The sequence below is a fragment of the Mesorhizobium sp. ORS 3428 genome, from assembly GCF_001854785.1.
Lineage (GTDB): Bacteria > Pseudomonadota > Alphaproteobacteria > Rhizobiales > Rhizobiaceae > Mesorhizobium.
In genome coordinates this window covers 111,053-226,395 of sequence record NZ_MDFL01000126.1, presented here as the reverse complement: position 1 = coordinate 226,395, position 115,343 = coordinate 111,053, and the positions used below count along the sequence as shown (strand labels likewise).

104 protein-coding genes, 1 tRNA gene and 2 pseudogenes (1 of these 107 cut by a window edge) are annotated in these 115,343 nt (G+C 64.2%); 58 read left to right on the top strand and 49 right to left on the bottom strand.

The window, feature by feature from the left end; all coding sequences use genetic code 11:
* Nucleotides 1-239 precede the first annotated feature (239 nt).
* Together ORS3428_RS19955 and ORS3428_RS19950 are read left to right on the top strand one after the other, a co-directional pair.
* Nucleotides 240-1,919 carry an electron transfer flavoprotein-ubiquinone oxidoreductase gene (locus ORS3428_RS19955; protein WP_071099994.1) on the top strand — a complete coding sequence of 560 codons (1,680 nt, stop codon included), beginning with the start codon at nt 240-242 and terminating at the stop codon, nt 1,917-1,919.
* Nucleotides 1,920-2,052: 133 nt separating this feature from the next.
* The gene (locus tag ORS3428_RS19950; protein WP_071099993.1) at nt 2,053-2,649 is read left to right on the top strand and encodes a DUF922 domain-containing Zn-dependent protease; all 597 of its coding nucleotides are present in this window, start codon (nt 2,053-2,055) and stop codon (nt 2,647-2,649) included.
* A 16-nt stretch (nt 2,650-2,665) separates the two neighbouring features.
* On the opposite strand, the gene ORS3428_RS19945 is transcribed toward ORS3428_RS19950, so the two are convergent.
* The 5 genes from ORS3428_RS19945 to ORS3428_RS19930 form a co-directional block, all read right to left on the bottom strand.
* Nucleotides 2,666-3,676, bottom strand: a complete 1,011-nt coding sequence (locus ORS3428_RS19945) for an endonuclease/exonuclease/phosphatase family protein (RefSeq protein ID WP_071100262.1) — start codon at nt 3,674-3,676, stop codon at nt 2,666-2,668.
* 117 nt (nt 3,677-3,793) lie between these two features.
* Complete coding sequence (locus tag ORS3428_RS19940) at nt 3,794-5,254, bottom strand: AMP nucleosidase (protein WP_244508048.1); 1,461 nt, start codon at nt 5,252-5,254, stop codon at nt 3,794-3,796.
* Nucleotides 5,255-5,382: 128 nt separating this feature from the next.
* Nucleotides 5,383-5,577, bottom strand: a complete 195-nt coding sequence (locus tag ORS3428_RS19935) for a hypothetical protein (RefSeq protein WP_071099991.1) — start codon at nt 5,575-5,577, stop codon at nt 5,383-5,385.
* 32 nt (nt 5,578-5,609) lie between these two features.
* Nucleotides 5,610-5,762 carry a hypothetical protein gene (locus ORS3428_RS33575; RefSeq protein WP_172833709.1) on the bottom strand — a complete coding sequence of 51 codons (153 nt, stop codon included), beginning with the start codon at nt 5,760-5,762 and terminating at the stop codon, nt 5,610-5,612.
* A 195-nt stretch (nt 5,763-5,957) separates the two neighbouring features.
* Nucleotides 5,958-6,299, bottom strand: coding sequence for a DUF2147 domain-containing protein (locus tag ORS3428_RS19930; protein ID WP_071099990.1), 342 nt, complete (start codon nt 6,297-6,299; stop codon nt 5,958-5,960).
* Nucleotides 6,300-6,736: 437 nt separating this feature from the next.
* On the opposite strand from ORS3428_RS19930, the gene ORS3428_RS19925 reads away from it, so the two are divergent.
* Nucleotides 6,737-7,003, top strand: a complete 267-nt coding sequence (locus tag ORS3428_RS19925) for a sel1 repeat family protein (RefSeq protein ID WP_071099989.1) — start codon at nt 6,737-6,739, stop codon at nt 7,001-7,003.
* A 379-nt stretch (nt 7,004-7,382) separates the two neighbouring features.
* On the top strand, nt 7,383-8,504 hold the full coding sequence (locus ORS3428_RS19920; protein WP_071099988.1) for an ABC transporter substrate-binding protein: 1,122 nt from the start codon (nt 7,383-7,385) through the stop codon (nt 8,502-8,504).
* 159 nt (nt 8,505-8,663) lie between these two features.
* Here ORS3428_RS19920 and ORS3428_RS19915 read toward each other — a convergent pair whose 3' ends face one another.
* The 7 genes and pseudogenes from ORS3428_RS19915 to ORS3428_RS19885 all read right to left on the bottom strand — a co-directional run bounded on the left by ORS3428_RS19915 (nt 8,664) and on the right by ORS3428_RS19885 (nt 17,157).
* Nucleotides 8,664-10,625: an acetyl/propionyl/methylcrotonyl-CoA carboxylase subunit alpha gene (locus ORS3428_RS19915; RefSeq protein WP_071099987.1), complete on the bottom strand. Its 1,962-nt coding sequence runs from the start codon at nt 10,623-10,625 to the stop codon at nt 8,664-8,666.
* Nucleotides 10,626-10,943: 318 nt separating this feature from the next.
* Nucleotides 10,944-11,474, bottom strand: a complete 531-nt coding sequence (locus ORS3428_RS19910) for an O-acetyl-ADP-ribose deacetylase (protein ID WP_071099986.1) — start codon at nt 11,472-11,474, stop codon at nt 10,944-10,946.
* Nucleotides 11,475-11,476: 2 nt separating this feature from the next.
* A complete protein-coding gene (locus ORS3428_RS19905) occupies nt 11,477-13,084 on the bottom strand; it encodes a carboxyl transferase domain-containing protein (RefSeq protein WP_071099985.1) in 1,608 nt (535 codons plus the stop codon).
* Between the two features lie 363 nt (nt 13,085-13,447).
* Entirely contained in the window at nt 13,448-14,611 is a 1,164-nt protein-coding gene (locus ORS3428_RS19900; RefSeq protein WP_071099984.1) for an isovaleryl-CoA dehydrogenase, read from the bottom strand.
* A 64-nt stretch (nt 14,612-14,675) separates the two neighbouring features.
* A pseudogene (locus ORS3428_RS19895) lies at nt 14,676-15,316 on the bottom strand (TetR/AcrR family transcriptional regulator).
* 325 nt (nt 15,317-15,641) lie between these two features.
* A complete protein-coding gene (locus ORS3428_RS19890) occupies nt 15,642-15,926 on the bottom strand; it encodes an acylphosphatase (RefSeq protein ID WP_071099983.1) in 285 nt (94 codons plus the stop codon).
* A 121-nt stretch (nt 15,927-16,047) separates the two neighbouring features.
* Nucleotides 16,048-17,157, bottom strand: a complete 1,110-nt coding sequence (locus ORS3428_RS19885) for a pyridoxal phosphate-dependent aminotransferase (RefSeq protein WP_071099982.1) — start codon at nt 17,155-17,157, stop codon at nt 16,048-16,050.
* A gap of 272 nt (nt 17,158-17,429) precedes the next feature.
* Between ORS3428_RS19885 and ORS3428_RS19880 the strand changes: the two genes are divergently transcribed.
* Nucleotides 17,430-19,106, top strand: a complete 1,677-nt coding sequence (locus ORS3428_RS19880; RefSeq protein WP_071099981.1) for a tetratricopeptide repeat-containing sulfotransferase family protein — start codon at nt 17,430-17,432, stop codon at nt 19,104-19,106.
* A 652-nt stretch (nt 19,107-19,758) separates the two neighbouring features.
* Here ORS3428_RS19880 and ORS3428_RS19875 read toward each other — a convergent pair.
* Nucleotides 19,759-20,946, bottom strand: coding sequence for a porin (locus tag ORS3428_RS19875; RefSeq protein ID WP_071099980.1), 1,188 nt, complete (start codon nt 20,944-20,946; stop codon nt 19,759-19,761).
* A gap of 442 nt (nt 20,947-21,388) precedes the next feature.
* On the opposite strand from ORS3428_RS19875, the gene ORS3428_RS19870 reads away from it, so the two are divergent.
* From ORS3428_RS19870 to ORS3428_RS19860, 3 genes are all read left to right on the top strand, one after another.
* A tRNA-Ser gene (locus ORS3428_RS19870) sits at nt 21,389-21,479 on the top strand.
* Nucleotides 21,480-21,970: 491 nt separating this feature from the next.
* Nucleotides 21,971-23,116 carry a porin gene (locus ORS3428_RS19865; protein WP_071099979.1) on the top strand — a complete coding sequence of 382 codons (1,146 nt, stop codon included), beginning with the start codon at nt 21,971-21,973 and terminating at the stop codon, nt 23,114-23,116.
* Nucleotides 23,117-23,357: 241 nt separating this feature from the next.
* Complete coding sequence (locus tag ORS3428_RS19860) at nt 23,358-24,437, top strand: tyrosine-type recombinase/integrase (protein WP_071099978.1); 1,080 nt, start codon at nt 23,358-23,360, stop codon at nt 24,435-24,437.
* 261 nt (nt 24,438-24,698) lie between these two features.
* Here ORS3428_RS19860 and ORS3428_RS19855 read toward each other — a convergent pair whose 3' ends face one another.
* Nucleotides 24,699-25,595 (bottom strand): alpha/beta fold hydrolase, encoded by an 897-nt coding sequence (locus ORS3428_RS19855; RefSeq protein ID WP_071099977.1) that lies wholly within the window; start codon nt 25,593-25,595, stop codon nt 24,699-24,701.
* Between the two features lie 304 nt (nt 25,596-25,899).
* Nucleotides 25,900-27,942, bottom strand: coding sequence for a lytic transglycosylase domain-containing protein (locus ORS3428_RS19850; RefSeq protein ID WP_071099976.1), 2,043 nt, complete (start codon nt 27,940-27,942; stop codon nt 25,900-25,902).
* A 469-nt stretch (nt 27,943-28,411) separates the two neighbouring features.
* Between ORS3428_RS19850 and dapA the strand changes: the two genes are divergently transcribed.
* The 3 genes from dapA (at nt 28,412) to ORS3428_RS19835 (ending at nt 30,785) form a co-directional block, all read left to right on the top strand.
* A complete protein-coding gene (gene dapA, locus ORS3428_RS19845) occupies nt 28,412-29,293 on the top strand; it encodes a 4-hydroxy-tetrahydrodipicolinate synthase (protein WP_071099975.1) in 882 nt (293 codons plus the stop codon).
* 151 nt (nt 29,294-29,444) lie between these two features.
* Nucleotides 29,445-29,924: an SsrA-binding protein SmpB gene (gene smpB / locus ORS3428_RS19840; RefSeq protein WP_071099974.1), complete on the top strand. Its 480-nt coding sequence runs from the start codon at nt 29,445-29,447 to the stop codon at nt 29,922-29,924.
* A 117-nt stretch (nt 29,925-30,041) separates the two neighbouring features.
* Nucleotides 30,042-30,785, top strand: a complete 744-nt coding sequence (locus tag ORS3428_RS19835) for a glycoside hydrolase family 25 protein (protein ID WP_071099973.1) — start codon at nt 30,042-30,044, stop codon at nt 30,783-30,785.
* On the opposite strand, the gene ORS3428_RS19830 is transcribed toward ORS3428_RS19835, so the two are convergent.
* On the bottom strand, nt 30,754-31,425 hold the full coding sequence (locus ORS3428_RS19830; protein WP_172833708.1) for a uracil-DNA glycosylase: 672 nt from the start codon (nt 31,423-31,425) through the stop codon (nt 30,754-30,756). The two genes, ORS3428_RS19835 and ORS3428_RS19830, sit on opposite strands and share 32 nt — an antisense overlap.
* A complete protein-coding gene (locus tag ORS3428_RS19825) occupies nt 31,422-32,003 on the bottom strand; it encodes a LabA-like NYN domain-containing protein (protein ID WP_071099971.1) in 582 nt (193 codons plus the stop codon). Before ORS3428_RS19825 ends, ORS3428_RS19830 begins: the two co-directional genes overlap by 4 nt.
* A gap of 296 nt (nt 32,004-32,299) precedes the next feature.
* Here ORS3428_RS19825 and rpoZ point away from each other — a divergent pair, with 296 nt between their 5' ends.
* The 11 genes from rpoZ (at nt 32,300) to ORS3428_RS19770 (ending at nt 42,313) form a co-directional block, all read left to right on the top strand.
* Nucleotides 32,300-32,701, top strand: a complete 402-nt coding sequence (rpoZ, locus tag ORS3428_RS19820; protein ID WP_071099970.1) for a DNA-directed RNA polymerase subunit omega — start codon at nt 32,300-32,302, stop codon at nt 32,699-32,701.
* Nucleotides 32,702-32,826: 125 nt separating this feature from the next.
* Entirely contained in the window at nt 32,827-35,058 is a 2,232-nt protein-coding gene (locus ORS3428_RS19815; RefSeq protein ID WP_071099969.1) for a RelA/SpoT family protein, read from the top strand.
* A 191-nt stretch (nt 35,059-35,249) separates the two neighbouring features.
* Nucleotides 35,250-35,828, top strand: a complete 579-nt coding sequence (pyrE, locus tag ORS3428_RS19810) for an orotate phosphoribosyltransferase (RefSeq protein WP_071099968.1) — start codon at nt 35,250-35,252, stop codon at nt 35,826-35,828.
* Between the two features lie 65 nt (nt 35,829-35,893).
* Nucleotides 35,894-36,274, top strand: a complete 381-nt coding sequence (locus ORS3428_RS19805; protein WP_071099967.1) for a VOC family protein — start codon at nt 35,894-35,896, stop codon at nt 36,272-36,274.
* 359 nt (nt 36,275-36,633) lie between these two features.
* Complete coding sequence (locus ORS3428_RS19800) at nt 36,634-37,221, top strand: DUF2062 domain-containing protein (RefSeq protein WP_071099966.1); 588 nt, start codon at nt 36,634-36,636, stop codon at nt 37,219-37,221.
* Nucleotides 37,218-37,631 (top strand): holo-ACP synthase, encoded by a 414-nt coding sequence (acpS, locus tag ORS3428_RS19795; RefSeq protein WP_071099965.1) that lies wholly within the window; start codon nt 37,218-37,220, stop codon nt 37,629-37,631. Before ORS3428_RS19800 ends, acpS begins: the two co-directional genes overlap by 4 nt.
* A gap of 80 nt (nt 37,632-37,711) precedes the next feature.
* Nucleotides 37,712-38,461 (top strand): signal peptidase I, encoded by a 750-nt coding sequence (lepB, locus tag ORS3428_RS19790; protein ID WP_071100261.1) that lies wholly within the window; start codon nt 37,712-37,714, stop codon nt 38,459-38,461.
* A 4-nt stretch (nt 38,462-38,465) separates the two neighbouring features.
* Nucleotides 38,466-39,179, top strand: coding sequence for a ribonuclease III (rnc, locus tag ORS3428_RS19785; RefSeq protein ID WP_071099964.1), 714 nt, complete (start codon nt 38,466-38,468; stop codon nt 39,177-39,179).
* A complete protein-coding gene (gene era, locus ORS3428_RS19780) occupies nt 39,164-40,096 on the top strand; it encodes a GTPase Era (RefSeq protein WP_172833716.1) in 933 nt (310 codons plus the stop codon). The genes rnc and era overlap by 16 nt, the downstream gene beginning before the upstream one ends.
* A gap of 44 nt (nt 40,097-40,140) precedes the next feature.
* The gene (locus tag ORS3428_RS19775) at nt 40,141-41,037 is read left to right on the top strand and encodes an aminoglycoside phosphotransferase family protein (RefSeq protein ID WP_071099962.1); all 897 of its coding nucleotides are present in this window, start codon (nt 40,141-40,143) and stop codon (nt 41,035-41,037) included.
* A 193-nt stretch (nt 41,038-41,230) separates the two neighbouring features.
* Nucleotides 41,231-42,313, top strand: a complete 1,083-nt coding sequence (locus ORS3428_RS19770) for a site-2 protease family protein (protein ID WP_071099961.1) — start codon at nt 41,231-41,233, stop codon at nt 42,311-42,313.
* A 431-nt stretch (nt 42,314-42,744) separates the two neighbouring features.
* Here the strand turns inward: ORS3428_RS19770 and ORS3428_RS19765 are convergent, their stop codons facing one another.
* Nucleotides 42,745-43,641 (bottom strand): LysR substrate-binding domain-containing protein, encoded by an 897-nt coding sequence (locus ORS3428_RS19765; protein WP_172833707.1) that lies wholly within the window; start codon nt 43,639-43,641, stop codon nt 42,745-42,747.
* Nucleotides 43,642-43,750: 109 nt separating this feature from the next.
* Between ORS3428_RS19765 and ORS3428_RS19760 the strand changes: the two genes are divergently transcribed.
* A complete protein-coding gene (locus ORS3428_RS19760) occupies nt 43,751-45,274 on the top strand; it encodes a sulfatase family protein (protein ID WP_131802931.1) in 1,524 nt (507 codons plus the stop codon).
* Nucleotides 45,275-45,291: 17 nt separating this feature from the next.
* On the top strand, nt 45,292-46,857 hold the full coding sequence (locus tag ORS3428_RS19755; RefSeq protein WP_071099959.1) for an ABC transporter substrate-binding protein: 1,566 nt from the start codon (nt 45,292-45,294) through the stop codon (nt 46,855-46,857).
* Between the two features lie 16 nt (nt 46,858-46,873).
* Here ORS3428_RS19755 and ORS3428_RS19750 read toward each other — a convergent pair whose 3' ends face one another.
* The gene (locus tag ORS3428_RS19750; protein ID WP_083355218.1) at nt 46,874-49,204 is read right to left on the bottom strand and encodes a mechanosensitive ion channel domain-containing protein; all 2,331 of its coding nucleotides are present in this window, start codon (nt 49,202-49,204) and stop codon (nt 46,874-46,876) included.
* A gap of 328 nt (nt 49,205-49,532) precedes the next feature.
* Here ORS3428_RS19750 and recO point away from each other — a divergent pair, with 328 nt between their 5' ends.
* On the top strand, nt 49,533-50,297 hold the full coding sequence (gene recO, locus ORS3428_RS19745) for a DNA repair protein RecO (RefSeq protein WP_071099957.1): 765 nt from the start codon (nt 49,533-49,535) through the stop codon (nt 50,295-50,297).
* 9 nt (nt 50,298-50,306) lie between these two features.
* Here the strand turns inward: recO and ORS3428_RS19740 are convergent, their stop codons facing one another.
* A complete protein-coding gene (locus tag ORS3428_RS19740; protein ID WP_071099956.1) occupies nt 50,307-50,771 on the bottom strand; it encodes an NUDIX domain-containing protein in 465 nt (154 codons plus the stop codon).
* Nucleotides 50,772-51,017: 246 nt separating this feature from the next.
* Here ORS3428_RS19740 and ORS3428_RS19735 point away from each other — a divergent pair, with 246 nt between their 5' ends.
* From ORS3428_RS19735 to ORS3428_RS19700, 8 genes and pseudogenes are all read left to right on the top strand, one after another.
* Nucleotides 51,018-53,723 (top strand): DUF2339 domain-containing protein, encoded by a 2,706-nt coding sequence (locus ORS3428_RS19735; RefSeq protein ID WP_071099955.1) that lies wholly within the window; start codon nt 51,018-51,020, stop codon nt 53,721-53,723.
* Nucleotides 53,724-53,780: 57 nt separating this feature from the next.
* On the top strand, nt 53,781-54,023 hold the full coding sequence (locus ORS3428_RS19730; RefSeq protein WP_071099954.1) for a type II toxin-antitoxin system VapB family antitoxin: 243 nt from the start codon (nt 53,781-53,783) through the stop codon (nt 54,021-54,023).
* A pseudogene (locus tag ORS3428_RS34450) lies at nt 54,020-54,439 on the top strand (type II toxin-antitoxin system VapC family toxin). Before ORS3428_RS19730 ends, ORS3428_RS34450 begins: the two are co-directional and overlap by 4 nt.
* A gap of 161 nt (nt 54,440-54,600) precedes the next feature.
* Nucleotides 54,601-55,119, top strand: coding sequence for an RNA polymerase sigma factor (locus ORS3428_RS19720; RefSeq protein ID WP_071100259.1), 519 nt, complete (start codon nt 54,601-54,603; stop codon nt 55,117-55,119).
* Nucleotides 55,116-55,910: an anti-sigma factor family protein gene (locus ORS3428_RS19715; protein ID WP_071099953.1), complete on the top strand. Its 795-nt coding sequence runs from the start codon at nt 55,116-55,118 to the stop codon at nt 55,908-55,910. The genes ORS3428_RS19720 and ORS3428_RS19715 overlap by 4 nt, the downstream gene beginning before the upstream one ends.
* Before the next feature lie 204 nt (nt 55,911-56,114).
* On the top strand, nt 56,115-57,212 hold the full coding sequence (locus ORS3428_RS19710; RefSeq protein WP_071099952.1) for a peptidase C39 family protein: 1,098 nt from the start codon (nt 56,115-56,117) through the stop codon (nt 57,210-57,212).
* 4 nt (nt 57,213-57,216) lie between these two features.
* Nucleotides 57,217-58,671: a RimK family protein gene (locus tag ORS3428_RS19705; protein WP_071099951.1), complete on the top strand. Its 1,455-nt coding sequence runs from the start codon at nt 57,217-57,219 to the stop codon at nt 58,669-58,671.
* A 35-nt stretch (nt 58,672-58,706) separates the two neighbouring features.
* The gene (locus ORS3428_RS19700; protein ID WP_071099950.1) at nt 58,707-58,979 is read left to right on the top strand and encodes a DUF3303 domain-containing protein; all 273 of its coding nucleotides are present in this window, start codon (nt 58,707-58,709) and stop codon (nt 58,977-58,979) included.
* Between the two features lie 9 nt (nt 58,980-58,988).
* On the opposite strand, the gene ORS3428_RS19695 is transcribed toward ORS3428_RS19700, so the two are convergent.
* Nucleotides 58,989-59,924 carry a LysR substrate-binding domain-containing protein gene (locus ORS3428_RS19695; protein ID WP_071100258.1) on the bottom strand — a complete coding sequence of 312 codons (936 nt, stop codon included), beginning with the start codon at nt 59,922-59,924 and terminating at the stop codon, nt 58,989-58,991.
* 85 nt (nt 59,925-60,009) lie between these two features.
* Between ORS3428_RS19695 and ORS3428_RS19690 the strand changes: the two genes are divergently transcribed.
* Nucleotides 60,010-60,927 carry a fatty acid desaturase family protein gene (locus tag ORS3428_RS19690; RefSeq protein WP_071099949.1) on the top strand — a complete coding sequence of 306 codons (918 nt, stop codon included), beginning with the start codon at nt 60,010-60,012 and terminating at the stop codon, nt 60,925-60,927.
* A gap of 15 nt (nt 60,928-60,942) precedes the next feature.
* Here the strand turns inward: ORS3428_RS19690 and ORS3428_RS19685 are convergent, their stop codons facing one another.
* The 3 genes from ORS3428_RS19685 to ygfZ all read right to left on the bottom strand — a co-directional run bounded on the left by ORS3428_RS19685 (nt 60,943) and on the right by ygfZ (nt 64,652).
* Entirely contained in the window at nt 60,943-63,084 is a 2,142-nt protein-coding gene (locus tag ORS3428_RS19685; RefSeq protein WP_071099948.1) for a putative bifunctional diguanylate cyclase/phosphodiesterase, read from the bottom strand.
* 66 nt (nt 63,085-63,150) lie between these two features.
* Nucleotides 63,151-63,789, bottom strand: a complete 639-nt coding sequence (locus ORS3428_RS19680) for a YfbR-like 5'-deoxynucleotidase (RefSeq protein ID WP_071099947.1) — start codon at nt 63,787-63,789, stop codon at nt 63,151-63,153.
* Nucleotides 63,789-64,652, bottom strand: coding sequence for a CAF17-like 4Fe-4S cluster assembly/insertion protein YgfZ (gene ygfZ, locus ORS3428_RS19675; RefSeq protein WP_071099946.1), 864 nt, complete (start codon nt 64,650-64,652; stop codon nt 63,789-63,791). Before ygfZ ends, ORS3428_RS19680 begins: the two co-directional genes overlap by 1 nt.
* A gap of 84 nt (nt 64,653-64,736) precedes the next feature.
* On the opposite strand from ygfZ, the gene ORS3428_RS19670 reads away from it, so the two are divergent.
* The gene (locus tag ORS3428_RS19670; protein WP_071099945.1) at nt 64,737-66,092 is read left to right on the top strand and encodes a dihydroorotase; all 1,356 of its coding nucleotides are present in this window, start codon (nt 64,737-64,739) and stop codon (nt 66,090-66,092) included.
* Nucleotides 66,093-66,166: 74 nt separating this feature from the next.
* Here the strand turns inward: ORS3428_RS19670 and ORS3428_RS19665 are convergent, their stop codons facing one another.
* The 4 genes from ORS3428_RS19665 to ORS3428_RS19650 all read right to left on the bottom strand — a co-directional run bounded on the left by ORS3428_RS19665 (nt 66,167) and on the right by ORS3428_RS19650 (nt 68,667).
* Nucleotides 66,167-66,964 (bottom strand): hypothetical protein, encoded by a 798-nt coding sequence (locus tag ORS3428_RS19665; RefSeq protein WP_071100257.1) that lies wholly within the window; start codon nt 66,962-66,964, stop codon nt 66,167-66,169.
* Nucleotides 66,965-67,059: 95 nt separating this feature from the next.
* Nucleotides 67,060-67,317, bottom strand: coding sequence for a hypothetical protein (locus ORS3428_RS19660; protein WP_071099944.1), 258 nt, complete (start codon nt 67,315-67,317; stop codon nt 67,060-67,062).
* A gap of 369 nt (nt 67,318-67,686) precedes the next feature.
* The gene (locus ORS3428_RS19655; RefSeq protein WP_071099943.1) at nt 67,687-68,064 is read right to left on the bottom strand and encodes a TIGR02301 family protein; all 378 of its coding nucleotides are present in this window, start codon (nt 68,062-68,064) and stop codon (nt 67,687-67,689) included.
* Between the two features lie 186 nt (nt 68,065-68,250).
* Nucleotides 68,251-68,667 (bottom strand): NUDIX hydrolase, encoded by a 417-nt coding sequence (locus ORS3428_RS19650; protein ID WP_071099942.1) that lies wholly within the window; start codon nt 68,665-68,667, stop codon nt 68,251-68,253.
* Nucleotides 68,668-68,895: 228 nt separating this feature from the next.
* On the opposite strand from ORS3428_RS19650, the gene ORS3428_RS19645 reads away from it, so the two are divergent.
* Nucleotides 68,896-69,657 (top strand): SOS response-associated peptidase, encoded by a 762-nt coding sequence (locus ORS3428_RS19645; RefSeq protein WP_071099941.1) that lies wholly within the window; start codon nt 68,896-68,898, stop codon nt 69,655-69,657.
* Nucleotides 69,658-69,760: 103 nt separating this feature from the next.
* Here ORS3428_RS19645 and ORS3428_RS32575 read toward each other — a convergent pair whose 3' ends face one another.
* Complete coding sequence (locus ORS3428_RS32575; protein ID WP_108723101.1) at nt 69,761-69,916, bottom strand: hypothetical protein; 156 nt, start codon at nt 69,914-69,916, stop codon at nt 69,761-69,763.
* Nucleotides 69,917-70,296: 380 nt separating this feature from the next.
* Here ORS3428_RS32575 and cysS point away from each other — a divergent pair, with 380 nt between their 5' ends.
* The 9 genes from cysS to ORS3428_RS19600 all read left to right on the top strand — a co-directional run bounded on the left by cysS (nt 70,297) and on the right by ORS3428_RS19600 (nt 78,506).
* Nucleotides 70,297-71,748 (top strand): cysteine--tRNA ligase, encoded by a 1,452-nt coding sequence (gene cysS / locus ORS3428_RS19640; RefSeq protein ID WP_071099940.1) that lies wholly within the window; start codon nt 70,297-70,299, stop codon nt 71,746-71,748.
* A 271-nt stretch (nt 71,749-72,019) separates the two neighbouring features.
* Nucleotides 72,020-72,424, top strand: coding sequence for an endonuclease domain-containing protein (locus tag ORS3428_RS19635; RefSeq protein WP_071099939.1), 405 nt, complete (start codon nt 72,020-72,022; stop codon nt 72,422-72,424).
* Nucleotides 72,421-72,807 carry a VOC family protein gene (locus ORS3428_RS19630; RefSeq protein WP_071099938.1) on the top strand — a complete coding sequence of 129 codons (387 nt, stop codon included), beginning with the start codon at nt 72,421-72,423 and terminating at the stop codon, nt 72,805-72,807. Before ORS3428_RS19635 ends, ORS3428_RS19630 begins: the two co-directional genes overlap by 4 nt.
* A gap of 21 nt (nt 72,808-72,828) precedes the next feature.
* The gene (locus tag ORS3428_RS19625) at nt 72,829-73,320 is read left to right on the top strand and encodes a GFA family protein (RefSeq protein ID WP_071099937.1); all 492 of its coding nucleotides are present in this window, start codon (nt 72,829-72,831) and stop codon (nt 73,318-73,320) included.
* Nucleotides 73,317-73,793, top strand: coding sequence for a GFA family protein (locus ORS3428_RS19620; protein WP_108723100.1), 477 nt, complete (start codon nt 73,317-73,319; stop codon nt 73,791-73,793). The genes ORS3428_RS19625 and ORS3428_RS19620 overlap by 4 nt, the downstream gene beginning before the upstream one ends.
* A complete protein-coding gene (pip, locus tag ORS3428_RS19615) occupies nt 73,790-74,746 on the top strand; it encodes a prolyl aminopeptidase (protein ID WP_071099935.1) in 957 nt (318 codons plus the stop codon). Before ORS3428_RS19620 ends, pip begins: the two co-directional genes overlap by 4 nt.
* Nucleotides 74,747-74,943: 197 nt before the next feature.
* Entirely contained in the window at nt 74,944-76,560 is a 1,617-nt protein-coding gene (cimA, locus tag ORS3428_RS19610) for a citramalate synthase (protein ID WP_071100256.1), read from the top strand.
* A gap of 319 nt (nt 76,561-76,879) precedes the next feature.
* Nucleotides 76,880-77,809 (top strand): EamA family transporter RarD, encoded by a 930-nt coding sequence (rarD, locus tag ORS3428_RS19605; protein WP_071099934.1) that lies wholly within the window; start codon nt 76,880-76,882, stop codon nt 77,807-77,809.
* A gap of 10 nt (nt 77,810-77,819) precedes the next feature.
* The gene (locus ORS3428_RS19600) at nt 77,820-78,506 is read left to right on the top strand and encodes a glutathione S-transferase family protein (RefSeq protein ID WP_071099933.1); all 687 of its coding nucleotides are present in this window, start codon (nt 77,820-77,822) and stop codon (nt 78,504-78,506) included.
* Between the two features lie 99 nt (nt 78,507-78,605).
* Here the strand turns inward: ORS3428_RS19600 and ORS3428_RS19595 are convergent, their stop codons facing one another.
* Complete coding sequence (locus ORS3428_RS19595) at nt 78,606-79,601, bottom strand: transporter (protein WP_071099932.1); 996 nt, start codon at nt 79,599-79,601, stop codon at nt 78,606-78,608.
* Nucleotides 79,602-79,753: 152 nt separating this feature from the next.
* Nucleotides 79,754-82,387 carry a bifunctional diguanylate cyclase/phosphodiesterase gene (locus ORS3428_RS19590; RefSeq protein ID WP_108723099.1) on the bottom strand — a complete coding sequence of 878 codons (2,634 nt, stop codon included), beginning with the start codon at nt 82,385-82,387 and terminating at the stop codon, nt 79,754-79,756.
* Nucleotides 82,388-82,741: 354 nt separating this feature from the next.
* On the opposite strand from ORS3428_RS19590, the gene ORS3428_RS19585 reads away from it, so the two are divergent.
* The 3 genes from ORS3428_RS19585 (at nt 82,742) to ORS3428_RS19575 (ending at nt 85,023) form a co-directional block, all read left to right on the top strand.
* Complete coding sequence (locus ORS3428_RS19585) at nt 82,742-83,713, top strand: MBL fold metallo-hydrolase (protein ID WP_071099931.1); 972 nt, start codon at nt 82,742-82,744, stop codon at nt 83,711-83,713.
* A 31-nt stretch (nt 83,714-83,744) separates the two neighbouring features.
* Nucleotides 83,745-84,206 (top strand): tetratricopeptide repeat protein, encoded by a 462-nt coding sequence (locus tag ORS3428_RS19580; protein WP_071099930.1) that lies wholly within the window; start codon nt 83,745-83,747, stop codon nt 84,204-84,206.
* 352 nt (nt 84,207-84,558) lie between these two features.
* Entirely contained in the window at nt 84,559-85,023 is a 465-nt protein-coding gene (locus ORS3428_RS19575; protein ID WP_071099929.1) for a DoxX family protein, read from the top strand.
* On the opposite strand, the gene ORS3428_RS19570 is transcribed toward ORS3428_RS19575, so the two are convergent.
* Nucleotides 85,007-85,789, bottom strand: a complete 783-nt coding sequence (locus tag ORS3428_RS19570; RefSeq protein WP_071099928.1) for a glucose 1-dehydrogenase — start codon at nt 85,787-85,789, stop codon at nt 85,007-85,009. The two genes, ORS3428_RS19575 and ORS3428_RS19570, sit on opposite strands and share 17 nt — an antisense overlap.
* A 125-nt stretch (nt 85,790-85,914) precedes the next feature.
* Nucleotides 85,915-86,955: an isopenicillin N synthase family dioxygenase gene (locus ORS3428_RS19565; RefSeq protein ID WP_071099927.1), complete on the bottom strand. Its 1,041-nt coding sequence runs from the start codon at nt 86,953-86,955 to the stop codon at nt 85,915-85,917.
* A gap of 117 nt (nt 86,956-87,072) precedes the next feature.
* Between ORS3428_RS19565 and ORS3428_RS19560 the strand changes: the two genes are divergently transcribed.
* Together ORS3428_RS19560 and ORS3428_RS19555 are read left to right on the top strand one after the other, a co-directional pair.
* Nucleotides 87,073-87,306, top strand: coding sequence for a hypothetical protein (locus tag ORS3428_RS19560; protein ID WP_071099926.1), 234 nt, complete (start codon nt 87,073-87,075; stop codon nt 87,304-87,306).
* 3 nt (nt 87,307-87,309) lie between these two features.
* The gene (locus ORS3428_RS19555) at nt 87,310-88,164 is read left to right on the top strand and encodes a hypothetical protein (RefSeq protein ID WP_071099925.1); all 855 of its coding nucleotides are present in this window, start codon (nt 87,310-87,312) and stop codon (nt 88,162-88,164) included.
* Nucleotides 88,165-88,218: 54 nt separating this feature from the next.
* Here ORS3428_RS19555 and ORS3428_RS19550 read toward each other — a convergent pair whose 3' ends face one another.
* Entirely contained in the window at nt 88,219-88,830 is a 612-nt protein-coding gene (locus ORS3428_RS19550) for a TIGR00730 family Rossman fold protein (RefSeq protein ID WP_071100254.1), read from the bottom strand.
* Between the two features lie 117 nt (nt 88,831-88,947).
* On the opposite strand from ORS3428_RS19550, the gene ORS3428_RS19545 reads away from it, so the two are divergent.
* The 4 genes from ORS3428_RS19545 to ORS3428_RS19530 all read left to right on the top strand — a co-directional run bounded on the left by ORS3428_RS19545 (nt 88,948) and on the right by ORS3428_RS19530 (nt 93,478).
* The gene (locus ORS3428_RS19545; RefSeq protein ID WP_071099924.1) at nt 88,948-90,504 is read left to right on the top strand and encodes a LysM peptidoglycan-binding domain-containing protein; all 1,557 of its coding nucleotides are present in this window, start codon (nt 88,948-88,950) and stop codon (nt 90,502-90,504) included.
* A gap of 143 nt (nt 90,505-90,647) precedes the next feature.
* Nucleotides 90,648-90,968 carry an ArsR/SmtB family transcription factor gene (locus ORS3428_RS19540; RefSeq protein ID WP_071099923.1) on the top strand — a complete coding sequence of 107 codons (321 nt, stop codon included), beginning with the start codon at nt 90,648-90,650 and terminating at the stop codon, nt 90,966-90,968.
* A 25-nt stretch (nt 90,969-90,993) separates the two neighbouring features.
* On the top strand, nt 90,994-92,877 hold the full coding sequence (locus tag ORS3428_RS19535; RefSeq protein WP_071099922.1) for an ABCB family ABC transporter ATP-binding protein/permease: 1,884 nt from the start codon (nt 90,994-90,996) through the stop codon (nt 92,875-92,877).
* A gap of 259 nt (nt 92,878-93,136) precedes the next feature.
* On the top strand, nt 93,137-93,478 hold the full coding sequence (locus ORS3428_RS19530; RefSeq protein ID WP_071100253.1) for an antibiotic biosynthesis monooxygenase: 342 nt from the start codon (nt 93,137-93,139) through the stop codon (nt 93,476-93,478).
* On the opposite strand, the gene ORS3428_RS19525 is transcribed toward ORS3428_RS19530, so the two are convergent.
* Nucleotides 93,454-94,347: an SMP-30/gluconolactonase/LRE family protein gene (locus tag ORS3428_RS19525; RefSeq protein WP_071099921.1), complete on the bottom strand. Its 894-nt coding sequence runs from the start codon at nt 94,345-94,347 to the stop codon at nt 93,454-93,456. The genes ORS3428_RS19530 and ORS3428_RS19525 overlap by 25 nt on opposite strands.
* Nucleotides 94,348-94,557: 210 nt before the next feature.
* Between ORS3428_RS19525 and ORS3428_RS19520 the strand changes: the two genes are divergently transcribed.
* From ORS3428_RS19520 to ORS3428_RS19510, 3 genes are all read left to right on the top strand, one after another.
* Nucleotides 94,558-95,811 carry a DMP19 family protein gene (locus tag ORS3428_RS19520; protein ID WP_071099920.1) on the top strand — a complete coding sequence of 418 codons (1,254 nt, stop codon included), beginning with the start codon at nt 94,558-94,560 and terminating at the stop codon, nt 95,809-95,811.
* 90 nt (nt 95,812-95,901) lie between these two features.
* The gene (locus tag ORS3428_RS19515; RefSeq protein ID WP_274534815.1) at nt 95,902-96,639 is read left to right on the top strand and encodes a phosphatidylserine decarboxylase; all 738 of its coding nucleotides are present in this window, start codon (nt 95,902-95,904) and stop codon (nt 96,637-96,639) included.
* Nucleotides 96,640-96,642: 3 nt separating this feature from the next.
* Entirely contained in the window at nt 96,643-97,458 is an 816-nt protein-coding gene (locus ORS3428_RS19510) for a CDP-alcohol phosphatidyltransferase family protein (protein WP_071099918.1), read from the top strand.
* A 32-nt stretch (nt 97,459-97,490) separates the two neighbouring features.
* Here ORS3428_RS19510 and ORS3428_RS19505 read toward each other — a convergent pair whose 3' ends face one another.
* From ORS3428_RS19505 to ORS3428_RS19475, 7 genes are all read right to left on the bottom strand, one after another.
* A complete protein-coding gene (locus ORS3428_RS19505; RefSeq protein WP_071099917.1) occupies nt 97,491-99,713 on the bottom strand; it encodes an AMP-binding protein in 2,223 nt (740 codons plus the stop codon).
* A gap of 373 nt (nt 99,714-100,086) precedes the next feature.
* The gene (gene egtD / locus ORS3428_RS19500; RefSeq protein ID WP_071099916.1) at nt 100,087-101,097 is read right to left on the bottom strand and encodes an L-histidine N(alpha)-methyltransferase; all 1,011 of its coding nucleotides are present in this window, start codon (nt 101,095-101,097) and stop codon (nt 100,087-100,089) included.
* 11 nt (nt 101,098-101,108) lie between these two features.
* Complete coding sequence (egtB, locus tag ORS3428_RS19495) at nt 101,109-102,374, bottom strand: ergothioneine biosynthesis protein EgtB (RefSeq protein WP_083355215.1); 1,266 nt, start codon at nt 102,372-102,374, stop codon at nt 101,109-101,111.
* Between the two features lie 368 nt (nt 102,375-102,742).
* Nucleotides 102,743-103,759, bottom strand: a complete 1,017-nt coding sequence (locus ORS3428_RS19490; RefSeq protein ID WP_244508041.1) for a DMT family transporter — start codon at nt 103,757-103,759, stop codon at nt 102,743-102,745.
* A 37-nt stretch (nt 103,760-103,796) separates the two neighbouring features.
* Nucleotides 103,797-104,693 carry a DMT family transporter gene (locus ORS3428_RS19485; RefSeq protein WP_071099914.1) on the bottom strand — a complete coding sequence of 299 codons (897 nt, stop codon included), beginning with the start codon at nt 104,691-104,693 and terminating at the stop codon, nt 103,797-103,799.
* A gap of 204 nt (nt 104,694-104,897) precedes the next feature.
* Complete coding sequence (locus ORS3428_RS19480; protein WP_071099913.1) at nt 104,898-106,394, bottom strand: S10 family peptidase; 1,497 nt, start codon at nt 106,392-106,394, stop codon at nt 104,898-104,900.
* A gap of 178 nt (nt 106,395-106,572) precedes the next feature.
* Nucleotides 106,573-107,082, bottom strand: coding sequence for a VOC family protein (locus tag ORS3428_RS19475; protein WP_071099912.1), 510 nt, complete (start codon nt 107,080-107,082; stop codon nt 106,573-106,575).
* 188 nt (nt 107,083-107,270) lie between these two features.
* On the opposite strand from ORS3428_RS19475, the gene ORS3428_RS19470 reads away from it, so the two are divergent.
* Nucleotides 107,271-107,777 carry an OsmC family protein gene (locus ORS3428_RS19470; protein WP_071099911.1) on the top strand — a complete coding sequence of 169 codons (507 nt, stop codon included), beginning with the start codon at nt 107,271-107,273 and terminating at the stop codon, nt 107,775-107,777.
* 44 nt (nt 107,778-107,821) lie between these two features.
* Here the strand turns inward: ORS3428_RS19470 and ORS3428_RS19465 are convergent, their stop codons facing one another.
* The 7 genes from ORS3428_RS19465 to ORS3428_RS19435 all read right to left on the bottom strand — a co-directional run.
* Nucleotides 107,822-108,046, bottom strand: a complete 225-nt coding sequence (locus ORS3428_RS19465) for a hypothetical protein (protein WP_071099910.1) — start codon at nt 108,044-108,046, stop codon at nt 107,822-107,824.
* Between the two features lie 236 nt (nt 108,047-108,282).
* A complete protein-coding gene (locus ORS3428_RS19460; protein ID WP_071099909.1) occupies nt 108,283-108,924 on the bottom strand; it encodes a hypothetical protein in 642 nt (213 codons plus the stop codon).
* Between the two features lie 91 nt (nt 108,925-109,015).
* Nucleotides 109,016-109,762 (bottom strand): SDR family NAD(P)-dependent oxidoreductase, encoded by a 747-nt coding sequence (locus ORS3428_RS19455; protein ID WP_071099908.1) that lies wholly within the window; start codon nt 109,760-109,762, stop codon nt 109,016-109,018.
* Between the two features lie 314 nt (nt 109,763-110,076).
* Complete coding sequence (purF, locus tag ORS3428_RS19450) at nt 110,077-111,558, bottom strand: amidophosphoribosyltransferase (protein ID WP_071099907.1); 1,482 nt, start codon at nt 111,556-111,558, stop codon at nt 110,077-110,079.
* 166 nt (nt 111,559-111,724) lie between these two features.
* Complete coding sequence (locus ORS3428_RS19445; protein WP_071099906.1) at nt 111,725-112,417, bottom strand: CvpA family protein; 693 nt, start codon at nt 112,415-112,417, stop codon at nt 111,725-111,727.
* A 27-nt stretch (nt 112,418-112,444) separates the two neighbouring features.
* Nucleotides 112,445-113,848, bottom strand: a complete 1,404-nt coding sequence (radA, locus tag ORS3428_RS19440) for a DNA repair protein RadA (RefSeq protein ID WP_071099905.1) — start codon at nt 113,846-113,848, stop codon at nt 112,445-112,447.
* A 252-nt stretch (nt 113,849-114,100) separates the two neighbouring features.
* Nucleotides 114,101-115,343, bottom strand: partial view of a replicative DNA helicase gene (locus tag ORS3428_RS19435; protein ID WP_071100252.1) — the 3' portion only. It continues 248 nt past the right edge of the window; only the last 1,243 of its 1,491 coding nucleotides appear in the window; its start codon lies beyond the right edge, outside the window; the stop codon is at nt 114,101-114,103.

The window sequence follows — 115,343 nt, the reverse complement described above, 5'->3', positions numbered from 1 at the left end:
CCAATAAGCAAGCCGTCGAACAATTAAAAAACGTGCGCCATGCGGCTCTGCTTCCAGCCGAATTTGCCGCGGTCGATGCTTTGGCTGGCCGTTTCGGATGGGCCTTCAGCGCATAAAACCGCGACTTTTTGTCGAAATCGGCTTTGTCACGACAGCACCCATTTCGCGTCGCGAATTGATGCGCTATGCAGCGCGTGAGCCAGCAGAATGCGAGAACATGGCGAGCCAGTGAGGGGCCGATGAGCGAAATCGAACGCGAGAGCATGGAATTCGACGTGGTGATCGTCGGCGCCGGTCCAGCCGGCCTCGCCGCCGCGATCCGTCTGAAGCAGCTCAATCCCGACCTTTCCGTCGTCGTGCTTGAGAAGGGCGGCGAGGTCGGCGCCCACATCCTGTCAGGCGCCGTCGTCGATCCGATCGGCATCGACCGGCTGCTGCCGGGCTGGCGCGAGGAAGAGGGGCATCCGTTCAAGACGCCGGTCACCGACGATCATTTCCTGGTGCTTGGTCCCGCCGGCTCGTTCCGCCTGCCCAACTTCTTGATGCCGCCGCTGATGAACAATCACGGCAACTACATCGTATCGCTCGGCAATGTCTGCCGTTGGCTGGCGACCAAGGCCGAGGCGCTCGGCGTCGAGATCTATCCGGGCTTTGCCGCGGCGAACCTCGTCTACAATGATGCGGGCGCCGTCACCGGCGTCATCACCGGCGACATGGGCGTCGAGAAGGACGGCACACATGGCCCGGCCTACGCGCCGGGCATGGCGCTGATGGGCAAGTATGTGCTGATCGGCGAGGGCGCACGCGGCTCACTCGCCAAGCAGCTGATCGCCAAATACAAACTTTCCGAGGGCCGCGAACCCGGCAAATACGGCATCGGCCTCAAGGAGCTGTGGCAGGTCAAGCCGGAGAACCACAAGCCGGGGCTGGTACAGCACTCCTTCGGCTGGCCGCTCGACATGAAGACCGGCGGCGGCTCCTTCCTCTACCATCTGGAGGACAACCAGGTGGCGGTCGGCTTTGTCGTCCACCTCAACTACAAGAACCCCTGGCTCTCGCCCTTCGAGGAGTTCCAGCGCTTCAAGACGCATCCGGCGATCAGKGGCACCTTCGAGGGCGCCAAGCGGATCGGCTATGGCGCGCGCGCCATCACCGAGGGCGGCTGGCAGTCGGTGCCGAAGCTCTCCTTCCCGGGCGGCGCGCTGATRGGATGTGCTGCTGGCTTCGTCAACGTGCCGCGCATCAAGGGCTCGCACAATGCGGTGCTGTCCGGCATGCTGGCGGCCGAGCATGTCGCGGACGCCATCGGCGCCGGCCGCGCCAATGACGAGCTTACTTCCTATGAAGAAGCCTGGCGCGGCAGCGACATCGGCAAGGACCTGAAGAAGGTACGCAACGTCAAGCCGCTGTGGTCGCGCTTCGGCACCGTTGTCGGCGTCGGCATCGGCGGCCTCGACATGTGGCTGAACACGCTGTTCGGCTTCTCGCCCTTCGGCACGCTGAAGCATGGCAAGTCCGACTACGCGACGCTCGAGCCGGCATCCAAGCATCAGAAGATCGCCTATCCGAAGCCGGATGGCGTGCTCACCTTCGACCGGCTCTCCTCGGTGTTTCTGTCCAACACCAACCATGAGGAAAACGAGCCGGTGCATCTCATCGTCGGCGACGAGGCGCTGCAGCAGCGCTCCGAGCACGACGTCTTTGCAGGACCCTCGACCCGTTACTGCCCGGCCGGCGTCTACGAATGGGTGGACAAGGACGGCAATGCCGCCGCCGATCCGTCCGCCAAGGACGTGCGCTTCGTCATTAACGCGCAGAACTGCGTCCACTGCAAGACCTGCGACATCAAGGACCCGAACCAGAACATCAACTGGGTGCCGCCGCAGGGCGGCGAAGGCCCGGTGTATCAGGGCATGTGACCGCACGGCCGGGCGGTCGCGACTGCCGACCCGGCGCCGGCGTGCGGGATAGATTGCGACAGCGCAACCGCAAGGCCGTTGAAACCACCGCCTGCTTGTGTTTCCCTTTCCTGAGGATAGGGAGGAGACGGCCATGCGACCGGCGGTTCTGACATGCCTTGTCGCCATCGGCGCGCTGTGCGCGCCGCAGGCTTCGGCCGGCACCAAGGTGCTGGTCCAAACGCGCACCTACGACGTTACCGGCAGCTCCGGCGCCGCGCTCATCGAAGCCATGGACAGCAAAGGTCCCAAGCACGGCTTCATGACGCATGCCATCGCTCAGACTGCCTACACGGTCGACTGGGATATCGATGCCGGCCAGGACAAAGGTTTCTGCAAGCTGCGGCGTGCCAATGGCACGCTCAATCTCTTTTATACCTTCCCGCGTATGGCCTCACCAGCGACACCGGGGCTGAAGAAGCGCTGGAACCAGTTCTTCGCCGGCGTGCGCGCCCATGAAGAAACCCATGGGCGTATCGCCAGGGAGATGATGCGCGTCACCGAGCGGTCGATCACGGGTCTCAGGGTTGCCGACGATCCTTACTGCTACAAGACGCGCCGCGAGGCGCGCCAGCGCATCCAGGCCGCCTATGCCGAATACGAGGCCAAACAGATCGCCTTCGACGCCTACGAGCACCGTGACGGCGGCCATGTCGAGCGTCTGGTCGCGGCGTTGATGGGGAAGCCTTGAAGGCCTGATCTGTTCGTCAGCCCCTTGGGCCGGTGGACACGGAATTCGCCGCCAGCGCCGACTCGTKCTCATCCTCGGGCGCGTTGTTGTCGGGCCGCAGCGAAAACTCGACCAGAACCGGCAGATGGTCCGAGCCGGTGTCCTCCAGCCGCGTCGCCGAGTGGATCGTCACCCCGCCCTTGCTGAACACCTGGTCGATCGGCAGGCCGGCGAAGCGCCGCAGGAAGTCGGGCAAATTCTTGTAGATCCAGGTCGGCCCGGCCGACGGCATCACGGTCAGGCCGCCGAGCGAGGCGACGCGATGCACCGCCGCGCTCCAGGGCACGGCGTTGCAATCGCCGGCCATGATCGCGGTTTCGCCGAGCGCGCCAAGCGGCTCCGCAAGCTCGCCGATCTGCCAGGACTGCTCGCGCGGCCAGGGCCAGCTCAGATGGATCGCGGCGACGTCGACGCCGGTGCCGCCGAAATCGATGGTGGCGGTCGCCATCGCGCCGCGCGGCTCGCAGTGCGGCGCGGTGCCGGCGGCAAAGGGCCGCCGCGAGAGCAGCGCGACGCCGAACACGCTGTTCGGATAAGGGCAAAGGATGCGATAAGGATAGGCGCTGGCGATATAGCCAAGCTCTCTCGCCCACATCCCTGACACCTCGTCGAGGGTGATCACGTCGGGATTGGTCCGGCCGATCAGCGACAGCACCTTCTTCGGCGTCGGATTGTCGTAGAGCAGGTTCATCTGCAGCAGGCTGTAGACGATCCGGTCGGCTGGCCTGGCGACCGCCTGTTGCGGCGAGAGCCTGGGCAGCGCGCTCACCGTCGTGGCGAAGCTGGCGATGGCGAAGAGCAGCACTGCTGCCGCCTGCAGCCGGTAGGAGCTGGCAAGCAGCGCCAGCGCCAGCAGCGCCGTGAGCACGCTCAGGTGAATGCGGAAATGCGAAAAGGAATCGAGAGCCGGATGCAGCGCGCCGAAGAACCCGGCCAGCAGCGCGGCCGAGAGTGCCGTCGTCGCCAGGAATGCCACCCCAGCCGTCATGTTCGAGCGCGCGCCGCCTGTTGTCATCTCGGTCGTGGTCTGCCGAATGCCGCCGGCAATCTGTTCGGCCTGCTTATCGGCCAAATTGCGGCCTGAGCAAACGGCGAATTGCTGCTGCTACTGGAAGGCAGTCTCGGAGAAGCTTCTCAGCTTGCGCGAATGCAGCCGCTCCATCGGCATTTCGGCCAGCTTCTCCATCGCCCTGATGCCGATGGTGAGATGCTGCGCCACCTGCCGCTTGTAGAACTCGGTCGCCATGCCGGGCAGCTTCAGCTCGCCATGCAGCGGCTTGTCGGAAACGCAAAGCAGCGTCCCGTATGGCACGCGGAAGCGGAAGCCGTTGGCCGCGATCGTCGCCGATTCCATGTCGAGCGCGATGGCGCGCGACTGCGACAGGCGCTGCACGGGTCCGCGCTGGTCGCGCAGTTCCCAGTTGCGGTTGTCGATGGTGGCGACGGTGCCGGTGCGCATGATGCGCTTGAGATCGTAGCCCGAAAGTCCCGTCACTTCGGCGACCGCTTCCTGCAGCGCCACCTGGATCTCGGCCAAGGGCGGGATCGGCACCCAGACCGGCAGGTCGTCGTCGAGCACATGGTCCTCGCGCACATAGGCATGCGCCAGGACATAGTCGCCCAGCGCCTGCGTGTTGCGCAGGCCGGCGCAGTGGCCGAGCATCACCCAGGCATGYGGCCGCAGCACCGCGATATGGTCGGTGATGGTCTTGGCGTTGGAAGGGCCGACGCCGATATTGACCATTGAGATGCCGCCATGGCCCGGCTTCTTCAGGTGATAGGCCGGCATCTGCGGTAGGCGCAGCGGCGGCGTRCCTTCGCTTGCCGCGTTGGCTCCGGCCTTTGTTACCACATTGCCCGGCTCGACGAATTCGCTGTAGCCGCCACCACCGTTCTCCATCAGGCCGCGGGCGCGCGCAACGAACTCATCGATGTAGAACTGGTAGTTGGTGAACAGCACGAAGTTCTGGAAATGCTGCGGGCTGGTCGCCGTGTAATGCGTCATGCGGTGCAGCGAATAGTCGATGCGCTGCGCAGTGAACGGCGCCAGCGGCCTTGGCTCGCCATACGCCACCTCGAAGGTGCCGTTGGCGATCTGGTCGTCGGTGCCGTCGAGGTCCGGCACGTCGAACAGGTCGCGGATCGGCCGCTTGATGCGCTCGGCAGCGGTGCCGTCGACATAGGTTCCTTCCAGGAAGGCGAAATGCAGCGGGATGGGCGTTGTCGATTCCGACACCGTCACCTGCACGCCGTGATTGCGCATGATCAGTCGAAGCTGTTCGACGAGATAGTTTTCGAACAGCTGCGGCTGGGTGATGGTGGTGGCAAAATGCCCGGGCGTCGGCATGTGGCCGTAGGCCTGGCGCGAGTCGATCTGAGTGAAGGAGGTCGTGGTGACGCCGATCTGCGGATAGAAGGCGCGGTAGCGCTTGCTCTCGTCGCCGCCGGCCGCAAGCTTGGCGAAGGAATCGCGCAAGAACTTGGTGTTGCGGTCGTAGAGCATCTGCAGCGCCGCGACCGCCTTCCTGGCGTCGTCGAAACTTTGCCGGCCGAACGGCTCCGGCATGACGACCGATTCGATAGCTTGGGGATAGATTCGCTTTTCCATGCCTCAATATAGGGACATGGAGGCGCGCTTGGGAGGGGGGATGCGAGCGCGCGGCCGCCCTTCGGCGTCGTTTTTCTTCGACCGTGTCAGCCGCGCTGCAGGCTGACCAGCAGCACGAAGCCGACGCCCGTCTTCTTCGGCGCCGGCGCTTCGATGATCGAGCCCGCATTGGCTCGCATCATCGGCACTGCCAGTACCGGGGCGGCAAGCAGCACCAGGATGAGCACTGCCCGCGGCAGGAGCCGAAGGGTCTCGAGGGCGATGGCGGCGATGCGGCTCATGGTGGTGGTTCCGGTTTCGACTATTGGTCGCTTCAGCGCTTGAAATGGTTCATGCAGCCCAGGCGGCAGTTATTGGCCGCATCCCACGAGCGGGCCGGGCGGCCGGCTTCCGCCACCAGAATGGCGAAAAGCATGCCGAACAGGCTCATGAGCAGGCAGACAATGGTGAAGCGGCGGGCAAGCATTGATCTCTCCTTCGATGGCGGGAAGGATGCCTGAATGCCTCTGAACCGGCTCTGAGACCGGTATTCATCTACCGTTCAAATTGGTTGATACAGTTGGCCCTGGCGCTGGAAACAGCTGTGCCCGGCGCTTGGAAACAGCGCCCAAAAAGAAAACGGGGCCACCCGGCCCCGCTGCACATCTTCATTTGAGTGCAATCAGAGCTTCTGCCAGGTTTGGCTCTTGCAGATCAGTCCGCCCAGCACGCAGCCGCTCATCTTGAGCGAGGTGCCGGAAAGCGTTGCCTTGCCGGAATAGGTCTTGTCGTTCGACGGGTCGGTGATGCTGCCGGCATATTTGTTGTCGCCGGTCGCCTTCAGCGTGCCGATGGTCTTGCCGGCATATTTGCCGGTCTTGAGCGTGATGGAGAATGTGCCGTTGCCGCCGATCGCCGCGGTGTCGCCGGCCTGCGTCTTCCAGTTACCTTCGATCGGGTCAGCCCATGCCGCGCCCGCCATGATCAGAGTGGCCGCGAGGACCAGGCTCATCTTTCGAAACATGTCTGTCCTCCCTAGGATTTCCGGCGGGGCTCCGGCCGCCTCTCCGTCCCTTACGCAAAGGTGACGCTAGTCCAGCTCCTATCAAAACGAAAGCGGTGCCGTGACGGAAGGTAGTCAGGATTTTGGCGCCACGCGCCGCCGGAAAATGAACGGAAGGCGAAGCCGGCTTCGGTTTCCGTGGTTAGCGAAGTCTTGATTCCGGTGCCTGAAATTTTCGGAGAATTTTGCCCAAAGAGGCGGAATTGCGCGGTTCCTATGATTAACAGTTTTTCGCGTTTACCTCTTGTTTTAGCTTTGTTTTCTTCAAATTAAGCAAGTCATTTAACGACGGATTCAAGGCCAGGCTTCATCCTCGAAAGCATCGAAAGAGCGGCCCGCCCCGAGGGACATCAAGGGACAGAAGGAGGCAGCTCTCGGGAGCCAGACAGGGGATTGAAATGGCACGTTTTGAAATGCTTGAAGCCGGCTTCGGCGCCATGGGGGCAACTGCCCAGGCCGACATTCTTCTCGAACTGGGCATGATGTATGCGACGGGCCGCGATTGCGAGACCGACGTCGTTGCCGCCCACAAATGGTTCAACATCGCCGCCATCAAGGGTTCGCTCCGCGCCRCCGAGCTGCGCTCGGAACTGTCGGCCACGATGTCGAAAGTCGAAATCGCCAAGGCGCTGCGCGAAGCGCGCGAATGGATGACGATGCACTGATCGGGCAAGGCGTCGAAAAGCAAGTTTTTCGGAACAAGGCCGCGAAAAGACGGCCGGTTAACAAGACCAAGAACGCGGYAGGTCAACAAAGCCAAGTCGTGCAAAACAACAGGGAAGCGAGCGGGTTCAGGCGCGCGGGGCGCTGGGGAAGCTCGATTGCAAAAGCCGCGACCGGCCGGGACAAGGCCGGCGCGGCTTTTTGCATTCGTGCATTTCCCCGACGGCAGGCGGTGCGGCTTGGCCCAAGAAATCCCCACCCAAATGAACCAAAACCGGATACATTGTCCTCTCGACACTGCCGGCGAACGATGAAATTGTCCCGGCTCTCTGGAACAAGCGCGGCCGGGCGGCCGCGCGCAAGTGGAGGAGTTCTCATTCCATGAAAAAATTGGGTATTTTGAGCGCAGCCGCATTGGGCTTGATGATGAGCGCGCATGTTGCCCTCGCCGACGACATCACCATCTCGGTGGTCGGCCCGATGACCGGCCAGCTTGCAACGATCGGCGACCAGTTCAAGCAGGGCGCGCAGGCTGCCGCCAATGCCATCAACGCGGCGGGCGGCGTCAACGGCTCCCAGATCAAGCTCGACATCGAGGACGATCAGTGCGATCCGAAGCAGGCGGTCTCGGTCGCCAACCGCATCGTCGCCAACGGCGTCAAGTTCGTCGACGGCCATGCCTGCTCGGGCTCGAGCATTCCGRCCTCGGCCGTCTATGYCGAAGYCGGCACGCTGATGATGAGCCCGGCCTCGTCCAACCCGGTGCTGACCGATGCCGCGGCCAAGTCCGGCTGGCCGACGATCATGCGCCTCTACACGCGTGACGACGCGCAGGGCGCCTTTATCGGCCCGTGGATCGCCAAGAAATATGCCGGCAAGAACGTCGTCATCCTGCACGACAAGAGCGCCTACGGTCAGGGCGTTGCCGATGCCGTCAAGGCGACGATGAATGCCGGCGGCCTGAAGGAAGTCGACTACGAAGGCATCAACGCCGGCGAGAAGGACTATTCGGCTTTGGTCACCAAGCTGAAGGACCTCAAGGCCGATGTCGTCTATTTCGGCGGCTATCATCCCGAGGCCGGCCTCATCCTGCGTCAGTCGGCTGAACAGAACGTCAAGTTCCAACTGATCATGCCGGACTCGATTGCTTCGCCGGAATTCTGGCAGGTCGCCGGCCCGGCCGGTGAAGGCACCATGTTCGTCTTCCCGTCGGATCCGCAGGCGAAGCCTGAAGCCAAGGACGCCGTGGCCAAGATCAAGGCTGGCGGCTTCACGCCGGAGGGCTTCACGCTGTTCTCCTATGCCGTGATCCAGGCGGTGGCCGAAGGCGTCAAGCGCGCCGGCACCGACGATCCGGGCAAGGTCGCCGAAGCGCTGAAGAACGGCAAGCCGATCAGCACCGTCGTCGGCGACGTCATCTTCGACGAGAAGGGCGACCTGAAGAACGCCAGCTACGACATCAACCAGTGGCACGACGGCAAATACGCGCCGATCAAGCCGTAATCGTTCCTGTGTTCAGGCGGAAATGGCCGGGCCTGTCCCGGCCATTTTCGTTTTTTGGATGGGCATCGATGTAAACGAGGCAAGGTCGGCACTTTACGGCGCCGCCCCTCTGTCCTGCCGGACTGGGCTTTTTGCCTCGTCAACGACCCAAGAGGGGGGTCAGCCCTGCGCGTCCTCGAAGCGCACCAGCACCGTGCCGTCGCTCACCTGCGCGCCCTCGACTGCGATCTCCGCAATCACCCCGTCATGCGGCGCGGCGATGGTATGCTCCATCTTCATCGCTTCCAGGATCAAGAGCGGCTGGCCCTTGATCACGGCATCGCCCGCTGCCGCGCGCACCAGCTTCACCAGCCCCGGCATCGGCGCGCGCAGGCTGCCCGAGGCGGCCGCGGCCTCATCCGCCTTGGCGAGCGGGTCGGGCACCGCGAAAGTGTAGCTGACCGCGCCTTCGAACACGGTGACATGGCCGGGCCAGCGGGCGGTGCGCGGCATGTTCCTGAGGTCGTGCGAGTTGATTGCGTCGTGCGGTGCCTCCAGCGCCACCTGGAAGCGGCCGTCGGGCCGGGCCGAGACCCGCGCCAGAATGTTCTCCTCGCCGTAGCGCAGGCGGGTGCGGCGCGAGAGCGTATGGAAATGGGCATATCCCGCCAGCGAGGACCATGGATCGGCGGCCGGACCCGGCGCGCCTGCGTCGGTCGCCGCCAGCGCCGCCGCGGCGATCGCTTCATCGCTCGGCGCGGGCAGGGCGATCAGTTCCTCCTGATGCCGGCCGATCAGGCCGGTGTCGACATCGCCCGCCGCGAAATCGGCATCCCCGGCGAGTGCCGCGAGGAAGGCGGTGTTGACGGTCGAGCCGGCAATCTCGGTCCGTGCGAGGGCATCGCGCAGTGCCGCCAGCGCGACGGCTCTGTCCTTGGCCCGCACCACCAGCTTGGCGATCATCGGATCGTAGAAGGGAGAGATCGCATCGCCGGCCCGCACGCCGGTTTCGACGCGTATCGCCGCATCTTCCGGTACCGCGTCAGGGAATTTGAGATGATGCAGCGTGCCGGTCGCCGGCAGGAAGCCTCTCGCCGGGTCCTCTGCATAGATGCGCGCCTCGAGGGCATGGCCGGCAAGCGCGATCTCCGCTTGCGTCTTCGGCAGCTTCTCGCCGCTCGCTACGCGCAGCTGCCACTCGACCAGATCGACACCGGTGACCATCTCGGTGACGGGATGCTCGACCTGCAGCCGCGTGTTCATCTCCATGAACCAGAAGCGGTCGGCCTTGAGGCCCTCCGAGGCGTCGACGATGAACTCGATCGTGCCGGCGCCCGAGTAGTTGATGGCCTTGGCGGCCTTCACCGCGGCGTCCGTCATCGCCTTGCGCAGCGCCGGCGTCATGCCGGGGGCGGGCGCTTCCTCGATCACCTTCTGGTGGCGGCGCTGCGCCGAGCAGTCGCGTTCGAAAAGATGCACGGCATTGCCGAAATTGTCGCCGAACACCTGGACTTCGATATGGCGCGGCTTGTCGACATATTTCTCCACCAGCACGCGGTCGTCGCCGAAGGCGGCCTTGGCCTCGCGCCGCGCGCCCGACAGCGCTTCGGAGAAATCGTCCGGATGGTCGACGCGCCGCATGCCTTTGCCGCCGCCGCCGGCGCGCGCCTTGATCAGCACCGGATAGCCGATCTCGCGCGCCTTGGTGGCGAGCAGCACGATCTCCTGCGCTTCGCCGTGATAGCCGGGCACCACCGGCACGCCGGCCTTTTCCATCAGCCGCTTGGCGGCGTCTTTCAGCCCCATGGCGCGGATCGAGGCGGCGGACGGGCCGATAAAAACGAGCCCGGCCACCGTCACTTGGTCGACGAAGTCGGGGTTTTCCGACAGGAAGCCATAGCCCGGATGGATCGCCTCGGCGCCTGTGGCGAGCGCCGCGGCAATGATCCTGTCGCCGCGCAGATAGCTTTCGCCGACTGGGGAGGGGCCAATATGCACGGCCTCGTCGGCCATCTCGACATGGAGAGCCCGCGCGTCGGCATCCGAATAGACGGCGACGGTGCGCACGCCCAGCTTGCGGGCGGTGCGGATGACGCGGCAGGCGATCTCGCCGCGATTGGCGATCAGGATCTTGCCGAACATGCAGCCTCCGCAACCAGAGTGTGCTTCGTGTTAAGGAGGCGTTCCTTCGCGCCCCCCTCTGTCCTGCCGGACATCTCCCCCACGAGGGGGGAGAGCGGCCCTCGCGGTCGATTTCGCCAATTTCCAACGTCGTAGGATTGAATGGGGCGCCGAAGCTGCCAATCTCCCCCCAAGTGGGGGAGATGTCCGGCAGGACAGAGGGGGGCGCTGTCCTGCCAGCCTGTCCCGGCAAGCGTTCGTCGAGCACCATCGACCTCTCCCTTACCAAGGGAGTGCTTTACCGAAGTTGTCTGTTGAGCAATCTTTGCRTCCATAAGGTCAGCGTCCCCCAAGAGCAGCAACGCCCCGCCTGTAAAGTTCCGCCGTCGGTTCATCGAAGCAGCAGAAAGTAACGGTATCCGGCACTGCATTCTGCTGYAGGAAGTCGCTCACCGTGCTGACGGCGATCTCGGTCGCCTCGTCCTTCGGAAAGCGGTAGATGCCAGTCGAGATCGCCGGGAAGGCGATCGTGCGGCAGTCATGGTCGCGGGCGATTTCGAGCGAGCGCCGGTAGCAAGAGGCGAGCAGGCCCGCCTCACCCTTGCCGCCGCCATGCCATACAGGGCCGACCGTATGGATGACGTAGCGCGCCGGCAGGCGATAGCCCTTGGTCAGCTTGGCGTCGCCCGTTCTGCAGCCGTTCAGCGTCCGGCATTCGGCAACCAGTTCCGGCCCTGCCGCGCGGTGGATGGCGCCGTCGACGCCGCCGCCGCCGAGCAGCGAGGAATTGGCGGCATTGACGATGGCGTCAACCGCAAGCTTGGTGATGTCGCCGGTGTGGATACGGATCCTGTCGTCGAGAGTACTCATCGTCACATCCTGAACACGCCGAATTTCGTTTCTTCGACCCCCGCATTGAGCGCCGCCGAAAGGCTGAGCGCTAGCACTTCGCGCGTCTTTGCCGGATCGATGATGCCGTCGTCCCAGAGCCTTGCCGAGGAATAGAGCGGATGGCCCTCATGCTCGTATTTCATCAGGATCGGCTTGCGGAACTTCGCTTCCTCCTCGGCGCTCCACTCACCGCCCTTGCGCTCGATGCCCTCGCGCTTGACCATGGCGAGAACCGTCGCCGCCTGCTCGCCGCCCATCACCGAGATGCGCGCGTTCGGCCACATCCACAGGAAGCGGGGCGAATAGGCGCGGCCGCACATGCCGTAATTACCGGCGCCGAAAGAGYCACCAATGATGACGGTGAGTTTCGGCACTCTTGCCGTGGCAACCGCCATCACCAGCTTGGCGCCGTCCTTGGCGATGCCACCGGCCTCGTATTTGCGGCCGACCATGAAGCCGGTGATGTTTTGCAGGAAGATCAGCGGAATGCCCCGCTGGCAGCAGAGCTCGATGAAATGCGTGCCCTTCAGCGCGCTTTCCGAGAACAGCACGCCGTTGTTGYCGAGGATGCCGACCGGCATGCCGTGCAGATGGGCAAAGCCGGTGACCAGCGTCGTGCCGTAATTCTGCTTGAACTCGTCGAATTCGGAACCGTCGACCACGCGGGCGATCACCTCGCGCACGTCATAKGGCTGGCGCAAATCCGTCGGCACGACGCCGTAGAGTTCGCCCGGATCATGAAGCGGCGCTACAGGTTTCTGCAGAGTGAGGCTTACAGCCTTGTTTCGATTCAGGTTCTTGACGATGCGCCGGCAAATGGCCAGCGCGTRCTCATCGTCCATAGCATAGTGGTCGGCGACGCCGGAAAGCCTGGTGTGGACGTCGGCGCCGCCGAGCTCCTCGGCGCTGACATCCTCGCCGGTCGCGGCCTTCACCAGCGGCGGGCCGCCGAGGAAGATGGTTGCCTGGTTGCGCACCATGATCGTCTCGTCCGACATTGCCGGCACATAGGCGCCGCCCGCCGTGCAGGAGCCCATGACGCAGGCGATCTGCGGGATGCCGGCTGCCGACATGTTGGCCTGGTTGTAGAAGATGCGGCCGAAATGCTCGCGGTCGGGGAAGACCTCGTCCTGGTTGGGCAGGTTGGCGCCGCCGCTGTCGACCAGATAGACGCAGKGCAGATTGTTCTGCAGCGCAATTTCCTGCGCGCGCAAATGCTTCTTCACCGTCAGCGGATAGTAGGTGCCGCCCTTTACGGTGGCGTCGTTGACGACGACCATCACCTCCTTGCCCTCGACGCGGCCGATGCCGGTGATGATGCCGGCCGCGGGAATGTCCTCGCCATACATCGACCAGGCCGCGAACTGCCCGACCTCTAGGAAGGGCGAGCCGGTATCGAGCAATTGCGCAAGCCGCTCGCGCGGCAGCAGCTTGCCGCGCCCCTGGTGGCGCTCGCGCGCCTCGTCCGATCCGCCGCGCTCGATGCCGGCGGCCTTCTCGGCAATGTCGGCRACCAGCGCCCGCATGCGCTCGGCATTGGCGCGGAAGGTCTCGGAGGAGGGGGAGATTTGGGAGGTGAGGATCGGCATCAACTCATCCAGTATGATTTCAAGTTTTTATCAAAACTTCGCAGCACTGGCGTAGTCAGGCTATGGGCATCTGGGATTGGCCGAGGCGTCTTCAACTTCGTCATCCCAGGGCGAAGCAGGAGCGCAACTCCGTTGCGGAGACCCTGGGATCCATGCCGTGACCTTGGCCGAACAGCGCTGGGGAGCTGAATTCTGCTCCGTAGCGGAGTCTCGAAGTCACGGCATGGATCCTGGGGTCTGCGCTGCGTCGCTTCGCTCCTTGCTCCGCCCCAGGATGACGACATTTGGAAGGCCTCAGCCAATCTCCATGATATCGATCTGACAACAGTATGATCCGACCCGTCAAACTTCCGCGCCAAGGAGCTAAACCCCCTCCGCCATGATCTCGCGACCGATCAGCCAGCGGCGGATCTCGCTGGTGCCGGCGCCGATCTCGTAGAGCTTGGCGTCGCGCAGCAGCCGGCCTGTCGGATAGTCGTTGATATAGCCGTTGCCGCCGAGCAGCTGGATGGCGTCGAGCGCCATTTGCGTCGCCTTCTCGGCGGCGAAGAGCACGCAGCCGGCGGCATCCTTGCGCGTGGTCTCGCCGCGGTCGCAGGCGGCGGCCACCGCATAGACATAGGCGCGCGCGGCGTTCATCGTCGTGTACATGTCGGCGAGCTTGCCTTGCACCAGCTGGAAGCTGCCGATTGGCTGGCCGAACTGCCTGCGCTCATGCACGTAAGGGATCGCCACGTCGAGGCAGGCGGCCATCAGCCCGAGCGGGCCGCCCGAAAGCACTGTGCGCTCATAGTCGAGGCCCGACATCAGCACTTCGACGCCGCGTCCTTCCTCATGCAGCACATTCTCGAACGGCACCTCGACATTCTCGAAGACGAGCTCGCCGGTGTTGGAGCCGCGCATGCCGAGCTTGTCGAGCTTTTGGGCCACCGAGAAGCCAGCAAAGGCCTTCTCGATGATGAAGGCGGTGATGCCGCGYGCGTGGCGCTCGGGATCGGTCTTGGCGTAGACCACCAACGTCTCGGCATCGGGACCGTTGGTGATCCACATTTTCGAGCCATTGAGCACATAGCGGTCGTTGCGCTTTTCCGCCCGGAGCCGGAGCGACACCACATCCGAGCCGGCGCCGGGCTCCGACATGGCCAGCGCGCCGACCTTCTCGCCGCTGCAAAGCGGCGGCAGGTACTTTTCCTTCTGCGCCGGTGTTGCCCAGCGGTTGATCTGGTTGACGCAGAGGTTGGAATGCGCGCCGTAGGAGAGACCGACCGAGGCGGATGCACGCGAAATTTCCTCCATCGCCACGACATGCGCGAGATAGCCCATGCCGCTGCCGCCGAAATCCGGATCGGCGGTGATGCCGAGCAGGCCGAGCGCGCCGAGCTCTGCCCACAGATGCGCCGGGAACTCGTTGGAGCGGTCGATCTCGGCCGCGATAGGCGCGATTCTGTCCTGGGCGAAGCGCCGCACCGTATCACGCAGCGCCTCGATATCGCCATCGAGCCCGAAGTTCAGCGTATTCGTGTACATCGCGTTCCTCCTGGTGCATGAGCCCGAAATCGACTTCGATTGCCGGAAGGGCTCATGCGCGAAATCAAAGTGCTACAGCGTCCTTTTCGCGCGGACGCGCGGCGCCGTAGGCGCCGATCTTCGCGCCGACCAGCCGCATTGTCATGGAAAGATATGTGGCGGTGACTTCAGCAATCGACAGCCGCTCGCCCGGCCGGAACCAGACGATGACGCCGGTCATCATCTGGATCAGCGCCATGGCGGTCAGCCCGACATCGTCGATCTCGAAGCGGCCTTCTTCGGCGCCGTCGCGCAGAATCGCGCGCAGTTCCTTTTCATAGGTCGTGCGCATCTTGAGGATCTGCGTCAGGCGCTCATGCGACAGGCTGCGCAGTTCCATGTTGGAGACATGGGTGGCGTGGCGTCGCTCGATATGGAAGGCGATGTGGTTCTCGACATAGGCGGCAAGCCGCGCTTCCGGATCGACCGCTGCCGGCCGCGCCGCGTTCCAGGCTTCGAGCAGGCCTTCCATATGCTCGCGCATCAGCGTGAACAGCAGGTCTTCCTTGGTCGGGAAATAGCGATAGAGCGCGGCGGCCTGCACTCCGACTTCGGCCGCCAACTGGCGCATCGACATCGCCTCGTAGCCGAGGCGCGCGATCAGGCCGCCGCTTCGCGGACCGCTGCCTCGGTCTTCTCCCCGTCGGAGCCTGTGGTGCGTGCCATGCCTGCCTCCGTAATGTATTAATAAAACGAACGTTCAATTAATTCAAGCATTGAAGCTGCCAATCTCCCCCCTCGTGAGGGAGATGCCCGGCAGGGCAGAGGGGGGCGCTGTCCCGCCGGCTTTTCAGGCTGTTGCCATCGCAGACACTTAATGTGGTATCCAGCAGGTGAGCTGGCATGCAGCAGGCTGAATGAAACGCCGCATTCCTTCGCGCCCCCCTTTGGCCTGCCGGCCATCTCCCCCACTTGGGGGGAGATTGGCTATGGCCGTCGCTTTCGCCAATCTCCAACGCTCGCCGACGAGGTACGCAAGCTGCCTTTAACCCTAAGCGACAATGCTGAAATCGGCAGGCGCCTGGTCATGCGCCACCTCCTCGACGTCGACCGCCGAGACCAGCGCGCCTCGCGGTCCTTGCCAGAGGCGGTCGATCATCGCGTCGACCGCGGCATCGGTGCCGGCGACAAGCGCCGTGACCGAGCCGTCGCCCTCGTTGCGCACCCAGCCCGTCACGCCTAGACGAATGGCTTCGCCGCGCGTCCACAGCCGGTAGCTCACGCCTTGCACCGTGCCGCTTATGCGCGCTCGCACGGCCCTTTTCCGGTCCGCCATCGCTCTCTCCCTCAAGACGAATCTGGCGCAGGACCGGGCAAATGCAACGTTGGATATTGGCGAAAGCACACGCGACGTCCGATCTCCCCCACGTGGGGGGATCGGCAGCTTCAATGCGCCTCTACCCGCGTGCCTCCGCCAGCGCGCCGGGCAGTTCCTCGGCGAAGATGTCGAGCTCATGGTCGAGGCCGACGCTGACCCTGATGCAGCGATCGAGCCTTGGTGCCATCGGCTTGCGGATGAAGACGTCGCGCGACAGCAGCGCCTGCATCACCTTCAGCGCAAAGGCRCCGTCGCGGCCGCAGTCTATGGTGACGAAATTGGTCGCCGAYGGCAGCGGCTTCAGACCGTTCTCCTCGGCGATGGCCGCGATGCGGYGGCGCCCGGCCGCCACGCGCGCCACCACCGAATCCAGATAGTCCTGGTCGGCGAGTGCCTCGACGCCGGCGATCTGCGCCATGCGGCTGACGCCATAGTGGTTGCGGATCTTCTCGAAGTCGCGGATCACTTCGGCCTCTGCCACCGCATACCCGCAGCGAATGCCGGCAAGTCCGTAAGCCTTGGAGAAGGTGCGCATGCGCACGACATTCGGCCGCGCAATATCGATCGGCGGCAGCGCCGAGGCCGGCCCCAACTCGCCATAGGCTTCGTCGAGTACCAGCATGGTGGTTTCCGGCAGCGCCTCGATGAAGCGGATGATGTCCGGCGCTTCCCACCAGCTACCCATCGGATTGTCGGGATTGGAGAGATAGACGAGCGGCGCCCTTTCGCTGACGGCGGCCTTAAGGAGCCCGTCGAGGTCTTCCTTGTCGTTGGCGTAAGGAACGGTCACCAACCGGCCGCCGACGCCGGCGATGTGGAAATTGAAGGTCGGATAGGCGCCGAGCGAGGTCACCACCGCGTCACCCGGCCCGACATACATGCGCGCCACCAGCCCGAGCAGCCCGTCTATGCCTTCGCCGACAACCACGTTTTCGATCTTCACGCCATGGTGGGCGGCCGCCGCGACCTTCAGATCGAAATTGTCCGGATCGCAATACATCCACATGTCACGCGCCACGCTCTCCATGCGGGCAATGACACGCGGCGAGGGACCGAAGCTGCTTTCATTGGCGCCGATGCGGGCGCGAAAAGGCCGGCCGCGATCGCGCTCCTGCGCCTCCGGCCCGACGAACGGCACCGTGGTGGGAAGCGCGCCGATGATCGGCGTAAGGGGAGGGCRCTGGCGCATGGCAAAGCTCGCTTGAAAAGGAGGCCTCTTGCTAGCGTGGGAGGGGGRTGGGCGCAAGCTGGAGGAGGAGACGAAAAGGCCAAGTCTGGTGGTATGCCACGTTCGTCGCCGTGTCCGGCAATTCGCCGAATTTGCCTTTGTGGTAAGCACAGCGGCGGGGAACTTGCTATCGTGCCGCGTGCGGTACTGTTTACCACAGCAAATGGTTTAGCCGCGACACGAACTACATGCCTCGACTGGATTCTCCCGATCGCTTTTGCTAGCGAGACAGTATGAACAATCGATTGCCGCCCGCCTGGGCAAAGCACCTGAAAACTCGACCCTCGGCTACGGCCATATCGCCGAAAGCTTCGCCACCCAAAGCGCAGCCGAAGGCCGGTCCGTCTCGCAGTCAAGCCGACGACATGCTGTTGAGGCAGGCGCTCGAGCTGCAGAAAGCTGAGCAACTRCCCGAGGCCGAGGAACTCTGTCATCGCGTCTTGGCCAGGACGCCCGAGCATCCGCTTGCGCTGTACATATTGGGCACTTTGGGGCTCGGCGTCGATAATGAGTTGGCCATCAAGTTTTTTGCACGCGCAGCGGCCCGGGAGCCCAACAACCCCTATTATCAGCTTAGTCTGGGTGAAGCCTTCTTAAAGGTTGGCGATCATCCGGCCGCCATTGGGCACTTGCAGCGCGCCTGCGAACTGAAGCCAGATCTGGTAGAGGCGCTTTGYGCGCTGGGACAAGCCTACGCTGGGTTTGACCAGGCTGAAATGGCTTTACCTGTCTATAAAAAAGCATTGGAGATCGATCGCAATCACCTGATGGCCGGAGCGGGCCTTGCGAATGTACTGATCGGCCTCGGACGGATGGATGAGGCAACAACCTATCTGAACGAAGCCATTGCGCGGCGCGTGAACGTGTCCGTCGCCTACAGTAACCTAGCAAACACTCGAAAATATTCTGCTGGGGCGCCCGAACTCGAACAAATCCTGAACGAACTTCGTGACACCACGATTTCCGACGGAGAGTCGAGTAATCTTCATTTGGCAGCAGGGAAGATCCTGAACGACCTGGGGCGTTATGACCAGGCGATGGATCATTTCTTGGAGGGCAAGGCCCTCAAGGCTGGGGAGTTTGACATTGACTTCTACCGCCAGCAGATCGATGCGCTGATCGGCCTGTTCGACAGGGAGCTGTTGTCTGACAAAGCTGATTGTGGGGATCCTTCTGATACGCCCATCTTCATCCTGGGTATGCCGCGCTCGGGTACAACCTTGACCGAGCAAATCTGCGCAAGCCACCCGGAAGTTCACGGGGCCGGAGAGCTTACGAAACTGGCGCGAGTGGCGGAGTCCGTCGGCTTGAAGCTGGAGCCGGGGCTGCCTTTCGGTGAGCCTGTAAGGTCGATGACGATCCGGGAATCGCAGGGGTTGGCCGAGGAGTATCTGTCCTATTTKCGTCTCTGTTCACCTACAGCGCGACGCATTGTCGACAAAATGCCCCATAATTTCGAGCTTATTGGCCTGATTGGAATTCTTTTCCCGAACGCTCGGATTATTCACTGCAGGCGCGATGCAATTGACAATTGTCTTTCCTGCTTCTTTTCAAATTTTCGAGAAGGTCATAGCTACAGCTACAATCTTGAGACTCTTGGGCTAGCCTATCGCGAGTATGATCGGCTCATGCGTCACTGGCAGTCGCTATTTCCTGGACGAATTTTTGAGAATCACTACGAGGACATGATTTCAGACCAGGAGGGRCAATCGCGCCGTCTGATCGATTACCTCGGGCTGCCTTGGAATGATGCCTGCCTCCGCTTCTTCGAAAAGGAGGGATCCGTCAGAACAATCAGTCGCTGGCAGGTTCGCCAGCCGATCTACAAGTCCTCTGTCAAGCRCTGGAAGAACTATAAAGCAAGAATCCAACCGTTGATCGAAGCGCTGGGCGATCTGGCTGAAGTTTGACCAACAGTTTCCAGACTATTGCCAACTTTCCCCGGAAGTATGTAATCAATTCGCGGGACCATCGGGCTCGGCTATGCTGGCCGTAATGTGCTCCACCCGTTGTGCCTCCGCCTGTGGCTCCAATCCCGGTTAATGCATGTCGCCCAAAAGCGCGTAGCGGTCTTGGGGGAACGGCATGCATCAAAACAAACATTTAAAGCGCGTCGCCTGAATACGTTTCGGCGCGACGCGCTTTAAGAGCGAACAAAAGCGAAATCGCTAACGGGCCTCGCCGGCAGGCTAGTTCCCTGGCACAGAAAAGTCTGACGGTCGGATAGTGCTTGCGCTGGCGAAATCGCGCGCTATGGAGAAGCGGCAGTCGGTTCGTCATCCTGAGGTCTGCACAGACCTACACCGGGTCGCTTCGCTCCAGCATGACCAAGCTGTAAGGCTTCGGCCGATGGCAAACGTTTGCGGCGGTCCACCAAAACGAACTGTGAATTCTTGGCTGACGACATGTCCGAGACCAGTCGGGATAGATTTCGCCTGGGTGCGGATCAATCCCTGTAATCGTGCGAATGCGGCACTCTGCAATGGCGGGTCGGTGCTGCCAGCAGAAAAGAAAAACCCGGCGGTTGCCCGCCGGGTCTCGATTTCGCCGAAGCGAAGTCTGTTAGAACGAGCGCTGGAAGCGGAGGAGGCCGCCGACGCTGTTCTTCTTCTGGGCATTGGTCCAGTCGCCAAAGATGCTGGGGTTGTCGAACTCACCATAGTGGTCGTAGTCAACTTCAGCCGTGACCGTGAAGCCGGGAACGATGTCGTAAGCAACGTTAGCTGCCACGCCATAGTTCTTCCGCTGGTCGCCCGACACCTGGAGGTTGAACGAGGTCTTCTCGTTGAACTTGTAGGTGCCGCCGGCCCAGAATGCCCACTTGCCGGCCCACTGCTTGTAGAAGCCGCGACCATGGGCGTCGATGACGTTCCCCGCGTCGTCGGTGAGGTGCTTGTCGGTACCGTAGCCGAACATGCCGAACAGCGACAGTTCGTTGGTGACGTTGAAGTCCACGCGGACCTTGCCGGCGAACTCGTCGTAGTTGCTGTCGTAAGCCGCAACGCCGGTGATGGCGCCCCAGCCCTGCGTCCACTTCACGCCGCCGACGACATGCGGAACATAGCTGTCGATCGTGCCGACCGTGCCCGAGCCTTCTTCGAGCGAGACCACGGCCGAGAGACCGTTGCCGGCGTCGAAATAGTACTGGACGACGTTGGTGTCGAAATCGCCGTAAGGAACGATCGTATCCTGGATGACGTTGCCGGCGTAGCCGATGAACGTATCGAAGGCCGATTCGTCCTTACCGACGCGCAGACCGCCGAGCTGGATCCAGGCGAAGTTCAGCGAAACGCCCTTGAAGCCGGCGCTATTGGGGTGGAACGTGACGGCGGCGGTAGGGCCAGTGGTGGTGGTCTTCGTGCCGCGGGCGTTGTGGTTGCCGAAGTTGAAGCGGGTCTCGGTGTAGGTCTTCAACGTGCCGAGCTCGGTTTCCTGGCCGGTCCAGGTCTTCAGCGTGAAGCGGGCGTTCTTGTACCAAGTCGCCTGGTCCTTGCCGGAGCGCACGTCAAAGGTACGCGCGCCGTCGAACGAGCCGACATCGCCGAGGCCGATGTCGTAACGGACATAGCCGCCGATGCGCAGGCAGGTTTCGGTGCCGGGGATGTAGAAGTAGCCCGAGCCGTACACGTCGCAGATCTTGACGTATTCAGCCGGTTCCGGCTCGGCGACGGTCACCGCGTCGGCGGCGCGAGCACCGGAAACTGCGATCAGGGCCGMAGCTGAGCCGAGAAGAAGGCTCTTGATGTTCATTTTCTGACCTCCAGTCAAAAGTTAAAAAACGGGTCTGGGTATTTTTTGCTGAAGGACAGCGTTCCCTGCCCCATCCCCACTTACCGAAAAAGATGCGCACCGCGCCGCTCCTTCGACCCTGACCTTTACCCAGGCCGCGGCGGCGTTCAATAACGATCGTGTCGGCAAAAGCCCCATCCGAACGCTATCCCCGGGCGTTGTTGCACAAATGACACGATTTGGCCGCAGTCCGAAAGTTCTCATTAACCATTAAGGCCTTGCGGCCGGTCGAATCCGGCGACGAGCAGCCGAAATTGCGGCGCCAGCTGCGAGTCGCCGGGCAGGGAATCGCCATGGAATCGCCGCACGATTCCATCCGTTTCGCTGCCTGCGTCGAATTTTCGCCGATTATGGCGCCGGCTTGTTGATTGTGGCCGCGCTTTTCTTTATCCAGCGGCGCGACGGAGAGGTGGCCGAGTGGTCGAAGGCGCTCCCCTGCTAAGGGAGTAGAGGTCAAAAGCTTCTCGTGGGTTCGAATCCCATCCTCTCCGCCACCCTACGCCCTGCGGGCTTCGGGTGGCAGGCCCCTGTGATACTTCCCTACGAATCCTCTGCAAGGCCTGGCTCCGAAGCCTCCGGACTGCGTCATCCCAGGGCGGAGCAGGGAGCGAAGCTCCGTCGCGAAGACCCTGGGATCCATGCCGTTACCTTGCCCGAAGAGTGCAGCGGAGCTGAATTCTGGACCGCGGTGACGCGTCGAAGTCACGGCATGGATCCTGGGGTCTGCGCCGCGTCGCTTCGCTCCTTGCTTCGCCCCAGGATGACGACCGGGAAAAGCTTCGGTCAATCTCCAGAGTTTGCGATTGCCACTCGCAACGCATCCTCCGCGACGCTCTTTCGTCCCACCAAACGGTACTGTGACATCCGCATTGCTCCGCGGAGCTGCATCATTTTTCCGAAAAAGTGGCGCAATATCAATAGATTGCCGCAAGAATGTCTGTCGCAGGTTCGCTTGTTCCGTTCGATTCTGACTGGAGGTCAGAAAATGAACATCAAGAGCCTTCTTCTCGGCTCAGCTGCGGCCCTGATCGCAGTTTCCGGTGCTCGCGCCGCCGACGCGGTGACCGTCGCCGAGCCGGAACCGGCTGAATACGTCAAGATCTGCGACGTCTACGGCTCGGGCTACTTCTACATCCCCGGCACCGAAACCTGCCTGCGCATCGGCGGCTATGTCCGTTACGACATCAGCGCCGGCGAGAGAGGCAGCTTCGATGGCGCTCACACCTTCGATGACATGAACGGCAAGGACCAGGACACCTGGCACAAGCAGGCCCGCTTCACGTTGAAGACCTGGACCGGCCAGGAAACCGAGCTCGGCACGTTGAAGACCTACACCGAGACCCGCTTCAACTTCGGCAATGGTAGTGGYGGCGTCGCCAGCAACTTCAATGGCGGCGAGAGTACTGCCGTTTCGCTGAACTTCGCCTGGATCCAGCTCGGTGGGCTCCGCGTCGGTAAGGACGAATCGRCCTTCGATACGTTCATCGGCTACGCCGGCAACGTCATCCAGGATACGCTGGTTCCGTATGGTGACTTCGATACCAACGTCGTCCAGTACTACTTCGACGCTGGCGACGGCTTCTCGGCCGTGGTCTCGCTCGAAGAAGGTTCGGGTGCGGTTGGYACGATCGACAGCTATGTTCCGCACGTCGTCRGCGGCGTGAAGTGGACGCAGGGCTGGGGCGCGATCACCGGCGTCGTGGCTTACGACAGCAACTACGAGGAAGTTGCTGGCAAGGTCCGCTTGGACGTGAACGTGTCTGACGCGCTGTCGCTGTTCGTCATGGCCGGCTACGGCACCGACGACAACCTCAACGACAACTTGGGTAACGTCGTCGATGCTAACGGCCGCGGCTTCTACAAGCAGTGGGGCGGCAACTGGGCAGTCTGGGGTGGCGGCACCTACAAGTTCAACGAGAAGACTTCGTTCAATGTCCAGGCGTCGTATGACGACTCGAAGGATTTCGGTCTCGCGGCGAACATTGCCTATGACATCGTTCCCGGCTTCACCGTCACGGCCGAAGTTGACTGGGCTCATACCGACCACACCCAGTTCGGCAACTGGACGGGCATCGACGCCGACAAGAAGAACGCCGTCGGCGGTATCCTCCGCTTCCAGCGCTCCTTCTAAGGGCTGGAATTACACAGGTGAATCCGGCCCGGGCGTCTCCACGCCTGGGCCGTATTGTTTATCGCGACTTGGACGAAGGCGAGCCGGGGGAAATGGGGGATCGATAGCTGAACAGGGTCTTTCAGGGCGATTTCGTGGAATCCGGTATTTGGCGGATGAAATCGTTTTGTCAGACTTAAMTCTTGAAAGGACGCCTCCAAGCGGTTAGCGCTCGCCCGTCCACTGGGGGTGTGGTCTAAAAATGACGAACGAAGCGATTCAAGAGGGGGAGCCCTCTGGTCATTTTGCGGTGTTTTCTTCTCAGAACTCGAAGTTTAGGTACACCTATAACAAGATCAGAGAAGTAAAATGCTACAGGATCGGAGAGCTATTCGCGGCATATCGGGATATACTCTGGGATGATGGGCGACATAAATACAATGTCAGCTCTTTCATCGGTGAAATAGACGAGATCCTTCTGGGAGAGCGTTTCAGCACCTTTGACCAGAATACCCTGGACAATCTTATCGGTACCCTGCGCCAGCGCGGTAACAGCAACGCAACCATCAATCGCAAGATGGCTGCCCTCAGCAAACTGCTGCGCAAGGCTCACAAGATGGGAGATATCCACAGCTTGCCTGAATTCCGCCGCCAGAAGGAGCGGGCGGGACGGATTCGTTTCCTCGAAAGGGACGAAGAGGCAAGGCTGTTCGCCGCCATCAAGAGCCGCAGCGCAGATGCTTACAGACTCTCCGTCTTCCTGGTCGATACCGGTTGCCGTCTCGGCGAGGCGCTCGGGCTGATCTGGAACGACATCCAGGAACACCGCGTATCGTTCTGGATCACCAAATCCGGCCGCAGCCGCACCATTCCGATGACCGAGCGGGTCAAGGAGGTGATCAAGCTGCCGCCGACCACCGAAGGCCGTCGGCCGAAGGGCCCGTACGCCATGCTCACCCAGGCGCAGTACCGTGYCATCTGGAACGAGGCGAAGACCGAGGTCGGTCTCGGCACCGACGAGCAGGTGGTGCCGCATATCCTCCGCCACACTTGCGCCTCGCGCCTGGTCCAGGGCGGCATCGACATCCGCCGCGTGCAGATGTGGCTCGGCCATCAGACGCTGGCCATGACCATGCGATACGCCCATCTCGCCACCAACGACCTCGATGGCTGCGTCGTCGTGCTGGAGAAGCCGCGCGGCGACGAGGCCTCGCGCCCTGCGGACACCTCGGTGTTTGCATCGCCGCTGACCGCGCCCTCGCCATCAAAGCCGGCGCGCCAGCCAAGGAGCGAAGGCGCAGCGGTCAAAGGGCCCGGCAGGACTTCCAAGGTGAAGGCGTAGAAGCTTGTCCATCTCCGCCCTTGTGGGGGAGATGCCCGGCAGGGCAGAGGGGGCGCTGTCCCGCCGATATCTCCATCAACCAGAAGCCGGCGATGCTTCGCGCCCCTTTTGTGCGTTGTCCTTCCGCTTTGCTTGACAAGCTGGCGCCGCCCCTCATGAGGGGCGGCGCCAACATCTACAATTGGCCCTCCGTCGCACGGGCCGAACTCCGGCTTTCCTATACTGTATTGACACCCTCCGAGCGAATTCTGCTCTTGAGTTTTACTTCGGCGCGACCTCAGGCTCCGCCCGATCGATAAACGCGCCAATCTCTTCCGGCAATTGACCGGTTTCGAGGAAGGGCGCGTGTCCCTGGCCTTCAACCGTGATCGCCTCCACGCAGGGATGGCGCTTTTCCATCTCCTCGAGCGTCGCGGCGGACAGCAGCTTTGAGTTGGCGCCGCGAATGGCAAGCAGCGGCACGCCGGCCAGCGCGTCGAACTGCGGCCACAGATCCGGCAGCGGCTTGGTGACGTCGACGCCGGCCAGCRTGTCGACCAGCGCAGGATCGAAATCCGGCACCAGTCCGGCGTCCGTATCGCGGTAGATTGCGGCCACCATCCGCGCCCAGTCGGCGTCGGTAAGCGCGGGGAAGCCGGCGCCATGCGCACGCCGCTGCACGTCGACCGCCTCGGGAAATGTCTTCGGTGTCGGGCGGCGGTCGAGATAGGAGCGTATGTGCTCAATGCCCTCGGCCTCGACCACCGGGCCGATGTCGTTGAGAACAATAGCCTTCAGCACGGTCGGCTTCAGCGCGCCGAGCACGTGGATGATCAGACCGCCGCGCGAGGTGCCGATAAAGGCAGCTTCTTCGATGCCCAGCCCCGCTAGGCCCGCGAGCACATCGCCCGCCTCGACGCCGACATTGTAGTGGCTGATGTCGGGATCGTAGTCGGATTGCCCGCGCCCGCGATAATCGAAGGCGACGACCTTGCGCGGCCTCCTCGCCTTGTTTGAAAGGTAGAGTGCGAGCTCGTGGAAATCGCGCGCGTTGCGGGTGAGGCCGGGCAAGCAGACGACCGGCCAGCCTTCCGAGTTCGCCTCGCCATAGATCCGGGCGTGGAGCTTCAGGCCATCTGGTGCCGAATAGAAGAAGTCGGAAAACCCTTCGCTCGCCATCGGAATGCTGTTCCTCGTTGAGGTGAGGGACAGCTACAGGTGCGGGCGGGGATGGTCAAATGGCACGTGTGCCCAGAGGCATCAGCGCTGGCGGGACAGTACCCCCATCTGGCCTGCCGGCCATCTCCTCGCAAGGGGGAGATTGGCAGCTTCGGCCTTGGCACTCTTTCTACGACGGAGGAGATTGGCGAAAGCCGAAGTAAGATCCGATCTCCCCCCGACTCGGGGGAGATGTCCGGCAGGACAGAGGGGGGCGCGAAGGATCGCAGCCTTTGGAATTCTGCGTATGCGACGCCCTCGACGATCAACTGCGTCCGTTCACCAGGTCGCCGACGATGTCGTATTTCCCCGAAATACGCATCTTGTAGACCTCGTAATTCTCCATCACGCGCTGCACGTAACTTCTTGTTTCCGTGTAGGGTATCCGCTCGATCCAGTCGACGACGGTATCCACGTCCTTGCCGCGCGGATCGCCGTATTTCGCCGCCCATTGGGCGGCGCGGTTGGGACCCGCATTGTAGCCGGCGAAGGTCAGCACATAGGAGCCGCTGAAGCGGTCGAGCTGCTCGCCGAGGAAGGCCGAGCCCAGCGTCGCGTTGTAGCCGGCATCGGTGGTCAGCCGCGCCGCCGAGAAAGCCATGCCGGCCCTCTTGGCCAGCTGCTTGGCGGTGCCCGGCATCAGTTGCAGCAGGCCGCGCGCGCCGGCACTGGAAATGGCGCCGACATTGAACTCGCTCTCCTGGCGGGCAATGGCATAGGCCAGCGCCTTGCCGGCGCCGGAGATGTTGGCCGAATCGGGAATGACGCCAAGCGGATGCGACAGCGCGCCGACATCGATGCCGCGCTGGGCGGCGATCTTGCCGACCTTCAATGCGATGAAATGGTTGCCCTGCTTCTCGGCGAGCACTRCCAGCAGCGCCAGCTCGCCGGGACTGGTCAACTGTCCCGCAAGGTCGAGATAGAGCGTTTCGGCATAGCGGTCATAGCCGGCTTCCTGCAGCCGCTTGATGGCGTTGACGGCCTCCCTGGCTTCGAAGCTTTGGCGGTCGGCCGCGCTCGGCTCGGGATAGGCGATATTGAGCGTCCTGAGGCCCACGCGCTCGCCGGCGAGCTGGCCGTAGAAGGTGGTGCCATAGGCGGCCGCACGCGTGAAATAATCCTTGGCGTTCCCTGGACCGCCGGCTTCCGCCGCGCGGCCGAGCCAGTAATAGGCGCGCGATAGCGACACCGGCCCCTGGGCGAGGTCGGCGATACGGGCGAAATGCGAGGCGGCTGTGGCCGGATCGCTCAAGCCGCGCAGCGCGTACCAGCCGGCATGGAATTCGGCTTCGGCGGCGCTGGCCGGGCTCTCGGCCGCGTGCATGGAAGCGATCTTGTAGGCGGTCTTCATGTCGCCCTGGTCGACCAGCTCGCGCGAAAGGACGCGGCGCTCCACCCACCAGGCATCTGGATCGACCAGCGCGTCGCGGTCGGTCGGCGCCTTCATCACCACCGCTGCGGCGTCGGCGAATTTCTGCTGCTTGCGCAGATATTCGGCCTCGGCGAAGAAATAGCCGGCCGAACGCTGCGCTGCGGGCACGGCCTGGAGCAATTTCGCCGCGCTCTTGTCGCCCCGGTCGGCGGCCGCCCAGGCATCGGCGAGTTGCTGGGCGCCGGCAAGGCCGGCGACGCGCAGCGCCGAGGACGGCCGCTCTGCATAGAACATGCGCTCCATGYGGTAGCGGTGGTCGGCCGCCGGGATCAGCGCGCCGAATTCCTTGATGATGGCGGTCTCGTCCTTCTCTTCCAGCTTTTCGCTGCGCCAGAAGGGCACCAGCACYGCGCGCGCCGCCGCCTGGTTGCCCAGCGCCACTTGCGAGCGGGCGAGGATCATCACGCCTTCCGGCGTCAGCGGCTGGCTGCGGCCGAAGGCCTGCACCACCGCTTGCGGCGGCGGGTTCTCGCGATAGAGCGCGCGCTCGCTGTTCTTGCGCAGCGCGATCGTCCCCGGCCATCCAGGCAGCATCCTGGCCGCGTCGGCAATCTCGCCGCTCGGCACCTGGTTGCCGCCATAGAGCGCGATCGCCCAGGCAAGGATGTGCCGGTCGAGTGAGGTGGCAGGCAGCGTGTCGCGCGCGTTGCGCGCGCCGGCGATGTTGTTGGCGGCGAGCGCGTCGAGCCCGCCCTTCAATTGCGCGATGCTGGCCGAAGGCTGAGGCGGCTGCGCCTGGTCCGAAGCCTGCGGCGAGCCTGGCGCAGGGATGGTCGCCGTCGTACGCACGTCCACACTGCCGCCGATCGCCATCCCCGGCATCAGCGCGACGACCGCGCTGAAAAGCGCGAAGAGATGGGGCCGCCTCGTCGGCATGTTTCTACCCTAGCACATCGTCAGCAGGCAGGAATCCTCGAAGCCCGACCCGGAGCCTAAACTTAGGTCGTGAAAGGCTCGTAAACAAAAGGTTATCGAGGCCGTCCGAAATGCGCGTGCTGGCACCATCGTGATGCTTGCCGGTGAACCATGTCGAGACTATGGTGCGCGGCTTCGCTTTCGGTTAGAAGGCGCGCAACTATACCGATCGATAAACACCAATGCATGTCGCCCAAAAGTGGGCACCGGTTTTGGGGTAACGACATGCAGAGACCAACGAAATGCATGTCGCCCAAAAGTGGGCACCGGTTTTGGGACAACGACATGCAGAGACTAACGAAATGCATGTCGCCCAAAAGTGGGTACCGGTTTTGGGGTAACGACATGCAGAGACCAACCTAATGCATGTCGCCCAAAGGTGGGCACCGGGACAACGACATGCACAACAAAGCTCCAGGAGTTGKACAATATGCTGAGAGGCTCRCTGACTGCGCTCGTCACACCGTTCGAAAAGAGCGGGCGTTTCGACGAGAAAGCCTTTCGCGCTTTCGTCGAATGRCAGATCGCCGAGGGCACCAAGGGCCTTGTCCCGGTCGGCACCACCGGCGAGTCGCCGACGCTGTCGCATGACGAGCACCGCCAGGTCGTGAAGGTGTGCATCGAGGTGGCCAAGGGCCGGGTTCCGGTGGTCGCCGGCGCCGGCTCCAACAACACCGAGGAAGCGATCGGGCTGGTGCAATATGCCGAAAAGGCCGGCGCCGATGCCGTGCTTGTGGTCACGCCTTATTACAACAAGCCGACGCAGCGCGGCCTCTATGAGCATTTCGCCGCCGTCGCCCGGGCGACCAGCCTGCCGATCATCATCTACAACATCCCACCGCGCTCGGTGATCGACATGACGCCCGAGACGATGGGCAGGCTGCGCCACGACTTCAAGAACATCGCCGGCGTCAAGGACGCGACCGGCAAGGTCGAGCGCGTCTCGGAGCAGCGCATGACCTGCGGCAAGGATTTCATCCAGCTCTCCGGCGAGGATGYCTCGGCGCTTGGCTTCAACGCGCATGGCGGCGTCGGCTGCATTTCGGTGACCTCGAATGTCGCGCCGCGCCTCTGCGCCGAATTCCAGGAAGCGACGCTTTCAGGGGACAGCGCCAAGGCGCTCGAGCTGCAGGATCGTCTCTTGCCGCTGCACAAGGCGATCTTCGTGGAGCCCGGCGTGTCCGGCGCCAAATATGCGCTGTCGAAGCTGGGCAAGGTCGAGAATGTGACGCGCTCGCCGCTCGTGACAGTCGAGGCTTCGACTGCCGAGAAGATCGATGCGGCCATGAAGCATGCCGGCTTGATAAACTAGCGAGCCCGTTTGGAAACTCTACTCCTGCGGCCATCTGCAGGCGTCGCCTGCGCTTCCGGTGCTCATGTACTATATGTACGCTCCGCTCCGGTTCTCGGTGACACCATCATCTGACTCGCAGGAGCGAGTTTCGAAACGGACTCTAGACGTCATGAACCAAGTCAAGAAAGCCGACCCCAACAACAGGACGGTCGCCGAAAACCGCAAGGCGCGCTTTTCCTACGAGGTGCTCGACACGATCGAGGCCGGCCTGGTGCTGACCGGCACCGAGGTCAAGTCGTTGCGACAGGGCCAGGCCAACATCCAGGAATCCTACGCCTCGGCCGAGGACGGCGAGATCTGGCTGATCAATTCCTATCTTCCGGAATATCTCCAGGCCAACCGCTTCAACCACGAGCCGCGCCGGCGCCGCAAGCTGCTCGTCAGCAAGCGCGAGATGGCCAAGCTTGCGCAAAGCGTCGAGCGCGAAGGCATGACGCTGGTGCCGCTCAAGATCTACTTCAACGACCGCGGCCGCGCCAAGCTGCTGCTGGCGATCGCGCGCGGCAAGAAGCTGCACGACAAGCGCGAGACCGAGAAGCAGCGCGACTGGTCGCGCGAGAAGGGGCGGCTCCTCAAGGAGCGTGGCTAGAGCAATTCGCGCAGCGGTTTTCCGCCCGGAAAGAGCGCAGCGGTTTTCCGTCCGGAATTGCGTGAAGTCGTTAGGACCACCGGCGATATGCGGGCAAGGCGAGCAAGGGGCCAAGGCTTGAGGGACCGGCTGATTGTCCTGGCCCTGGCTTTCGTCCTTGTGGCGCTCTCGGTCTGGACAGACGRCCTTTTCCGACCCCGTCCTTTCCCGCCGGATCGCATCCGCTTCCCTCTGAGGGGCATCGACGTTTCGCACCATCAGGGCAAGATCGACTGGCAGCGCGTTGCCGCCGACGATGTGACCTTCGCCATCATCAAGGCGACCGAAGGCGGCGACCATGTCGATGATGCGTTTGCCGAGAATCTGCGCGAGGCGCGCGCCGCGGGCCTTGCGGTCGGCGCGTATCACTTCTTCACCTTCTGCCGCCCGGGCGCCGATCAGGCGAAGAACTTTCTCGCGGCCGTGCCACACGGCGAGYCGCTTTTGCCGCCGGTCGTCGACATCGAGTTCCACGGCAATTGCCCGCATCGACCTTCGCCCGCCGAACTGAATGCGGAACTCCTGGCGTTCCTGGGTCCGGTCGAGGCGGCCTATGGCAAGCCGGCCATCATCTACATCACCGACGAGGCGGTGCCGGCCTATTCAGCTTCCATTCCGGATCGCCGGCGCTGGCTACGCGCGGTGGCGATGCCGCCGAAAGACGACGATTGGGTCTATTGGCAATATCTCGACAAAGGTCGCGTCGACGGCATCGGCGGCGATGTCGACTTGAATGTGCTGAAGGGCGGTCCCGCGAGGCTCACCGAACTGTTTGCCCCGACGCCTGAATCTAGCTCTTCAGGAACGCCGCGATCTCCTTGAAGACGTTGACGAACATCTCTTCCGTCAGCACACCCGTGTTGGTGTTGTAGCGCGAGCAGTGATAGCTGGAAAAGAGCATGATGCCGCCGGCTTCCTGCCGTCTGCCATGCCGGAAGGGATGGGCTGCGACCCGCTCGTCCAGCGCCCGCACCGTCGACTGATGCGCGATCGAGCCCAGCGTCAAGATGGCGCGCAGGTTGGGAAAGCGTGCGATGGTCGGCCTGAGGAAGGTCCGGCATGTGGCGATCTCGGAGCCGATCGGCTTGTTCTCGGGCGGCACGCAGCGCACCGCATTGGTGATCGCCGTGCCGATCAGTTCCAGCCCGTCATCCGGCCTCGCCTTGAATTCGCCGCGGGCCAGACCCTCGGCAATCAGCGTGCCATAGAGCAGGTCGCCGGCATAGTCGCCGGTGAAGGGGCGCCCGGTGCGGTTGGCGCCGCGCAGGCCCGGCGCCAGCCCGACGATCAGAAGCCTGACCGAGTCCTCGCCCTCCGGCGGCAGGAAGGTCGGCACCGGCGCGTTGAACCAGCCCGGCTCGCGCTGGCGCAAGACGGCGATGAAGTCGTGCAGYCGCGGGCAGAGCGGGCAGTCACGGCTGGGTTCGGGGGAGGGCGCGGCGCTCAAGGCCGCCGCTTTCAATAGTCGTCCTCCTCGACTTCAGCCGGCTCGGGCCGGCGTATCGGCCGCTCCGACGGATCGCGGCCGACCTCGTTCTTCAGCGTCATGAGATCGATGAAGTGGTCGGCCTGGCGGCGCAAGTCGTCGGAGATCATCGGCGGCTGCGAGGCCATCGTCGAGATGATCGAGACCTTGCGGCCGCGCCGCTGCAGCGCCTCGACCAAAGTGCGGAAATCGCCGTCGCCGGAGAAGATGACATAGTGGTCGACGACATCGGCAAGCTCCAGCGCATCGACGGTGAGCTCGATGTCCATGTTGCCCTTGATCTTGCGCCGCCCGGTCGAGTCGGTGAATTCCTTGGYGGGCTTCGTCACCACCTTGAAGCCGTTGTAGTCCAGCCAGTCGATCAGCGGCCGGATCGAGGAATATTCCTGATCCTCCACCAGGGCGGTGTAGTAGTAGGCCCTGAGCAGGTAGCCCTGCTTCTGGAAGCTTGACAGAAGCTTGCGATAATCGATGTCGAAGCCCAGCGCCCGCGACGTCGCGTAGAGATTGGCACCGTCGATGAAAAGAGCGATCTTTTCACGGGGATCGAACATTGAAAAATATTCCTTTTCGAAAATTTCTGTCGTCTAAACGTGACGCGCAGGAACGGTAATGGTCCGCTTTGCCGTCTCATTCGAGATAACGCCAGATTTATGGATATCCAAGGGCGCGGGCGGGCATTGCAAGCAATTGTGATCGGCACTATGTGACGTCTGAGCGATGCCCGGTTGATGAGCCGGGCAAGGGCTCGCCAACCGGGGGCTGCCRCCATAAAGCTTGTATTTCTGTGGCGTCCGGGTTATGGAGCCCGCCTGTTTTCCACCAAATCCACGCATGAAAGGGGCAGTCCATGGCCCGCGTAACCGTTGAAGATTGCATCGACAAGGTCGACAACCGTTTCGAGCTCGTGCTGCTCGCCGGCCACCGTGYCCGCCAGATCAGCCAGGGCGCGCAGATCACCGTTCCTCGCGACAATGACAAGAATCCGGTCATTGCGCTGCGCGAGATCGCCGAGGAGACGCTGTCGCCCGACGACCTCAAGGAAGACCTGATCCACTCGCTGCAGAAGCATGTCGAGGTTGACGAGCCGGAGGCCGATGGCGAGGCGATTGCCGACCAGTCCGGCGCCGCCACCGCCGCGGCGGATACCGACGATGCCGAAGAGAACATCGCCTTCGACCGCATGAGCGAGGAAGACCTTCTCGCCGGCATCGAGGGTCTGGTCCCGCCGGAAAAGAGCGACGATTACTAAGTTCTCTCGGAGCTTGCTGGATCAAGCATCCGGCACTTCCGTATCGTCAGTTTCGTGGCTATCTATGGGATGCGTCGCACGTTGGTGCGGCGCATCAATCATTTCATCACCGCGAGATTCCGCCCATGATGCGTCAGTATGAGCTTGTCGAGCGCGTGCAGCGCTACAAGCCTGACGTCAACGAGGCGCTGCTCAACAAGGCCTATGTCTATGCCATGCAGAAGCATGGCCACCAGAAGCGCGCCTCGGGCGATCCCTATTTCTCGCATCCGCTGGAAGTCGCCGCGATCCTCACCGAGATGCATATGGACGAGGCGACGATCGCGGTTGCCCTCCTGCACGACACGATCGAGGATACGACCGCAACCCGCGCCGAGATCGATGAGCTGTTCGGCCCCGAAATGGGCAAGCTTGTCGAGGGCCTCACCAAGCTGAAGAAGCTGGACCTCGTTTCCAAGAAGGCCGAGCAGGCGGAGAACCTGCGCAAGCTTCTGCTTGCGATCTCCGAGGACGTCCGCGTGCTGCTGGTCAAGCTCGCCGACCGCCTGCACAACATGCGCACCCTCGACCRCATGCCGGAGGCCAAGCGGCTGCGCATCGCCGAGGAGACGATRGACATCTATGCGCCGCTCGCCGGCCGCATGGGCATGCAGGGCATGCGCGAGGAGCTGGAAGAGATCGCCTTCCGCTACATCAATCCGGAAGCCTACCGGGCCGTCACCGCGCGGCTGGCCGAGATTTTCGAGCGCAACAAGGGCGTGCTGGACGAGATCGAGAAGGCGCTGTCGGGCCTGTTCGAAAAGCACGCGATCAAGGCCGGCGTCAAAAGCCGGCAGAAGAAGCCGTGGTCGGTGTTCCGCAAGATGGAGGCCAAGGCGCTCTCCTTCGAGCAGCTCTCCGATATCTTCGGTTTCCGCGTCATCGTCGATACGGTCGAGGACTGCTATCGCGCGCTCGGCGCCATCCACACGACATGGTCGATGGTGCCCGGCCGCTTCAAGGATTACATCTCGACGCCGAAGCAGAACGACTATCGTTCGATCCACACCACCATCGTCGGCCCGTCGCGCCAGCGCGTCGAGCTGCAGATCCGCACTCGCGAGATGAACAAGATCGCCGAATACGGCGTCGCCGCGCATTCGATCTACAAGGACACCGGCGGCAAGTTGAATGGCGCCGCGCACACGATCTCCAAGGAGACCAACGCCTATGCGTGGCTGCGCCGCACCATCGAGCAGCTGGCAGAAGGCGACAACCCCGAGGATTTCCTGGAAAACACCAAGCTGGAGTTGTTCCAGGACCAGGTGTTCTGCTTCACGCCCAAGGGCATGCTGATCGCTCTGCCGCGCGGGGCGACTCCCATCGACTTCGCCTACGCCGTCCACACCGAGGTCGGCGACACCTGCGTCGGCGCCAAGGTCAACGGCCGCATCATGCCGCTGATGACGGAATTGAAGAACGGCGACGAGGTCGAGATCATCCGCTCCAAGGCGCAGGTGCCGCCGGCCGCCTGGGAATCGGTCGTCGTCACCGGCAAGGCGCGCGCCGCCATCCGCCGCGCCACCAAGAACGCCATCCGCAAGCAATATTCCGGGCTCGGCGCCCGCATCCTGGAGCGCGCCTTCGAGCGCGCCGGCAAGAGCTTTGCCAAGGAGAACCTCAAGCCGGTACTGCACCGGCTGGCGCGCAAGGACATCGAGGACGTTCTGGCCTCCGTCGGGCGCGGCGAACTCGCATCCAACGACGTCATGAAGGCTGTCTTCCCCGACTACAAGGACGAACGCGTGACGGTCGCGGCGCCCAAGCAGCGCGAGGAGGGCTGGTCGAAGATCCGCAACGCTGCCGGCATGCTGTTCCAGATGCCCGGGCGCGCCGCGCGCAAGGACAACAAGGACCAGCAGCGCGACGGCGCGGTTCCGATCCGCGGCGTGCGCGGCGATCTGCCGGTGCGTTTCGCGCCGGAAGGCGCGGTGCCCGGCGACCGCATCGTCGGCATCATCCAGCCGGGCACCGGCATCACCATCTATCCGATCCAGTCGCCGGCGCTGCAGGCTTTCGACGACCAGCCCGAGCGCTGGATCGACGTGCGCTGGGACATCGACGAGCGCACCAAGGAGCGCTTCCCGGCGCGCATCTCGGTCACCGCCATCAATGCGCCGGGATCGCTCGCCGACATCGCCCAGGTAGTTGCCTCGAACGACGCCAACATCCATACGTTGTCGATGGTGCGCACCGCGCCCGATTTCACCGAGATGCTGATCGACCTCGAGGTCTGGGACCTGAAGCATCTCAACCGGCTGCTTTCGCAGCTCAAGGACAATTCGAGCGTCAGCGACGCGCGGCGTGTGAACGGTTGACCATAATCCCGCAAAGTGGGAACCGGTTTGCGGACAAGATCATGGTTTGAAGGAAACAAGGCCATGATCCCGCAAAGTGGGAACCGGTTTGCGGACAAGATCATGGTCTGAAGGAAACAAGGCCATGATCCCGCAAAGTGGGGAACCGGTTTGCGGACAAGATCGCGGTCGAAAAATAGAATGGGGACAAGATGAACACCGACGAAGTGCTGGGCATATTCCGGGAGGCCGGCGCGGTTCTCGAAGGCCATTTCATCCTGACGTCGGGCCTGCGCAGCCCGGTCTTCCTGCAGAAGGCGCGCGTCTTCATGCATGCCGACAAGACCGAGCGCCTGTGCAGCGCGCTGGCCGAGAAGATCCGCCAGGCCGTGCCTGGCAAGATCGACTATGTCGTCGGCCCGGCGGTCGGTGGCCTGATCCCGGCCTATGAGACTTCGCGCCATCTCGGCGTGCCGGCGATCTGGGTCGAGCGGGAAGGGGGCGAGTTCAGGCTCCGCCGCTTCGAGATCGCCAAAGGATCGCGTGTCGTCATCGTCGAGGATATCGTCACCACGGGACTTTCGATCCGCGAGACGATCGACTGCCTGCGCGAACTCGGTGCCGACGTCGCGGCGGCCGCCTGCATCATCGACCGCTCGGCCGGCAAGACCGATGTCGGCGTGCCGCTGATCGCGCTCGCCGAATATGAGGTACCGGCCTATCCGCCCGACCGCCTGCCGCCGGAACTTGCCGCCATCCCGCCTGTCAAGCCGGGAAGCCGCAATATCTAGGAATGCATGTCGCCCAAAAGTGCGTAGCAGTTTTCGGGTAACGACATGCATCAGGGAGAAGTAGCTTGATCGACGGCATCGATCATTTCGTGCTGACGGTCCGCTCGGTCGAGGCGACCTGCGACTTCTACCAGCGTGTCCTCGGCCTGAGGCGGCTGGACGAGCCGAACCGGCCGACCGCGCTTCTGTTCGGATCGCAGAAGATCAACCTGCATGAGGTCGGCCGCACCTTCGAACCGAAGGCGAAGACGCCGACGCCCGGCGCCGGCGATTTCTGCCTCGTCGCGGCAGTGCCTCTTGCCGATATCCGCGCCAGCCTCGAAGCCAACGGCGTGGCGATCGAGCTCGGTCCTGTCGAGCGCACCGGCGCCCGCGGCAGGATGATGTCGGTCTATTTCCGCGATCCGGACGAAAATTTGGTCGAGATCAGCGAATATCTGGAATAGAGCAATTCCAGGAAAAGTGTGCAGCGGTTTTTCCGTCCGGAGTTGCGACGGGCAAAGAATGCAATTCCAGGAAAAGTGTGCAGCGATTTTTCCGTCCGGAATTGCGTAAGATCAGACAACTCCGTTCATTTGAGATCGTGCCGCATGGCGCCGTGCCGATCGGTCCTCTCCTCAGTTTCGCCAGAATGACCCTCTTGTTAGCGCCTGCGGCAGACGATCGCGGTCGCATTTCGTTGTTCCGCGGCCGGGCTGTCGCTATATCAAAGTTTTGTTGCCTTCCTGCGCCCTCGGAGCGCAAGATATGTCGGCGCGACCCGGGGTGGCGGGGGAGCGTGTATTGAACCGGGAACTGAAACAGAGTGCTTTTTCGACGCCGAGAGCCTGATGGCCTCCTGGAGCGGGTGCGTATTCACCTTTGGCCGCGCCGCTCTTTTTCACGTTCGTTCCAATATTTTTCCAAGCGCATCCTGCGTCTGAAGGYCACCCCCCACTCCGTGGCCGCCGGTGTTGCCGCGGGTGTCTTCGCCTCGTTTTTCCCGCTCGGCTTCCACTTCATCGTGGCCGCCGTTGTGTGCYGGGTGATCGCCGGCAATCTGGTGGCGGCGGCCCTCGGCGCGTTGTTCTTCGGCAATCCGCTGACCTTTCCGCTGCTCTGGGGCGCGTCCTGGGAGACCGGCAAGCTGATCCTGCATGAGCACCTGCCCAGGCATGGTCCGCCCGAGCATATGGGCGAAATGATGCACACGCTTTCCTTCGCGAAGCTTTGGCAGCCGATCCTGGAGCCCATGCTGATCGGCGCGGTGCCGCTCGGACTGGTGTTCGGGCTTGTTTTCTACGGCATCACCCGCTGGGGCATGACCGCGTTCCGCGAACAGCGCAAGCGGCGCATGGCCGAGCGGGCGGAGAAGGCCAAGCGCGCCGGTGGGCGGGAAGTTCCCGCGGAATGATCATYGGCATCGGCAGTGACCTGATCGACATCAGACGCATCGAGAAGTCGCTGGAACGGCACGGCCAGCGCTTCGTTCAGCGCATCTATACCGAGATCGAGCAGGCCAAATCGGAAAAACGCGCCGCCCGCTCCGCTTCCTACGCCAAGCGATTCGCCGCCAAGGAGGCCTGCGCCAAGGCGCTGGGCACCGGCATGGCTCAGGGCGTGTTCTGGCGCGACATGGGCGTGGTCAACCTGCCCAGCGGCGCGCCGACCATGGCGCTGACCGGAGGCGCTGCCGCCAGGCTGGAGAAAATCCTGCCCAAGGGCCATCGCGCGCTCATCCACCTCACCATCACCGATGATTTCCCGCTTGCTCAAGCCTTTGTGATCATTGAGGCGGTGCCCGCCGAACAAGCGCCACATTGATTCCATCTGACCACGAGCGGCATGACGTTGCCCAGCGCGCGCCGAGACTCTATACCAACCAACGCACAATCGAGGACGACATGAGCGTGGCTGAAAAATCGCAGAAAAAATCCGGCGGGCTTGGCGAAACCTTCTCCGTCATAATCCAGGCTCTGCTGCTCGCGCTCGTGATCCGCACGCTGCTGTTCCAGCCCTTCTCCATCCCGTCCGGGTCGATGCGACCGACCCTGCTCGAAGGCGATTATCTGTTCGTCACCAAATGGGCTTATGGCTATTCGCGCTATTCGCTGCCCTTCGGCCCGAACCTGTTCTCCGGCCGCATCTGGGGCTCTGAGCCCAAGCGCGGCGATGTGGTGGTGTTCAAGTTCCCGCCGGATCCGTCCGTTGACTACATCAAGCGCGTCGTCGGCCTGCCCGGCGACAAGATCCAGGTCAAGGACGGCCAGCTTTTCATCAACGGCACTGCCGTGCCGCGCGAAAAGGTCGGCCAGATCGACAATCCCGATATCACTGAGGTCGACCGTCCCGTTGACGTCTATCGCGAGACACTGCCCAACGGCGTCACCTATGACACGCTCGACCTGACGCCCAATTCGATCGGCGACAACACGCGCGAGTTCGACGTGCCGCCCGGCCACTATTTCATGATGGGCGATAACCGCGACAACTCCTCCGACAGCCGCTTCACCGTCGGTTTCGTGCCGGCCGAGAACCTTGTCGGCCGTGCCAACGTCATTTTCTTCTCGATCGCCGACGGCGCGAGCCCCTTGGAAGTCTGGAAGTGGCCGTCGCTGATGCGCGTCGGGCGCCTGTTCCATCTCGTCCACTAAGGTCATGGCGGCCAAGCGTTTGACCGCCGATGCTCTTGCCGAAGCGCTTGTCGAGCGCACCGGCCACGCCTTTGCCGACCGCCAGCGTCTGCAACGCGCGCTGACCCATGCCAGCGCGCGCTCGACCCATGCCGGCGTCGACTATGAGCGCTTCGAATTCCTGGGCGACCGCGTTCTAGGCCTTGTCGTGGCCGACATGCTGCTCGCCACCTTTCCCGAGGCCGCCGAGGGCGAGCTGTCGCTGCGCCTCAACGCGCTGGTCAATGCCGAGGCGCTCTCCGAGATCGCCGAGGAGATCGGCCTGCCGGAGCTGGTCCGTGCCGGCTCCGACGTGCGCAACCTCGAAGGCCGCAAGCGCACCAATCTGCGCGCCGATGCGCTGGAATCGCTGATTGCCGTGCTCTATCTCGACGGCGGGCTGGAGGCGGCGCGCGCGTTCATCCACCGCTACTGGCAGCCGCGCTCGCAGGCGATGGGTGCTGCCCGCCGCGACGCCAAGACCGAATTGCAGGAATGGGCGCACCAGGCGGCATCGGGCGCCGTCCCGGCCTACCGGGTCGACAGCCGCGAGGGTCCCGACCACGACCCGTTGTTCACTGTCAGCGTCAAGGTCGGCTCCTTCGCGCCGGCTATCGGCAGCGGCCGTTCCAAGCGCGAGGCGGAGCAGGCAGCAGCCGCGGCGCTTTTGCTGCGCGAAGGCGTCTGGAGCGCGGCATGACCGGCACTGAAACTCCCGAAACACCCGCCACGCGCTCCGGCTTCGTCGCGCTGATCGGCGCGCCCAATGCCGGCAAGTCTACGCTGGTCAACCAGCTGGTCGGCGCCAAGGTTTCGATCGTCACCCACAAGGTGCAGACGACGCGCGCGATCGTGCGTGGCATCGCCACGCATGACAATGCGCAGATCGTCTTTGTCGACACGCCCGGCATCTTCAAGCCGAGGCGCCGGCTGGACACGRCCATGGTCACCACCGCCTGGGGCGGCGCCAAGGATGCCGATGTCGTGGTGCTGCTGATCGATGCCGAGCGCGGCATCAAGGGCGATGCGGACGCCATCCTCGACCGGCTGAAGGACGTTAAGCAGCCGATGCTGCTCGTGCTCAACAAGGTCGATCGCGTCAAGCCGGAGACGCTACTGGCCCTGGCCGCGGCAGCGAATGAAAGAGTGCCGTTCAAGCGCACCTTCATGGTCTCGGCGCTCACCGGCTCCGGCTGCAAGGACCTGCTCGATTATCTCGCCGAGACGCTTCCGGTTGGCCCCTGGTATTATCCGGAAGACCAGATCTCCGACCTGCCGATGCGCCAGCTCGCTGCCGAGATCACCCGCGAGAAGCTTTATCTCAGGCTGCATCAGGAGCTTCCCTATTCCTCGCATATCGAGACCGAGAAATGGGAGGAGAAGAAGGACGGCTCCGTGCGCATCGAACAGGTCATCTATGTCGAGCGCGACAGCCAGAAGAAGATCGTGCTCGGCCACAAGGGCGAGACGATCCGCGCCATCGGCCAGGCCGCGCGCGCCGAGATCGCCGAGATCCTCGAGCAGAAGGTGCACCTCTTCCTGTTCGTGAAGGTGCGCGAGAACTGGGGCGACGACCCCGAGCGCTATCGCGAGATGGGGCTGGAGTTTCCCCACTGATGCCTGTCGTCTAGGAATGCCGACCCTCGATCTGGGACAACGGCATGCACAATCCTAAGGTAAATATCGATACCGATCTCGTGCGCCGGCTGGTCGAGGTGCAGTTCCCAAAATGGCGGCATCTGCCGGTGAGCCCGGTCGCCTTTGGCGGCTGGGATAACCGTACCTTCCATCTTGGCGACGAGATGACGGTCAGGCTGCCGAGTGCGGCTCACTATGCTCTGCAGGTCGAGAAGGAGCATCGCTGGCTGCCGCTGTTCGCGCCGCTTCTGCCGCTGCCGATCCCTGTGCCGCTCGCCATGGGCGAGCCGGCGGATGGCTATCCGTGGCATTGGTCCGTCTATCGCTGGATCGAAGGCGAGACGGCGAAGACCGGGCACATTGCCGACCTTCGCGCCTTCGCTCTGACACTCGCCGAGTTCCTCGTTGCCCTGAGGCGGATCGATCCGACCGGCGGGCCGGGACCGGGCCAGCACAATTTTTATCGCGGCGGGCCGCTGACGGTCTATGACGGGGAGGCGAGGCAGGCAATCGCCGCGCTCGAAGGCGAGATCGATGCGCAAGCCGCGACCATTGTCTGGGAGGCAGCGCTTGACGCGACCTGGCACGGTTCGCCGGTTTGGTTCCACGGCGATGTCGCCTCCGGCAACCTGCTGGTCAAGGACGGCCGCTTGAGCGCCGTCATCGACTTCGGCACCTCCGGCGTCGGCGATCCGTCCTGCGATCTCGCGATCGCCTGGACGTTTTTCGAGGGCGAAAGCCGCGAGACGTTCCGCTCCGCAATCGCCGTCGATGACGCGACCTGGGCGCGCGGCCGCGGCTGGACGCTGTGGAAGGCCCTGATCACGGCCGCCGGGCGTATAGATGTCAATCCTGCCGAGATCGAAAGGGCTCGGCGCGTGATCGACGAGGTGCTTGCCGACCATGAGCATTGGGCCTGATCGGCAAAATGGCGGCGGATGTACTGAACCGTCCCTGCTAAGAGGTCTCGGTCTGGGCGGGCGCATCCTGCCCTTCAACGGGCGGGCCGTCCTGGCAAACCCGGCCTGACGAATGGCGAGRCACTTGACGCGACTGCAAACGGGGGCATGCTCGGCGGGCGCGGCCTGCTTCCCGACCCGACGGAGTGGCATCATGCAGTGGTCCTACCCGATCCTCCGTGTCGGCGACACCGAGATCCGCATCCACCTGACCTTCCTGCTGCTGCTCGCCTGGATCGGCATCGCCTATTTCCAGGAGGGTGGAACGTCGGCTGCGATCAAGGGCGTCGGCTTCATCGTCGCCGTGTTCGCCTGCGTGGTATTGCATGAGCTCGGCCATGCCGCTGCTGCTAGTCGCTACGGCATCCGAACTCCAAAGATCACGCTCTTGCCGATAGGCGGCGTCGCGGAGCTGGAGCGCCTACCCGAGAAGCCGTCGGAAGAGATCATCGTTGCGCTCGCCGGCCCGCTGGTCAATGTCGTCATTGCCACTTTCCTCGTCGTCGCGCTGGGCACCACCGTTGGTATCGACGCGCTGACGTCGATGGATAACCCGCATAACGCGTTCGTAGCTCGCCTCGCCGCCGTCAACATCTGGCTGGTTCTGTTCAACCTCATTCCGGCCTTTCCGATGGACGGCGGACGCGTGCTGCGCGCCTTGCTCGCCACGCGCTACAACCGAGTGCGCGCGACGGAGATTGCAGGGACCGTTGGTCAGTTCGCCGCCTTCGCCTGCGGCTTCATCGGTCTCGTCGCCGGCAACGTGCTGCTCATATTCGTTGCGATCTTCGTCTACCTCGCCGCCACTGCGGAAACGCGGGCGATGGGGCTCGAGGCAGCGGCGCGTGCCGTCAACGTCCGCGACGTCATGATCAGCCGGTTCGAAAGCCTGCCGGCGACCGCGACCCTCGACGAGGCGGCACAGGCCCTGTTGCGCACGACGCAACACGAGTTCCCGATCGTCGACGGTGGCGGCAGGCTGCGAGGCCTGCTGACGCGTGAGGGGCTCGTCGCCGGACTGCAGCAGCGCGGCGGTCAGGCTCCTGTGATCGAGGCAATGGTCGCAAACATCCCGGTGGTGCGCGACTATGAGAAGCTCATCGAGGCGCTCGAGCCGCTGAAGAAGGGAGTTGCACCCGCGGTCGGCGTGGTGGATGCCAGCGGCCGTTTGGTGGGCTATGTCATCATCGAAAACATCGGCGAGCTCATGCTGCTGCGCAGCGCCGTCGCAAGTTGACGGATCTCGGCCGGGCCGCGCCCCATGGATAGTCGGCTAGCGCGTGAGATGCACTTGCGCTGGCCACGCCGTTTCGCTAGCTCGCATGCTCTTTCGTCCAGAGTCACGGATCCGCAGGCCGGACGTTACCCCGGCGGCTATCCATTCTCGTCAGCCGGCGCGCGTCGCCGGGCGATCGTTGGCGTGGCCCAGAGTGGCTTCACCAGGAGCGGAACGCCCCTCTGCGGACCGACAATGCATGTAGCGATGAAACTCTCAGCGACAACCAGTTCCGTTCGTTGCCGCCCGCTTTTGAGCTTCAGCTGAATCTCTGTTCGCAGTGCCCGCGGGCAGGATTGCGGCGCCGAAGGTCCTGAGATGGGGCGGCGGCAACGCTGCTCTGCCGACACCAGTCCGCTTCGACTGATGAGCTGTTATTTCGCACCTGTGATTCAGCCCTGGGCGATCAGATCGGTGATTGCCTGGATGACCTTACCGGCTGCCGCCCCCGTCGCCGACCGATCGTTGACGATGATCGAGATGCGAAACGGAATGTCGAACTCGACTGGCCTGAGTGCCAGTCCGAACTCGGAATAGAAGCCTGCAGTGAACGGATCGACGACCGCCAGCGAGGGGCCGCCCCGGACCAGCGCACAARCCAGGAACGACTGGAAAATGTCGGCGACCGTGTTGGCTGCTGTCACTTCGAGCAGTTTGGCGCCGTCGCGGCTGCGCCGGAAATAAAGCTCGCCCAGCGATACGAACGGATAGCGGGAAAAATCCTCCAGCCGGACCAGTTCGCTTTCGGCAAGCGGATGGTTCTGGTCCATGACACAGACGCTGTTGCGCTCGAAGGTGGCGACGCATTGGGCGTCGAGGAAGGAAACGCCGGCGTCCACCAGACCGACGTCGGTCAGGCGCGAGGCAACGGAGGAGACTATCTCCGTCGAGCTGCGCACCGCGATCGTCGTTTTGGCTTCGGGGAACCGGGTTCTGAGCTGCTGGATGGCTTCCGGCACGACCTTGAACGACATCGCCGCCAGCGTGCCGATGCGTACGACGCCGCGCTTCAATTCGCGGATCTCCTGCGCCGCCAGGATCAGGTTGCGGGCGCCGTGAAAAGTCTTGCCGACCTCGCCGTAGAACAGCAGCCCCTGCTCGGTCGGAACCAGCCGGCCGTGCGAGCGATCGAACAGGCTGAGGCCGGTGTCGATCTCCAGCTCCTGCAGCAGGCGGCTGACGCTCGGCTGCGATACGTTCAGCGCGATCGCAGCGCCCGACACCGAGCCGGCAACCATCGTCGCTTCGAAGGCTTCCAATTGACGAACGCTGAGCCCGGAAAAACGCATCTCTTCCTCCCGGTATAGGATTAGCACATACCCGACGAAAATCTTGATCTTTGATTTCGCGGCGTTTCGAGCCCTAGCTGCAAGCCTGGCAGAAACGGGCGGAGCCGTCGTGAAGCGAGCCAACCTCATCTTCATCTGTGCGGATCAGATGCGCTACGATGCGCTGTCGATCACAGGCAACCGCGTCGCGCACACCAGCAACATCGACCGGATCGCGGCGCGCGGCGCGACCTTGCACCGGCACTATACGCCCAACCAGATCTGTTCGCCGAGCCGCGCGACCATGGCGACGGGGCTCTATCCGCGCCATCACGGTCTTTGGCGAAACGGCGTGGCGCTCGACGAGCGGCTGCCCAATCTCTGGCAGGCGCTATCGCAGGCGGGTTACAGGACGCGGGGCGTGGGGAAGCTGCACTTCCAGCCGCTGCTCGCGCCGGCCGAACGCGACATGCCGGAATCGCTCGCCTACTGGGAAAGGCCCGGCAGCGAGAGCTGGCGCGGCCCCTATTTCGGCTTCGACGGCGTCGATCTCGTGATGGGCGAGGCCAACGAATCCACCCGCGCCGGGCATTATGCCGCTTGGCTCAAACGCAACCACCCAGATGTAGTGGAGCTCTACGAGCCCGATGCCAGTCCCGACAGCCGGGCGCAAGACCTGAACGAGGTGTGGAAAAGCGCGGTGCCGCCCGAGCTGCACTACACCAACTGGATCGCGGACCGGGCCATCGACTTCATCGAGCGCCAAAGCAGGCAACCGGAACCGTTCGGGCTGTTCGTCTCATTTCCGGACCCCCATCACCCCTTTGCCCCTCCGCAGCCATATTGCGACTTGTTCCGGCCGGAGCGGATGCCGAAGCCAAGTATCCGGGCGGGCGAGCTGGCGCGCATGCCGGACTATCTCGGCGAAGGCGACGATCCGACCAAGGCGCCCTACATCGCCAGCGGCGAGCAGCCGCGCGAACAGGGCTTCTTGCTGCGCACCGACGAGATCTCCGCCGAGACACTGGCCACCGCCATCGCCCACACGCATGGCATGATCCAGATGATCGACGACGCAGTCGGCCGGCTGCTCGCGGCGCTGGACGGCGCCGGCGTGCTCCAAGACACTTATGTGCTGTTCACAGCCGATCATGGGGAGTTGCTCGGCGACCACGGGCTGCTGCGCAAGGGGCCGCCGCCCTACCGGCAATTGCTGCAGGTGCCGCTGGTCCTCAGCGGTCCCGGCATCCGCGCCGGAACCAATCTCGACGCCCTCACCAGCCACCTCGACCTGTTCGCGACCATCGCATCGCTGCTCGGCCTGCCGGCGCCCGTGACCGACGGCACCGATCTCAAGCCGCTGATCGACGGCCGGATCGCCGATGTCCGCGACTTCCTGTTCGCCGAATATCATCCGCGACGTGACGCCTGCCTCTACAACCAGTCGATCATCTCCAAGGAGTGGCGGTTCACGCGCTATCCCAACCAGCCTGCTTGGGGGGAGTTGTTCGACCTTCGCGAAGATCCCTGGGAGCACTGGAATCTGTTTCCCGACCAAGCGTTCAGCACGCAGGCGCATGCGCTGAACGCCGTTCTCGACCGGCGGCTGCCGCCGCGGCCGCTGATGGAAAATGAAGTCCTCGGCGCCTACTGAACCAATGGGAGAGTGACATGAACGATAAGATCGTTTTCGCGGGCCTGGACAACATGAACCGCCGCGGCTTCATCAAAACGGCCGCTGCGGTCGCCCTCGCCACGGCGGCGTTTCCCCGCGCCAGCCTTGCCGAGGCGCCGCGCAAGGGCGGTGCGTTGCGCCTCGGCCTCAATGGCGGCAGCTCCGCCGACACGCTCGACCCGACGCAGCTGATCGGCACCTTTTCCATCAACGTCTCGCGGCAGGTCTACAACACGCTGGTCGAGATCGGCGACGATGGCAAACCGGCGCCGGAACTGGCGGCAAGCTGGGAGGCGAGCGACGGCAACAAGCGCTGGATCCTCAATCTCAGGCCGGGCGTGCAATTCCACAATGGCAAGACCCTCGACGCCGACGACGTGAAATACTCGCTGGGCCTGCATATCGGCGACAAGACCAAGTCTAAGGCCAAGGGGCTGGTCGCCGACGTCGCGGAAGTGCGGGYCGCCTCGCCGACACAAGTCGAGATCCTGCTCAAATCGCCCAATCCCGACATGGACTATGTGCTGTCGGACCTGCATTTCGCCATGGTCCCGGCGGGCTTTGCCGACTGGTCGAAAGCGGTCGGCACCGGTCCGTTCAAGCTCACCGCATTCCAACCGGGCGTGCGCGCCACGACCATCCGCAATGAAGCTTATTGGCGCAGCGATCGCGGCCATGTCGATACGGTTGAGACGGTGGTGATCAACGATGCCACTGCCCGCGTCTCGGCGCTTCAGGGTGGCTCGGTCCACATCATCAACGGCGTCGACTACAAGATCGCGCCGCTGCTCAAGAGAGATCCGCGGGCCTATTTGGTGGTCACCGAAGGCAAGCAGCATTTCTCGCTGCCGATGGATGYGACGAAGGAGCCGTTCACCAACGCCGACGTCGTGCTGGCACTGAAGCACGCCCTCGACCGCGAGCAGGTGGTGAAGCTGTTGATGGCCGGCTACGGCCGTGTCGGCAACGACCACCCTATCGCTACCAGTGACCCGAGCTTCAACCCTAACATCGCACAGCGCGCCTACGATCCGGACAAGGCCCGCTTCCACCTCAAGAAAGCCGGCAAAAGTGGCCTTGCACTCGAGTTGCACGTCGCACCGGTGGCGTTCGAGCAGGCCGTAAGCACGGCCGAGCTTTTCGCGCAATCGGCCAAGCCCGCCGGCATCACCATTAGCGTCAAGCGAGAGCCGGACGACGGCTACTGGAGCGACGTGTGGATGAAGAGGCCCTGGGTCGCTTCCTTCTGGGCCGGGCGGCCCTCGGCCAGCATGATGTTCTCCTCCGTCTATGCCTCAGGCGCACCATGGAACGAGACGCATTGGAAGAACGACAGCTTCGACAGCAAGCTCGCGGAGTCACGCTCGTTCGCCGATCCGGCCAAGCGCCGCGAGGTCTATTTCGAGCTGCAGCAGATGATCCATGACGACTGCCCGACCATCATCCCAGCCTTCGCCAGTTGGATCRACGCAGCACGCCAAGAGGTGAAGGGATTCGTTCCYAACCCGAACTTCCTGCTCAGCGACCATCGCGTGGCCGAACGCGTCTGGYTGGCCACATGATCGAAGCTACTCTGCTCTAGGAGGCCTCGGTCTGGTCGGGCGCATCCTGCCCTTCATCGGGCGGACCGTCCTGGGTAACGCCGGCCTTGCGCCGGCGTTTGGGCGACTTGGCGACCTGAGCGCCTGTCGCCGCGCCGCGCTTTGGTTTTCCCGCCCTCAGTTTTGGCCCGGCATGCTGCTGCTTGGCGCGCGCAGGCGGTGACTTGCCCGGCTTGTCTTCGCCGCTCATGTAGAACGTGACATGCGGGAACGGTATCTCGATGCCGCGCTCCTCGAAGACCTCCTTGATGATCTCGTTGTAGGCGCGACCCAGGGCAAAATGCTTGCCCGGCGCGGTCTTGATGCGGGCCCGAACCAGAATGGCGGAGTCGGCGAACTCGGTCACGCCGTGCATCTCGAGGTCGCCGATGATGTCGCGCGCGAACCCGGYCTCTTTCAGTCTGTCGAAGGCATCGTRCATCGCCTGCTTCACCTCGGGTATGCTCRCCCCGTAGTCCACGCCGATCGATGCGAYGTGGTAGCTGAAGTTCTTCATGAAATTCGTCACGGCATCGACGGAGGAGAACGGGATGAGGTGATAGGCGCCGTCGAGAGTGCGCAGCGAGACCGAACGGATTGTCAGTCGCTCGACGGTGCCGGTGACGCCTCCGGCGGTAACCACATCGCCTTCATTCATCGCGTTCTCGAACTGTATGAAGGCGCCGGTGATGATGTCCTGTACGAGTTTTTGCGCTCCGAAGCCGACAGCAAGGCCGACGACGCCGGCACCGGCAAGCAGCGGGCCGATGTTTACGCCGAATTCGGACAGGACCAGCATGACAATGAGGACGCCGAGCGCAACCATAAAGGCGTTGCGGAATAGGGACAGAAGCGTCCGCTCCCGCGGGGACGGGATATGGCCGTAATTTGGATTGAGGCGATATTCCACCCACGACTGCACGGCGAGATAGATGAGGCCGCCGGCCARCAAAATCAGGGCCGCGGAAACGATCGACACGGCGAAGCGCTGGCCGACTTCGCTCGACAGCCATCCGACAACGTTTGCCGCTCGCCAGAATTGGGCGATGACTAGCAACACAACCCCGGCTACCAGGAGGCGAACCGCCCGGAGCACATTGGGAACAAAGGCATTGAGGCGCCGCTCGAGCAACGGCAGCCGCTCGCTGACCTCGGGGGGCAGGCTTATCCCGGCTCCAGCGACCCGTGCGATGACGCCGGTCAGCAATATGCCTATGCCTACCGCGACGATCGACTGGATGGTAGCCGCGAGGACGAAGGGCAGGGCCATTGCGGGAGCCGCGAGCCACAGAACGAAGACGAGGATCAGATATCCGATCGCCACCACGTGCCAAAGCCTGGCGAGGCCGGCCAGGAACCTGCCCAGAATGTCGATTCGGCGAGTCTCGCTGCGGCGCAGCAGCCATCGCCGCACCGAATCGCGATTCTGCATGATGACAATCAGAGCCAGCACGAGCGCCGCGAACATCACGACGACACGCACCACTTGCGCTGCGTCGTCCGAGACGTTGAGCGCAATGATCGGCGCGATGAAGAACATCGTATAGCCGACCACGCCGACGAAGCGGCCCAGCCAGAAATACCAGTATGCCGCCGTCGTATCGTTCATTGTCCAGATCCGCAGCGCCGGCCATCTCGKGGCAAGCAGCGTACGCGCAAGGACCTTGATGAACTCGATGACCAGGAAGGCGTTCAGGAACAGCGCACGGTTCATCTCGGCCTGGCCCGCCTGGTCGATAACGAATGCGGACAGGGAAGACACCGAGYCGATCGCCCAGGCCGCGAGAACGGTGAGCGCATCGGCGAGTGCGGACAGGCCGATGAAGYCGAACCGCTCGAACCTGCCTCTGCGCGCCGCGGCATTGGCGAATGTGCGCTGGAACCGTCCAAAGGCGAGGCGCAGCGCGAGGTAGACGGCGAAGGTGAGGACAACGACAAGGGCGCTGTTGCGTACGGCGTTCCAAAAGCTCTGCACATCCAGCGAGACGCCTCCGGAAAAGGCGCCGGCAATTCTCTCGACAAGCGCGGCGGTCGTCTTGATCAGGCCGGAAGCGCTCTCCGCCGCGTCCCTCGTATAGGCGGCGACCTCCTGCGCGATCGTCGTTTGAGGTGCGGACTCGGCAGCCGGCTGCTGGCGGCCTTCGGCGGCCGCGGCGCGCAGCTTGTCGATTAGGCGGTGCCGCGCCTGATCATTTTCCAGGATATTGATGAGCGCTTCGACATCCGCGCTCGGCTCGGCGGGCTTAGGCCCCGCCGGTGCGGCCGGTTGGGCGAAGCTTGGTGCCCCGGCAAGCAGTAGAAACAACAACAGAAAAATTAGAGTTCGCATTGCCGGCCCAGGACTAAGTCTGTGGATCGGGGCGCCCGCTTGCCGGCGCCGGCTTGGACTTTCTTGCAAAACCGCAGGTGGCCGTGTCCTCGCATTGGTCCAGTTCATGTAGGGCGAGCCTGCTGAAGTGGAAGGTGATACTTTCATTGCGCGTGGCGAGCTTTCGTCCCCCTTGGCCACGCTCAGCTGCGATATCGAACCCTCGCCGATCGTGTCCAAGTTGGCCAAACAGCGGGCGTAGATTTGCGTTCCTCAGGTCCGCGGGACTACCGACCTCAAAGGAACCAAAATCTTGATTTCGCCCCGCAACGGGTGAAAAGCTCGGGCCATGGAATGGCGCGACGAGGGAATCATTCTCGGCACCCGCAAGCATGGCGAAACCAGCGCCATCCTCGAGGTGATGACGCGCGCCCATGGCCGGCATCTCGGCCTGGTGCGCGGCGGCCGCTCACGCAAGCAGCAGCCGGTGCTGCAGGCGGGCAACCGCGTCGACCTTTTGTGGCGGGCGCGGCTCGACGAGCATCTCGGGATCTTCCAGGCCGAAGCGATCGAGATGAACGCCGCCCGGCTGATGGATAGCGCCGTCGCCGTCTACGGCCTGCAGACCATGGCCGCGCATCTCAGGCTTCTGCCCGAGCGCGACGCCCATGGCGGCCTCTACGAGGCTCTCGCCGTGATGATCGCCCATCTCGATGATCCTGATGCCGCGGGCGAACTGGTAGCGCGCTTCGATCTGCTCATCCTCGATGAACTCGGCTTCGGCCTCGACCTGAGCCAATGCGCGGCGACCGGCACGCGGCAGGACCTTGCCTATGTCTCGCCGAAGTCCGGACGCGCCGTCTCGCGCGCGGCCGGCGCGCCCTGGCACGACAAGATGCTGGCATTGCCTGCCTTCCTGCAGCGCGGCTCCGGTCTGCGCGCCGACGCAGCGGCGCTCGAGGACGCCTTTCGCCTGACCGGTTTCTTCTTTACCCGCCATGTCTACGAGCCGCGCGGCATCGAGGCGCCCGACGCCCGCGCCGGCTTCCTGGCGGCATTGCGCCGGCATCATGCGGCAGTCAAGGCGATTGCCGGGGAGACCGCCGGGCAATAGGGCGCGCAGTTATCCGGCGCCCCGCCGCTCCAGAAAATCGTCGAGGATGGGACGCTGGCCTTTCAGGATTTTCACACCGGCTTCGGGGAGTGAAAACCAGCCGGCTTTGTCCACTTCGGGAAATTCCTTCATGGTGCCCGACTTCGGCGGCCACTCCATGCTGAACATGTTGCTCCTGATTGCATCCGTGTCGAGATCGGCCTCCACGCTCCACGCGATCACGATCTTGCCGCCGGGCTGCTTGTAGCTGCCGACAGGCTGGAAGTCGCCGTCGATGGCGATGCCGAGCTCTTCCTCGGCCTCGCGCCGGGCGGCCTCGAACTCATCCTCCTTGCCGCCGATCAGCCCCTTCGGGATCGACCACGCGCCTTCATCCTTTCTCGCCCAGAACGGTCCGCCGGGATGGACCAGCAGGAATTCCAGAACACCGGCGGTTTGCCTGTAGATCAGCAGGCCCGCGCTGCGTTGCAGCATTGGTTATCCTCACGGCGTTTCCAGCGAGCATTCGAGAATAGCACGAGTATTTCGAGCCGGGTGGCAGGTAATTTCGCGGCCAGGCGCCGGCCGTTTCGATGCATCGCCATTGGACAAGGCTTGCAAGTTGCTGGCAATCGGCGCCGAAACATGCTCGATCTTGCAGGCTGGCCAAGCGCTGATTTCAATAGCCGTGCCATTGTCGTATTGTCGGCCACGACTGGCACGGTTTTGAGGGGAACCGCCATGTTTTTCAGCCTGATTGCCATTGCCGCCGTCATCGCTTTGTTCGTCATCATTTCACGCCAGCAAACCCGCATCGGCTTGATCGAGCGCGAGCTTGGCGCGCTGCGCAGCCTGGTGCTTTCGGGTGTCCCGCAGCCCGCTGCCAGGACTGACGAGGCGGCGGAAGCTGCCCGGCACGAAGCTCCCGCCGCGCCGCCGGCAGGTGAAGCCGCCCCGCAAGCCGCTCCCGCGGCGCCCGACGAGCCCACAAACGGGGAACCGGCCCAAGCGGGCGAGGGGACTCCGTCCGAACCTGCCGGACAGGCGGCGCAACCTGCCGCGTCGGCGCAAGCGGCTGGGCCTGCTATGGCCGCGCGCAACGTCGAGACGGCGCTCGGCACGCGCTGGGCGGTCTGGGTCGGCGGCATCGCGCTGGCGCTGGGCGGCCTCTTCCTGATCCGCTACACAATCGAGGCCGGCATTTTCGGCCCCGGCGTGCGCCTCACCATGGCCGGTATCCTCGGCCTCGTGCTGGTTGCCGGCGCCGAGTTCATCCGCCGCACCGGTTTCAGGGTGCCGGTGCAGGGTGTAGCCGGCGCCTATATCCCGGCGATCCTGACCGCAGCCGGCGCCTTCATCCTGTTCGGCACCGTCTATGCCGCGCATGGCATCTATGGCTTTATCGGCCCGGCGCTCGCCTTCACGCTTCTCGGCGCCATCGGCATCGCCACCCTCGCCGCTTCGCTGGTCCACGGCCTGGCCCTGGCCGGCATCGGCCTGCTCGGCGCCATGCTCACGCCGATGCTGGTCGCCTCCGAGGCGCCCAATCCGTGGGCGCTGTTCGTCTATCTGGCGATCGTGCTTGCCGCCACCGCGGCAATCGCCCGCATCCGCGACTGGACCGCGCTGGTCGCCGCGGCTTTCGCCGGCAGCGGCATCTGGACCATCCTCTACATGCTCGACACGCCGGAGGTGAACCTCGCCGCCGTTCTGTTCATCAGCCTCGCCTCGCTTGCCGTGCTCACCTTGGTCTGGCTCGGCCGGCGCGACGATGCGGAGCCCGGCTTCGACTGGCCGTCGATCGCGCCCGGCTTCTTCGTTGCGCTGACGGCGCTCGCCCTGGCCGTCGATCCCGTCTTTGCCAAGGCGGGCTATGCCTTGCATGGCGCGGTGCTGCTTGCAGCCCTTGTCGCTGTGGCGCTCTACCGGCCGCGTGGTCTGCCGCTCCTCTTCGCCGCCGGCCTGGCGACGGTGGTGATCTATCTCGGCATCATCCCGCCCGCCACCATCGGCGCCGACGCGCTCGATGTCGGCCTGGGCGCCGAGCCGTTGGYCACCTCCGACACGCTGACCTTCCGCATCGGCATCGYGCTCGCGCTGATCTTCATTGCCGCCGGCTTCTGGGCCGCGCGCCGCTTCACAGCCACAGCGCCGGTGCGTGCCGCGTCCTGGGCGGCATGGGGCGTGATTGCGCCTCTGGTGGTGCTCACCGCGCTCTGGCTCACCTTCGGCGACATCGACCGCGACTTACGCTATGCGCTGCCCGCGCTGCTTCTGACCCTGGTGTTTGCTGCAGGCGGCGAGTGGATCGCGCGCGCCGAGGAACCGCCGCTCGGCGGCGGCCCCGCCGTCACCTTCGCGCTCGCCGGCGCCGGCGTTGCCGGCCTCCTGATGCTGCATATGGCTTTCGGTTCGGGCTGGACCACTGTGCTGCTCGGCGCCGCTGCCGTGGTGCCGGCGCTGGCGACGCGCTGGCGCGCCTATCCGGTGCTGGGCTGGATCGCTGTCGGCGCCGCGGTCGCAGCGCTCGGCCGCGTCGCCTTCGATCCGACCATCGTCGGCGCGGCCGCGCTGTCGAGGACGCCGGTCTTCAACTGGCTGCTGCCCGGCTACGGCGCGCCGGCGCTGGCCTTCGGCTTCGCCGCCTGGCAGCTGGCGCGCACCACCAATGGCCGGCCTCGCCTTGCCATGGAAGCGGCCTCGGCGCTGTTTGCGCTGCTCACCATTGCCATGCTGGTGCGCCACGCCATGCATGGCGGCGTCATCGACACCGGCGCCGTGACCCTCGCCGAGCAGGCGATCTACACGCTGATCGCGCTCGGCGCCGGCGCTATCCTCGTCACTATCGACATGCGCTCGCCGAGCTCGGTGCTGCGCTACGGCTCGATCGCCGCCGGCGTCGTCTCGGCGGGTCTCATCGCCGTCCAGCATTTCGCGGTGCTGAACCCACTCGTAACGGACGAATCGACCGGCAAGATTCCGTTCTTCAACCTGTTGTTCCTCGCCTACCTGCTGCCGGCGGTCGCCGCCGGCGCGTTGGCGCTTTATGTCCGCGACAAGCGCCCGAGATGGTATGCGGCGATGCTGGCGCTGGTCGCCTCGCTGCTTGCCTTCGCCTATGCGACGCTTCAGGTCCGGCGCCTGTTCAAGGGAGAGTTCATCGGCCTGTGGAGCGGCCTCGGCCAGCTTGAGACCTACACCTATTCGGCGCTCTGGCTGGTCATCGGCGTGGCGCTGCTCACCGCCGGCGTTTGGCTGAGGTCGCAGGTGCTGCGCATCGCGTCGGCCGCGCTGATCGCGGTCGCGGTGCTGAAAGTCTTCCTCTTCGACATGTCGGAGCTGGAAGGCGTGCTGCGCGCGCTCTCCTTCATCGGGCTGGGCGCCGTGCTGATCGGCATCGGCCTGTTCTATCAGCGGCTGCTGACACGGGCGGCGAGAGAGGGGTGAAGCTAGCGCCTGAATATTCAAAATCGAATATATGAATATTCGACAGGAGATATTCAGATGCCGCTCTATATCCGCGACGACGAGGTGGATGCGCTGGCCACGAAATTGCAGCGCGAGACAAACGCTCCGAGCAAGACCGAAGCGGTTCGGATCGCGCTTTTGCACGAGCTCGAGCGCAATCGCGCCCGCAAACCGCCGCGCGGGAGGATTGCCCTTCTTCAGGCACAATCTGCTGCACTGGGACCGTCCGATCCCAACTTCGACATGAAGGCGTTCATGGACCAGATGTGGGAGGACTGATGTTCATCGATGCGTCGGTCATCGTCGCAATTCTCGCCAAGGAGCCGGGTTGGGAAGAAATGCTCAAGCGGATTCCCGGCGCGATGGCCGCTGCTCGTTTCCGCGCTTGTCCGGCTTGAAGCCACGCTTGCCCTTGGCCGAGTAACCGATGGGGTGCCAAAAAGCCGACCTCCGCAATGCTCTCCGCAGCTCGCGATCTGGTCGATACATTCATTGTCGAGATCAACGCCCACAATGTCGTGATCGACGAAGATGTCGGCTCGCGAGCCATCGACGCCAGCATCCGCTATGGCAAGGTGGTCGGTCATCCGGCCGATCTCAATCTAGGAGACTGCTTCGCCTACGCTTGCGCCAAGGCGCTCAACGTTCCGCTGCTCTACAAGGGCGGTGATTTTCTGCAGACGGACCTAGCATAAATATAGCGTCGACAAGCGGATAGCCGGGAATAAACCGGCAGCCGCCGGCGTTGTTAAGGTGCTTGGGTACCGGAGCGGGTGGTCCGCTTCGCGCAGGCTGCTTGCGCCGCGTCGCGAAGGCGCGTTCAATCGGATGGAAAACGGCCTCGAAACAAGCGGTCATGGACGAAAAGAAGGCAGCGATCCTGAGCGAGATACCGCGATTGCGCCGCTATGCGCGCTCGCTGCTGCGCGACCGCGATTCCGCCGACGATCTCGTCCAGGACTGCCTGGAGCGGGCGCTTGTGCGACTCGACAACTGGCAGACTGGAGAAAGCCCCAGGAGGTGGCTGTTTACGATCATGCATCATCTGTTTATCGACCAGATGCGCAAGGTTAACCGGCGTGGCGAGTCGGCGATGCTGCCGCTCGAAGCCGGCGAAGCCCAGGCTGCGCCCGCCGATCAGGTCGAAACCATCGCCTCGCGCGAGATCATGGATGCCCTGCAGGCGATCAGCCCCGATCGCCGCGCGGCATTGGTCATGGTCGCCATCGAAGGCTTTTCCTACGCCGAGGCCGCCAACATCCTGGGCGTGCCGGCCGGCACGCTGATGTCGCGCATCGCGCGCGGCCGCGAGGAACTGCGCGGCCTGCTGGACGACTCCTCGCGCCGCCGCTCGATAAGGATTGTCGAGCGATGACCCGGCGCGATTTCACTGAACGCGATATCCATATGGCCCTCGACGGCGAGCTGCCGGGCGAGGACCGCATGGCCTATGAGGCCTGGCTGGAGGCCAATCCCGAGATGCGGGCGAAGAGCGCCCGCTATATCGCGGACCGCGCGGCGCTCCGCGCAGCCTTGGCCGGCGTCATGGACGAGCCGGTGCCGGCGCGGCTGAGGCAGGCGGTGCTTGGCGAAGCGCCGGCGAAGGCGCCGGCCTGGCGCTCGCGCTGGTGGCTTTCGGCGGCGGCCGCCGCCGTGCTGATGGTCGGCGGGCTCGGCGGCTATGTCGCCGGCATCGGCGGCATCGGCCGAAGCGATGACAGCGACGAGCAGCTCGCCGAGCAGGCGATCGCCGCCCATGTCATCTACGCCGGCGAGAAGCGTCACGCGGTCGAGGTGCCGGCGAGCGACAAGGATCATCTGCAGAGCTGGCTGTCCAACCGGGTGGGGCTGAAGCTGGTGCCGCCCAATCTCGTGGCCGAGGGCTTCGAGCTCGTCGGCGGCCGGCTGCTGCCTTCGGGGGAGCACGGCAAGGCCGCGATGCTGCTCTACGAGGATGCCAAGGGCGAGCGCATCTCGCTCTTCGTCACCGCGGAATCGGCCGCGACCGCCAAGGGCACCTATGCGGCCGAGGAGAACGGACCCGAGGCGGTTTACTGGCTGGATAAAGGCTATGGCTGTGCCGTCGTCGGCTCGCTGCCGCGCGAGCGCCTGTCGGAGGTCGCCAAAAGCGCCTACGGCCAGCTTCTGGCCGGAATTTCGAGTTGACGCCGGCTGCATTTTCCGCGGCCCGCGGCCTTGCAAACAGTGATCTTGTTCAAATACTTCGCGCTTCCTTGTCGCCCTGGAAAGTGTCACAATTCGGCCCAAATCAAGGAGCGATTGCGCGTAATATATGCTGGCGCTTCGGCCGGTGTTGCTTTTTGACCGGGGCCATTCCTTAAACCCAATCCGAGGGTCTCCCAAGCCCGCATGCCTGCCGAACTCCGCAAGGCCCGCGCGTCTGACGTCGATGACCTCGCCGCCATAGAGAAGGCTGTCTTCTCGGGTGACCGGCTTTCCCGCCGCTCCTTCCGTCAATTCATCGAGCGCGAGACCGCCGAGATGCTGGTGGCCGAGAATGACCGTCATGTCGCCGGTTACGCCGTGGTGCTGTTTCGCAAGGGCAGCGGCGTGGCCCGGCTCTACTCCATCGCTGTCGGCCCGTTCTTCGGCCGCCTCGGCATTGGACGCCAGCTCCTGGCCGCCGCCGAGGAGGCGGCGTATGAGCACGACCGCATGATGCTGAGGCTGGAGGTCCGCGAGGACAATCACCGCGCCATCCGCATCTACGAGCAGGCCGGTTATCGCAGGATCGGCCGCGAGCCCGACTATTACGAGGACGGCGCCACGGCGCTGCGCTACGAAAAGACGCTGCGCGGCGATATGCCGATCACCACCAAGGTGCCGTTCTACCAGCAGACCTGCGAGTTCACCTGCGGCCCGTGCTGCCTGATGATGGCGATGGCCAATTTCGACCGCGGCTTCGTGCCCGACCCGGTCATGGAAATCCGCCTGTGGCGCGAGGCGACGACGGTGTTCATGATGTCGGGGCCGGGCGGCTGCGAGCCATTCGGGCTGGCAGTTGCAGGCTATGAAAGCGGGCTTGCCGCGGAGATCTTCGTGTCCTTTCACGGAGCGCTGTTCCTGCAGTCGGTGAGGAGCGCGGAGAAGCGTCGGGTGATGGAGCTCGCCCAGGTCGACTTCCGCCACCGCGCCGAGCTTTACGGCATTCCGGTGAATTACCGTCCGTTCGGCATCGACGACATCCGCGCCGCCCTTGCCGAGGACAAGCTGGTGCTGGTGCTGGTCAGCGGCTTCCTGATGTTCGGCAAGAAGGTGCCACACTGGGTGCTCGCCATCGGAGACGACGGCGACCACATCCTGATCCACGATCCCTGGGTCGAGGATGAAAGCCAGGAGACGATCCTCGATGCCGCCAACATTCCCGTGCCTTACGGCATCTTCATGAACATGGCTCAGTTCGGCCGCGACGGGCTGCGCGCCGCCATCACTCTGGGAAAACGCTGAAACAATGACCTGGGTCATCCTCACAGGCAGGCAGAGCGACCTCGACCAGGTGGCGACGCCGCACAAGATCATCACCAACCGCGATTATCTCGCGCATCCGGCGCTCTTTCGCGGCCAGCGCCCGAAGGTGATCAACCTGTCCAACAATTACGGCTACCAGAGCCGCGGCTATTATGCCTCGCTGCTCGCCGGATCGCGCGGCCACAAGGTGATCCCGACGGTCGAGACCATGATCGACCTGTCGGAGCGCAAGCTCTACGAGAGCGCGCTGCCGGAGCTCGAGCTCGCACTCAACAAATGCCGCAAGGATCTCGGCGGAAGCTTCCCGTCGAAGGTCGCCGTCTTTTTCGGCATCGGCCCGTCGAAAGTCTGGGACCGGTTTGCCAAGCTGTTGTTCGACTGGTTTCGCGCCCCGGCGCTGGAGGTCCACATCAAGGACGCCGCCGAGTGGGCCTCCATCCGCAAGATCGGCTTCCTGCCGCTCGCCCGCATGACCGAGGAAGAAGAAAAACTCTTCCTGCAATGCCTGCAGACCTACACCAACCGCGAATGGCGCGACACCAAGGGCCGGACGCCCGCGCGCTACACTTTCGCGACGCTCGTCGACCCGCATGAGGAATTGCCGCCATCGGAGATTTCCTCGCTGCGCTATTGGGCAAGAATCGCCGAGAAGATGGGCGTCGAGGTCGAGCCCATCACCAGGAAGGATCTGGCCAAGCTCGCCAACTACGACGCGCTGTTCATCCGCGAGACCACCTCGATCTCAAACCACACCTACCGCTTCGCGCGCCGCGCCCAGCAGGAAGGCATGCCGGTGATCGACGATCCGCTGTCGATGATCCGCTGCACCAACAAGGTCTATCTCAACGAGCTGATGACCTACAACAAGGTGCCGGTGCCGCCGACGGTGATGATTGCCGGCCCTTCAGACTTGGAACTGGCGGCGCAGACGCTGGGCTTCCCGCTGGTGCTGAAGATCCCGGATTCGTCGTTCTCGCGCGGCGTCAAGAAATGCGAGAACCTTGCCGAGCTGACCAGGCTCGCGACAGAATGGCTGGAGGATTCCGACCTCCTCATCGCGCAGAAATTCATCCCGACCGAATATGACTGGCGCGTCGGCGTGCTCGGCGGCCAGCCGCTGTTTGCCGTCCACTATCTGATGGCCAAGAAGCACTGGCAGATCGTCAACCACAAGGCCAACGGCAAGCCGGACCAGGGCGGCATCAAGACCTTCACGCTGAAGCAGACGCCGCCGCATGTCGTGGAGACGGCGGTAAGGGCGGCAAAGTGCATCGGCGACGGGCTCTACGGCGTCGACCTCAAGGAGACGAAGGACGGCGTCTTCGTCATCGAGGTCAACGACAATCCCAATCTCGACCATGGCTGGGAGGATTCCGGCGAGAAGGATGAGGTCTGGGTGCGGCTGACGCAGTGGTTCCTGGAGCGCCTGGAACGCTAGCTGCTCGCATTTGCGAAAGGAATTGGGGGGCAAGGATGCTGTTTTTTGTGATCGAGGATTTTCGCGGCTGCGACCGCAAGGAGATCTACCGCCGCTTCCGCGATCGGGGCCGGCTGAAGCCCGACCAGCTCATCGTGCACCACAGCTGGATCGCCGGGGATATGAGCCGCTGCTTCCTCCTTGTCGAGGCCGACGACGTCACGCTGCTGCAGCGCTGGGTTATCGAATGGGCTGATCTGGTGGAGTTCGAGATCGTTCCCGTTGCCACCAGCAAGGACATGGTCGCGGCGCTGGCGGGGCACCTCTGACAGCGCCCGTCATCGCGAGCCGCCCGGCGAGGGGGCAATCAGCGCCGGAGACCTGACCGCACGCCGGCATTCATCGATCAGCCATTCGCGGAACGCGGCCACGACATCGCGCCTTGCGCTGCGTTCGGGGATCGTCAGGCAGTATGGCTGGCGCAGTTCCAGCGCGCGGGCGACAGGGCGGACCAGCCTGCYGTCTTCCAGCGCCTGGGCGCAATAAATGCCCTGCGCCAAAGCGACGCCGAGCCCCGAAATGGCGAGATCGAGCGCCGCCCGCGACGAGTTGGCCGAAAGGCCGCGCTGCGCGGCCCGACCCGGCTCGACGCGTGCAGCCTCGAACCAGTTGCGCCAGGACGGAAAGGAGGCGCCGGTCGGTCCCCAATCGGTGTGGATCAGCGGCAGGCCGCCAAGGTTTTCGGTCTTGATCGCGCGTGCAAGGCCGGGCGCGCAGACGGGATAGACGGCATCGCGGACGACGTCCTCGGTCGGGTGCTCGCGATAATGCGGGCCGTAGGACAGCCGGATGTCGATCAGTTCGCGGTCGAACGGCACCGGGTCGTCGTCGCCTCGGAGCGAAATGTCCGCGGCRCCATGGCTCGCGACAAAGCCCGCAAGACGCTCCGACACCCAGCCCATCGCCATCGATGGCGGCACCGAGACGACGAGMCTTGGCCGGAACGCATCGGCGCCGGCATCCCGCGCCACGCTGCCGATCTCCTGGAAGGCCATGGTGAGCCTTGGCAGCATCTCAACGCCGGCTTCGGTGAGCACGACGCGCCGGTTGACGCGATGGAACAGCTTTCGGCCCATCTGCTCCTCGACGGTGCGGATAAGCTGGCTGACGGYGGCCGCGGAGACCGAAAGCTCTTCCGCGGCCGCGGCGAAGCTGCCGGTGCGCGCCGCGGCCTCGAAGGCTTGAAGTCCGCGCAGGGAGGGAAGTGCGACCATGATGACCACAAAGATAAGGTAAGCTTATCTATTTTGCAGAATTCCTCGTTTTTCGAAAGGTTTCTTGCTGGTGTAGCTTGGTCCCATGAACGCAATCGACCGCAACGAAACCGTCGACCATCGCGATGTCATCGCATCGCTGACGAATGACGAGCGCAGCCGGCTGACCGGCAAGTCGGATTGGCCGGGCCTTGTCCAGTTCRCCATCCACCTCGGCGCCATCATCGTCATCGGCACGCTGACCGCGGTCGAGGTGCCTTTCTGGCCGCTGCTGATGCTGCCGCAGGGCATCCTGATCGTGTTCCTGTTCACGCTGCTGCATGAAACCGTGCATAGGACGGCGTTTGAAACGCAGTGGCTGAACGATGCGGTCGCGCGGCTGTGCAGCCTGGCGATCGCGCTGCCCGCCGACTGGTTCCGCTACTTCCACTTCGCCCATCACCGTTTCACGCAGGATCCGGAGAACGATCCGGAACTGGCCTTCCCGAAGCCCGAGACCTTGCGGCAGTACATTATCCACGTCTCCGGCCTGCCGGTGTGGCGGAGCCATTTCAAGACGCTCTACACCAACGCCACCGGCCGCTGCCGCGACAGCTACGTGCCGCCGAAGGGCTTGCCGAAAGTGCGCGCCGAGGCGCGGGCGATGATCGCCTGCTACGTCGTCGTGCTGGCGCTCGCTCTCTGGTTCAAGGCAACAGTGCTCATCTATGTCTGGATCGTGCCGGCGCTGCTCGGCCAGCCCTTCCTGAGGCTTTACCTGCTGGCTGAGCATGGCCGCTGCCCCTTCGTCGCCAACATGCTGGAAAACTCCAGGACGACGCTCACCAACTGGGTCGTGCGCAAGCTTGCCTGGAACATGCCCTACCATGCCGAGCACCACGCCTATCCTGGCGTGCCGTTCCACCAGTTGCCGGCATTCCATCGGCTGATCGAGCGGCATCTCAAGGTCGTCGAGCCCGGCTATGTGAGCTTCCACGAGAAATACATCGAGACGCYGCACTGACAGGCGCGCCTGGCGTCAGCCGGACTGGCGCAGTTTTTCCTGCGAGCGCAGCAACCGGCTTATCTCGGACGCCTTGGCTGGYACGCCGATCAGAAAACCTTGCGCCTCGCCGCAGCCGGCTTTGCGTAGCATGTCGAGCTGCGCTTCGGTCTCGACACCTTCGGCAGTGACGATGATGCCGAGTTCGGCGCCAAGCCCGATGACGGTGCGCACGATCGCCGCCGTGTCGCGTTGGTCGAGGTCGCGGATGAAGGAACGGTCGATCTTGATCTTGTCGACCGGGAAGCGCCGGAGATAGCCGAGCGACGAATAGCCGGTGCCGAAATCGTCGAGCGCGATGCGAACGCCGAGCCCGCGCAACTGGCTGAGCGTCCTCAACACCGTCTCGCTCTCATCCATCAGCACCGTTTCAGTGATTTCGAGTTCAAGCCTGCTGGCCGGAAGCCCGGAGGAGGCGAGCGCCGAGATCACGCCGCGGGCGAAGCCGCCGCTCTTGATCTGGGCCGGCGAGACATTAACCGCCATGCGAGCGTCCTGCGGCCAACTCGCCGCCACGCTGCAGGCCTTGCGCAGCGCCCAGTCACCGAGCTGCATGATCAGTCCGGTCTCCTCGGCCGCCGCGATGAAGTCTTCCGGCGACACCAGCCCGCGCGAGGGCGAGCGCCAGCGCATCAGCGCCTCAGCACCGACGATGTCGCCGGAGGCGATGTCGAGGATCGGCTGAAAATCCAGTTCGAACTCGCGCCGGGGGAGTGCCGCTTCGAGGTCGGCTTCGAGCGCACGGCGCTCCCGCACCGTGGCGTCCATGCCCGGCTCGAAGAAGCGGTAGACGTTGCGGCCTTCGCTCTTTCCCCGATAGAGCGCCATGTCGGCGTTGGTGAGCAGCGTGTCGGCATCCTGTCCGTCGCCGGGGTAGAGCGCGATGCCCAGGCTCACCCCGACATGCATCTCCCGGCCCTTGTCGCGATAGGGCTTTCCGATCACCTCGACGATGCGTCTTGCCAGCCTTTCGGCGTCGGTGGCTGCCGAGATGTTGGGTTGGATAATGGCGAATTCGTCGCCGCCGAAACGCGCCACAACGTCCTTATCGCTGCGCAGACAGTGCTGCAGGCGCTCGGCGACGCATTTGAGCAGCCAGTCGCCGGCCGGATGACCGAACGTGTCGTTGACGGCCTTGAAGCGATCGAGGTCGAGCCAGAAGATCGCCAGCGGCGCGACGTTGGGCTCGCTCAGGACCTGGTCGAGCCGCTCGCGGAACTTCGAACGGTTGGGCAGGTTGGTCAGCGTGTCGTGATGTGCAAGATGCGCCATACGCTCCTCGGCGCGACGGCGTTCGGTAACATCCTCGAAGGTCGCCACCCAGCCRCCGCCCGCGAGCGGCCGGCGCGACACGAGGAGTGTGCGGCCGTCGACAAGCGCGCGATAGGTCGAGCGTGCTTCGCCCGCCTCGAGGCTTGCCTCTGTCCTGGCGACTGCGGCATCGACGTCGATCGGCGCATAAATGCGGAGACGGACCAGCCTTTCCAGCATCTGGCGGTACGTTATGCCGAGCGGGAAATCCGCCGGCCTTGCGGGGCACAACTCAAGAAAGCGCTGGTTGCGCACGATCAGCCGGCCGTCGGCACTGTACATCAGCAGGCCTTGCGACATGTTGGCTAACGCGGCATCGAAGCGGCGGTGCTGCTCTTTTAGCTCCTCCTCGGCGCGCCGATGCTCCGTCACATCCTCATAGATCGACACCCAGCCGCCGGAAGCCAGCGGCCGGTGCGAGATGACGATGACGCGGCCGTCCGACAGCGTCTCCTCATAGGTCGAAGGCTTCGCACCGTCGATATAGGGCTTGCGAATGGCATAGAGCTCCTCGGCGCTTTGCGAGGCGATGCCGATATCGACGCTGTGCTGCAGGATGTCGAAGAAGCGGATGCCGGGCATCATCAGCTTGGCGTCGAGGCGGAAGATGTCGATGTAGTTGCGGTTGCATATGATCATCCGCTCTTCGGCATCGAACATGCACAGGCCATGCGACATGTTCTCGACGGCGGCTRCAAAGCGCTCGTTCTGCTCGTGGAGTTCCTTCGCTATCCGCCGCGCCGGGCCAATGCCGGCCGCCTTCCGCTTGCCTGCGGCCGAACCAGTCTTGACATGAGCGACGGGCATGAGCACGCCTGCGGACCTTAGAGCGAACGCAATACTGTCAGGGCCGCYGGTTAATTTAACGTTCTTTTACACGGTTGAGTTGGCGGCAGGAACAGTCTGCCGTTTCGATTCGAGCGCCGTGAAACGCTTCAGAAACGCCGCCTGCGCCCAGGTGACCGAACGCGGCGTGAAGTCGAAACGGTCGGCGGAGAAGCCGCGCGGCCGGCCGAAATACTCGGTCGCCTCCGCCGTCGAGAAGCCGGCAAGCAGGGTCGCCTCGTAATAGGCTGCGATCTGGTCGGCGCGCTTGATGTCCTTGAGCAGGCCTGGGCTGAGTTCCGCCGGCAGCGAAAAGCGCAGATGGATGGCGCGCTGCAGCTTCAGTTCGCACTCCTTGTAGGAGCCGCCCATCACCGACTTGAACGGCGAGATCATGTCGCCGATGACATATTCCGGCGCATCGTGCAGCAGCGCGGCGAGCCGCGCCTCGGCGGAAGCGGCCGGCACTAGCTCGCCGTAAAGCGCCTCGACCAGCAGTGAATGCTGCGCAACGGAAAAGGCGTGCTCGCCGCTGGTCTGGCCGTTCCAGCGGGCAACACGGGCAAGCCCATGCGCGATGTCGGCGATCTCGATGTCGAGCGGCGACGGGTCGAGCAGATCGAGTCGCCTCCCGGAGAGCATGCGTTGCCAGGCGCGCGGCGGCGCACCCGCCCGATCGGCCGCCATCAGGCATCCTCCGCGCTGGCAGCGTCCTGCGGGAAGGAGAACTTCGCCCAGGCAGGGATGGCAAGCGTCACTGGGATGTCATCGGCCATGATCTTCTCACCAGCATCGAGCGCTGCCTTGACACGGTCGATGCGGGCGATGGCGAGGCCGGTTTTGCCGCTGACCGAGCCGAGCGCCCCGACCGGCCGGCCGGCGACAGTGAGTTCGGTGGCGGGGGCGGGCAGGGGGCTYCCGGCCGAAGCGATCAGGACGCGGCGTCTCGCGGTGCCGCGATGCTGCATGCGCGAGACCACTTCCTGCCCGACATAGCAGCCCTTCTTGAAGCCGACGCCGCCGGCCTCGTCGAGCAGGACGTCGTGCGGGAAGGCGTCGCCGAGCTGGTAGTCGGAACCGCTCTCCGCAACCCCGTTGGCGATGCGCAGGGACTGCCATGCGTCGGCGTCGCCGCCGTCCCGTGCGCCGCCGCCATAGGTGCGCCTGACAGATACGTCGCGGAACCGGGTGTCGGCGAGCACCGTTGAATCAGAAGGTGAGGCGGTTGAATCATCGTCCCACGCAACCGTGACAAGTGCCTGATCCTGCTTGGCAATCTCAGCCTTTGCCCTTAGCCGGTAAAGCGTCAGCCGGCGCACAAAATCGTCCGCGATGTCGGCTCGGCATTCCAGCCGGAAGCCGTTCTCGCCGGCGCGCGAGATGAGAAAATCGAACAGGATCTTGCCTTGCGGCGAAAGCAGCGCGCCTGGCTTTGCTTCGCCGGCGCCGAGCGCATCGAGGTCGGGAGTGAGGATGTTCTGCAAAAAATGCTCGGCATCCGGGCCCGACACGGAAATGAGCGCGCGGTCTTTCAACAGGGCAAAGGGCATGAGCGTGAAGTCGGCCTGATCTTGCAAAAATGATGGTCATTACGTAAGCCGGCCACACTCCCCCCGCAAGAGATTGGACCTGCCATGGCAAGCACCTTCGACCTCATCCTGACAGGCGGCACGGTGGTCAACCATGATGGCGAGGGCCAGCGCGATGTCGGCGTGCGGGCAGGGCGCATCGCGGCCATAGGCGATCTCGGCCAGGCATCGGCCGGCGAGACCATCGACTGCCGCGGCCTGCACATCCTGCCGGGCGTCGTCGACAGCCAGGTRCATTTTCGCGAGCCGGGCCTGGAGCACAAGGAAGATCTGGAGACCGGTTCGCGCGCAGCGGTGCTGGGCGGCGTCACAGCCGTCTTCGAAATGCCCAACACCAATCCGCTGACCACCAGCGAAGCGGCGCTCGCCGATAAGGTGCGGCGTGCCACAGGCCGCATGCATTGCGACTTCGCCTTCTGGGTCGGCGGCACGCGCGACAATGCATCCGACGTCGGCGAGCTCGAGCGGCTGCCGGGGGCCGCCGGCATCAAGGTGTTCATGGGCTCGTCGACCGGCGACCTCTTGGTCGAGGACGATGAAGGCGTCGCTTCCATCCTGAGGAATACGCGGCGCCGCGCCGCCTTCCATTCGGAGGACGAGTTCCGGCTGCGCGAACGGCTTGGGCTCCGCGTCGAGGGCGATCCTGTGTCCCATCCGGTCTGGCGCGACGAAATCGCTGCGCTGCGGTGCACCGAGCGCCTGGTTCGCATCGCCAGACAAACCCGCGCGCGCATCCATGTGCTTCACATCTCGACGGCCGAGGAGATCACCTTCCTCGAACAGCACAAGGATGTCGCGACCTGTGAGGCGACGCCACATCATCTGACGCTGACAGCAGACGACTATGCGCGGCTGGGCACGCTGATCCAGATGAACCCGCCGGTGCGCGCGTCACGCCACCGCGACGGCGTCTGGCACGGCATTTCGCAAGGCATCGTCGACGTGCTCGGCTCCGACCACGCGCCGCATACGCTGGCCGAGAAGRCAAAGCCCTATCCCGCTTCGCCGTCGGGCATGACTGGCGTGCAGACGCTGGTGCCGATTATGCTCGACCATGTCAACGCCGGCCGGCTGACGCTGCAGCGCTTCGTCGACCTCTCCAGCCACGGCCCGCAGCGCATCTTCGGCATGGCGAGGAAGGGCCGCATCGCCGCCGGCTATGACGCCGACTTCACCGTTGTCGACCTGAAGCGGCGCGAGACAATCACCAACGCGCAGGCAGGCTCGARGGCCGGCTGGACGCCCTATGACGCTAAGGAGGTCACCGGCTGGCCGGTAGGCACCATCGTGCGCGGCAACAGGGTGATGTGGGAAGGCGAGATCGTCACGCCCGGTCAGGGCAGGGCGGTGGAGTTTGCCGAGGCGCTGGCGGTTTGGCGGCGCTCAGAACATGTCATGTAGCGATCCTTCGCGCCCCCCTCTGTCCTCCAGACCTTCGTTACCCCGGCGAGCTTGCGGACCTGCCGCCTGCTGCTTCAATCCCCCGCGACAAAAAACAGCCACTGGCCGGTGGGCGTGATGCCGACGCGGTAGAAGATGTAGGCGCCGAATTGCTTCATGTCGTCATAGTCGCTCGCCGTGACGAGCTTGAACAACTCGACGCGCTGCCTGGGCTCGAGCTTGTCGAGCGGGAGAGCGAAGAAATACGGCCAGACATAGAGCTCCTGCGGCGTGCCTGTGTCGACATGGACATAGCCGGCGCTGAGCACCTCTTCCAATATGGCCAGGATCTCCTGGCCGTCGCTGTCGCCGGACAGGCCCTTGAGGAAGGTGATCGGGTCGCCGTCGATGTCGCCGAGCGAAAGCTGCGTCATGGAATCGCCTGAGCCGATCAGCGGCCTCAGCTTTTCAATGTCGCCGCTCTTGCAGGCCTCGATGATCAGGCCGTGCATGCGCTTGACCGGCTCCGGCAGCGGGCCGAGGTCGTAGACGACCGGCGGCGGCGGTTGATCGGGATCGGCGTGCGGGCTGGTGATGCCGCCGCTGCCGGTCGGCGCCTGAGGCTCACTCTTGTCCGTGTCGTCGGTCGGCCGGTTGTCCTCGGAGGGTTTCGTGCCGATCGGGTCCGGCATCGGCACCATGGTACCCGGCGCGGCCGTGTCGTCACCTGCGGGCTGTGTGACCGGCGAAGGCAAATCCTCGCGCTGGATCTCGCTCAGTGCGTAGGCGGGGGTGCTGGCAAGGTAGATCGCCAGCGCAACGGCACAGCAGGAAGCGGCAATCCAAATGCTGAGGATCAGCCCGCGTGGGCGGCCTGACATCGAAAATCTCACGCCTTGCCTCTCCATGGTTCCCGGGCTCGCTCGGTCAAGGCGCGGGCACGATGCCAAGCGGCTCGTCRCCGTCAAAGGTTGCCAAGCGGGTCGGGCTAGTGTTTGAGCCGCTCCGGTTCGAAGGCGCCTGAGATCACCTTTTCCCGCATGYGGTCGAGCAGGTCGAGCGCCGAAGTCTCGCCATTGGCGCGCAGCATCTCGCCGAAGGCGGTTTCGAGGGCGGCCTCGGCGATGATTTCGGGCTCGATGCCGGCCGACAACCCTTCCGCCCAGGCTTCGCTGTGGCTTTCCACGGCGGTCAGACGCTTTTCTTCCCTGACCAACGCGTCGATGTCGCTGACACCATGTTCCATTGCGATGTCCACCCTTTGCAAGCGGCGATCCAACGATGGGTCGGGCTCGACCTGCCAGTTCACTCGCAGCCTCGAATAAGTGTTTGTAAATACGACATTTTTACGGTCGCCATCTACAAAAGCCGTCTTTTCGGGCCAGGCTGCGTTCAATCCGCATTCGAGCTTAGCCGATTAGACCAACTTGCGGCATCTAAACCTTCAGTTTGAGTTAATTCGACATTTGTGCACAAACGTTTCATTAACCTAGTTGCACAAGTGCAACATCAGACTGCACCAGGGCGCCCTCGGAAACAAGAAGCTGTCCACGATTGAGTGTCGGTTCCCACAAGGTGTCCGCGGCGGGCCGATGGCCGCGACCGGCACGGATACTCAATTCCCGTAGCGCGAAGCGATGTCACGTGACAGCGTCTCGCCTTCCTTCATGTAGCGGGCGATGGCCTCGGTGGCCGAAGGYGTGCATTGCGTGTAGGTGCCGCTGAAGGAGCGGTAGCCGCGGTTGAAGGAGGCGATGAAGCGGGCGCGCCGCTGCGGATCGGGATTCTCYGATTCGAGCAGCTTTTCCATCTCGACCCGCCACTGATCGCCTTTCTCGCCGCAGAGATTGCGCAGGAAATGCAGCGAGCCCAGCACCTCGGCGAGTCGCATCAGCCCGGGCTCGAACGGGGCCTCGGTGGCGAGCGCCGGCCGTGCCGCGACCGCCATGCTGACGGCGAGGCATGCGGCGAGGAGGGGTGAGGCGCGGGTCATAGACTTTATGTGACCAAACAATTCGTCGCCCGCAACCCGATTTTGGAAGGCTGTCGGCATTGCCCGCGAACGAATGCGCTTCCCTCGTTGCGGCCAACCTGTCGAGGTTCGCGCCGCCCCTCACTGCCGGCRGGCAGGTGAGGGGCAGCGCAGACGCCTGGAAGTCATAGCGTTGCGCTGTCGAGGCTACCGATGTGAATCGCCAAGCAACTCTCTTGCGACCTCAAGCACCGCATCGGCCAGCGGCATCTCCGCCATTTCCGCCAGCGTATAGAAGGCTGCCGTCTCGGCATCGTCGCTGGCCACCGGCTCRCCGCCGGCATAGGCCGCGCCGAAGACCGTCAGCAGATAGTCGACCGCGTGATTCTCGCTGCTGCCGTCGATATGGATGTCGCGCAGGGGACGGTAATCCTTCGCCGCGAGCCCGGTTTCCTCCGCAAGCTCGCGCGCCGCGGCTTGTACCCGCGTTTCGCCCGGCTCGACCTTGCCGCCGGGATAGGCATAGAGCCCTTGCGAGGGCGGCCGCGCGCGCTTCACCAGCAGCACCGTGCTGCCGCGCAAGACTGCGACGGAGACGGCGGGAACGACCTTGCGTGCTTCCATATCTAATAGCCTGTTGTGGACGCCTGGCCAGGTTCGGCCTTACCGGTTGCATGAGCACGGTTCCATCGCCACTTTGGGAAAATCCCAGGGCATGATCCCGAAAACTGTGCGCCGGTTTTTGCTTCGCTGACCTTCGCTTCTGGRAAAGATCATGCTCAAACAAAGAAGATAAAGCGGGATGACGATTCGAAGAAAAGTCGTCCTGCTCCAAAGTGACGAGCCGAGTTCATGGCCGGACGTTTTGCCCTGACAGCCACGCCGCACCAGACCGCCGCTTTTCTCGGCCTGGCGGAGCTGGAAGCGTTTCCGGCCCGCTACAACATCGCACCGACGCAGCCGGTGCTGATGGCGTTGGCCGGCCCGCCGCGGGCGCCCGGCTCCAATCTGCCGGACCGCCAGGCGATGCTGGTGCGCTGGGGCCTGATCCCGGCCTGGGCCAAGGACACCCGGGAATTTCCGCTGCTCTTCAACGCGCGCTCCGAAGGAGTGCTGGAAAAGGCCTCGTTCAAAACCGCGATGCGCCACCGCCGCGCCTTGGTGCCGGCTTCCGGCTTCTATGAATGGCAGCAGTCGGGCAGCGCCAAGGGCCAGCCTTACTGGATCCGGCCGCGGCACGGCGGGGTGATCGCCTTTGCTGGCCTTGTCGAGACCTATGCCGAGCCGGGCGGCTCAGAGATGGACACCGGCGCGATCCTTACCACGCGCGCCAATGCCGGCATCGCCCATATTCACGACCGCATGCCCGTGGTGATCGACGAGCGCGACTTCGCCCGCTGGCTGGATTGYCGCACGCAGGAGCCGCGCGACGTGCTCGACCTGCTCAAGCCCGCCGAGCCCGATTTCTTCGAGGCAATTCCGGTCTCCGACCTTGTCAACAAGGTCGCCAACACCGGGCCGGAGATTCAGCAGCGGGGCATCGTCGGGCAGCAGGCCGAGAAGGTCAGGGGCCGGAAGCCCGGCGCGAACGAAGACCAGATGACCCTGTTCTAAGCATGATCCCGAAAAGTGGGAACCGGTTTTCGGTCAAGATCACGCTCGACTAAGAGGTGCGCACGGCACCCTTATCGCCGGCGATTTGCGCCGGTCGTGCCGTTCAGGCGGCGCGCGGCGAAACGATCTTCTGCGCCGGCTTCTTCTTCTTCGCCGTGTGAAGAAGGGCTGCGACGATGGCCGCCGGGCCGATCGCTCGGTAGTGGCTGGTGAGGGCCGGTTGTGCCTGTCGGCTCTGTTCTTGCTTGCTTCGAGGCATTTTTCTCTTCCCTGGTAACGTGTCTGCGTTTGATGGCCGATTCCGACCAAATCGTGACATCCCGCGGTCTACCCCGAGAATGTTTCATCTCTGTGCCGAGATGCTTAATAATATGTTTCGGCCTGTCTTTACCTGTGATCCAGCGACCCCTTTCCTGACTGCGGCGACTTGACGGCAACACCGGCCGGCGCGATAAAGCCGCCCATGAAAACGTCTTTCGCCATTTGTGGCATTTGCATTATTGGCTAGCCTCGCGCTGGTCCGGACGTTTTCGCCTTATCTTCCCCCAGATTGGACAAACGCCCCGGCCAGCAGGCTGGTGTCCGCATTGCGCTTGGCGCAAGGCGGGGCTTTGCGAGTAACCAACCGGGAAGGCATGCATGTCTGACGCATCGAAGGGTCTCAGCCTCTACAACACGCTAACGCGGACGAAGCAGCGTTTCGTTCCGATCGACCCGAAAAATGTGCGCATGTATGTCTGCGGCCCGACCGTCTACGACTTTGCCCATATCGGCAATGCGCGGCCGGCGATCGTCTTCGACGTGCTGTTCCGTTTGCTGCGCCACATCTACGGCGAAACGCACGTCACCTATGTGCGCAACATCACGGATGTGGACGACAAGATCAACGCGAGGGCGCTCCGCGATTTCGGCGACGAGATCGCGGCCGGAAAGCTCACGCTGAACGACGCCATAAGGRAGGTCACCGAAAAGACCGCCGACCAGTATMACAAGGACGTCAAGGCCCTTGGCTGCCTGGAGCCGACTTTCGAGCCGCGCGCCACCGAATTCGTCGCGCCGCGCGCCGACGGCAAGGCAGACATGCTGTCGCTGATCGGGCAACTGATCGAGCGCGGCCATGCCTATGTCGCCGGCGGCGAGGTGCTGTTCGACACCGCCTCGATGCCGGACTATGGCGAGCTTTCGAAACGCAATCTCGACGAGCAGCAGGCGGGCGCCCGCATCGCCGTCGATGCGCACAAGAGGAACGCTGGCGACTTCGTACTGTGGAAACTTTCGACGCCGGAAGAGCCGGGCTGGGAAAGCCCGTGGGGCAGGGGCCGGCCGGGCTGGCATATCGAATGCTCGGCAATGTCGGCCGCCTATCTCGGCGAGGTCTTCGACATTCATGGTGGCGGCCTCGACCTGATCTTCCCGCACCACGAGAACGAGATCGCGCAGTCGCGCTGCGCCCACGGCACCAAGGTCATGGCCAATGTGTGGATGCACAACGGCTTCCTGCAGGTCGAGGGCCAGAAGATGTCGAAGAGCCTCGGCAATTTTTATTCGATCCATGAACTGCTGGAGGCGAAGACCTTCGGCGGCCGCAACTGGCCGGGCGAGGTGCTGCGGTTGGCGATGCTGATGACGCATTACCGCGAGCCGATCGACTTTTCCGTGCGCAAGCTGGAGGAGGCCGAGAACACGCTGCGCAAATGGAAGCGTGCGGCGGACCTTGCTCCGACCGCCGCGCAGCAATTGCCGGGCGACGTTGTGGAAGCGCTGTCGGATGATCTCGCCAACTACGCCGCCTTCCAGCGGCTGACCCAGCTCGCCGGCGAGGCGGCCGAATTCGGCGGCGACGGCGAGAACGCCGCGGCGGCCTCTTTGAAAGCAGCGCTCGCCTTCCTCGGCTTCGACGTCGGCGCGGCCGCGGTGGACGAGGCCGCGATCGCCAAGGCGATCGCCGACCGCCTGGCGCTGATCGCGGCGAAGAACTGGGCCGAGGCCGACCGCGTGCGCGAGGAGCTCCTGGCCCAGGGCGTGCAGCTCAAGGACGGCAAGGACCCCGCCACCGGCCAGCGCGTGACGACATGGGAGATCAAGCGGTGAGGGGTCTTAGGCGATTGGCGAAGGCGCCGGTGCCGGCTGATCTCCCCCCTTGCGGGGGAGATGCCCGGCAGGGCAGAGGGGGGTGTGAAGGAACGCCGACCTTCGCGGACGCCCTTGCCGGCAATGAGCATGTCCTGAAAGCTCAGCGATCTTCCGTTGATACGTTGGAGGGACAGCACCCCCCTCTGTCCTGCCGGACATCTCCCCCGCAAGGGGGGAGATGGGCTGTCCCTCGCGGTTTCGCTAACCTCCAGCTTGGCGTCGCGTAGCCATGGGACACGACCTCGTTCCATCTCGTCAGCGCAAGAACGCCAAATCCATGCGGCGCGCGATGACCGATGCCGAACTGAAGCTTTGGAACGAGTTGCGTGCTCACCGACTGATGGGCATGAGCTTTCGGCGGCAGGTGCCGATAGGGCCCTATATTGTTGACTTTGCGTGCTCGGGTCATCGCATCATCGTCGAGGTCGATGGCAGCCAGCATGCCGATGCGGAACACTCTCAGCGTGACGAGGCAAGAAGTGCTTACCTAAGCGCCAGCGGCTGGACCATCCTGCGCTTCTGGAACCATGACGTGATCCGCGATATCGACAATATCTGCCAGCACATCGTGATTGCGGCCGGCTTGGCCGTCCCCGAGGTGCCGGAAACAGCAACGCAGGAGCTCGTTCCATGATCGACCATCTCGGCATCAGCGTTTCCGATTTCGAAAAGTCCAAGGCCTTCTACGACAAGGCGATGGCACCGCTGGGGGCTTCGCTGCTCTATGTGGTGCCGCAAGAATACACAGGCGGCGCCAAGGTCGGCGGCTACGGCCGCGACCGGCCGGTGTTCTGGCTGCATGAAGGCAAGGAGAAGCCGAAGGACCACCAGCATGTCGCCTTCACAGCGCGCAGCCGCGCCGAGGTGAACGCGTTCCATGCCGCGGCGCTTGCCGCCGGCGGCAAGGACAATGGCGGGCCGGGTCTGCGCCCGCATTATCACCCAAACTATTACGGCGCCTTCGTCTTCGATCCCGACGGCCACAATGTCGAGGCGGTCTGCCATGATCCGGAGTGAGCCCGTGAATTGGAGCGAACCATGAGCCTCGACAACCGGCCGGTCTATACGGGCGGCTGCCAGTGCGGCGCGGTGCGTTTCCGCGTCGAGGGGGCGCTGGGCGACGCGTCCGTCTGCCATTGCCGCATGTGCCAGAAGGCGAGCGGCAATTTCTATCTGCCGCTGGTCTCGGTCCGCGGCGCCAGGCTCGCATGGACGCGCGGCGAGCCGAAACGCTTCCGCTCGTCCAGCGCCGTCAAGCGTGGCTTCTGCGCCGAGTGCGGCACGCCGCTGACCTTCGAGGCGCCGGACGGCGTGGCATTGGCGATCGCCGCCTTCGACGATCCGGCCGCCATCGCGCCCACCATCCAGTGGGGCGTCGAGGCGAAGCTTCCCTATGTCGACGGCATTGCGAAACTGCCGTCAGAGGAGACGATGGGCGATGTCTCGTCGRCGCCTTATCTCGCAGAGCTTGTCTCCTATCAGCATCCAGACCACGACACCGACCAATGGCCGCCGGAGGAAAAACCATGACCGATGAAATTCGAACCGGGGGATGCCAGTGCGGCGCAGTGCGCTTCCGTATCCACGGCAAGCTTGGGCGCCCGTCCATCTGCCACTGCCGGATGTGCCAAAAGCAATTCGGCAATTTCTTCGGCGCGCTGGTGACGGTGCCGAAGGACGGCGTCGAATGGACCCATGAGGAGCCGAGCTACTTCCAGTCCTCGGTCAATATCGATCGCGGCTTCTGCGCCCGCTGCGGCACGCCGCTGACCTACCGCCAGCCCGGCGGGCTGGAGATCGCCATAGGCGCCTTCGACGACCGTTCGGACCTCGCGCCGCAGATCCAGGTCAACTACGCCTTCCGGCTGCCCTGGGTCGAAAAGATCTTCGAGGCGCCGATCCACGACGACCCCGACTATTACGCAAGGCAGGAGCAGATCATCTCCTTCCAGCACCCCGACCACGAGACGGCCAATTGGCCGCAGCAGGGCTTGAAACTATGACGATCCACAGCAGTTCCTCGCGCACRCACTATCCCGAGATCGAGCCGTTCGAGACCGGCATGCTCGAGGTCGGCGACGGCCACACCATCTATTGGGAACGCTGCGGCACCAAGGRCGCCAAGCCGGCTGTGTTCCTCCATGGCGGCCCGGGCGGCACCATCTCGCCGAAACACCGGCGGCTGTTCGACCCGAAACTCTACGACGTGATCCTGTTCGATCAGCGCGGCTGCGGCAAGTCGACGCCGAACGCCTCGCTCGAAGCCAACACCACCTGGCACCTCGTCGCCGACATCGAGCGGCTGCGCGAGATGTGCGGCTTCGACAAATGGCTTGTCTTCGGCGGCTCCTGGGGCTCGACGCTGGCGCTCGCCTATTCCGAGACGCATCCCGAGCGCGTCAGCGAGCTCGTCGTGCGCGGTACCCGCGCCGAGCTCGAATGGTATTACCAGTTCGGCGTCTCGGAGATGTTCCCCGACAAATGGGAGCGCTTCCAGGCGCCGATTCCCGAGGCCGAGCGCGGCGACATGATGGCCGCCTACCGCAAGCGGCTGGTTGGCTCCGACCGCAAGGCGCAGATCGAGGCGGCGCGAGCCTGGAGCATCTGGGAAGGCGAGACGATCACGCTCCTGCCGGAGCCTGAGACCAGCGATCCGTTCGCGCAGGACGACTATGCGTTGGCCTTTGCCCGCATCGAGAACCACTATTTCGTCCATGCCGGCTGGCTGGAGGAAGGTCAGCTGCTGCGCGATGCCTGGAAGCTGAAGGACATTCCCGGCACCATCGTCCACGGCCGCTACGACATGCCATGCCCGGCGCGCTACGCCTGGGCGCTGCACAAGGCCTGGCCCAGGGCGGATTTCCACCTCATCGAGGGCGCCGGCCATGCCTATTCGGAGCCCGGGATTTTGGACCGGCTGATCCGGGCGACGGATAAGTTTGCGGGAAAAATCTAGCCGATGTACGGCACTCCGTCCCACCCCCCTCTGGCCTGCCGGCCATCTCCCCCGCAAGGGGGGAGATTGGACGTTGCCGTTGGTTTCGCCAATCGCCGGCGTTGCARGGGGAGCGCCGTGGGCAAAGCTGCTGATCTCCCCCCTTGCGGGGGAGATGTCCGGCAGGACAGAGGGGGGTGCTCAAGCACCTTGCGATGATGAAAAAGCAAAGACTGTTCCTCTTCGACACGACCCTTCGCGACGGCCAGCAGACGCCGGGCATCGACTTTTCCGTCGAGGACAAGATCGCGATCGCCAAACTGCTGGACGAGTTCGGCATTGACTATGTCGAGGGCGGCTATCCCGGGGCCAACCCGACCGACACCGCCTTCTTCCAGCAGAAGTGGACGGACAGTGCGAAATTCGTCGCCTTCGGCATGACCAAGCGGGCAGGGGTCTCGGCCTCCAACGATCCGGGGCTCGCGGCGCTCGTGCAGTCGAAGTCCGACGCCATCTGCTTCGTAGCCAAGAGCTGGGACTATCATRTGCGCGTGGCGCTCGGCTGCACCAATGAGGAAAACCTCGAGGCGATCAGGGTCTCGGTCGAGACAGCCGTCGCGGCCGGCAAGGAGGCGATGGTCGACTGCGAGCATTTCTTCGACGGCTTCAAGGCCAATCCTGCCTACGCGCTGGCCTGCGCCAAGACCGCCTGTGATGCCGGCGCGCGCTGGGTGGTGCTGTGCGACACCAATGGCGGCACGCAGCCTTCGGAGGTGCGAGCCATCGTCGGGAAGGTGATTGAAGGCGGCATTCCAGGCGACCATCTCGGCATCCACGCCCATGACGATACCGGCCAGGCGGTCGCCAATTCGCTCGCCGCCGTCGAGGCCGGCGTACGCCAGATCCAGGGTACGCTGAACGGCATCGGCGAGCGCTGCGGCAATGCCAATCTGGTCACCATCATCCCGACGCTTGCACTGAAGCCGGCCTTCGCCGACCGCTTCGAGACCGGCATTTCGGCCGAGGCGCTGACGGGCATCTCGCGGCTGTCGCGGGCGTTCGACGAACTCTTGAACCGGGCGCCGGAAGCGCAGGCGCCCTATGTCGGCTCGTCCGCCTTCGCCACCAAGGCCGGCATCCATGCCTCAGCGATTGCCAAGGAGCCGGCGACCTATGAGCATGTGCCGCCGGAGGCGGTCGGCAACCGCCGCCGCGTCATGGTTTCCGACCAGGGCGGCAAGGCGAATTTCCTCGCCGAGCTGAAGCGGCGCGGCATCGACGTGCCGAAGGACGACCGCCGCCTTGACGCCCTGATCGCCGTCGTCAAGGAGCGCGAGGCCGAGGGGTATGCCTATGAAGGCGCCGACGCTTCGTTCGAGCTGCTGGCGCGCAAGATGCTGCACGGCCTGCCGGAGTTCTTCAACGTCACCTCGTTTCGCTGCATGGTCGAGCGCCGCTTCGACGCCAACGGCAATCTGAAGACCGTCTCCGAGGCGATCGTCAAAGTGATGGTCGATGGCGAGGAGAAGATGTCGGTGGCCGAAGGCCACGGCCCCGTCAACGCGCTCGACATCGCGCTGCGCAAGGACCTCGGCAAGTACCAGAGCGAGATCGCCGACCTCGAGCTCGCCGACTTCAAGGTGCGTATCTTGAACGGCGGCACCGAGGCCATCACCCGCGTTCTCATTGAATCGCATGATTCCTCGGGCGCCCGCTGGTGGACGGTCGGCGTCTCGGAAAACATCATCGACGCCTCCTTCCAGGCGCTGATGGATTCGATCATCTACAAGCTGATGAAGAACCGCGAGATGGCGGGACTGGTGGCGGCGGAGTAGCGCCGCCGCCCTTCCTCGCCCCCGCGGAGCGGGGGGAGAGGTGTCCCGGCGCAGCCGGGACGGAGAGGGGGGCGACGCCCGCGAAGCCAGAGTCCGATGCAAGAGAGAGTGCGAGGCTGGTCACGAGTTACTTTGTCCCTGAGCGGTAAACTGTCAGCCGCCGCGCTGCCCCTCTCCGTCTCGGCTTCGCCGGGCCACCTCTCCCCAATTCGTGGGGCGAGGAAACTGCACACCCCGCATGAACCATCAGCGGAAGTCCATTGATCCATCAGAAATTTGCGATGGTCTTGGAGGACCGCCTGGGCCATAGCGTGGGACGATGGTCACCGAAACAGCTCAGCTCGATCAAGACGCGAAGGCCCGCCGCGGCTTTCTCCTGGCCCTTGGCGCCTATTTCCTGTGGGGGCTCTTGCCCTTCTACATGAAGGGCGTAGCACATCTGCCGCTCGCCGAAGTGATCGCCAACCGCATCGTCTGGTCGGTGCCGATCGCCGCATGCGTTCTGGTCTGGGCCGGCCGCACGGCCGATTTCAAGGTCGCGATCCGCACGCCGAAGAGCATCGCCATGGCAGCGCTGACGGCGGTGCTGATCTCGATCAACTGGGGCATCTATGTCTGGGCGATCGCGGTCGACCGGACCGTCGAGACTGCGCTCGGCTATTACATCAACCCGCTGGTCAGCGTCGTCGTTGGCGCCCTGCTGCTCGGCGAGCGGCTCGACCGGCTGCAGATCTCGGCGGTGGTGCTGGCCGCGATCGCGGTAGCGGTGCTCACGGTCGAGGCCGGCAAGCTGCCCTGGGTGTCGCTGGCGCTCGCCTTCTCCTTCGCCGCCTACGGCTTCTTCCGCAAGACGCTGCCGATCGGCCCCAGCCAGGGCTTCCTGCTCGAGGTGATGCTGCTTTCGGTGCCGGCTCTCTGCTACATCGCCTACCTGATAGCCACCGGCCAGGACCATCTTTTCTCCAGCAACGCGAAAGACACCGCGCTGCTGATTGGCTGCGGCCCGATAACGGCGGTGCCGCTTCTGCTCTTTGCCTTCGGCGCCAGGCTGCTGCGGCTCTCCACCATCGGCATCATGCAGTATATCGCGCCGACCATGGTATTCCTGATCGCCGTGCTCATCTTCGACGAACCTTTCGGCACCATCCAGGCCATCGCCTTCGCGCTGATCTGGACGGCGCTTGCAATGTACAGCTGGTCGATGTTCAGGGGCCGCGAGGTCCGTCAGCCGGCACCCGCGACAAGGTAAGGGTGGTTCGATGTATGTACTGCATATCGGCAACAAGAACTATTCGTCCTGGTCGCTGCGGCCGTGGGTGCTGATGCGCACCCTGGGCATTCCCTTCGAGGAGCGGCTGACGCCATTCCCGACCGGACCGAGTTTCAGCCTCTTCCGGCCGTTCTCGCCGAGTGGCCGTGTGCCTTGCCTCGTCGACGACGGCTGGGCGGTCTGGGATTCGCTCGCAATCGTCGAATATCTGGCCGAGCGCCATGAGGGCGTCTGGCCGGCGGACGCCAGAGCGCGTGCCTGGGCGCGGTCGGCCGCCGCCGAAATGCATTCGAGTTTCACGGCGCTGCGCAACCTCTGCCCGATGAGCTGTGGTGTGCGCGTCGAGCCGTTCCCCATGTCCGATGCTCTGAAGCACGATCTTTTCCGCCTGGGCGACCTCTGGAACGACGGCCTTGCCCGTTTCGGCGGTCCGTTCCTGGCCGGCGACCGCTTCAGCGCCGCTGACGCCTTCTTCGCCCCGGTAGCGTTCCGCGCGCAGTCCTATGGCCTGACCTTCGAAGGTGCCGCCGCTGCCTATCCGAAGCGGCTGCTCGATCTGCCGGCCATGYGCGAATGGTACGCAGCCGGCCTCGCCGAGACATGGCGTGAACCCGACCACGAGGCCGAGATCCAGGCCGCCGRCAAGGTCGTCGAGGATTTGCGCGCTACCGCTTAGAGCGGTTCACCGTTTCACGGAAACGCAGAACCGCTCTTTGTTTTGACGCAATTCCGGACGGAAAACCGTTTCACACTTTTCCTGGAATTGCTCTTGCCGTTACACGCGCCCGAGCCGCCGCACGACCATATAGACRATCCCGGCGATGACGATCGATATCGCCGTCACCACCCAGAAGCCGAAAGGTGTGTCGACCAGCGGCAGCCCGCCGACATTCATGCCGAACAGGCCGGAGATGATGGTCATCGGCAGCAGCACCGCCGTCATGACGGAGAGGATGTAGAGCAGCTGGTTCGACTGCTCCGTCAGCTTCGCCATCAGCTCGTCCTGTAAGAGCCGGGTTCGCGCCTGCAACTGCTCGCCGTCGTGGTGCAGCGTGCGCGCCCGGTGCGAGAGCCTTGTCGCCATGTCGTTGATCGGGTCCGGCAGGTCGTCGCGATGCGAATGGTCGAGATGGCGGAAGAGGTTGGTGAGCGTCGCCATCTGCCGGTGGATGATCACCAGATGCCGGCGCGCGTCGACCAATGCCTGCCGCTCATTGTGCCATGCGTCGCAGACGATGCGGTCCTCGATGCCGTCCAGCGTGTCGCCCATCCTGTCGAGCTCACCCGACATGCCGTCGAGCGACTGGCCCATCACCGCCTCGATCAGCGAGGCCGGCGAGGGGAATTTGCGCGATCCGCTCTCCACCGCCTTGCGGATCTTGTCGACCGATTCCAGCGGCTGCTTGCGCGCGCCGATCAGCGTCGTGTCGTTGAAAGCGAATCGGAAATGGGTGAGCCCGCGCGCCTCCGAGAAATCGTGCCTGAGGTCCGGCAGATCGCCATAGAGCCAGTCATCCTCGAAGTCGATGTGGCAGCCATGGCTGGGCGACAGGAAGGCCTCGCGCACCGGCGCCGGCAGCGCCTGCTCAGCACCGATCTCCTGGCGGGCGCGCATGTTCGTGATCTGGTAGCTGCGCCACGTCCAGCGCGCTGCGGCGGGGTCCTTGGTGCGCAGCCCGTCGGCGGTGAAATGATAGATGAAGAACAGCCCGTGGTCGTCGGGCAGATAGGGCGACAGGTTGGTGCTTTCGTTGGGGGCAGCGATGTTCATGGCGGCTTCGCCGGCTCTTCATGCGGTCGAGGCCGCGGAGGCGGCCAGGCGGCGTTTCTAGCACGCGCGAATCTGCATTCGTGTGACAGTTCGGTGACTGCGGGCGTGCCCCGGCCCGCATCCGCGCGGTCGAAAACGCATTCGGCAGAAGTCTAGCCCGTGGCCAGCCATTTGCGGGACTGAGCGAAGTCCCTGAAGGCTTTGGCGTCCATTGGTCGGCCGAAGGCGTAGCCCTGCAGGATGTCGCAGCCGAGCTCTTTCAAAATGCGCGCGTGTTCCATCGTCTCGACGCCTTCCGCGACCACCTCTATGCCCAGTGATTTGCCGATCTCTATGATCGACGACACCAGCCGGCGCTGCGCCCCCGAGCGGGTGATCGGCGTGACGAGCTGGCGGTCGATCTTGAGGCGGCGCGGCTGCAGCTTGAGCAAGCTGACGACCGACGCATAGCCAGTGCCGAAATCGTCGATCTCGATGTCGATGCCGAGTTCCTTGATGTGTTCGATGTTCCAGGCGACGAGGTTGTCATTCTCATCGAGGAAAATCGACTCCACGAGCTCGAACGATAGCGTTCCTTCCTTGATCGCGAGCTTGCGCAGGCCCTCGATCAGATCCTTGTCCTCCAGGCGTCTTGCCGAGACGTTGACCGACACGCGGGGAATGTTGAGGCCGTCGAGCGTCCAGAGCTCGAAATTCTCCAGCGCCTGCTCAAGGATCGCGCAGTCGATCAGCGAGACGACATTCAATTCCTCGGCCACCTTCAGGAAGACGTCGGGGGTGAGGATGCCGCTTCGTGGATGCCGCCAGCGCGACAGGGCCTCGACGCCGACGATCTCCAGGGTCTTGGCGCAGAACTGCGGCTGGTAGTAGGCGACGAACTCGTTGCCTTCGAGCCCGCCGAGGATCTCGTCGGCGGTCTGCTTGGTCTTCACAATCTCGCTCTGCAGTTCTTCGTTGAAGAACTCGTAGCGATTGCGGCCGCGGCCCTTTGCCCGGTAGAGCGCAAGGTCGGCATTGATCAGCAACTGCTTTGCGTCGACGCCGTTGTTGGCCGCAATGCCGATGCTGACGCCGAACCGGCACTGGTGCCCCTGGTAGTCGACAGGCTGGCGTATCTGCTCGATGATGCGGTCGGCGAGCCCGGCGAGCTGGTCGTCGCTGCGCCCATGGCTGACCACCACGAATTCGTCRCCGCCGATGCGCGCCACGAAATCGGATATCGCGGCATTTGCCTTGATGACCTTCGACGCATGGATCAACATGGCGTCGCCCGCAGCGTGACCGAGCGTGTCGTTGATGTGTTTGAAGCGGTCGAGGTCGAGATGCAGCAGCGCGGTGTGCCCGCCGGCCTGGTCGCTTCCTGCCAGCATCTGGTCGAGATAGCGGCGGTTGGGCAGGCCGGTCAGGGAATCGTGCRGCGCCACATGCTCGATCCGCGCCTTGGCGGCTTCCAATTCGGCATTCTTCGACTCCGAAACCTGGCGTTCCCGCACCAGGTTCTCGTTGAGCAGCACATCGCTGGTCACGTCCCATTCGGCCCCGATCATCCTGGGCCTGCCGTCGCTGTCCTGGAAGTAGCTCGCACGCGCCCGCACATGGCGGATGGTACCGTCCTGGCGAAGCAGCCGGTACTGCGAGGAATAGGGACCCTTGGCAGCCACGGCCAGGTCGAACTCGCGCCGAGCCCGAGCGACGTCCTCGGGGTGGATCGCTAGGGCCCAGTCGTCATAGCTGGGCGGCGTTCCATCGACCGGCTTGCGGTAGATTTCATTGACGCGGTCGTCCCACATTAACTCGTTGGTGGCGAGGTCTTGCTCCCACACGCCGATGCCTGAAGCCTCTAGCGCCAGTTCCAGCCTGCCGGACAGGCGCCTCAATTCGGCATAGTTCTTCTGCCTTTCGCCAAACAACCGCCCGGCCACCAGGATGGGCAGCACCACCAGCGCGGCGRCGAGCCCGATGAGGGCACGCAAATCCCACTCGTTCTTCGGCACGGTCGGCCAACCGCCCTTGGGTATGGCGGAAATCTGCCATGAGCCTGAAGGCAATTTCACTTCAGCCGTCACTGGATTGCCCGCCGCGACATTGCCGCCGCCAAAGAAACGTTCGCCGCTGCTTCCCAGACCGTCTTTGCCGGTGAGTGCCACATCGATGTCGAGGCCGGGGTCGCTGAGACCGCTCGCCGCATAGAGCCGGTCGACATCGACCACCGCCGAGACGATGCCCCAGAAACGCTCGCCGCCACCCGCCGTCGGCACGAAGACGGGGATGCGTTCGATGAAGCCACGTCCGCCCTGTGCGAGGTCGACCGGACCTGCCAGCACCGCCATACGCTGGTCGCGCGCACGAAGCGCCGCCATGCGTTGCGACTCGTTCTTGCGGTAGTCGAGCCCGATCGCTCTCTCGTTGCCCTCCACGGGATACATCAGCGAAATGACGAGATCCGGCGCGCCGCCGATATTGCGCAACTGCGATTTCTGCTTGAAGAGATTGGCGGCGAGAGAGGCAAATCTCTGCTGGCCCATATAAGGCTCGGTGACGATGGTCGAGACGAGGCCCTGAACCAGCTGGAGATTGCCGTTGATGTTGCCTTCGAGCTTGGCGCGGATGAGGTTGACCTTGTCGAGCACGTCGGCGCGCGTGAGCTGATCAGAGATCCCTCTATTCTGCTGATCGACGAAGACCGCACAGATCAGGAGCACGACAAAAGCAATCGCCGCCGGCAAGTTGGCGTAGGAAAAAACGGCCTCCGTGACGCGGCCGAGGCTGAACCCTGCTCTGATCAAATTCGACCGAATGCCTTTCCTGGACTGCGGTCCATGGGTCGAACCTAGGAGAAAGTACTTAAATCAAAACTTCCGCGATGGCCGGAAATCTCAGCATCGCGGGCCTCCGTCCCGGCGTTCGGTGCGCAAATTGAAACCATGCTTAACGCCGGCTAACCGGGTCGGGCCCCTGTCCTTCATTCCTCGAAAATTCTTCCGCGTCCCGGGAATAAAGCCCGGACCTTCCGGGTCTTGCTGTGTAGCGAGGCCGGCCCTGCAAGGCTCGGGCCGTCACCGGAGGGAATGCTCACGTGGGCGCAGCCGGCCAGGAAAACAGGAAACCACCGCCACCGCAGCCACTAGAGGAGACTTCTGATGTTCAACATGACACGCCGCATGGTGCTCGGATCCGCGGCGGCCGCGGCCGCCTTCGGCATTGCCGGCAAGCTGGAATTCGCTTCCGCCGCCTTCGCCGAAACCCCGGTCGAACCGCTGCTCGGCTTCTTCAAATACAAGGTGGGCTCGCTCGAGGTCACCGCCGTCTATGACGGCATCTGGCGCAAGCCGCACGATCCGGCCTTCATCAAGGATGTGTCGGTCGACGACACCAAGGCCGCACTCGCCAAGGCCGGGCTTACCACCGACTTCATGCCGATTCCGCTCACCGTCGTCGTGCTCAACATGAACGGCCGCACCATAATGATGGATGCTGGCTCCGGCGTCGGCCAGTGGCAGGCCAATGCGACGCATCTGCCGGCCAACATGAAGGCCGCCGGTATCGACTACAAGGCGATCGACACCATCATGATCTCGCATTTCCATCCGGACCATGTCTGGGGCCTGATGGAAAAGGGCAGCAACGCGCCGGTGTTCCCGAATGCCGAGCTCATCGTCAACGCCGCCGAATACAATTGGTGGACCGACCCGAGCCGGCTCGCCAAGCTTCCGGAGGGCCGCAAGCCGGCGGGCAAGCGCATCGCCGAGAATTTTCCGAAGTGGAAGAACTGGAAGCTGGTCGAGGACGGCACGGAGGTGGTGCCCGGCATCCGCATCATGGCCGCGCCCGGCCACACGCCCGGCCATTCCGTCTACCATGTCGATGCCGGCTCCGAGCAGTTCCTGGTCTCGGCCGACACCATGTATGTGCCGGCGCTGCTCGCACCGCATCCCGAATGGCAGGGCGCTTACGACCAGGACGGGCCGATGGCGGTCACTACGCGCCACAGGGTCATCGACCAGGTGATCGCCGACAACGTCCGCATCTGCGGCTCGCATTTCCCGTTCCCGGGCACCGGCAGCTTCGTCAAGGACGGCAACGCCTACGCCTTCACCCCAATCCAGATCTGAATCGAATTCTGAGAAGAAAGCGACAACGCCAATGAAACACTTAACTTTCGCGCTGCTCGGCGCCATTGCGGTGCTGACCGCGGCCCCGATCGCCGTCGCCGTCCCGGCCTATGCCGTGGACGACATCGAAGCCGCCGACGCGCCGGATCTGACGGCGGTGAAGGCCAAGATCGACGCCAAGGACTACAAGGGCGCGCTGGCCGAACTACRCGACCTCGCGCAGGACACCCAGCAGGCCGACGTCTACAATCTGCTCGGCTTCACGCTGCGCAAGACAGGCGACTACCAAACCTCGCTGACCTACTACACCAAGGCGCTGGAGCTTAAGCCCGACCACAAGGCCGCCCATGAATATCTGGGCGAGCTCTATGTCGAGACCGGCGACATGGCCAAGGCCAGGGAGCAGCTCGCCTCGCTRCAAAAACTCTGCCCAGCGGGCTGCGAGGAGCTTTCCGACCTTAAGCAGGCCATCGACACCAAGGTGACGAAGTAAGGGTTTTGAGCGCGGGTCCTCGCCCTGACGAGTGGGGGGTGGTCGCGAAGTAGCGGCTGGAGCGCAGACATCGCCAATGTATGCGCCGCCCCTCATCCGCCTGCTGGCACCTTCTCCCGTATAGTGACGGGGAGAAGGGGATGGCCGCGCGCTCGGCACCTCTCTGGCAACGCTACCGATTGGCGAAATCGCCGACGAGAGCGCTCCTCTCCCCGTCACTATACGGGGAGAGGATGCCGGCAGGCAGGTGAGGGGCAGCGCGACGCTTGGGGGAAAGTCGCCTTGCCCTCGCGAAAGTACACATCGGGCAGACGGTTCGGAGCCTGCCGACATAACCCTATCGGRGCCGACCATGACACCGACTGAACTCATCGAGAAGCTTCATGCCTGGGACGCAGTGCTGCTTGCCGGCCGCCTGCTTCTGTCCCTGATCTTTGTGCATGAAGGCTTTGAGCTTGCGACCCATTTCGAGGGCGCTGAGAAAGCGATGGCCGCGCTCGGCATCGGCACACCGCTTCTCGTTGCCACCATCGCGCTGCAGCTCGGCGCTGGCCTGTCCGTCGCGTTCGGCATCCTGGCGCGGCTCGGCGCGGTCGGGCTCGGTCTCTTCTGCCTGATGACTGCAAGCCTCTTCCACACCAACTTCGCCAGCCAGAACGAGCTCCTGCATTTCGAGAAGGACCTGGCGGTCGCCGGCGGCATGTTCATCCTGGCGCTCAGCGGCTCGGGGAGGTTGTCGGTGGATAGGGTGCTCGTTGGAATGATGAAGGGCAGGGCGGCTAAAGGCGTCGGGCGCCCCTTTACAACACACTCGTAATCCCGCCATCCACCAGCAGCGTCTGTCCCGTGACGAAGCTTGCGGCGTCGGAGGCCAGGAACACGGCAGCACCCGCGAGTTCCTCTACGTCGCCCCAGCGCCGCATCGGCGTGCGGCCGGTGAGCCAGCTCGAGAATGTCTCGTCAGCGACGAGCGCGACGTTGAGCTCGGTCTTGAAATAGCCCGGCGCGATCGCGTTGACGCGCACGCCATGCTGGCCCCATTCGCCGGCCATCGACTTGGTCAGCATGGTGATCGCCCCCTTTGTCGCCGCGTAGGGCGCGATCGAGGGGCGGGCGAGCACGCTCTGCACCGAGGAGACGTTGATGATCGCACCCTTGCGCCGCGCGATCATGCCTTTCACCGCCGCGCGGCTCACCTTGAACACGCCGTCGAGATTGGTCGCCATCAGTGCGTCCCAGTCGGCATCGCTGAAGGTTTCGAGCGGCGCGCGGCGTTGGACGCCGGCATTGTTGACCAGGATGTCGATCGGGCCGGTCTCCGCTTCCGCCGCCGCGATCGCGCGATCGACCGACTGCGTGTCGGTCACGTCGATCACCGATTCCGCAACTGTGTAGCCCTCGGCGCGCAGCCTGTCGCCCGCCGCTTTCAGGTCTTCCGCCTTGCGGCCGCCGAGCGTGACGCGCGCGCCGGCGCCGGCAAGCGCCTCCGCGAAGGCGAGCCCCAGCCCGCGGCTGGCGCCCGTGATGAAGGCATGCCTGCCCTCGAGGCTGAAGAGGCGGCCGAGATAGTCAGTCGAACGCAATTTGCACCTTCATCGATCTTGTCGCCGGCAAGCCCGCCGACTGGCAGCAGCGTGCCGCGCGGCTTGATGGAGTGCAAGGTGTCGCCGACATCCGTTGCGGGGACCCCCCGAGTCGGCGGAGGGCCTTACGCCGCTGCCGGCCGCCTTGGCTTTCGCAGGTTCTTCACCCCGGCCATCTCGACGAAGTTCGTCGCCGACTCCCAGAGGTAGTCGCCGTAGAGGAAGGGCGCGAAGTCGCTGGCGCCCTTGATAGGCAGCGGCGCGATCTCGGCGTCGACGCGCGGCTCGTAGAAGAAGGGGATGGAATAGCGCGCCGTCTTCGGCGCGATCACGCGGTGGCGCGTCGCCTGCACCACGCCCCCCGTCCAGCGCTCGAGCAGCTGGCCGAAATTCACCGCCAGTGTGCCGTCGGCGGGCGGAACGTCGATCCATTCGCCGGCATGGTTCTTGGCCTGCAGGCCTTCGACGCCGTCCTGCGCAAGCAAGGTCACGAAGCCGGAATCGGCATGCTCGCGGCCGATGACCAGCCGGCGCTCGCCTTTGTGAACGACCGAATATTCCGGTCGCGACAGGTCGACCGAGCCGTCCTCGGTGCGCAGCGGATAGCGGATCAGCCGGAGCGTCGAGATGCCGCCGTGGAAATGGCCGTTGAAGGTATCCTCCTTGAGGCCGAGGCTGCGCGCGATCGAGGCCATCAGCGCGGCGCCCACCTTTTCCATCGAGCGGTAGTAATGGGCCGCGGCCGCCCTCCAGCCGGGCACGTCGCCGTCAGCGGGAAGCGGCGTGCGCTCCAGGAGCGGGTCATCCGCGGCGAGGTCGGCATCGGCATGCGCGATGTCCGGCCCCATGTCGATGCCTTCCTTGTAGGACACCGCGGTCGGCTGCAGCGGGAACCAGCCGCGATAGTAGTTCGACCTCGACGGATCGAAATTCCAGCGCCGCAGCTTCTGCTTTTCCGTGTCCGGCAGCTCGAAGATCTTCAACAACTCGCCGCGCCGCTCGCGGGTTAGAAGCTCGGCGCCCGGAAAGCCGCGCGCGGTCATGAAGCCGATGCCGGAGGCGGCCGCGAGGATCTGGCGGTCGGTCTCCTCGCGCGCGGCCGAGGGCGGCCCGAACAGCGGGGCGATGTCGATTGCGGGGATCGTCTCGGTGGTCTCGTGGCTCATCTTTCAATCCTTGCGATCTCGGGAACCGGCGTGCAGCAATCAATCCCGCCGACAGGATAGGGCCATCGGTCATGCGCCAAATCAAGCCGGCATTCCTGTAACCGGCAGGAGCTTCTCTTGGTCGGGGTCGGCCCCTACACGCTGCTCGCCCTTGCGGCAGCCTTCCAGGCATGGCGGCGGATCCGGCAAGGGGACAGGGCGCGTTCTGCCGGCACCCGGCTGGCGCTGCCGCTGACAGCCTGGCTTTCGCTCGATGCGATGCAGCGCGCCTGCCGTGAGGACTGGGCTGTGGCCTCGCAAACTGGCAAGATGCTGGTGGCCGCCGGATGCGTCCGGGGGCGAGGGGGATAGGCCATGGCTTTGCTTCAATTCGATGTCGCCGGCGAACAGATCTCAAACGATGAGACGGAAGAGGTCATCCGCGAGGCGGAACCGCGCCGCAGCCTGGTCCGCTACCGGCCCGATGGCGGCGAGCTGTTCATCCATACCCGGGTGAACCTTGAGCTTCTGCGGGCCGCGGCTGCGCTTCCGATCCTGCTCCTGAAGCTCACCCCGCGCGCAAACGAATTGACGCCGCGCGATGCCCTGCTGACGCCCAAGGGATCGATGCGGAATTACGCTTTTCTGGAAAGGCTTTGCGAGGATCTGGCCGCTGCAAGTTGCCCGGCTTGCTATATCGCGGAGCAGCACGGCGAGGGGCGCCGGGATTTCTACTTTACGACCGAAGACGTGGCCGGCTTCGAGCGGATAGCCCACGCCGCCGCCGAGGCGCTGGCCTTTCCGCTCGCCATCGAGCAGCAATCGCTTGCTGCGGTGGCGCCGCTCATTCTTCCCACCGAGGCGATTGGCGACCTCGATCTGGATATCGACGCGGCTGCCTGCATCCGGCCGACGCGCTTCGAGTTCTGGGGCGCGGAGCCCGCACTGAAAAAGCTGTGCGCCGAGCTCGAAAAGCGCGGCTATCGTTTCCTCGACTTCGAGGCGTTGTCCCGTGAATTGCGGATGGCAAAGAACGTGCCGATCGACGGAGAAGGGTTCGGGGCGGTTTTGAAGGAAATCGTTCCTTTGGCCCRTTCGCTGCAATGCAGCTATTGCGGCACCGAGACCGTCGAAGGGCGCGACCAGTTCCTGCTCACCCGCCCATTGCCCGAGCGCTACACCGGCGCGTCGCGGGCGGGCCTTTTCCGTCGCATCTTTGGTCRCTCATGATGAATGTCTAGGCAATAGGCGCCGTCCTTCCCTACTGCCTATTCCCTTACTGCCTTACATTTTGTCTATCACCGACTGCACGCCTTCCGTCGGCGCGTCGACCGACGATCCCGCCACCATGATGGCGGCGACGATTGCCTCGGGGTCGTTGACCACCAGCGGCTTCACCCTATGTGCGGTGTGAATGAAGCCTTCGCCCGACATGTGCTCGATCAGCGCCAGCATCGGGTCCCAGAAGCCTTTGACGTTGGCGAATACGATAGGCTTGCGGTGATGGCCGAGCTGCGCCCAAGTCATGATCTCGACGGTCTCCTCGACCGTGCCGATGCCGCCCGGCAGCGCCACGAAGGCATCGGATTTCTCGAACATCCGGTGCTTGCGCTCGTGCATGTTTTCGGTGATCAAAAGCTCGTCGAGCCTGTCGAGAGCGGTCTCCGAGGCCTCCCTGTTGATCAGGAAGCGCGGGATGATGCCGGTCACCTTGCCGCCGGCCTTGAGCGCGCCGTCGGCTACGGCGCCCATGATGCCCTTTGTGCCGCCGCCATAGATCAGGCGCAGGCCCGACTTCGCCAGCGAGCGGCCGAGCAGGTGGCCGGCCTTCAAATAGGCCTCGTCGCGGCCTGGAGACGAACCGCAATAGACGCAGACGGACCGAATCGTGTTCATGGTGATGATTGGTATGGGGACCGTTGGCGCGGTCAAGCCCATGGATGGRCTTTTTCTTGTAGCACTGGTGAAAACACGCTAGACCGGCGTTAGGTGGCTAAGGGGGCACAAAAGAATATGGCTATCAATCCTTCCAGGGCGTTCTTGTTCGCGGCGGGCGGCGTTGCCGTCGTCGCGGCGGTCGCCTACGGCTCGGGCGCGCTCGATCCATACGTCAACAGCCGGAATCCGGCTCAGGTCGCGCCGCTTGCGCAGGGGGACACGAAACCGGCTGAAACCGGCAGCACATCCACCGAGGMGCGCTTGCCGCAGGCGCCGGCCCCAGCCAACACGACGGCTCCGGCCAACAACACGATGGCGCCGGCCAACAAGATGGCGCCCGCCAACAACGCCATGGCTCCGGCCGCGCCCGCCACGACAGCTCCGGCAGCCCCTGCGCCGGCCGCTCAGGCGCCCGCTGCCGCCGGTCCGACGCTGCCGACCTTCGATGTCGTGCGCGTCGAAGGCAACGGCTCGATCGTTGTTGCCGGCAGTGCCGCGCCCAGTGCCAAGGTCGAGATCCTGAATGGCGGGACGGTGCTCGGCTCGACCGATGCCGGTCCTGACGGCGCCTTCGCCGTCGTGCTCGACGATCCGCTGAAGCCGGGCGACTACACGATCACGCTGCGCGCCACCGCCGGCGGCGTCGTCGTCGCTTCCGCGCAGACCGCCGTCGTCTCGGTGCCCAAGAGCCCGACCGGCCAGGTGCTGGCGATGGTCGAGGAGCCGGGCAAGCCGTCCGAATTGCTCACCGTTCCGCAGCCTGAGGCCAAGCCGGCAGCACCGGCCGCCACCGGCCAGGCAGCCGCTCCCGCCGCTCAGGCGCCAGCCGCTGCCGCGCCCGCGCCATCTGCATCGGCGCCGGCCGCGACTGCTCCGGCCGCAACCGACCAGGCTTCCGCACCGGTAACACAGGCTCCGGCGGCCGCGGCCGGCGAGCCCAAGATCGCCGTCGAGGCGGTGGAGATCGACGGCGGCAAGATCTTCGTTGCAGGCACAGCCGATCCGGGCCGCAAGGTGCGAGCCTATGCCGACGACATGCTGCTCGGCGAGGCCAAGACCTCGCCCGACGGGCATTTCCTGATCGAGGCGGCGCGCGATATCCCGGTTGGCAACCACACCATCCATGTCGACGGCCTCGCCGATGACGGCGTGAAGGTCGTCGCCCGCGCCGCCGTGCCGTTCGAGCGTGAGCCTGGCGAATCCGTCGCCGCCGTCGCGCCGAACGAGGCCAAGCCCGCAGAAACCAAGCCGGCACAGGTCCCGGGTGCGGGGTCCCAGTCTGGGCAGGCCCAGCCCGGGCAGGCCAAGCCTGCCGAGACGGCTGGGCCCCAACCCAAGGTCGCGGAAGCAAAGCCATCGGCCGATGTGCCCGAGACCGTCTCACCGAAGCTCGAGCATGCCGATGGCTCCGTCATCATCCGCCGCAACGACACGCTGTGGCGCATCTCGCGCCGCGTCTATGGCTATGGCACGCGCTACTCGACCATCTACCTCGCCAACCAGGACCAAATCCGCAACCCCGACCGCATCTGGCCCGGCCAGGTCTTCAAGGTTCCCGGCAAGTCGAAGGAAGGCGAGACGGCCGACATGAAGGCCATGGGCGACCAGATGACCACGCCGAAGACGGAGTAGGGGTGGCCGGTGTTTAATCGCGCCAGTCGYGATCCTTCACACCCCCCTCTGTCCCGCCAGCGTCGAAGGTTGGCTTGCAGCGACAAAGCTACCCACCAGCCTAGCTTGCCCTCGCGCCGTTCATCGTCTATCGCCGATGAACGATGATCGAATCCCCCTCCGAAAACCGTGCCTGTGACAGCCGCGCCATCGCGGCGCGGTTTGCGGCGCTGGCGCATCCGGCGCGCATCGAGATCCTCAAGCATCTCGCCGCCAGCCGTTGCTGCTCCTGCCGCGAGGTGGTCGACCATCTCGACCTCGCCCAATCGACCGTTTCGCAACATCTGAAAATCCTGGTCGAGGCAGGGCTCGTCCGCTTCGAGGCCGACCGCCAGCGCTCGCGCTACGCGGTCGACCACGCGGCGCTCGCCGGCGTATCCGGCTTGCTCGATCAACTCGTCAACTCCTGCTGCTCCAGCCGCTGACCCTCTCACCCAAAAGGCAAGACTAGTGGCCGAAAAGACCGTCTCCGCCGAATCCGGCACCCTCGCGACACTGCGCAACCTGTGGCCCTATATGTGGCCGGCCGAGCGCGCCGACCTCAGGGCGCGCGTCACCTGGGCGACGCTGCTTCTGGTCGTCGCCAAGGTCACGCTCGTCGCCGGCCCTTATTTCTTCAAATGGGCGACCGATGCGCTGGCCCACGGCTCCAAGACGCCGCCCCCGCTGCCCGCGATTCTGCTCGCGCCGGTCATGCTGGTCATCGCCTATAATGTGCTGAGGCTGGTGCAGCTTGGCTTCAACCAGCTGCGCGACGCGCTGTTTGCGCGCGTCGGCCAGTATGCGGTGCGCCAGCTCGCCTTCCGGACCTTCGTGCACATGCACCAGCTGTCGCTGCGCTTCCATCTGGAGCGCCGCACCGGCGGCCTGTCGCGCATCATCGAGCGCGGCACCAAGGGCATCGAGACGATCGTGCGCTTCGTCATGCTGAACACGGCGCCGACCATCCTCGAATTCGCGCTGACGGCCGGCATCTTCGCCTATACCTATGGCTGGWAATATGTGGCGGTGGTGGCGGTCACCGTTTGGATCTATGTCTGGTTCACGGTCAAGGCCAGCGACTGGCGCATCTCGATCCGCCGCGACATGAACGACAGCGACACCGACGCCAACACCAAGGCGATCGACTCGCTCTTGAATTTCGAGACGGTCAAATACTTCACCAACGAGCGCATGGAGGCCGAACGCTTCGACCGCTCCATGGCGCGCTATGAGATCGCCGCCACCAAGACCTGGACCTCGCTCGGCTGGCTGAACTTCGGCCAGGGCTTCATCTTCGGCCTCGGCACCGTCATCGTCATGTGCATGTCGGCGCTGGAGGTGCAGGCGGGCACGCAGTCGGTCGGCGATTTCGTCTTCATCAACGCCATGCTGATGCAGCTCTCCGTGCCGCTCAACTTCATCGGCTTCATTTACCGCGAGATCCGGCAAGGCCTGACCGACATCGAGCACATGTTCGACCTGCTCGACGTGCCTCAGGAGATCGTCGACAAGCCCGATGYCAAGCCGCTGAAGGTCGGCCCCGGCAAGGTCGAGTTCCGCAATGTGCACTTCTCCTATGATCCCAACCGCAAGATCCTGAAGGGCATCTCCTTCGAGGTGCCTGCCGGCAAGACGGTCGCTATTGTCGGCCCCTCCGGCGCCGGCAAGTCGACAATCTCCAGGCTTCTTTTCCGCTTCTACGACGTGCAGGGCGGGCAGGTGCTGATCGACGGCCAGGACGTCAGAGACGTCACACAGGAGAGCCTGCGCGCCGTGCTCGGCATGGTGCCGCAGGACACGGTGCTCTTCAACGACACCATCGCCTACAACGTCCGCTACGGCCGCGTCGGCGCCAGCGAGGAGGAGGTGCGCAAGGCGGCCGAGCTCGCCCAGATCGGGCCTTTCATCGAGAAGCTGCCCGACGGCTACCGCTCGATGGTCGGCGAGCGTGGCTTGAAACTGTCAGGCGGCGAGAAGCAGCGCGTCGCCATCGCCCGCACCATCCTGAAGGCCCCGCCGATCCTGATGCTGGACGAGGCGACATCGGCGCTCGACACCCAGACCGAGCAGGAAATCCAGGCGGCGCTCGACCTCGTCAGCAAGGGCCGCACCACCATCGTCATCGCCCACCGGCTGTCGACGGTGATTTCGGCCGACGAGATCATCGTGCTCAAGGACGGCCAGATCGCCGAGCGCGGCACGCACGCCGCGCTGCTGCGCAAGCAAGGTCTCTACGCCTCGATGTGGGACCGCCAGCGCGAGGCCACCGAAGCCGAGGAGCGGCTGCGCATCGCCCGCGAAAGCGACGAGCTTGGCGTTATCGTGAGAAGGCGGACGTCGGAGATGAGCTAGCGCCTCTTCCTTCTCCCCTTGTGGGAGAAGGTGGATCGGCGCGCAGCGCCGAGACGGTTGAGGGGTGTTCCAGGGAACGCCCGCGCATTACTCCGCTAGAGCACCCCTCATCCGACCGAGCTTCGCTCGGCCACCTTCTCCCACAAGGGGAGAAGGGAAGGCCTGCGCAAAATTTCCCCTTGACCTCAACCTAGCTTGAGCTTGCAAACCGTCTCCGAGCCCCTGCGAAGCAAGTCGTTCAAGAATGGAGACGGATGAAATGAGCAAGACAAATCAACGCGATGGCAGAGTGTTCCGGGTCGACAAGTTCGTCGTGCCGGCGGAAGCGCGCGACGAGATTCTCGGTAAGGTCAGGATGACGCATGAATTACTGCGTCAGCAGGAAGGCTTCGTTCAGGATTTCCTGCTCGAGCAGTTCTCCGGCCCGGGCGAGTTCAACATCGTCACCATGGTCGAATGGGAAAGCCAGGCGGCGGTCGACAAGGTCGTGCCGATCGTCAAGGCCGCGCATGAGCGCATCGCCTTCAATCCGCAGGACACGATTGCCCGCCTCGGCATCAAGGCTGATATCGCCAACTACCAGCGCGTGCCGGAGCTGTAGGACGGCCATCCCGCGCCAGGCGCGGTTAAAGCGACGCCCAGCACCTGGCCGGTGCGGGCGTCGCTCACCATGTTCTCGAAGCCGCGCCATTCGGCGGCGGCGATGAACAGCGTCTTGCCGTCGACACCGCCCAGCATGCAGGCAAAGCAGCCGCGGTCGACCTCGACCCTGTCGATTTTCGTACCGCTTTCGCGCACCCTGACGCAGTGCCGGTTGGGCACGTCGGCATACCAGACGCAGCCTTCGGCATCGAGCGCGACGCCGTCCGGATAGTCGTCGCCGAGATCGGCCCAGATACGGCGATTGGAAAGGCTGCCGTCCTCGCCAATGTCGAAGGCGGTCAGCCGCCTGGCATGGGATTCGGCAACGATCAGCGTCCGGTTGTCCGGCGTCACCGCCATGCCATTGGCGAAGGCGATATTCTCGGCCACCTGCCGGACCGCGCCGTCCGGCTTGATCAGCACGATGGTGCCGGGTCCGAAATGCTCTCCCGGTGCCGGTGCCGGCCCACCGCCATTGACATAGATGCTGCCGCGCCCATCGACCACGATCTCGTTCCACGGATTCTTCGACAGCTCTCTCAGATCGGCATGGGTGGCGAGCGTTCCATCCGCCTCCTGCCTGAGCAGCAGGCCTTCCCGGCCGGAGACCACCAACAGCCGCCCGTCCGGCAGCCAGTCGATCGAATAGGGCAGGACGGCCGGAACGGTGAGCATGACCTCGCTCTTGCCGTCTTCATCCACGGCGACGATCTCGCCGGTGCCCCAGTTGCAGAGCCAGAGCCGCCCGTCATGCCAGCGAGGGGATTCRCCAAAGGCGAGGCCCTCCGTGATGACCTGGGCTTTCCTGGCGGCGCTCGGTGACGGCATTGGCTGGCTCCTTGGTTGGACTATCCTGCCGAGGACGGGCGAACGCATGGCGTGCCGACATTGTCCACCAACAATTTGAGCCCGCCTAACATGCGTATCGGGCTTAACGAACTTGGCTGTTCTCAATGCCTTTCAAATCGATCGTCTGGTGATATTGTCGCGGCACAATAACCTTGCCTGCATTTTTCGCGCCCTTTGGAATCACTTTCGATGTTCAGATTTCTTTTTCGCAGGCCCAAAAAAACGCCCACTAAGCCGGCGCCGAATGCTGCGAGGCCACAAGTGAGCCTCCCGCTGCCGGTTGTGGTGCGCCGTTCAACAGTCGAACAGRCAATCGATAGCCCCTCTGACCTCGTCTTCGCCGTTGAGATTTTCATTCATACTATGATCTCTGAAGGGCTCTACCGTCATCCCGAGATCAGCCCGAGGGCGATGCAAGTTTCTCACGCAAACTCGTACTCGGCCGAGGTGAAGAATGGGGGGCACAGTCAATTCATCTACAATGCCGCCGAGGAAACCAACGCAATGATTGCCAACGCCCGAGCTGGACTCACCGCCAGCGGTGCGAAGGGACAGTTGGCAACGCTGGAAAAGATGTCCACCTGGATCGCCGAGCACCCCGATGAAGCCGCCGAACAAACGGGCTTTGAGGGTGGTCGCGACGATTTTCTGGATACGCTCGACGATGYATTCTACGAGGCTGATGAGGCTGCGCCGATGGAAGATTTCTTGGCGCGCTGGATCGCATCGTGGCCTGATCTGCAAATTGTCGATGATGACGACTACAGCGATGTCATACACAGGTTGGTGATGGCCAACCCTCAACGCGAAGGCAGGCTTCTTCATCGTTCGGTCAGCAAGCTGGTGCGGCAGATGATCAACTGGCGCGATGTTGGGGCCGGTCTCGCCTGCGCTAAGGTCTCTCCACCTGAGATCAGACTGTCATTCGGCATGGCGAGGATGCTGAATGTCGAGGGTGAGATGCAGATGGTTTTCCAATTGCGCACCAGTGCCAAGGAGCCCCGGCTATGCGTTGCAACCGAGACGCACGCCGATATCTACGAATATATCGCGCCGGAAGATCCACCTGTCGCGCGCCCAGGTGAGAACCTGTTGGGAGCCAACGCACCACGGGTCGGTACGCGGCTAGGTCGAGCTGAAGAGTTGGAGATCAAAACGGTTATCGAATTGGCCGAGCAATACCATGCTCCGGTTGCTGTCGACCTTCTGTTGCGCAAAGCCGGATTCGATCCTGCGGATGCCGTTGTTTCAGCGAACTCATTAGTGCAAACGGCGGAAGGGCCGGTCGTGAATTGGGTGGTGCTGGCGTCTGGACAGGCCTTCCTGTTCCTATCTTCTCCGAATGGCAGTGTGCTCTTGCGCGGCAAAGATGACAAAAAGCTCGCCGAGGCTGAAATGCCTGAACTCGACGAGCACTTTGATCGCTCCGCCGCCGCTGGGTAGGTCTCAGCTGGCGTTTCACAATATCCACCCCTAGCCGCCTCGCCCCATCCTCCCCCATTGTTGCGTTGCGGGGAGGGGGGCTTTCGGCTATTGAGGCCGGACCGAAACAGGGACCGCCACCCAAGCCCTATGACGCTTCTCGATACGATCAAGAATACGTTCGTTCCGATCCATCGCGAGGGCTATCCCTTCATCGCCGCCTTCGGCGCGGTAACGCTGTTTCTCGGCTATTTCTCCTCGATCCTCTTTTGGATCGGGCTGATCCTCACCGGCTGGTGCATCTATTTCTACCGCGATCCCGAGCGCGTCACGCCGGTCGACGACCGGCTGGTGGTGAGCCCGGCGGACGGCGTCATCTCGGCCGTCGGCCCCGCCGTGCCGCCGCGCGAGCTCGGCCTGGGGGCTGCCGAGATGACCCGCATCTCGGTGTTCATGAACGTCTTTTCCTGCCACATCAACCGCGCGCCGGTGCGCGGCAGGATCACGCGGATCGAGCATCGTCCAGGCAAATTCCTCAATGCCGAGCTCGACAAGGCAAGCTCCGAGAACGAGCGCAACGGCCTGGTCATCGACAGCCCCAACGGCTTGATCGCTGCGGTGCAGATCGCCGGCCTTGTGGCGCGCCGCATCGTCTGTTGGACCGAGACAGGCGCCACCATCGGCATCGGCGAGCGTTTCGGGCTGATCCGTTTCGGCTCGCGCGTCGACGTCTTCCTGCCGTCGAACGCCGTGCCGCGCGTCGCCGTCGGTCAGACGGCGGTGGGCGGCGAGACGGTGCTTGCGGAGTTTGGCGCCAACGCCGCCGCTCCACTGGTCAGGATTTCCTGAGCGGTGGGCGCGCCCTTCAAGAAATTCGAGGCCCACGCCAGCGGCGGTCCGCGCATCCGCGAGATCCCGATGCGCATGGTGCTGCCCAATCTGGTCACCGTGCTTGCCATTTGCGCCGGCCTCTCCGGCATCCGTTTTGCCTTCGAGGACCGCTTCGAGCCGGCGGTCGTGATGGTGCTGCTCGCAGCCTTTCTTGACGGCATAGACGGCCGCCTGGCCCGCATGCTGAAGGCGACCTCGAAATTCGGCGCGCAGATGGATTCGCTGGCCGATATCGTCAATTTCGGCGTCGCGCCGGCATTGGTGCTCTACGCCTTCCTGCTCGACCGCGCCGGCTCGCCTGGGTGGATCGCGGCACTTCTCTTCACCATCGCCTGCGGCATGCGGCTCGCCCGCTTCAACGTGCTTGCCGAGGAAACCGACCAGCCGGCCTGGCAGAGCGAATATTTCGTCGGCGTGCCGGCGCCGGCGGGCGCGGTGTTGGTGATGCTGCCGCTCTATCTCTCTTTCCTGCGGCTCGGGCTCGAGCCCAGCCGGCCGGCGGCCTTCATCGCCACCGGTTTCACCGTGCTGGTCGCCTTCCTGCTGGTCAGCCGGCTGCCGGTCTATTCGGGAAAGAGCGTCAAGGTCCCCGGCGACAGAGTGCTGCCGGTCATCCTGGGCGTCGTCCTCTACATCCTGCTTTTGATGGCTTATCCCTGGTACACGCTGACCGCTTCGGTCGCCGGCTATCTCGTCTTTCTGCCGTTCTCGGTGCGGGCGTATTCAAAGCGAGCCGCGCGCGAAGGCGAGAAGGTGCCGCCGTCGGATATTGGGTAAGGGCTTTCTCTCCCRCAAGAGATCGGCGGCGGCTACGCCGCCGCGCTCAGCCCCAGCCGGTCGATCGCCAGCTTGCGGGCCGAGACATAGTCCGTCTTGCCCGAGCCCAGCACCGGGATCTCGTCGACCTTGATGATGTCGCCCGGCACCATCAGTTCGGCGGCGCCCGCCTTCTTTCCGAACTGGCGCAGTTCCTCGGCACTGGCATCGCCGGCGGTGGTGACCAGCACGATGCGCTCGCCGCGCCTCTTGTCGGGCACCGCCACCACCGCGTGGCGCTCTTCCGGCCACAGCGACTGCACCAGCRTCTCGACCGCGCCCAGCGACACCATCTCGCCGGCGATCTTGGCGAAGCGTTYTGCCCGCCCGCGAATGGTGATGAAACCGTCGCGGTCGACCGAGACGATGTCGCCGGTGTCGTGCCAGCCTTCGAGCGGCTGCAATTCGCCGGGTCGCTCGGCCGTCATATAGCCCATCATCATGTTCGGCCCGTCGAGCCACAGCCGGCCCGCATCGCCGATGCCCTCGACCGGCTCGAGCTTCATGCGTATCGCCGGCAGCAGGCGGCCGACGGTACCGTCACGGTTGTGGATGGCGGTATTGACCGCCACCACGGGCGCAGCCTCGGTCAGCCCGAAACCTTCGATGATCGATGCCTGGAAGCGATCGCGGTAGACGCGCCGCGTCTCGGGCTTCACCGCTTCGGCGCCGGCCACCACGAAGCGCAGGCTGGAGAAGTCGCCGTCCTTGGCGGTGCGGGCATAGTTGGCGAGGAAGGTGTCGGTGCCGAACATCACCGTCGGCTTCACCTTGCGGGCGACCTCCGGGATGAGCTTGTAGTGCAGCGGCGAGGGGTAGAGGAACAGTCTGACGCCCGTCACCAGCGGCAGGATGGTGCCGCCGGTCAGTCCGAAGGAATGGAACACCGGCAGCACGTTGAGCAGGATGTCGGCCGGCGAGATCGTGATGCGCGCCTCGGCCTGCATGGCGTTGGCCAGCAGGTTGCGGTGCGAGAGCACGACCGCCTTCGGCGTGCCTTCGGAGCCTGAGGTGAACAGGATCACCGCCGGCTTGCTCGCCTGCTGACGCTGCAGCGGCAAGCGCCAGAAGAGCGCCGCCGCGATCTTGTCCAATATGGTCACGCTCTCGCGCAAATCCTCCAGCCAGAGCATTGTTGCCCCGCTTGCCTCGATCGCCGCGACGATATCGTCGATGYCCGCCTTCTCGATGAACGCGCGGGACGAGATCACAGTGCGAACGACCGCAGTGCGGATCGCAGCGGCCACGCTCGCCGGGCCGGCGGTGTAGTTGATCATCGCGGCGACGCGGCCCGCCGAGATCAGGCCGACGAAGGACAGCACCACGCCATTGGCATTGGGCAGAAGCAGGCCGACGGCTTCGCCCGGCGCCGTCACCGCCTCGAAGCGGCGGCCGAGCACGCGCGCGCCGATGAACATCCTGCGATAGCTCAGCGCGCCCGAGATCACGTCCTCGACGATCGGATGCGAGGCGCCCACTCTGCTTGCGGCGTCGCGCATGGCCAGGAACAGGCCGCGATCGAGATTGGTGCCGTGAAGCCGCGCTTCGGCGAAACGGTCGAACAGCGCGTTGGTGTTGGAGGCCTGGTCGGGGTTGCGCGCCACCAGTTCTGCGATGGTCATCGGCTCCAGCACGCTCAGCGACAGGCGCGGGAACCAGTGCCGCGGCGCCTTGTCGGCCGGCGTCAGCGATAGCGGCAGGTCGCRTGAACCGGAGACAAAAATCGGCACGATGCGGGCGTCGGCCTGCATGGCGATGCGGGTGATGGCGCGAAACAGCCGGAACGATTTGACGTCCGGCTCGACCGTATCGGGCAGATAGACGGCAAGCCGGCCCTTGCCTCTCAGCACGCGCACCAGCCGGCGGCTGACGAAGACATGCTCGGCATTGAAGGCGATGGTGCGGGCAAGCTCGCGCCACGGCTCGAGCCAGGGCGAGCGGGCGGAGGCCTCGTCGAGGATGTGTAGCGTGTCGTCGGGAAGCAGCGACAGCATCAGCGCCGGCTCGATCCGCGACTGGTGCGACACCACGTAGATGACCGGCGTGCGCGCGCTGCGGGCAATGCGGATACGATCGTCGGCTAGGCGGTAAGCGAGCTTGAACGGGACGTAAAGCAGCGCCTGGGCGAAGCGCAGGTCAAGTCGGAACGTCTCGATTGCGCCGATCAGCAGCCAGGCAAAGACAAGGCCCGCAAGCAGCGCCAGTGTCARCATCATGCCGCTCTCTCCCAACGTCCTCCATCGCTCGGCTCTTGGCGGCCGCTTCGACGAAAGGGTAGCGGAAGTCGGGGCAACGTCAATGCAGGGGGAGGCACGACCTGACCTTCTCAACTTGTGGGAGAAGGGCGTCGCGGCGCGCGGCGACGAGACGGATGGAGGTGCCGGCAGAAATAAGGCGTCGGAAATTCAAGCGTTTCAAGCGCTTACCTTTACCTGCGCTTTTCTTAGTTCAGCACGCTTCGTCCGATCTAGCTTCGCGGTCGACCTGCCGCAGCGAACCGCTGCCGAGGCTCGACAGCCGCCACCATCGGCTCGTCTGAAGCCAATTGTGAAAAGAGTCGAGCGGACAGCGCGGCAGCGATACCGGCCGCTATAGTCGCCGCGGTCCTGGTTGGTTGGCGGTGTCGGCCTCGTTCGCGAGAACGTGGATCGAGAACCAGCCATCGCTGTCCGTCCAGACTGTCATGGGCCGCCAGCCCGCCTCGCGGGCGAGTGCTCGGAAGGACTCCACCGTATATTTGTAACTGTTCTCCGTGTGGATCGTCTCGCCTTCCGCGAAATCAAACGAGTGGCCGTCGATCGACACGTGCTGAGCGGCGCGGCTTACAAGATGCATCTCGATACGCGAGTTGCTGCGGTCGAAAAACGCCCGATGCTCGAATGAATCGAGATCGAAATCGCCGTCGAGCTCGCGGTTGATACGGGCAAGCAGGTTGAGGTTGAAACGGGCGGTCACGTCGGCGGCGTCGTTATAGGCGGCGTGGAGGACGGCCTCGTTCTTGATGAGATCAACCCCGACGACCATCACCGCGCCCCTGCCGAGGCTTTGGCCGGCATGACGAAGGAATCCGGCTGCGTCCGGCGGATCGAAATTGCCGATCGTGGAGCCTGGAAAGAAGCCGATCCGCTGCATCGTCCGAAGGCTCGCCGGCAGGTCGAAGGCTCTCGTGAAGTCGGCGGCGACGGGAAGCACGTCCAGCGACGGATATTCGTCCCGCAGGGTTTCGGCCTGTTCCTCCAGGAACTCGGCAGCGATGTCGACAGGCACATAGGCGGAGAGTTCTGTTGCCGCGCCCAAAACAATGCGTGTCTTGGCACTCGAACCGTTGCCGAATTCCACCAGCGCGCTGCCTGCCGGCAACAGGCTGGCGATGGCCTCGGCATTCTCGGTGAGGATGCCGCGTTCCACCCGGGTCGGGTAATATTCCGGGAGCTGCGTGATCTCCTCAAAAAGAAGCGAGCCGGCCGTGTCGTAAAGATATTTCGAGGGGATACGCTTCTGCCTTGCCTTGAGGCCGGCCACGACATCGGCCGCGAATTCGACGGTCGCCTCGCCCACGGTCTCTGCATGGCGGGCCTTTCGCGCGGGGGTCGCTGTCATTTGCTGCACCGTTAGGGAAATTCGACGAGACGCAGTCCGGTGAATTGCCAGCGCGCCTGCGGGTAAAAGAAGTTGCGATAGCTGTGGCGGGCATGGCCTTCCGGTGTGGCGAGCGAACTGCCGCGCAGCACCATCTGATTGACCATGAACTTGCCGTTGTATTCGCCGAGCGCACCGGGTGCCGCACGATAGTCGGGATAGGGCAGATAGGCGCTGCGCGTCCACTGCCACACCTGGCCGAAGGCATCGTCGAGGAGGCCGCTCCGCGCCGCCACCTCCCATTCCGGTTCGCTCGGGAGATGCTTGCCCGCCCAGCGCGCGAACGCGTCCGCCTCGTAGTAGCTGACGTGGCAGGCCGGCAGGTCGGGATCGACGGGCTCGAGACCGGCGAACGTCAGGCTGAACCAGGCGCCGTCGACCTCACGCCAGTAGCCGGGCGCTTTCCATCCTTGCGCCTGGACCGTCGTCCAGCCATCCGAGAGCCAGAGCGTCGGCGTCTCATAGCCGCCGTCGGCCATGAAGCGCATCCAGTCGCCGTTCGTGACAAGCGAGCGGGCGATCCGTACCGGTCCGACGAGCACCCGATGCGCGGGACCTTCATTGTCATAAGAGAAGCCGTCGCCATCATGCCCGATTGTGTGGATGCCCTCCGCGAGTTCGGCGAAGGAGCCGTCCTTGCCCGCGGTGTCGGGCCAGCGCCGCTCGGAATCATATGTCGGCAGCACCGGATTTTGTGCGAAGGCATGCAGGATGTCGGTCAGCATCAGTTCCTGATGCTGCTGCTCATGATGAAGCCCGACCTCCAGAATCGGACATATGGTTGCAAACAGCGCATTGTCGGCCTCGCCGATGAGAGCGCGGACGGCCGCATCGACATGTTGTCGGTAAGCGGTGACGGTCTCGACATCCGGGCGGGTGATCAGTCCCCGTCTCGGCCGCTCGTGACGCGGCCCGGCGCTGACGTAGTAGGAATTGAACAGGAACGGGAACCGCTCATCGAAAATGCGGTAGTTTGCAGCGTATGGCACCAGCAGGAACTGCTCGAAAAACCATGTGACGTGGGCGCRATGCCATTTGATCGGGCTTGCGTCGGGCATGGACTGAACGAGCTGGTCCTCGGCTGAGAGCGGCGCGGYGCGCCGTTCGGTCTCGGTCCGAACGGTCTCATAAGCCGCCATCCAGTCGGCGCGCGACGCGGTGGCAGAAAGCTGGAGGATAGGCGCGGATGCGCTTGGTGGATCGGGTTGCTTCAATACGTGAGATGTAGCGGCAGGCATCAATACCTCCGGGTCAGGTCACTTAGGTGGTCAGCACGATTGCACATGCCTCCCGACGACATCCTGTCAGGAGATAGGGCAGTGGCTGCCATGCGCAACCACGCCCACGGGACTATTCCAGGACAGTGGGCCAATCTGTCAGCAATGTGRCCGTGTCCTCACGAGAGGGTGAGGTTCGACTGATCGGCGCTAACCCGCCTAATGCATGTCGCCCAAAAGTGCGTAGCGGTTTTGGGGGAACGACATGCATCAAAACAAAGACTTAAAGCGCGTCGTCTGAATACGTTTCAGCGCGACGCGCTTTTAGAGGCGGTCGCTGGGCCCGGCGACGCTGCAAAGAAAAAGCCGACCTTTTTGCAGGTCGGCTTCTAGTCGGACGGGTCGAGGGGTTTGGGGGGACTTGGGGGGTGACCCGTCGACCCAACAATGCCTGAGCCGAACGATGGTTCCGTCACTCGCAAAATAATTTTCGAACGCGCCGATTTCGCCTTCATCCAGTCGCGTCCGGCATGCGCAAACACCACGCAAAGCACGATGGCGCCGCCGATGATGCTGGCCGTCGGCGGGATCTCGCCGAGGAACAGCAAGGCAAACAGGATGGCGAAAGGCACCTCGGCCGAGCCAAGCAGGCCGGACTCGGCGGCAGGGATGAGCCGCGAGCCCTCCGTCCACAGGATGGAGGCCATCGCGAAGGAGCAGCCGAAGCTGGCCAGCAGCACGGCGTCATGGGTTGAAACGGCCAGTGGGTCGGTGACGAACCAGCCGAGCACGAAGAGCAGGAAGGCAGACACCGCGCCGGCCCAGACGACGGGCGAGTCGCGGAAGGCGCGCACCATGATCATGTAGAGCGCGCTGCCGGTGGTCATCAAAAGCGCCAGCCCGTCGCCGAACAGGTGGCCGCTGCCGAGGCCGCCGCCCACCATGATGGCGACGCCGCAAAGCGACACTGCCGCCGCCACCATCGTCTGCAGCCGGAAGCGTTCGCGCACCAGCAGGAAGGCGAGCAGTGCGGCGATGAAGGGCGAGGTCGCATAGATGACGGCGACATTGGCGACATAGGTGAATTTGAAGGCCGAGATGAAGGYGATGCTGGCGGCGGCACCCTCGACCGCGAGCAGCCAGCCCCGCCAGCCGAGCCTGAGACTTTCGCGCCCGCCCGAGCGGCTGCGCCGCCACAGCACATAGAAGGTGATGAGGATCGAGCCGACGAAGCCGCGCCAGCAGGTGATGGTCAGCGGATCGGCATGGATCGACTTGGTCAGCACGCCGGTGAGCGCGAAGAAGACCGCCGAAGCCGAGACCAGCACGATGCCAAGCGTCCGCTCGGCCGAGAGGTCGGCCGCCCCCTTGGCGAGCGTGTCGGGCATGTCGAGCGTATCGGTCATGGCGCCATACTACATCGTCTCTACTGACAGCTTTCTGTCATGAGCCCTGGACCCGTTTGCGGAAATGCTCGTTGCCGACGATCAGCAACCCGGCGCCGATGATGAGCGCCGCACCCATGAAGACTTCCGCGCGCGGCACGTCGCCCCAGATGGCGAAGCCCAGCGCGAAGGCCCAGACCAGCGAAGTGTACTCGAACGGCGCCACGATGGACACCGGCGCCCGCTTCATGCCCTCGAACAGCATGTATTGCGCCACGCCGCCGAGCGCGCCGACGCTCAAGAGCAGCAAGAGCTGCGGCCCGTCCGGCATCCGCCACCAGATGAGCGCCGGCACCGCGGAGAAAAGCAGGAAATAGAAATTGTTGAGCACGAGCTGGATCGTCGTGCGCTCCTGCATCGCGGTCTTGCGCAAGAGCACCACGGCGATGCCCCACAGGAGCGCCGCCGCCAGCACAAGCAGTACCGGCAGCGAGAAGCCGAGGCGCGTCGGATCGCAGGCGATGAAGACGCCGACGAAGCCGACGAATACCGCCGCCCAGCGGAGCAGCGGCACGCTCTCGCCCAGCATCACCACCGACAGCACGGTGACGATGATCGGCGCCGCGTAGTAGATGGTGGTGAGCTCGGCGAGCTGCAGCGAGCGCGCGGCATTGTAGTAGCAGAGCCATGCAGCGAGTGTGAAGGCGCTGCGCGCCAGCATCGGCCGCACGATCGGCGAGTCCAGGGTGTCGATGAAAAGCTTGCGTCCGCCGATCGCGCCGCAGGCGGCAAGGACGGTGACCGAGCGGAAGAACATGATCTGCCACACCGTCATGCCGGCGACGAGCAGCTTGATCGAGGCATCCTGCGCCGAAAACAGGAAATAGGCGGCCGCGGTGAACAGGATGCCGGCCAGCACCCTTTCGCGGCTCTCGAGAAGGACGACGTCGGCCATGCGGTTCGCCGCGGTTTGGCGCAACCCCAGGAAAGTGCGTGGTGGCTTTTCCGTCCAGAGTTGCGAAAGGGACAGCTGAGCGGCTCCGTCCCAATCGAAGCCGCCGGCGTCAAGCTATACGGCCGAAAGCCTGCCTGGCGCTGCTCCAGCCGGGCGCTAGCATTGGGGCAGGGGGCAGGGTGTGCTGGGGCGCTGGTGAGGCGGTCACTGCGTTGCCTGGTAGAGCTCCGAAGCCGCCTCCTTCAGCGCGCGACGTCCGTCCGGCCTGAGATACATCATGTGGCCACCTTCGACGACGTCGAGGCGGATCGGCTTGGCGTCGGCAAGCGAGGGGATCTGGTTCACCAGGTAGCGCGTGGCGAGATAGGGCGTGACGAGGTCGGTGTAGCCGTTGACGATGACGACGCCGAGCGACGGGTTGAGCGAGCGCGCCCGCTGCAGGTCGCTCATCACGCCGGCATAGCCCTGCCGAGAGGCGCCAAAATCCCAATTGTGGCTGACCTCGCCGTTGAGCAGCCGGTAGCTGACATCGGTGCGGTAGTTCAATTCATTGCGCGCATAGGCGACGAAAGTCGAGGTGAGCACCGGCACGCTGCGGTCGAGTACGGGATCCGGGCCGGCGATGCTGGCGCTTTCCGGCGCCACATCGCTCGTCGCCACCATGGCGTCGTAAGGGCTGAGCACCTTGCCGCTGGCGCGCTGGAACTCGCGGGCGAAGAGGCTGGCCGGGATGCGGGCGAAATTCCGCTGCACGAGGTCGAGCGGCAGGCCGGTGATCTCTGCCACGCGCCCGCTGGCGCGCTTTCCGCCTTGCTCGAGCCCGCTGGCGAGCGCCGTCAGATAGTCGCCCAGCGCATAATGCTCGACCTCGGCGAGCCTGTTGCGCAGCGCTTCCCCGCTGACGCCGTCGGAGCGAAGCCGGACCGCCGCCAGCGAGGGCAATTCGAGCGCCCAATGCAGCAGGTCGAACTGGTCCGGCTGCACCAGCATGAACTCCAGCGCCGGCGAGATCAGCACGATACCGCTCGGGCTGAGGCCCACATCCTCCTGCAGCTTCCGGGCGAGCAGCGCCGCCCGGAAGCCGCCATAGCTTTCGCCGGCGAGGAACAGCGGCGATCCGGTGCGGCCGTTCTGCGCCAGATAGAGCCGAATGAAGGAGCCGACCGAACTGGCGTCCTGCTCGACGCCCCAGAACGCTTTGGTGTCCTGGCCGGGCGCCTCGCGGCTGTAGCCGGTGCCGACCGGATCGACGAAGACGAGGTCGGTCATGTCGAGCCAGCTGTCCGGATTGTCGATCAGCTTTTGCGGCGGCGGCAGGAATTCGCCGTCGGCCGCGGTCGCGATGATGCGCGGACCGAGCGCGCCGATATGCAGATAGGCCGACGCCGCGCCCGGCCCGCCGTTGAAGACGAAGGTGATCGGGCGTTGCTTCGCCGGGGCGGGCGATTGCTGCGTGTAGGCGACATAGAAGATCTCGGCTGTGACCTCGCCCTTGCCGGAAAGCAGCGACAGCGTGCCGGCCTTGGCCTGGTAGTCGAGCTTGCGCCCGGCAAGCGTGATCGAATGCTCGGTCACCTGCGGCGGCGGCAGCAGCGACAGCACCCCGCCGGCCGGCGCCGGCCGCTCCGGCGTTTCGGCAAGGGCGGGCGGTGCGAAGGCGGCAAGGGTCAGGAGGATGAGGGGAAAGAGCTTGGACCGCATGAGGCCTCCGCGGGAAAAGACTCCCGCAAAAGTATGGCCGGGGCGAGTGAAGTCAAAGGGGTAAGCGCCACGCCGAGGCTGCCAATCTCCCCCCTTGCGGGGGAGATCGGATGTCGCGCCGGCCTTCGCCAATCGCCAACGCAGCAGAAATGGCAGAGCTTTCCCGCCAGCCTTCCACCTACTCGATGATGCTGCCTTGGGCAGCGAACTCACCCTCTCCGAACGCCTTCTCCAGCGCCGCGATATCGATCTTCACCATCCCAAGCATAGCCTCGGTCGCGCGCCGGGCGCGCTCGCGGTCGGGATGGCCGGCCATGTCGCCGAGGATCTTGGGAGCGATCTGCCAAGACAGGCCCCAGCGGTCCTTCAGCCAGCCGCATTGCTCGGGCTTGCCGCCATTGTCGAGGAAGGCGTTCCAGATGCGGTCGATCTCGGCCTGGCTCTCGAGTTCGACCAGGATCGAGAAGGAATGGTTGAACGGGTCGAGCGGGCCGGCTTCGAGCGCGATGAAATTCTGGTCGTCGAGCACGAATTCGATGATCTTGACGCTGCCTGCGGGGCCGCTCGGATTGTCGGCGGCCACGTCCGTCGTTCGGCCGATCGCCGAGTTGGGAATGGTGTCGACGTAGAATTCCACCGCCTGCCGCGCGTCCTTTTCGAACCACAGATGCGAGGTAACCTTGGCCATGCTGGTTCTCCTTCCTCTCCGACAACGGCCAAAGGACGTTCGGGTTTCGCCCGATCCGACAGGCATTCCTCGCTATGCGTCAAAGACAGCCGGGGCCGCGATCCGTCGCGCCGGCATAGGCGAGGTCTGCCCATGCAGCCTCGGACAATGCTATCAACCGGCACGAGACCATCGAAAGGACTTGAAGAATGGATGCGACGGCACTTAAGGCCATCCAGGCGCCGCTGAAGGAAGCCTATCGCGAGGACGCCACGCGGGCGCTGATCACGCTCAGGGCGCGCGGGACGCTCGACGACCAGTCGATTGCCTGCAAGGTGGAGACGGGAAGGGCGCTTGCCGTGGCGGGGCTTCATCCGGCCACCGGCGGCTCGGGYCTGGAGCTTTGCTCCGGCGACATGCTGCTCGAAGCGCTGATCGCGTGCGCCGGAGTGACGCTGAAGGCGGTGGCGACGGCGCTGGAATTCAGGCTGGGCGATGCCACCGTCGAGGCCGAGGGCGACCTCGATTTCCGCGGCACGCTCGGCGTCGCCAGGGATGCGCCGGTCGGCTTCCGCGAGATCCGTCTGAGGTTCAATCTCGACACCGACGAGCCGCAGGAGCGCATCGATTCGCTCCTGAAGCTCACCGAGCGCTACTGCGTGGTCTTCCAGACGATCAGCAGCAAGCCGGCATTGACGGTAAGCGCGAGGCGTTGAACCTGCCAATCTCCCGGGGGAGATTGACAGCGGCTTAGCTCGCGCTACTGCGCAGAGGGCTCTTCGGCATCTCCCTCGTCGGTGAAGGGCGAGGCGCTCGGCACGCACTGCACGGCCCAGCCCTGCGGCGTCGGCTGCTTCTGATATTCGGCAATGGCGTTGGTGCACTGTTCGCGGGTATCGAAGGTGCTTGGCAGCACCACCATGCCGCCCTGCGGGCCGGCGATCACCAGATACCACACCAACGCCACGCTGGGAGCTGCTGCCATGGAAATGTCCTCACTTTGCATTGTCGGAGTCGGGTCATTTCTAGCAACTCCCCACAGATGGCGAAAGCAGGGCGGCGGAACACGCTTCCGCCGCGCCGTTCACAGACCCGTGAACAGGCTTTCGCCCAAAGCAATTCCGGGGAAAGCGTGAAACGGYTTTCCGCCAGGAATTGTGTCAAAACAAGGAGATAGATCGGTTCGTCGCTTCCGTGAAACGACGAGCCGACCAAGCGCGTTCACTCGACCGCGAAGCAGTAGAACAGGCCGTCGCCGCCGGTGCCCTTCAGCGCCTCCTGGCTGCAGCCGCCGCGCGAGGCATGCGAGGAATTCCACGACTTCGCCGCCGCCGAATCGTCGAGGCCGGTGCGGTCGTGATGGCCCATCATCGCCGCCCCTTCGGCGCCGCTCATCGTCCAGTCGCCGCAGGTCTGGTCGGCGATCCTGGTGCCGTCGGGCTTCGAGCCGRTCAGCATGTCGTGCCGGTTGGGCTTGTCGCCTCGGCCGTTGACCACTTCGCCCTTCTCGTCGAGCGCCGTCTGCTTGGTGATGCCGTTGGCGTCGCCGTGCAGCGTGGCGACATCGTCGGCGATCTTCTCGCCCTTGGCGTTGAACCAGGGACCTTTGCCGATGCGGTCGCGCGCATCCTCGGCGCTGGTCGACAGATAGGCATGCCAGGTCTTGCCGGTGACGCCCGCCGCTTCCGCCAGCGAGGCGCAATGCGCGTCGGCTCCCTTCAACCCGCCGAGATCGGCGCCCTTGCCGGAGCCGGCACTAGTAACGAAGAAGCTCATCTTGGCATCTTGCGACAAGGCCGCGCCCGCTGTGGCGGCAAGCGCCGCGGCAATGGCGGTGGCGGCAACGAGAAGAAGTCTGCGCATGTCGGTCCTCCGGTTGGGCTTCGAATTTACAATTCGAAGAACGTTGCCGGAGGCCTGTTTAATCCACTTCGAAGCCCGATTTGGTTGGGCTTTACTCAGGCTGCCGGTAGGCGACGAAGCGGTTGTGCTTGGCCTGGAAGATCAGCCCGGTTTCCTTCAGCTCCGGGCTTGCCAGCGGCACGATGCGCTTGGCGATCTCGGAAGGGTGCGGCAGCGTCTCCGGATCCTCGCCGGGTATGGCCTGGGCGCGCATTGCCGTGCGGGTGGCGCCCGGATCGGCGGCGTTGACCCGCAGCGGCAGGCTCTCGGTCTCATGCGCCCAKGAGCGCATCATCGCCTCGACCGCCGCCTYGGAAGCCGCGTAAGGCGCCCAGAAGGCGCGCGCCGAATGGGCGGCGTTCGACGACATGATGATGGCGCGGCCGGCGTCGGAAAGCCTGAGCAGCGGGTCGACCGAGCGGATCAGGCGCCAGGTCGAAGTGACGTTGATGCTCATCACCTTCTCGAAGGTCTTTGCCTCGACATGGCCGATCGGCGAGATCACGCCGAGAATGGCGGCATTGGCCACCAATATGTCGAGCTTGCCCCAGCGCTCATGGATCGCGCCGCCCAGCCGGTCGATGCCGGCCATGTCGGTGAGGTCGAGCGGCACCAGCGTGGAATGGCCGCCATCGGCCTTGATCGCATCGTCGAGCTCTTCCAGCCCGCCCACGGTGCGGGCGACCGCGATCACATGCGCGCCGGCGGCCGCCAGTTCCTTGGCGATGAAATAGCCGATGCCGCGCGAGGCGCCGGTGACGACCGCCACGCGGCCTGAGAGGTCGAGAGGAGAGGTCAACGGGCAACTCCGAAGGTTGGCACTGCGTGTCCGCTACGATGCCGGATCTTCAGCGCTGGCGATTGGCGAAAGCTGCGATGAGAGCGCAATCTCCCCCCTTGCGGGGGAGATGTCCGGCAGGACAGAGGGGGGTGTGAAGGATCGCCGACCTTTGAGCTTATCGGGTCGTGATCAGCAATCAGGCGGAAGGGATTCATAAAGATTGTGCGTACGCTGGCGGGACAGCACCCCCTCTGCCCTGCCGGGCATCTCCCCCGCAAGGGGGGAGATCGGATATTCCGGCGGTTTCGCCAATCACCGTTGCAACAAGAATCTTACGCCCCACCGCTCGCCAGCAGCGACAGCGTGCGCACATTGTCGTGGCCTTCGAAGTCGAGCAGGCGGGTGGGGTACTGGCCGGTGAAGCAGGCGTCGCAGAACTGTGGCTGGTCGTTGTCGCGGCGCGCCTCTCCGACGGCGCGGTAGAGCCCATCGATCGACAGGAAGCCCAGCGAATCGACGCGGATGAACTCGGCCATCTCCTCGACCGACATGCGCGACGCCAGAAGCTTCGACTTCTCGGGTGTGTCGACGCCGTAGAAGCAGGACGCGCTGGTCGGCGGCGAGGCGATGCGCATATGCACTTCCTTCGCCCCGGCGTCGCGCACCATCTGCACGATCTTCTGGCTGGTGGTACCGCGCACGATGGAATCGTCGACCAGCACCACGCGCTTGCCCTCGATCATGCGGCGATTGGCGTTGTGCTTGAGCTTGACGCCCATATGGCGGATGGAGTCGCCCGGCTGGATGAAAGTGCGCCCGACATAATGGTTGCGGATGATGCCGAGCTCGAAGGGAATGCCCGCGGCCTGGGAAAAGCCGATCGCGGCCGGCGTGCCGGAATCCGGCACCGGCACCACGATGTCGGCCTCGACCGGGTTCTCCTGCGCCAGCTCGGCGCCGATGCGCTTGCGCACCTCGTAGACGTTGCGGCCTTCGACCGTCGAATCCGGCCGCGCGAAATAGACATATTCGAAGATGCAGAAGCGGGTCTTCTGTTGCTCGAACGGGAACAGGCTCTCGATGCCCTTGGAGGTGACGACCACCATCTCGCCGGGCTTGATGTCGCGCACGAAACGCGCGCCGATGATGTCGAGCGCGCACGTCTCGGAAGCGAGAATCCAGGCGCCGTCGAGGTCRCCCAGCACCAGCGGGCGGATGCCCAGCGGGTCGCGGCAGCCGATCATCTTCTTGGCCGTCATCGCCACCAGCGAGAAGGCGCCCTCGACCTGCCGCACCGCGTCGATGAAGCGCGAATTGAGATCGCGCTCCTTGCTGGTCGCCACAAGATGCAACAGCGTTTCGGTGTCGGAAGTCGAGGAGAAGATCGAGCCCTGCTTCTGCAGCACGCGCTGCACGGTGAGTGCGTTGGTGAGGTTGCCGTTATGGGCGACCGCCAGGCCGCCTTCGGAAAGCTCGGCGAAGAAGGGCTGGACGTTGCGCAGCCCGGCGCCGCCGGTGGTGGCGTAGCGCGTGTGGCCGATGGCGCGGTTGCCCGGCAGGCGGTCGATGACGTGCTGCTTGGTGAAGGTATCGCCGATCAGGCCGACATGGCGTTCGACATGGAATTGAGTGCCGTCGTAAGAGACGATGCCGGCGGCTTCCTGGCCGCGATGCTGCAAGGCGTGAAGGCCGAGTGTGGCAATGGCCGCCGCGTCCTGCCGGCCGAAAATGCCGAACACGCCGCACTCGTCGTGGAAATGATCGTCGGCCTCGGCGGAAAGAACTTTTCCTGCGTCTGCCGTTGAATCTGCCATCTGGGGCTCAAGCTCCGCTAAAACCGCCATATAAGGCGATCACCCGTCGAACGCAACGCACGCTTTGCCGCATTCACTAAAAGCGCCGGGGTCGGAGCAACTCCAGGAAAAGCGCGAAAACGACTTTCCGTCCGGAATTGCGCCGACTGCTCTAGCCGGCCCGAAGTCAGTTCGCCGGCGCCGGAGTGGCGGGTGCCGGAGCGGGAGGCGGATTGGCAGGCGCCGGTTCGTTGTCGGCCGGCGCTTCGCCTTCGCTGTCGTCGGGAGGCGTCGCATTGTCGTCGCCGGTCGCCGGCGGCTCGGCAGCGGGCTGCTCTGTGGTCGCCGGCGCGCCTGCAGCAGCAGGGGCGCCCTTATGCGTATATTTGTTGACCAGTTCCTCGGTGTTCTCGGGCAGCACGCTTTCGAGCTTGGCGCCGATGGTCTCAAGAAGCGGCCTCGACTTGGCGTTGGCGATCCAGGCAGGAGCCTTGGCGCCGGCCAGCCAGTTGAAGAACAGAAGCGCCACAGCGACCACCAGGATGCCGCGCGCCGCGCCGTAGAGGAAGCCGAGCGTGCGATCGAGCGCGCCGATGCGCGAATCGATGATCCAGTCGGCGAGTTTCATGGTGATGACCGAAACAACGATCAGCGCGATGACGAAGACGATGCCGGCAGCCGCCGCCATGGCGATCTTGTCGTTGTCGACATAGGGCTGAACGTAGGGCAGCACCGGCTTGTAGAAGAAGAAGGCCGCAGCCGCCGCCGCCGCCCAGGAAACCACCGACAGCACCTCGCGGGAAAAACCGCGCACCATGGCAAGCATCGCTGAGACCAGGGTGAAGCCGACGAGAATTCCGTCAAGCAGCGTAATCGGCATGTCATTCGCCCCACATCATGAGCCGCATCACTCCCCTTCGTCGGCGCGGCTGCGTCGTGAGCCGGCTATGCGCGCCACGAGGTCGGCAAGCTCGGTGGGCTGGAAAGCGCCGGCCCCGATTCCCCCGGCAAGTTCCTCGCTGCCGAGCGGCAGCACCGCGCTTCCGAAACCCAACTTTTCGGCTTCTTTGAGGCGCTGTTGCGCATGCGCAACTGGCCTCACTGCGCCCGAAAGGCTGATTTCGCCGAAATAGACGCAATCGGCGGGAAGGGCAAGACCGGTGAGCGACGAAACAAGTGCGGCAGCGACCGCGAGGTCGGCCGCCGGCTCTGAGATGCGGTAGCCGCCGGCAACGTTGAGATAGACGTCGTGCTGGCCGAAACGGACGCCGCAATGGGCCTCGAGCACCGCCAATACCATCGAGAGCCGCGCGCCGTCCCAGCCGACGACGGCGCGGCGCGGCGTGCCGAGCGAGGAGGGCGCCACCAGCGCCTGGATCTCGACCAGCACCGGCCTTGTTCCTTCCATGCCGGCGAAAACCGCGGCACCCGGCGATTTCGCGTGCCGCTCGCCGAGAAACAGTTCGGACGGGTTGGAGACCTCGCGCAGGCCCTTGTCCGACATCTCGAAGACGCCGATCTCGTCGGTCGGGCCGAAGCGGTTCTTCACCGTGCGCAGGATGCGGAAGTGATGATTGCCCTCGCCCTCGAAATAGAGCACGCCGTCGACCATGTGCTCGACCACGCGCGGGCCGGCGATCTGGCCTTCCTTGGTGACATGTCCGACGAGGACGATCGCGGCGCCTGTGGATTTCGCGTAGCGGATCATGGCTTGGGCGGCGGCGCGCACCTGGGTTACGGTGCCGGGCGCCGAATCGGCAAGGTCGGTCCACAGCGTCTGGATGGAATCGAGGATGACGAGGTCCGGCCGCTTGCCGTCGGCGATCGTTGCGAGGATGTCCTCGACATTGGTCTCAGCCGCAAGCTCCACCGGCGTCGAGGCGACGCCGAGGCGCTGCGCCCTGAGCCTGATCTGCGCCACCGCCTCCTCGCCCGAGACATAGACGATGCGGTGGCCTTTCGAGGCGAGYGCGGCGGCCGCTTGGGTCAGCAGCGTCGACTTCCCGATGCCGGGATCGCCGCCGACCAGAAGCGCGGAGCCACGCACGAAGCCGCCGCCGGTGGCGCGGTCGAGTTCGCCGATGCCCGACACGATGCGTGGCGCGTCCTCGATGTCGCCGGCAAGGCTGGTGAGCACCACGGCGCGGCCCTTGCGCGCACTGCGCGTATTCGCCGGCCCCGAGYCGATGCCGCCGGCCGTGCCTTCCTCGACCAGCGTGTTCCACTCGCCGCAGGCATCGCATTTGCCCGCCCAGCGCTGATGCACCGATCCGCAATTCTGGCAGATGAATTGGACGCGCGACTTGGCCATTAGCGTTGCGCCTGATGCCAATCGCCAAAGGTCGGCGTTCCTTCACACCCCCCTCTGGCCTGCCGGCCATCYCCCCCGCAAGGGGGGAGATTGGATGTCATCGAAGCTTTCGCCAATCGCCGACGCTGCAGGAAGAGCGCCTGTGGCAAGGCTGCCGATCTCCCCCCTTGTGGGGGAGATGGCCGGCAGGACAGAGGGGGGCGCCGTAGAGCGCCACGACCCGCGATTGTGGTTGCGGTCGCGAACAAGCGCCTACTCAAACCTTTCCGGCAGATGATGCTCCTCGGCCAGATCCGAAAAGCGAGTGAACTCGCCGTGGAAGGCGAGGCTGACCGTGCCGGTCGGTCCGTGGCGCTGCTTGGCCACGATCACCTCGGYCTTGCCGCGCGCCTCGTTCATCTCGTTTTCCCACTTGACGTATTCCTCGGTGCCGAGCTTCGGCTCCCGGTTCTTGAGGTAATATTCCTCGCGATAGACGAACAGCACCACGTCGGCGTCCTGCTCGATGGAGCCGGATTCGCGAAGGTCCGAGAGCTGCGGGCGCTTGTCGTCGCGGCTTTCAACCTGACGCGAGAGCTGCGACAGTGCGATGATCGGCACGCCCAGCTCCTTGGCGAGCGCCTTGAGGCCCGTGGTGATCTCGGTGATTTCCTGCACGCGGTTCTGCGAGGCTCTGGCGCTCGATCCCTGCATCAGCTGGATATAGTCGATGACGATGAGGTCGAGGCCGCGCTGGCGTTTCAGCCGCCGCGCGCGGGCGGAGAGCTGCGCGATTGAGATGCCGCCGGTCTGGTCGATGAACAGCGGGATCTTCTGCATAGTCTGCGAGCAGGCGACCAGCTTCTCGAAATCCATTTCGGAGATCTCGCCGCGGCGGATCTTCGATGACGAAATTTCGGTCTGCTCGGAAATGATGCGGGTGGCGAGCTGCTCCGACGACATTTCCAGCGAGAAGAAGCCGACGACGCCTCCATTGGCCGCCTTGAAGGTGCCGTCGGCCTGCTGCGCCGGCACATAGGCCTCGGCGATGTTGAAGGCGATGTTGGTGGCCAAAGAGGTCTTGCCCATGCCCGGGCGTCCGGCGAGCACGATCAGGTCGGAAGGTTGCAGGCCGCCCATGCGGYGGTCGAGGTCGCGCAGGCCGGTGGAGATGCCCGACAGGTGGCCGTCGCGCATAAAGGCGGCGTTGGCCATGTCGACGGCGGTCTTGACCGCGTCGTTGAAGCTTTCGAAGCCGCCGTCATAGCGGCCGGTCTCGGCCAGCTCGAACAGCCGCCGCTCGGCGTCCTCGATCTGGTCGGCGGGCGACATGTCGACCGGCGCGTCATAGGCGATGTTGACCATGTCCTCGCCGACGGTGATCAGCGCCCGGCGCGTGGCGAGATCATAGATGGCGCGTCCGTAGTCAGTGGCGTTGACGACGGTGACGGCCTCGACGGCGAGCCGCACGACGTATTGCGCCACCGTCATGTCGCCGACCTTCTCGTCCGCCGGC

Coding starts and splice junctions, on each gene's coding strand:
- ORS3428_RS19775 (WP_071099962.1), top strand. CDS start 40,141: ATGCACAATCCTAAGGTAAATATCGATACCGATCTCGTGCGCCGGCTG.
- lepB (WP_071100261.1), top strand. CDS start 37,712: ATGAGCGTGGCTGAAAAATCGCAGAAAAAATCCGGCGGGCTTGGCGAA.
- ORS3428_RS19705 (WP_071099951.1), top strand. CDS start 57,217: ATGACCTGGGTCATCCTCACAGGCAGGCAGAGCGACCTCGACCAGGTG.
- ORS3428_RS19700 (WP_071099950.1), top strand. CDS start 58,707: ATGCTGTTTTTTGTGATCGAGGATTTTCGCGGCTGCGACCGCAAGGAG.
- ORS3428_RS19635 (WP_071099939.1), top strand. CDS start 72,020: ATGGGACACGACCTCGTTCCATCTCGTCAGCGCAAGAACGCCAAATCC.
- ORS3428_RS19680 (WP_071099947.1), bottom strand. CDS start 63,789: ATGGCGGCCGATCGGGCGGGTGCGCCGCCGCGCGCCTGGCAACGCATG.
- rnc (WP_071099964.1), top strand. CDS start 38,466: ATGGCGGCCAAGCGTTTGACCGCCGATGCTCTTGCCGAAGCGCTTGTC.
- ORS3428_RS19630 (WP_071099938.1), top strand. CDS start 72,421: ATGATCGACCATCTCGGCATCAGCGTTTCCGATTTCGAAAAGTCCAAG.
- ORS3428_RS19475 (WP_071099912.1), bottom strand. CDS start 107,082: ATGGCCAAGGTTACCTCGCATCTGTGGTTCGAAAAGGACGCGCGGCAG.
- ORS3428_RS19935 (WP_071099991.1), bottom strand. CDS start 5,577: ATGAGCCGCATCGCCGCCATCGCCCTCGAGACCCTTCGGCTCCTGCCG.
- ORS3428_RS19585 (WP_071099931.1), top strand. CDS start 82,742: ATGTTCAACATGACACGCCGCATGGTGCTCGGATCCGCGGCGGCCGCG.
- ORS3428_RS19720 (WP_071100259.1), top strand. CDS start 54,601: ATGGACGAAAAGAAGGCAGCGATCCTGAGCGAGATACCGCGATTGCGC.
- ORS3428_RS19930 (WP_071099990.1), bottom strand. CDS start 6,299: ATGTTTCGAAAGATGAGCCTGGTCCTCGCGGCCACTCTGATCATGGCG.
- ORS3428_RS19730 (WP_071099954.1), top strand. CDS start 53,781: ATGCCGCTCTATATCCGCGACGACGAGGTGGATGCGCTGGCCACGAAA.
- ORS3428_RS19530 (WP_071100253.1), top strand. CDS start 93,137: ATGAGCAAGACAAATCAACGCGATGGCAGAGTGTTCCGGGTCGACAAG.
- ORS3428_RS19915 (WP_071099987.1), bottom strand. CDS start 10,625: ATGTTCGGCAAGATCCTGATCGCCAATCGCGGCGAGATCGCCTGCCGC.
- rarD (WP_071099934.1), top strand. CDS start 76,880: ATGGTCACCGAAACAGCTCAGCTCGATCAAGACGCGAAGGCCCGCCGC.
- ORS3428_RS19770 (WP_071099961.1), top strand. CDS start 41,231: ATGCAGTGGTCCTACCCGATCCTCCGTGTCGGCGACACCGAGATCCGC.
- ORS3428_RS19575 (WP_071099929.1), top strand. CDS start 84,559: ATGACACCGACTGAACTCATCGAGAAGCTTCATGCCTGGGACGCAGTG.
- ORS3428_RS19540 (WP_071099923.1), top strand. CDS start 90,648: ATGATCGAATCCCCCTCCGAAAACCGTGCCTGTGACAGCCGCGCCATC.
- pyrE (WP_071099968.1), top strand. CDS start 35,250: ATGAACACCGACGAAGTGCTGGGCATATTCCGGGAGGCCGGCGCGGTT.
- ORS3428_RS19465 (WP_071099910.1), bottom strand. CDS start 108,046: ATGGCAGCAGCTCCCAGCGTGGCGTTGGTGTGGTATCTGGTGATCGCC.
- ORS3428_RS19620 (WP_108723100.1), top strand. CDS start 73,317: ATGACCGATGAAATTCGAACCGGGGGATGCCAGTGCGGCGCAGTGCGC.
- ORS3428_RS19715 (WP_071099953.1), top strand. CDS start 55,116: ATGACCCGGCGCGATTTCACTGAACGCGATATCCATATGGCCCTCGAC.
- ORS3428_RS19480 (WP_071099913.1), bottom strand. CDS start 106,394: ATGCGGTCCAAGCTCTTTCCCCTCATCCTCCTGACCCTTGCCGCCTTC.
- ORS3428_RS33575 (WP_172833709.1), bottom strand. CDS start 5,762: ATGCTTGCCCGCCGCTTCACCATTGTCTGCCTGCTCATGAGCCTGTTC.
- egtD (WP_071099916.1), bottom strand. CDS start 101,097: ATGACAGCGACCCCCGCGCGAAAGGCCCGCCATGCAGAGACCGTGGGC.
- recO (WP_071099957.1), top strand. CDS start 49,533: ATGGAATGGCGCGACGAGGGAATCATTCTCGGCACCCGCAAGCATGGC.
- ORS3428_RS19950 (WP_071099993.1), top strand. CDS start 2,053: ATGCGACCGGCGGTTCTGACATGCCTTGTCGCCATCGGCGCGCTGTGC.
- ORS3428_RS19565 (WP_071099927.1), bottom strand. CDS start 86,955: ATGAGCCACGAGACCACCGAGACGATCCCCGCAATCGACATCGCCCCG.
- smpB (WP_071099974.1), top strand. CDS start 29,445: ATGAACCAAGTCAAGAAAGCCGACCCCAACAACAGGACGGTCGCCGAA.
- ORS3428_RS19890 (WP_071099983.1), bottom strand. CDS start 15,926: ATGGCGGACCGGAAAAGGGCCGTGCGAGCGCGCATAAGCGGCACGGTG.
- ORS3428_RS19550 (WP_071100254.1), bottom strand. CDS start 88,830: ATGAACACGATTCGGTCCGTCTGCGTCTATTGCGGTTCGTCTCCAGGC.
- ORS3428_RS19485 (WP_071099914.1), bottom strand. CDS start 104,693: ATGGCCGACGTCGTCCTTCTCGAGAGCCGCGAAAGGGTGCTGGCCGGC.
- ORS3428_RS19740 (WP_071099956.1), bottom strand. CDS start 50,771: ATGCTGCAACGCAGCGCGGGCCTGCTGATCTACAGGCAAACCGCCGGT.
- ORS3428_RS32575 (WP_108723101.1), bottom strand. CDS start 69,916: ATGCCTCGAAGCAAGCAAGAACAGAGCCGACAGGCACAACCGGCCCTC.
- ORS3428_RS19445 (WP_071099906.1), bottom strand. CDS start 112,417: ATGCCGATTACGCTGCTTGACGGAATTCTCGTCGGCTTCACCCTGGTC.
- ORS3428_RS19710 (WP_071099952.1), top strand. CDS start 56,115: ATGCCTGCCGAACTCCGCAAGGCCCGCGCGTCTGACGTCGATGACCTC.